Source organism: Allobosea sp. UNC402CLCol (assembly GCF_000745475.1).
In the GTDB taxonomy this organism is placed as follows: Bacteria; Pseudomonadota; Alphaproteobacteria; order Rhizobiales; family Beijerinckiaceae; genus Allobosea; species Allobosea spartocytisi.
Window position 1 is genome coordinate 53,966 of the sequence record NZ_JQJJ01000014.1, and the last position, 111,259, is coordinate 165,224.

108 protein-coding genes, 1 tRNA gene and 1 pseudogene (2 of these 110 cut by a window edge) are annotated in these 111,259 nt (G+C 67.1%); 63 read left to right on the forward strand and 47 right to left on the reverse strand.

What is annotated here, in order from left to right; translation table 11 throughout:
• The 5 genes from GY40_RS18815 to GY40_RS18835 form a co-directional block, all read right to left on the reverse strand.
• Window positions 1–292 carry the 5' end (the start) of a 3-hydroxyacyl-CoA dehydrogenase gene (locus GY40_RS18815; protein WP_038365502.1) on the reverse strand. The gene continues 656 nt to the left of window position 1, outside the view, so 292 of the gene's 948 nt are visible here — the first part of the coding sequence; it begins with the start codon at window positions 290–292; its stop codon lies beyond the left edge, outside the window.
• Window positions 289–1,068 (reverse strand): SDR family oxidoreductase, encoded by a 780-nt coding sequence (locus tag GY40_RS18820; protein WP_038365504.1) that lies wholly within the window; start codon window positions 1,066–1,068, stop codon window positions 289–291. Before GY40_RS18820 ends, GY40_RS18815 begins: the two co-directional genes overlap by 4 nt.
• Window positions 1,069–1,082: 14 nt before the next feature.
• The gene (locus GY40_RS18825; RefSeq protein WP_038365506.1) at window positions 1,083–3,143 is read right to left on the reverse strand and encodes an ABC transporter permease; all 2,061 of its coding nucleotides are present in this window, start codon (window positions 3,141–3,143) and stop codon (window positions 1,083–1,085) included.
• The gene (locus GY40_RS18830; protein WP_248311215.1) at window positions 3,140–4,720 is read right to left on the reverse strand and encodes a sugar ABC transporter ATP-binding protein; all 1,581 of its coding nucleotides are present in this window, start codon (window positions 4,718–4,720) and stop codon (window positions 3,140–3,142) included. The genes GY40_RS18825 and GY40_RS18830 overlap by 4 nt, the downstream gene beginning before the upstream one ends.
• Before the next feature lie 166 nt (window positions 4,721–4,886).
• A complete protein-coding gene (locus GY40_RS18835) occupies window positions 4,887–5,987 on the reverse strand; it encodes a sugar ABC transporter substrate-binding protein (RefSeq protein WP_248311216.1) in 1,101 nt (366 codons plus the stop codon).
• A 185-nt stretch (window positions 5,988–6,172) separates the two neighbouring features.
• Here GY40_RS18835 and GY40_RS18840 point away from each other — a divergent pair, with 185 nt between their 5' ends.
• The 4 genes from GY40_RS18840 (at window position 6,173) to GY40_RS18855 (ending at window position 11,589) form a co-directional block, all read left to right on the forward strand.
• Window positions 6,173–6,850: a GntR family transcriptional regulator gene (locus GY40_RS18840; protein WP_051988323.1), complete on the forward strand. Its 678-nt coding sequence runs from the start codon at window positions 6,173–6,175 to the stop codon at window positions 6,848–6,850.
• Window positions 6,851–7,208: 358 nt separating this feature from the next.
• Window positions 7,209–8,396 (forward strand): ROK family transcriptional regulator, encoded by a 1,188-nt coding sequence (locus tag GY40_RS18845; RefSeq protein WP_038365509.1) that lies wholly within the window; start codon window positions 7,209–7,211, stop codon window positions 8,394–8,396.
• Between the two features lie 10 nt (window positions 8,397–8,406).
• The gene (locus GY40_RS18850) at window positions 8,407–9,972 is read left to right on the forward strand and encodes an ABC transporter substrate-binding protein (RefSeq protein WP_038365511.1); all 1,566 of its coding nucleotides are present in this window, start codon (window positions 8,407–8,409) and stop codon (window positions 9,970–9,972) included.
• 126 nt (window positions 9,973–10,098) lie between these two features.
• Complete coding sequence (locus GY40_RS18855) at window positions 10,099–11,589, forward strand: carboxylesterase/lipase family protein (protein WP_051988275.1); 1,491 nt, start codon at window positions 10,099–10,101, stop codon at window positions 11,587–11,589.
• A gap of 74 nt (window positions 11,590–11,663) precedes the next feature.
• On the opposite strand, the gene GY40_RS18860 is transcribed toward GY40_RS18855, so the two are convergent.
• Complete coding sequence (locus GY40_RS18860; RefSeq protein ID WP_038365513.1) at window positions 11,664–12,572, reverse strand: LysR family transcriptional regulator; 909 nt, start codon at window positions 12,570–12,572, stop codon at window positions 11,664–11,666.
• Window positions 12,573–12,653: 81 nt separating this feature from the next.
• Here GY40_RS18860 and GY40_RS18865 point away from each other — a divergent pair, with 81 nt between their 5' ends.
• The 4 genes from GY40_RS18865 to GY40_RS18880 all read left to right on the forward strand — a co-directional run bounded on the left by GY40_RS18865 (window position 12,654) and on the right by GY40_RS18880 (window position 16,800).
• Entirely contained in the window at window positions 12,654–14,003 is a 1,350-nt protein-coding gene (locus GY40_RS18865; RefSeq protein ID WP_038365516.1) for an acyclic terpene utilization AtuA family protein, read from the forward strand.
• Window position 14,004: 1 nt separating this feature from the next.
• A complete protein-coding gene (locus GY40_RS18870; RefSeq protein ID WP_038365518.1) occupies window positions 14,005–14,313 on the forward strand; it encodes an AtuA-related protein in 309 nt (102 codons plus the stop codon).
• Window positions 14,314–14,376: 63 nt separating this feature from the next.
• The gene (locus tag GY40_RS18875; RefSeq protein WP_038365519.1) at window positions 14,377–15,345 is read left to right on the forward strand and encodes a Bug family tripartite tricarboxylate transporter substrate binding protein; all 969 of its coding nucleotides are present in this window, start codon (window positions 14,377–14,379) and stop codon (window positions 15,343–15,345) included.
• Window positions 15,346–15,399: 54 nt separating this feature from the next.
• Complete coding sequence (locus GY40_RS18880; protein ID WP_038365520.1) at window positions 15,400–16,800, forward strand: M20/M25/M40 family metallo-hydrolase; 1,401 nt, start codon at window positions 15,400–15,402, stop codon at window positions 16,798–16,800.
• Window positions 16,801–16,899: 99 nt separating this feature from the next.
• On the opposite strand, the gene GY40_RS18885 is transcribed toward GY40_RS18880, so the two are convergent.
• Both GY40_RS18885 and GY40_RS18890 read right to left on the reverse strand, forming a co-directional pair.
• Window positions 16,900–17,349, reverse strand: coding sequence for a gamma-glutamylcyclotransferase family protein (locus GY40_RS18885; RefSeq protein ID WP_051988276.1), 450 nt, complete (start codon window positions 17,347–17,349; stop codon window positions 16,900–16,902).
• 14 nt (window positions 17,350–17,363) lie between these two features.
• Complete coding sequence (locus GY40_RS18890) at window positions 17,364–18,536, reverse strand: isovaleryl-CoA dehydrogenase (protein WP_038365521.1); 1,173 nt, start codon at window positions 18,534–18,536, stop codon at window positions 17,364–17,366.
• 207 nt (window positions 18,537–18,743) lie between these two features.
• Here GY40_RS18890 and GY40_RS18895 point away from each other — a divergent pair, with 207 nt between their 5' ends.
• Entirely contained in the window at window positions 18,744–19,010 is a 267-nt protein-coding gene (locus GY40_RS18895) for a metal-sensing transcriptional repressor (RefSeq protein WP_038365522.1), read from the forward strand.
• Window positions 19,011–19,027: 17 nt separating this feature from the next.
• On the forward strand, window positions 19,028–19,993 hold the full coding sequence (gene dmeF / locus GY40_RS18900) for a CDF family Co(II)/Ni(II) efflux transporter DmeF (protein WP_038365523.1): 966 nt from the start codon (window positions 19,028–19,030) through the stop codon (window positions 19,991–19,993).
• 22 nt (window positions 19,994–20,015) lie between these two features.
• Here the strand turns inward: dmeF and GY40_RS18905 are convergent, their stop codons facing one another.
• The 5 genes and pseudogenes from GY40_RS18905 to GY40_RS27175 all read right to left on the reverse strand — a co-directional run bounded on the left by GY40_RS18905 (window position 20,016) and on the right by GY40_RS27175 (window position 23,916).
• Window positions 20,016–21,008, reverse strand: coding sequence for a CorA family divalent cation transporter (locus GY40_RS18905; RefSeq protein WP_038365524.1), 993 nt, complete (start codon window positions 21,006–21,008; stop codon window positions 20,016–20,018).
• A 90-nt stretch (window positions 21,009–21,098) separates the two neighbouring features.
• The gene (locus GY40_RS18910) at window positions 21,099–22,064 is read right to left on the reverse strand and encodes a glycoside hydrolase family 25 protein (protein WP_081925523.1); all 966 of its coding nucleotides are present in this window, start codon (window positions 22,062–22,064) and stop codon (window positions 21,099–21,101) included.
• A 488-nt stretch (window positions 22,065–22,552) separates the two neighbouring features.
• Window positions 22,553–23,260 (reverse strand): annotated as a pseudogene (locus GY40_RS18915) (GH25 family lysozyme); the annotation flags it as partial.
• A gap of 176 nt (window positions 23,261–23,436) precedes the next feature.
• Window positions 23,437–23,521, reverse strand: a tRNA-Leu gene (locus tag GY40_RS18920).
• A 125-nt stretch (window positions 23,522–23,646) separates the two neighbouring features.
• Window positions 23,647–23,916, reverse strand: a complete 270-nt coding sequence (locus tag GY40_RS27175; protein ID WP_248311217.1) for a FliM/FliN family flagellar motor switch protein — start codon at window positions 23,914–23,916, stop codon at window positions 23,647–23,649.
• Between the two features lie 135 nt (window positions 23,917–24,051).
• On the opposite strand from GY40_RS27175, the gene lipB reads away from it, so the two are divergent.
• From lipB to GY40_RS18960, 7 genes are all read left to right on the forward strand, one after another.
• A complete protein-coding gene (gene lipB, locus GY40_RS18930) occupies window positions 24,052–24,756 on the forward strand; it encodes a lipoyl(octanoyl) transferase LipB (protein WP_038365525.1) in 705 nt (234 codons plus the stop codon).
• Between the two features lie 166 nt (window positions 24,757–24,922).
• A complete protein-coding gene (locus GY40_RS18935) occupies window positions 24,923–25,123 on the forward strand; it encodes a hypothetical protein (protein ID WP_038365526.1) in 201 nt (66 codons plus the stop codon).
• A gap of 116 nt (window positions 25,124–25,239) precedes the next feature.
• Window positions 25,240–26,847, forward strand: coding sequence for a carboxyl transferase domain-containing protein (locus tag GY40_RS18940; RefSeq protein WP_038365527.1), 1,608 nt, complete (start codon window positions 25,240–25,242; stop codon window positions 26,845–26,847).
• A 96-nt stretch (window positions 26,848–26,943) separates the two neighbouring features.
• A complete protein-coding gene (locus GY40_RS18945; protein ID WP_051988277.1) occupies window positions 26,944–27,843 on the forward strand; it encodes a dienelactone hydrolase family protein in 900 nt (299 codons plus the stop codon).
• 120 nt (window positions 27,844–27,963) lie between these two features.
• A complete protein-coding gene (locus tag GY40_RS18950) occupies window positions 27,964–28,725 on the forward strand; it encodes an SDR family oxidoreductase (RefSeq protein WP_038365528.1) in 762 nt (253 codons plus the stop codon).
• Between the two features lie 155 nt (window positions 28,726–28,880).
• Complete coding sequence (locus GY40_RS18955; RefSeq protein WP_248311227.1) at window positions 28,881–29,597, forward strand: cation efflux transmembrane domain-containing protein; 717 nt, start codon at window positions 28,881–28,883, stop codon at window positions 29,595–29,597.
• Window positions 29,598–29,637: 40 nt separating this feature from the next.
• Window positions 29,638–31,623: an acetyl-CoA carboxylase biotin carboxylase subunit gene (locus GY40_RS18960; protein ID WP_038365902.1), complete on the forward strand. Its 1,986-nt coding sequence runs from the start codon at window positions 29,638–29,640 to the stop codon at window positions 31,621–31,623.
• Between the two features lie 148 nt (window positions 31,624–31,771).
• Here the strand turns inward: GY40_RS18960 and GY40_RS18965 are convergent, their stop codons facing one another.
• Entirely contained in the window at window positions 31,772–32,623 is an 852-nt protein-coding gene (locus GY40_RS18965; protein WP_051988278.1) for an aminoglycoside phosphotransferase family protein, read from the reverse strand.
• Window positions 32,620–33,387 carry an SDR family oxidoreductase gene (locus tag GY40_RS18970; RefSeq protein WP_038365529.1) on the reverse strand — a complete coding sequence of 256 codons (768 nt, stop codon included), beginning with the start codon at window positions 33,385–33,387 and terminating at the stop codon, window positions 32,620–32,622. The genes GY40_RS18965 and GY40_RS18970 overlap by 4 nt, the downstream gene beginning before the upstream one ends.
• A 35-nt stretch (window positions 33,388–33,422) precedes the next feature.
• On the opposite strand from GY40_RS18970, the gene GY40_RS18975 reads away from it, so the two are divergent.
• Both GY40_RS18975 and GY40_RS18980 read left to right on the forward strand, forming a co-directional pair.
• Window positions 33,423–33,779, forward strand: a complete 357-nt coding sequence (locus tag GY40_RS18975) for a VOC family protein (RefSeq protein WP_038365530.1) — start codon at window positions 33,423–33,425, stop codon at window positions 33,777–33,779.
• A 66-nt stretch (window positions 33,780–33,845) separates the two neighbouring features.
• Window positions 33,846–34,283 (forward strand): DUF1489 family protein, encoded by a 438-nt coding sequence (locus GY40_RS18980; RefSeq protein WP_038365531.1) that lies wholly within the window; start codon window positions 33,846–33,848, stop codon window positions 34,281–34,283.
• A 24-nt stretch (window positions 34,284–34,307) separates the two neighbouring features.
• On the opposite strand, the gene GY40_RS18985 is transcribed toward GY40_RS18980, so the two are convergent.
• The 3 genes from GY40_RS18985 to panC form a co-directional block, all read right to left on the reverse strand.
• Window positions 34,308–34,811, reverse strand: a complete 504-nt coding sequence (locus GY40_RS18985; protein ID WP_051988279.1) for a MarR family winged helix-turn-helix transcriptional regulator — start codon at window positions 34,809–34,811, stop codon at window positions 34,308–34,310.
• 5 nt (window positions 34,812–34,816) lie between these two features.
• Window positions 34,817–35,251 carry a hypothetical protein gene (locus GY40_RS18990; protein ID WP_038365910.1) on the reverse strand — a complete coding sequence of 145 codons (435 nt, stop codon included), beginning with the start codon at window positions 35,249–35,251 and terminating at the stop codon, window positions 34,817–34,819.
• Window positions 35,252–35,481: 230 nt separating this feature from the next.
• Window positions 35,482–36,330, reverse strand: coding sequence for a pantoate--beta-alanine ligase (panC, locus tag GY40_RS18995; protein ID WP_038365532.1), 849 nt, complete (start codon window positions 36,328–36,330; stop codon window positions 35,482–35,484).
• Between the two features lie 51 nt (window positions 36,331–36,381).
• On the opposite strand from panC, the gene GY40_RS19000 reads away from it, so the two are divergent.
• Both GY40_RS19000 and GY40_RS19005 read left to right on the forward strand, forming a co-directional pair.
• Window positions 36,382–37,164, forward strand: coding sequence for a hypothetical protein (locus tag GY40_RS19000; protein WP_081925550.1), 783 nt, complete (start codon window positions 36,382–36,384; stop codon window positions 37,162–37,164).
• On the forward strand, window positions 37,161–37,880 hold the full coding sequence (locus GY40_RS19005; RefSeq protein ID WP_038365536.1) for a DnaJ domain-containing protein: 720 nt from the start codon (window positions 37,161–37,163) through the stop codon (window positions 37,878–37,880). Before GY40_RS19000 ends, GY40_RS19005 begins: the two co-directional genes overlap by 4 nt.
• Window positions 37,881–37,935: 55 nt before the next feature.
• Here the strand turns inward: GY40_RS19005 and GY40_RS28315 are convergent, their stop codons facing one another.
• Entirely contained in the window at window positions 37,936–39,543 is a 1,608-nt protein-coding gene (locus GY40_RS28315) for an SPOR domain-containing protein (protein WP_248311218.1), read from the reverse strand.
• Window positions 39,544–39,924: 381 nt separating this feature from the next.
• Between GY40_RS28315 and GY40_RS19015 the strand changes: the two genes are divergently transcribed.
• On the forward strand, window positions 39,925–40,272 hold the full coding sequence (locus GY40_RS19015; protein WP_038365537.1) for a phasin family protein: 348 nt from the start codon (window positions 39,925–39,927) through the stop codon (window positions 40,270–40,272).
• A gap of 118 nt (window positions 40,273–40,390) precedes the next feature.
• Here GY40_RS19015 and GY40_RS27180 read toward each other — a convergent pair whose 3' ends face one another.
• From GY40_RS27180 to GY40_RS19030, 3 genes are all read right to left on the reverse strand, one after another.
• A complete protein-coding gene (locus GY40_RS27180; RefSeq protein WP_197062779.1) occupies window positions 40,391–40,561 on the reverse strand; it encodes a hypothetical protein in 171 nt (56 codons plus the stop codon).
• Between the two features lie 149 nt (window positions 40,562–40,710).
• Window positions 40,711–41,025: a hypothetical protein gene (locus tag GY40_RS19025; RefSeq protein ID WP_038365539.1), complete on the reverse strand. Its 315-nt coding sequence runs from the start codon at window positions 41,023–41,025 to the stop codon at window positions 40,711–40,713.
• A gap of 87 nt (window positions 41,026–41,112) precedes the next feature.
• Window positions 41,113–41,832, reverse strand: a complete 720-nt coding sequence (locus GY40_RS19030; RefSeq protein ID WP_038365541.1) for a L,D-transpeptidase — start codon at window positions 41,830–41,832, stop codon at window positions 41,113–41,115.
• Between the two features lie 208 nt (window positions 41,833–42,040).
• Between GY40_RS19030 and GY40_RS19035 the strand changes: the two genes are divergently transcribed.
• Both GY40_RS19035 and GY40_RS26675 read left to right on the forward strand, forming a co-directional pair.
• Window positions 42,041–43,570, forward strand: coding sequence for a UxaA family hydrolase (locus tag GY40_RS19035; RefSeq protein ID WP_038365543.1), 1,530 nt, complete (start codon window positions 42,041–42,043; stop codon window positions 43,568–43,570).
• 107 nt (window positions 43,571–43,677) lie between these two features.
• The gene (locus tag GY40_RS26675; RefSeq protein ID WP_051988281.1) at window positions 43,678–44,070 is read left to right on the forward strand and encodes a hypothetical protein; all 393 of its coding nucleotides are present in this window, start codon (window positions 43,678–43,680) and stop codon (window positions 44,068–44,070) included.
• A gap of 144 nt (window positions 44,071–44,214) precedes the next feature.
• Here the strand turns inward: GY40_RS26675 and GY40_RS19045 are convergent, their stop codons facing one another.
• Complete coding sequence (locus GY40_RS19045; RefSeq protein ID WP_051988328.1) at window positions 44,215–45,399, reverse strand: aminotransferase; 1,185 nt, start codon at window positions 45,397–45,399, stop codon at window positions 44,215–44,217.
• 108 nt (window positions 45,400–45,507) lie between these two features.
• Between GY40_RS19045 and GY40_RS19050 the strand changes: the two genes are divergently transcribed.
• The 3 genes from GY40_RS19050 to GY40_RS19060 all read left to right on the forward strand — a co-directional run bounded on the left by GY40_RS19050 (window position 45,508) and on the right by GY40_RS19060 (window position 48,394).
• Window positions 45,508–46,263: an SIR2 family NAD-dependent protein deacylase gene (locus GY40_RS19050; protein ID WP_038365545.1), complete on the forward strand. Its 756-nt coding sequence runs from the start codon at window positions 45,508–45,510 to the stop codon at window positions 46,261–46,263.
• Between the two features lie 197 nt (window positions 46,264–46,460).
• The gene (locus tag GY40_RS19055; protein WP_038365547.1) at window positions 46,461–47,075 is read left to right on the forward strand and encodes a cold-shock protein; all 615 of its coding nucleotides are present in this window, start codon (window positions 46,461–46,463) and stop codon (window positions 47,073–47,075) included.
• Between the two features lie 329 nt (window positions 47,076–47,404).
• The gene (locus GY40_RS19060) at window positions 47,405–48,394 is read left to right on the forward strand and encodes an HD-GYP domain-containing protein (protein ID WP_051988282.1); all 990 of its coding nucleotides are present in this window, start codon (window positions 47,405–47,407) and stop codon (window positions 48,392–48,394) included.
• Between the two features lie 6 nt (window positions 48,395–48,400).
• Here the strand turns inward: GY40_RS19060 and GY40_RS19065 are convergent, their stop codons facing one another.
• Window positions 48,401–48,751 carry a HesB/IscA family protein gene (locus GY40_RS19065; protein WP_038365549.1) on the reverse strand — a complete coding sequence of 117 codons (351 nt, stop codon included), beginning with the start codon at window positions 48,749–48,751 and terminating at the stop codon, window positions 48,401–48,403.
• 86 nt (window positions 48,752–48,837) lie between these two features.
• Here GY40_RS19065 and GY40_RS19070 point away from each other — a divergent pair, with 86 nt between their 5' ends.
• The 15 genes from GY40_RS19070 (at window position 48,838) to GY40_RS19140 (ending at window position 65,507) form a co-directional block, all read left to right on the forward strand.
• Window positions 48,838–50,085 carry a deoxyguanosinetriphosphate triphosphohydrolase gene (locus GY40_RS19070; RefSeq protein WP_051988283.1) on the forward strand — a complete coding sequence of 416 codons (1,248 nt, stop codon included), beginning with the start codon at window positions 48,838–48,840 and terminating at the stop codon, window positions 50,083–50,085.
• Window positions 50,086–50,271: 186 nt separating this feature from the next.
• A complete protein-coding gene (gene argS, locus GY40_RS19075) occupies window positions 50,272–52,038 on the forward strand; it encodes an arginine--tRNA ligase (RefSeq protein WP_038365930.1) in 1,767 nt (588 codons plus the stop codon).
• Between the two features lie 100 nt (window positions 52,039–52,138).
• The gene (locus GY40_RS26680) at window positions 52,139–53,758 is read left to right on the forward strand and encodes an SPOR domain-containing protein (protein ID WP_051988284.1); all 1,620 of its coding nucleotides are present in this window, start codon (window positions 52,139–52,141) and stop codon (window positions 53,756–53,758) included.
• Window positions 53,759–53,987: 229 nt separating this feature from the next.
• Window positions 53,988–55,082, forward strand: coding sequence for a TRAP transporter substrate-binding protein (locus tag GY40_RS19085; RefSeq protein WP_038365551.1), 1,095 nt, complete (start codon window positions 53,988–53,990; stop codon window positions 55,080–55,082).
• A 95-nt stretch (window positions 55,083–55,177) separates the two neighbouring features.
• Window positions 55,178–56,188 (forward strand): beta-N-acetylhexosaminidase, encoded by a 1,011-nt coding sequence (gene nagZ / locus GY40_RS19090; protein ID WP_038365553.1) that lies wholly within the window; start codon window positions 55,178–55,180, stop codon window positions 56,186–56,188.
• Window positions 56,189–56,306: 118 nt separating this feature from the next.
• Window positions 56,307–57,137 carry a segregation and condensation protein A gene (locus GY40_RS19095; RefSeq protein WP_051988285.1) on the forward strand — a complete coding sequence of 277 codons (831 nt, stop codon included), beginning with the start codon at window positions 56,307–56,309 and terminating at the stop codon, window positions 57,135–57,137.
• 8 nt (window positions 57,138–57,145) lie between these two features.
• Entirely contained in the window at window positions 57,146–57,832 is a 687-nt protein-coding gene (gene scpB / locus GY40_RS19100; RefSeq protein ID WP_051988329.1) for an SMC-Scp complex subunit ScpB, read from the forward strand.
• A 243-nt stretch (window positions 57,833–58,075) separates the two neighbouring features.
• Complete coding sequence (locus GY40_RS19105) at window positions 58,076–59,116, forward strand: ABC transporter ATP-binding protein (protein ID WP_051988286.1); 1,041 nt, start codon at window positions 58,076–58,078, stop codon at window positions 59,114–59,116.
• Between the two features lie 80 nt (window positions 59,117–59,196).
• The gene (locus tag GY40_RS19110) at window positions 59,197–59,442 is read left to right on the forward strand and encodes a twin-arginine translocase TatA/TatE family subunit (RefSeq protein ID WP_038365555.1); all 246 of its coding nucleotides are present in this window, start codon (window positions 59,197–59,199) and stop codon (window positions 59,440–59,442) included.
• A gap of 99 nt (window positions 59,443–59,541) precedes the next feature.
• Window positions 59,542–60,222, forward strand: a complete 681-nt coding sequence (tatB, locus tag GY40_RS27185; protein WP_081925530.1) for a Sec-independent protein translocase protein TatB — start codon at window positions 59,542–59,544, stop codon at window positions 60,220–60,222.
• The gene (tatC, locus tag GY40_RS19120; RefSeq protein ID WP_038365557.1) at window positions 60,219–61,028 is read left to right on the forward strand and encodes a twin-arginine translocase subunit TatC; all 810 of its coding nucleotides are present in this window, start codon (window positions 60,219–60,221) and stop codon (window positions 61,026–61,028) included. Before tatB ends, tatC begins: the two co-directional genes overlap by 4 nt.
• Before the next feature lie 203 nt (window positions 61,029–61,231).
• Window positions 61,232–62,533 carry a serine--tRNA ligase gene (gene serS / locus GY40_RS19125; RefSeq protein ID WP_038365559.1) on the forward strand — a complete coding sequence of 434 codons (1,302 nt, stop codon included), beginning with the start codon at window positions 61,232–61,234 and terminating at the stop codon, window positions 62,531–62,533.
• Window position 62,534: 1 nt separating this feature from the next.
• Window positions 62,535–63,296 (forward strand): 5'/3'-nucleotidase SurE, encoded by a 762-nt coding sequence (gene surE / locus GY40_RS19130; protein WP_038365561.1) that lies wholly within the window; start codon window positions 62,535–62,537, stop codon window positions 63,294–63,296.
• A 33-nt stretch (window positions 63,297–63,329) separates the two neighbouring features.
• Window positions 63,330–63,992, forward strand: coding sequence for a protein-L-isoaspartate O-methyltransferase family protein (locus tag GY40_RS19135; protein ID WP_051988287.1), 663 nt, complete (start codon window positions 63,330–63,332; stop codon window positions 63,990–63,992).
• Between the two features lie 159 nt (window positions 63,993–64,151).
• Window positions 64,152–65,507, forward strand: coding sequence for a LysM peptidoglycan-binding domain-containing M23 family metallopeptidase (locus GY40_RS19140; protein ID WP_038365563.1), 1,356 nt, complete (start codon window positions 64,152–64,154; stop codon window positions 65,505–65,507).
• 219 nt (window positions 65,508–65,726) lie between these two features.
• Here GY40_RS19140 and GY40_RS19145 read toward each other — a convergent pair whose 3' ends face one another.
• Window positions 65,727–66,629 carry an ATP-binding protein gene (locus GY40_RS19145; RefSeq protein ID WP_051988288.1) on the reverse strand — a complete coding sequence of 301 codons (903 nt, stop codon included), beginning with the start codon at window positions 66,627–66,629 and terminating at the stop codon, window positions 65,727–65,729.
• Between the two features lie 338 nt (window positions 66,630–66,967).
• On the opposite strand from GY40_RS19145, the gene yajC reads away from it, so the two are divergent.
• The 5 genes from yajC (at window position 66,968) to GY40_RS19170 (ending at window position 71,311) form a co-directional block, all read left to right on the forward strand.
• A complete protein-coding gene (yajC, locus tag GY40_RS19150) occupies window positions 66,968–67,243 on the forward strand; it encodes a preprotein translocase subunit YajC (protein WP_166653019.1) in 276 nt (91 codons plus the stop codon).
• Between the two features lie 70 nt (window positions 67,244–67,313).
• Window positions 67,314–68,924: a protein translocase subunit SecD gene (gene secD / locus GY40_RS19155; protein ID WP_038365566.1), complete on the forward strand. Its 1,611-nt coding sequence runs from the start codon at window positions 67,314–67,316 to the stop codon at window positions 68,922–68,924.
• Between the two features lie 27 nt (window positions 68,925–68,951).
• Entirely contained in the window at window positions 68,952–69,905 is a 954-nt protein-coding gene (gene secF / locus GY40_RS19160; RefSeq protein WP_038365568.1) for a protein translocase subunit SecF, read from the forward strand.
• An 11-nt stretch (window positions 69,906–69,916) separates the two neighbouring features.
• Window positions 69,917–70,294: an Mth938-like domain-containing protein gene (locus GY40_RS19165; RefSeq protein WP_038365570.1), complete on the forward strand. Its 378-nt coding sequence runs from the start codon at window positions 69,917–69,919 to the stop codon at window positions 70,292–70,294.
• A gap of 165 nt (window positions 70,295–70,459) precedes the next feature.
• A complete protein-coding gene (locus tag GY40_RS19170; protein WP_248311219.1) occupies window positions 70,460–71,311 on the forward strand; it encodes a phytoene/squalene synthase family protein in 852 nt (283 codons plus the stop codon).
• Window positions 71,312–71,406: 95 nt separating this feature from the next.
• Here GY40_RS19170 and trmFO read toward each other — a convergent pair whose 3' ends face one another.
• Both trmFO and GY40_RS27190 read right to left on the reverse strand, forming a co-directional pair.
• The gene (trmFO, locus tag GY40_RS19175) at window positions 71,407–72,828 is read right to left on the reverse strand and encodes a methylenetetrahydrofolate--tRNA-(uracil(54)-C(5))-methyltransferase (FADH(2)-oxidizing) TrmFO (RefSeq protein ID WP_038365574.1); all 1,422 of its coding nucleotides are present in this window, start codon (window positions 72,826–72,828) and stop codon (window positions 71,407–71,409) included.
• A gap of 240 nt (window positions 72,829–73,068) precedes the next feature.
• Complete coding sequence (locus GY40_RS27190) at window positions 73,069–73,224, reverse strand: DUF1127 domain-containing protein (RefSeq protein ID WP_081925531.1); 156 nt, start codon at window positions 73,222–73,224, stop codon at window positions 73,069–73,071.
• Between the two features lie 592 nt (window positions 73,225–73,816).
• Here GY40_RS27190 and GY40_RS19180 point away from each other — a divergent pair.
• Window positions 73,817–74,158, forward strand: a complete 342-nt coding sequence (locus tag GY40_RS19180; protein WP_038365576.1) for a hypothetical protein — start codon at window positions 73,817–73,819, stop codon at window positions 74,156–74,158.
• 69 nt (window positions 74,159–74,227) lie between these two features.
• Here the strand turns inward: GY40_RS19180 and GY40_RS19185 are convergent, their stop codons facing one another.
• Window positions 74,228–76,630, reverse strand: a complete 2,403-nt coding sequence (locus tag GY40_RS19185) for a heavy metal translocating P-type ATPase (protein ID WP_038365578.1) — start codon at window positions 76,628–76,630, stop codon at window positions 74,228–74,230.
• Window positions 76,631–76,945: 315 nt separating this feature from the next.
• Between GY40_RS19185 and GY40_RS19190 the strand changes: the two genes are divergently transcribed.
• A complete protein-coding gene (locus tag GY40_RS19190; RefSeq protein ID WP_038365580.1) occupies window positions 76,946–78,139 on the forward strand; it encodes a CaiB/BaiF CoA transferase family protein in 1,194 nt (397 codons plus the stop codon).
• Between the two features lie 11 nt (window positions 78,140–78,150).
• Window positions 78,151–78,933, forward strand: coding sequence for an enoyl-CoA hydratase/isomerase family protein (locus tag GY40_RS19195; RefSeq protein ID WP_248311220.1), 783 nt, complete (start codon window positions 78,151–78,153; stop codon window positions 78,931–78,933).
• 24 nt (window positions 78,934–78,957) lie between these two features.
• Here GY40_RS19195 and GY40_RS19200 read toward each other — a convergent pair whose 3' ends face one another.
• Window positions 78,958–80,283 carry an MFS transporter gene (locus GY40_RS19200; RefSeq protein WP_038365584.1) on the reverse strand — a complete coding sequence of 442 codons (1,326 nt, stop codon included), beginning with the start codon at window positions 80,281–80,283 and terminating at the stop codon, window positions 78,958–78,960.
• Window positions 80,284–80,464: 181 nt separating this feature from the next.
• Here GY40_RS19200 and cyoA point away from each other — a divergent pair, with 181 nt between their 5' ends.
• Genes cyoA through GY40_RS19225 form a run of 5 tightly spaced genes read left to right on the forward strand, consistent with a single transcriptional unit; the run spans window position 80,465 to window position 85,394 of the window.
• Window positions 80,465–81,544 (forward strand): ubiquinol oxidase subunit II, encoded by a 1,080-nt coding sequence (gene cyoA, locus GY40_RS19205; RefSeq protein WP_081925532.1) that lies wholly within the window; start codon window positions 80,465–80,467, stop codon window positions 81,542–81,544.
• Window positions 81,545–81,593: 49 nt separating this feature from the next.
• Window positions 81,594–83,594: a cytochrome o ubiquinol oxidase subunit I gene (gene cyoB / locus GY40_RS19210; protein WP_038365585.1), complete on the forward strand. Its 2,001-nt coding sequence runs from the start codon at window positions 81,594–81,596 to the stop codon at window positions 83,592–83,594.
• 3 nt (window positions 83,595–83,597) lie between these two features.
• Window positions 83,598–84,239 carry a cytochrome o ubiquinol oxidase subunit III gene (gene cyoC / locus GY40_RS19215; protein WP_197062780.1) on the forward strand — a complete coding sequence of 214 codons (642 nt, stop codon included), beginning with the start codon at window positions 83,598–83,600 and terminating at the stop codon, window positions 84,237–84,239.
• Window positions 84,236–84,631: a cytochrome o ubiquinol oxidase subunit IV gene (gene cyoD, locus GY40_RS19220; RefSeq protein ID WP_038365587.1), complete on the forward strand. Its 396-nt coding sequence runs from the start codon at window positions 84,236–84,238 to the stop codon at window positions 84,629–84,631. The genes cyoC and cyoD overlap by 4 nt, the downstream gene beginning before the upstream one ends.
• Before the next feature lie 10 nt (window positions 84,632–84,641).
• Window positions 84,642–85,394, forward strand: coding sequence for an SURF1 family protein (locus GY40_RS19225; RefSeq protein ID WP_051988290.1), 753 nt, complete (start codon window positions 84,642–84,644; stop codon window positions 85,392–85,394).
• Between the two features lie 149 nt (window positions 85,395–85,543).
• On the opposite strand, the gene GY40_RS19230 is transcribed toward GY40_RS19225, so the two are convergent.
• The 14 genes from GY40_RS19230 to GY40_RS19295 form a co-directional block, all read right to left on the reverse strand.
• Complete coding sequence (locus GY40_RS19230; RefSeq protein ID WP_038365960.1) at window positions 85,544–86,923, reverse strand: M20/M25/M40 family metallo-hydrolase; 1,380 nt, start codon at window positions 86,921–86,923, stop codon at window positions 85,544–85,546.
• A gap of 159 nt (window positions 86,924–87,082) precedes the next feature.
• Complete coding sequence (locus GY40_RS19235; protein WP_038365589.1) at window positions 87,083–87,847, reverse strand: SDR family NAD(P)-dependent oxidoreductase; 765 nt, start codon at window positions 87,845–87,847, stop codon at window positions 87,083–87,085.
• A complete protein-coding gene (locus GY40_RS19240) occupies window positions 87,844–89,556 on the reverse strand; it encodes an SMP-30/gluconolactonase/LRE family protein (protein ID WP_038365591.1) in 1,713 nt (570 codons plus the stop codon). The genes GY40_RS19235 and GY40_RS19240 overlap by 4 nt, the downstream gene beginning before the upstream one ends.
• A 2-nt stretch (window positions 89,557–89,558) precedes the next feature.
• The gene (locus GY40_RS19245) at window positions 89,559–90,545 is read right to left on the reverse strand and encodes an NAD-dependent epimerase/dehydratase family protein (RefSeq protein WP_038365593.1); all 987 of its coding nucleotides are present in this window, start codon (window positions 90,543–90,545) and stop codon (window positions 89,559–89,561) included.
• Between the two features lie 13 nt (window positions 90,546–90,558).
• Entirely contained in the window at window positions 90,559–91,668 is a 1,110-nt protein-coding gene (locus GY40_RS19250; protein ID WP_038365595.1) for an ABC transporter ATP-binding protein, read from the reverse strand.
• An 8-nt stretch (window positions 91,669–91,676) separates the two neighbouring features.
• On the reverse strand, window positions 91,677–92,507 hold the full coding sequence (locus tag GY40_RS19255; RefSeq protein ID WP_038365597.1) for a carbohydrate ABC transporter permease: 831 nt from the start codon (window positions 92,505–92,507) through the stop codon (window positions 91,677–91,679).
• A 10-nt stretch (window positions 92,508–92,517) separates the two neighbouring features.
• Complete coding sequence (locus GY40_RS19260; protein ID WP_038365599.1) at window positions 92,518–93,423, reverse strand: carbohydrate ABC transporter permease; 906 nt, start codon at window positions 93,421–93,423, stop codon at window positions 92,518–92,520.
• Between the two features lie 198 nt (window positions 93,424–93,621).
• A complete protein-coding gene (locus GY40_RS19265) occupies window positions 93,622–94,839 on the reverse strand; it encodes an ABC transporter substrate-binding protein (RefSeq protein ID WP_248311228.1) in 1,218 nt (405 codons plus the stop codon).
• Between the two features lie 104 nt (window positions 94,840–94,943).
• Window positions 94,944–96,113, reverse strand: a complete 1,170-nt coding sequence (locus tag GY40_RS19270; RefSeq protein ID WP_038365603.1) for a mandelate racemase/muconate lactonizing enzyme family protein — start codon at window positions 96,111–96,113, stop codon at window positions 94,944–94,946.
• Window positions 96,114–96,117: 4 nt separating this feature from the next.
• Window positions 96,118–97,044: a dihydrodipicolinate synthase family protein gene (locus tag GY40_RS19275; RefSeq protein WP_038365963.1), complete on the reverse strand. Its 927-nt coding sequence runs from the start codon at window positions 97,042–97,044 to the stop codon at window positions 96,118–96,120.
• 560 nt (window positions 97,045–97,604) lie between these two features.
• Window positions 97,605–98,336 carry an ABC transporter ATP-binding protein gene (locus GY40_RS19280; protein ID WP_038365605.1) on the reverse strand — a complete coding sequence of 244 codons (732 nt, stop codon included), beginning with the start codon at window positions 98,334–98,336 and terminating at the stop codon, window positions 97,605–97,607.
• Complete coding sequence (locus GY40_RS19285; RefSeq protein WP_038365607.1) at window positions 98,323–100,104, reverse strand: branched-chain amino acid ABC transporter ATP-binding protein/permease; 1,782 nt, start codon at window positions 100,102–100,104, stop codon at window positions 98,323–98,325. The genes GY40_RS19280 and GY40_RS19285 overlap by 14 nt, the downstream gene beginning before the upstream one ends.
• Complete coding sequence (locus tag GY40_RS19290; RefSeq protein ID WP_038365609.1) at window positions 100,101–100,976, reverse strand: branched-chain amino acid ABC transporter permease; 876 nt, start codon at window positions 100,974–100,976, stop codon at window positions 100,101–100,103. The genes GY40_RS19285 and GY40_RS19290 overlap by 4 nt, the downstream gene beginning before the upstream one ends.
• Window positions 100,977–101,150: 174 nt before the next feature.
• A complete protein-coding gene (locus GY40_RS19295) occupies window positions 101,151–102,305 on the reverse strand; it encodes an ABC transporter substrate-binding protein (protein WP_038365612.1) in 1,155 nt (384 codons plus the stop codon).
• Window positions 102,306–102,496: 191 nt separating this feature from the next.
• Here GY40_RS19295 and GY40_RS19300 point away from each other — a divergent pair, with 191 nt between their 5' ends.
• Window positions 102,497–102,940, forward strand: coding sequence for a type II 3-dehydroquinate dehydratase (locus GY40_RS19300; RefSeq protein WP_038365614.1), 444 nt, complete (start codon window positions 102,497–102,499; stop codon window positions 102,938–102,940).
• A gap of 31 nt (window positions 102,941–102,971) precedes the next feature.
• On the opposite strand, the gene GY40_RS19305 is transcribed toward GY40_RS19300, so the two are convergent.
• Window positions 102,972–103,634, reverse strand: a complete 663-nt coding sequence (locus GY40_RS19305) for a TetR/AcrR family transcriptional regulator (RefSeq protein WP_051988291.1) — start codon at window positions 103,632–103,634, stop codon at window positions 102,972–102,974.
• Window positions 103,635–103,847: 213 nt separating this feature from the next.
• Between GY40_RS19305 and GY40_RS19310 the strand changes: the two genes are divergently transcribed.
• From GY40_RS19310 to GY40_RS19340, 7 genes are read left to right on the forward strand one after another with little or no spacing between them, the layout of a single operon-like run.
• A complete protein-coding gene (locus GY40_RS19310) occupies window positions 103,848–104,516 on the forward strand; it encodes an amino acid ABC transporter permease (protein WP_038365616.1) in 669 nt (222 codons plus the stop codon).
• A 7-nt stretch (window positions 104,517–104,523) separates the two neighbouring features.
• Entirely contained in the window at window positions 104,524–105,165 is a 642-nt protein-coding gene (locus GY40_RS19315; protein ID WP_038365618.1) for an amino acid ABC transporter permease, read from the forward strand.
• 56 nt (window positions 105,166–105,221) lie between these two features.
• Window positions 105,222–106,049: a transporter substrate-binding domain-containing protein gene (locus tag GY40_RS19320; protein WP_038365619.1), complete on the forward strand. Its 828-nt coding sequence runs from the start codon at window positions 105,222–105,224 to the stop codon at window positions 106,047–106,049.
• Between the two features lie 25 nt (window positions 106,050–106,074).
• Window positions 106,075–106,848 (forward strand): amino acid ABC transporter ATP-binding protein, encoded by a 774-nt coding sequence (locus GY40_RS19325; protein ID WP_038365621.1) that lies wholly within the window; start codon window positions 106,075–106,077, stop codon window positions 106,846–106,848.
• A 31-nt stretch (window positions 106,849–106,879) separates the two neighbouring features.
• Complete coding sequence (gene aroQ, locus GY40_RS19330) at window positions 106,880–107,329, forward strand: type II 3-dehydroquinate dehydratase (RefSeq protein WP_038365623.1); 450 nt, start codon at window positions 106,880–106,882, stop codon at window positions 107,327–107,329.
• A 34-nt stretch (window positions 107,330–107,363) separates the two neighbouring features.
• Window positions 107,364–108,419, forward strand: coding sequence for a Gfo/Idh/MocA family protein (locus GY40_RS19335; protein WP_038365625.1), 1,056 nt, complete (start codon window positions 107,364–107,366; stop codon window positions 108,417–108,419).
• Window positions 108,416–109,246: a shikimate dehydrogenase family protein gene (locus GY40_RS19340; RefSeq protein ID WP_038365627.1), complete on the forward strand. Its 831-nt coding sequence runs from the start codon at window positions 108,416–108,418 to the stop codon at window positions 109,244–109,246. The genes GY40_RS19335 and GY40_RS19340 overlap by 4 nt, the downstream gene beginning before the upstream one ends.
• 60 nt (window positions 109,247–109,306) lie before the next feature.
• Here GY40_RS19340 and GY40_RS19345 read toward each other — a convergent pair whose 3' ends face one another.
• The 3 genes from GY40_RS19345 to GY40_RS19355 form a co-directional block, all read right to left on the reverse strand.
• Window positions 109,307–110,374: a Gfo/Idh/MocA family protein gene (locus GY40_RS19345; RefSeq protein ID WP_038365629.1), complete on the reverse strand. Its 1,068-nt coding sequence runs from the start codon at window positions 110,372–110,374 to the stop codon at window positions 109,307–109,309.
• Between the two features lie 99 nt (window positions 110,375–110,473).
• Window positions 110,474–111,088 (reverse strand): EthD family reductase, encoded by a 615-nt coding sequence (locus tag GY40_RS26685; protein ID WP_051988292.1) that lies wholly within the window; start codon window positions 111,086–111,088, stop codon window positions 110,474–110,476.
• A gap of 50 nt (window positions 111,089–111,138) precedes the next feature.
• Window positions 111,139–111,259: the 3' portion of a branched-chain amino acid ABC transporter ATP-binding protein/permease gene (locus GY40_RS19355; protein WP_038365631.1), read on the reverse strand. 2,399 nt of this gene lie beyond the right edge of the window; 121 of the gene's 2,520 nt are visible here — the last part of the coding sequence; its start codon lies off the right edge, out of view — the gene reads right to left on this strand; its stop codon occupies window positions 111,139–111,141.

The following is a 111,259-nucleotide window of genomic DNA, read 5'->3' on the forward strand; positions in this document are numbered from 1 at the left end:
CCGCACGCTTGCTCTCGACGATCTCCGCCGTGCTTTCCTGCACATGGTCGGTGCCGGCGAGCGCCTCGTCGAGGGCGTCCACGGGTTGCAGCCGCGCCAGCACCTCGGCCGGCTCCTGGCCGTCGAGCAGGCCGTTGGCCGCGAGCTCGGGCAGGACGGACGCCGCGAATTCGAGCGCGGCACGCGGCGCCTTCGGATCGCGATCCCAGAGCCGGACGTCATGCCCGGCGCGGGCGAAGCTGACCGCCCAGGAGCGGCCGATCAGGCCGGAGCCGACGATGGTCGTTCTCATAGCGACTCCAGATTGCCGTCAACGGGGAAAGACTGGCCGGAGAGGTTGTTGCCGGCCGGCGTCAGCAGGAAGAGCGTCATCGCCGCGACGTCCTCGGCGTCGGTCATGCGGCGCAGCGAGATGCGCTGGAGATACTGCTCGCGCATCTCCGCGAACGATACGCCGACCTGGTCGGCGCGGGCCTGGATGACGCCGTCCATGCGCGGCCCCTTGATGATGCCGGGCAGGATGGCGTTGACGCGGATATTGGCCGGGCCCAGCTCCTTCGCGAGCGACTGCGTCAGGCCGATGATGCCCCATTTCGCGGCGGAGTAGGGGGTGCGGAAGGCGTAGCCGAAGCGCCCGGCGGAGGACGACATGTTGACGATGGCGCCACCGCCCGCCGCCTTCAGCATCGGCACGGCAAGCCGCGTGCAGAGAAACTGGCCGGTCAGGCAGATGTCGATGGTGCGCCGCCACTCGCCCGGGTCGATCTCGTCGACGCCGCCGGTCGGCCCGGCGATGCCGGCATTGTTGATCAGCGCGTCGAGCCCGCCGAGCGTGGCCTGAGCCTCGTCGAACAGCCGCGCCACGCCGTCGTCATCCGCGACATTGCAGGTCGTCGCGCCGTGGCCGGGATGGGCGGCGCGGAAATCGGCGAGATGCTTCTCGTCGATGTCGCAGATATGGACGCGTGCGCCGTTCTCGATCAGCAGATCGGCGATGGCACGGCCGATGCCGGAGGCGCCGGCCGTGACGACGACGCGAAGGCCGGGCTTCAGGGCGAGTGCTGGCATCGTCTTGCGTCTCCTCAATGCGCGCGTTCGCGCAGCGCCACGACGGCGCCGAGCACCACGACGCCATAGAGGATGGCGCGCGTGGCATAGGGCAGGGTGGTTCCGGCGAGCAGGGTCTGGAGCGCGGTCAGCAGCAGCACGCCGCCGAGCATGCCGAGATAGGAACCGCGCCCGCCGGTGATGAGCGCGCCGCCGACCACGACGACCGCGATCGAGGGCAGCAGGTAGTCGTCGCCCATGCCCAGGCTCGCCTGACCGGAGAAACCCGCGAGCATGATGCCGACCAGCGCGGCGCAGGCGCCCGAGAGCATGTAGACCTTGACCAGCGTCGCCTTGACCGGAACGCCGGAAAGCTCCGCCGGGCGCTCGCCATTGCCGATGGCGTAGATCCGCCGGCCGAAGACGGTGCGTCCGAGCAGGATCGAGGCACCGGCGGCGAAAAGCACCACGAGCGGCACGACCGGCGTCACGCCGAAGATTTTCGCGGTCATGAACCAGCGCAAGGCGGGCGAGGCGAAGCCGTTTGGCGTCCCGCCGGAATAGACCAGCGCCGCTCCTTGCAGGATGCCGTTCATTGCCAGCGTCATCACGATCGGCGAGAGGCCGAGCGCGACGATGCCGAGCCCGTTGACGAGGCCGATCAGCGCGCCGAGCGCGAGCACGGCGGGCACGGCATAGACCAGCGCGGCATCCGAGCCCGAGAGCAGGCCGGCGCAGAGAATGCCGGAGAGGCCGATGGTCCAGGGCAGCGACAGGTCGAGCCCGCCGGTCAGGATCACCGCGCCCTGTCCGAGCGCGAGGACGGCGAGAAAGCAGCCGAGCACGATCAGCGAGTCGTAATAGGGCCAGGAGACAATCGTGTTGCCGAGCACGAACTGCGTCACCACGAGGACCGCGACAAAGCACAGATAGGCTGGCACCGCGTTGCGCAGCGCTTCGGCATGGCGGCGCCACCAGGCTGGGTGCTCGATCGCCGGATCGTGCATCGGCAGGGCGATGCGGGCAGGGGGCAGATCGAGCTGGCGCGGCAGGCGCCCGGCCCGGCGGGCGGCGGCGCGAGCAAGACCCTGGCGCAGCGTGCGGGCCAGCACGGAATCGCGCGCCAGGGAGGAGGCGAGGACCGCCAGCACGAGGATCAGGCCCTCGACGACCGAGGAGTAGAAGGCGGGCACGTCGAGCACGAGCAGGATGTTGACGACGAGCATCAGCACATAGGCGCCGAAGATCGTGCCGACGATGCCGCCGCGCCCGCCGCCCAGCACGGTGCCGCCCAGCACCACGGCCGCGAACATCTGAAGCAGCATCGGATTGCCGACGAGCGGATCGCCCGAGCCGGTTTGGGCCGTAATGAAGACGCCCGCCAGACCATAGAGCCCGCCCGCCAGCACATAGGCGAAGAACTCGTGCAGCCGGACGCTGAGCCCTGCGGCGCGGGCGGCCTCCCGGTCGGAGCCCAGGGCCGGCAGGGCCTTGCCGAAGAGCGTGTTTTTCAAGGCAAGCCACAGGCCGATGAGAGCCGCCAGCAGCAGCACCGGCATCGGCAGCAGGCCGGGGATGGCGTCGCCGGTCAGGGCCTGCGCGAAGCTGCCGGGAATCTGCCCGCCGGGCTTGTCCATCACGAGGAGGGTGACGCCTTGCAGGATGAACATGGTGGCGAGCGTCACCACGATGGGCTGGAGCCTCAAGCCCGCGATGAACAGGCCGTTGAAGGCGCCGGTCGCCGCGCCGACACCGATGCCGGCGAGCGTCCACAGCAGCATCGAGCCGGGGCTGTCCTGCATCTGCCCGGCGAGCGTGACGTTGACGAGCGAGATGACGGCAGCGGCCGACAGGTCGAAGCCGCCGGTCAGCACCACGATGGTTTGGCCGCTCGCTGCGATGGCGAGCGTCGCGCCGCCGGCAGCCAGCGTGCCGAGTTCGTAATAGCCGAGTGTGCCGCCGCTGAGCCAGCGCACGAGTCCGAGGCAGAGCAGGAAGACGCCGATCGCGATCAGCGGTCCGCGCAGGCGGTCGAGCCAGCCGCGGACGAGGGAGGTGCTTGCGGCCTGCGGCGCCGTGGCAGCGATCGCGCTCACGAGAGGGCCTCCAGCGTCGAAACCTGTTGCGCGGCAAGTGCGCCGGCTTCGCTCCCGAGCATGGCGCGCAGGATCGCATCCTCCGTGATCGCGTCGCCTTCCAGCCGCGCCGCTGCCTTGCCCCGGTAGAGCACGATCACGCGGTCGCAGAGATGGTCGAGTTCGGCCGTCTCGGTCGAGTGGAACAGGATCGAGCCGCCGGCAGCCGCGAATTCTCGCATCAGCGCATAGATCTCGTTCTTGGTGCCGACATCGATGCCGCGCGTCGGGTCGAACAGCAGCAGGATGCGGCTTTCGGCGAAGAGCCATTTCGCCACGGCGATCTTCTGCTGATTGCCGCCGGAGAAGGCCTTCACCGGCGTCCAGAGCGCGCGCATCTGTACGTTGAGGCGAGCCATGACGCGGGCAACCGCCGTTTCCTCGCGCTTTCGGTCGACGAAGCCGAAGCGGCTGTAGCGCTCGATCGCCGGCAAGGAGATGTTGCGCCGGCCGTCGAGCTTGAGGAAGAGCGCCTCCGTCTTGCGGTCCTCCGGCACGAGGCCGATCCCGATCCGCGCATCGAGAGCATCGCGCGGCGAGGTCAGGCTGACCGGACGGCCGTCGATGCGGATTTCGCCGCGGCTCTCGGCCGTGCCGAAGAGGGCCGAGAACAATTCCAGCTGGCCCATGCCCTGGAGGCCGGCGACGCCGAGGATCTCGCCGCGTCGCAGCCCGAATGACAATCCGTCGAGGCGGTTGCCGACCGAAAGCTCGGTGGCCGCCAGCACGGGTTCCTCGGAAAGCCTGCTGCGCGGCGGGCGCGGTGGAAAGGAATGGCCGCCGCTGCCGCCGGCGATGAGGCCGATCAGCTCCTCGTCCCCGACATCGGATAGCGGGCGCGTCGCGATATGCTTGCCGCCGCGCAGGACGGTGACGCGGTCGCAGAAGGCGCGGACCTCACGCATGCGGTGCGAGATGAAGACGGTGGTGACGCCTTGAGCCTTGCCCCTGGCGATGATCGTGCCGAGCCAGTCGATATCGCTGCCCGACAATGTCGAGGTCGGCTCGTCGAGCAGCAGGATGCGGGGCTTGCGGAACAGCGCGCGCGCGATCTCGATCTTCTGCCGCTCGTTGAGATCGAGGTCGCGGATCTCCGAGCGTGGGTCGATGGCGCTGAGGCCGAGAGCATCAAGATGTTCCTCGACCGTGCGGCGCGCCTCCGCCCGCCGGATCAGGCCGAGCGGCCCGCGCGGCGGGGTCGGCAGCAGCATGTTGTCGAGTACGCTGAGATCGCGGACGAGGCTGAGTTCCTGGAAGGCGGTGCGGATGCCGCAGCGGTGCGAGGCGGCCGGCGAATGCAAATCCGCGCGCTCGCCGAAGATGTCGAACCCGCCCGTGGTGGGTCGCACCAGCCCGGAGAGCAGCTTGACCAGCGTCGACTTGCCGGCGCCGTTCTCGCCGAGCAGCGCATGGGTGTCGCCGGCCATGATGTCGAAGCCGACATCGTTGACGGCGATAGTCGCGCCATAAACCTTGCGGATGTCGCGGGCGGCGATCGCGACAGGGGCGCCGTCAGGGGAAATCTCGCGCTGAAGCACGGGCGGCCGTCCTTCCTGCGTTGGCGGTAGCGGGATGCCGGGCGACGTGGCGCCGCCGGGCGCTGGAGCACCGGACCGAAAAGTGGGACCCACTCTTCGGAAAAGTCCGATGCTGAACGAGCAGGACCGTCATGCCGCGCCCGACCCGGGCGCGGCGATCCTGCGATCAGTTCTCGGGCTGGCCGACGAGGGCGGCGTTGAGACCGATCTCGGGCGTCTCGCTCGAGAAGATCGAGGCGAACCAGCCGGGATTGGTCACGATCGAGGGCTTGAAGGCGTTGCAGCCGGCCTTCATCTCATCCCAGGTCCCTTCCTGGCAGAGCTTGATCGTCTCGTTGGTGACGACCGGTAGCGGCAGGACGGTCTTCTTCGGCACGTCCTTGCCTTCCAGTTTCGCCACGGCGAGCTTCAGCGCCAGCGCGCCGGAATAGGGCGGCGAGGCGTAGGAGATGCGCGGCGCGGCCATCGGCTTGTAGGTGCCGTTGGCGCCTTCGACCTCGGTGCCGGTGGGCAGCATCTGCACACGCCCGCCATTGGAGCCTTCGCCCGCGCAGGGCTTCAGCTTGTCCTCGGGGATGCCGGCCTCGATCTGCATGGTATTGGCGGTGTAGCAGCCGACCTGCATCCAGAGACCGTCGATTTGGTCCCATTTGCGGGTGGCCAGGATCTTCGACAGCTCCGTGCGCGCGACCGCCTGGCTCCACATGCCGACCGCCTCGTTGACGATCTTGATGTCGGGATGCTTGGCAAAGACCTCTTTTGCCGCCTTGGTGCGCAGCGTGTCGACCGAAGTGCCGGGCACGCCGGTGATCGAGACGATGTTGCCCTTGCCGTTCAGCTTCTTGACCAGCCATTCGGCGGTGACGCGCCCGGCCTCCTCCTGATCGATCGCGACGTTGTAGGCGCAGGGCTCGGTGATCTCGCCGTCATAGGCAATGACGGTCACGCCCTTCTCGCAGGCGTTCTTCACCGCGGCGTTGAGCGCCGTCGGCGAGATCGGGAAGACGATGATCGCCTTGGCGCCGGCCTGGACCATGGCGTTGATCTGCTGGATCTGGCGCTGGGCGTTGGGGCCGGCGACCTGGACCTGCAGGTCGACCTTGTCGGCCATCGTCTTGGACGCCGCCATGGCCTTGATCATGTTGGCGGCCTCACCCTGCCAATCATTGCCGATATAGCTCATCGACAGGAAAATCTTGTGCTTGGCCTGGGCCTGCGCGGCGGAGACTCCGGCTGCGGACAAGGCCAGCGCGGCGGCAGCAGCCATCAAGTGCTTCTTTTTCATCATGAGCGTCCTCCCCGACGCGGTGGCGTTCAATCGTCAGGGCGCCTTGACCGGCGCCTCGTTTCTTTTGATCAAAGATCACAAATCATATATCAATGCAATGCGGATTTGATGTCGAGCCCGCGACCGCTATGGTCGCCCCGACGAACACCTTGGATTTCAAGACGATGAGCCTCGTGCGCCCTCAGGAGCTGCCTTACTCACCCATCTCCCGCGCGACGATCCAGGAGCATGTCTATGGCCGGATCCGGGAGATGATCCTGAACGGCGACATCGAGCCGGGCCGTACGGTGACGGTGAGCAGCCTGTCCGAGGCCTTTGGCGTCAGCGCCATGCCGGTGCGGGAGGCGCTGCACCGGCTCGTCGCCGAAAAGGCCCTGACCGTGGTGGCTGGCCGCTCCGTCGGCATCCCGCCGCTCAGCGCCGAACGACTCGACGACCTCAGGCGCGTCCGCTGCGAGATCGAGGGCATGGCCACGGAGTGGGCCGCTGCGGCGATCACGCCGGCGCAATTGCGCCATCTCGAAGAGCTGATTGCGATCATGGACGCCGCGAAGGCCGAGAAGGACCGCGCCCGCTATGTGCCGGCCAATCGCGACTTCCACTTCACCATCTACAAGGCCGCCGCCTCGCCGGCCCTGATGGCCATCATCGAGTCGCTCTGGCTGCAGATCGGGCCCTACATCAACCTGCTCAAAGAGACCGACAATTGGACGAGCGCCAATCGCGACCACAAGGCGATCCATGCGGCGTTGCTGGGCAAGGATGCCGCGGCGGCCAGACAATCCCTCCAAGCCGATATCGAGCAAGCGGCGAAAAGCCTGGCCGGGCTTCTCGATATCTGAGCCGCGGGCGGCTCTCCTCGTTACGGCTGACCCATCCGAGATACGTAGGCGGCTCCTTGCAGACGCGCTGCGCGCAGTAGGGCGCGTTCGTCCACATGCGGCATCGGGATTGCGCAACGTTTGCGGGGAGGGCCCAGCCGCCAGTGGCCTCTCGCTCGTCGCCCGGAAGCAGGGTTGCCTTTTGTCTCGCCTGACGTCCGGCCCCGAGCCGAGCCGAGCAGGGCGTCGGCCTGTCTGCCCCACGCTTGCCACCACCTGCATGGCGTTTCCATCCCGAGAGCCGGTATGGCGATATTGACAAGATCGCCAGCGCACAGCAGCATTGTTACATAAAGTAAAAATAAACTCGGGAGGATGCATGCGGGAGCCGCGAAGCCGGCGGGAAACGCGATCGGCTGTCCTGCGCTATCTCTGGTGCTCCGGCGGCTCGTTTCGCCCCGCATTGGCCGATCATGTCGGGCTGACCGATGCGAGCATCTCGCGCATCGTCGCCGAGCTGAAATCCGAGCGGCTGATCGACGAGTCGAAGCGCACCGCGCCTTACCAGGGCGGTCCGAGCTCCTTTCTTACATTAAGTAACGATCTCTATGTCGGCACGATCGAGTTCTCCGGCAGCCGTGTCCATATCGGCGTCGGGTCGCTGACCGGCGAGATCCGCTTTTCCGAATGGCTGGATTTGCCGGACGGCGCAGAGCCGGAAACGGTGAGGTCGACCTATCGCCGCGCTCTTCATCAGCTCACCGATCATCTGCACCGGGCGGGCATCCGGCTTTGCCAGCTCGCGGTGTCGATCCCGGGCTATCATGAGGATCTGCGCGCCAATCCGATCATCGCGCTCGACCCCGCCGAGCTCCTGAGGGAGATCCAGGCCGCACTGCCTTCGGTGCCGCTGCTCGCGGCGAATTCGATCGTGACCCGCGCCGTCGCCCATCGGCTGAAGCTCGGTGTCGATCTTGCCGGCGGCCCCTATTTCTACACCTTCGTCGGCCATGGCGTGGCCGCCGCCCTGGTCGATGACTTCGCTTCGAGCGGGGAGGTGGCTGCCTGCGAGATCGGCCATATGGTGCTCGATCCCCGCGGGCCCCGCTGCCGCTGCGGCCATTCCGGCTGTCTCGAGGCCTATGTGTCCACGGCGGCCGTCGCGCCGGCCATCGGTCTGCGCGAGCAGGATTTGCTGGCGATGGACGAATGGCAGGCGGGCCGGCTCAAACTGTCGACCCGCGCGCAGGCCGACCTCACGGCGCGTTTGGCGCGCCTCGGACACGCCATCGGCAATGCGCTCAACCTGACGCCGATCCGACGGGTCGTGGTGGCCGGCTGGCCGGCGGAGCTGGGCGAAAAGATGCATGCCAGCGTGGTCGGCGGCATCGAGGCCAGCCTGTTCGGCGGAGCCGCAGCCGTGAACCTCACCTTCGCGAATGCGGAATTGGGGCGGGAGCCGGCCGCCGGGCTGGCGCTCGCCACCCACGCCTATCTGCAACGGGGCGCGATGCGACCCGCGGAAGCGGCCGAGAACAGGGCCGCGCATCACCTCATCGAACGATAAGGGGAGGACAATGAGTCTGAAAACAGTGACGGTCGCGCTTTTCGCCGGTGCCATGCTCGTGTTGACGGGGCCGGCCATCGCCGAGAGCGTTCTCAAGGTCAAACCGTCCGGGGACGTGAAGCTGCTGGATCCGCTCCTCGGCTCGGATTCCATGGCCCGCAATTTCGGCTACATGGTCTACGACACGCTGTTCGCGGTGGACGACAAGCTGGCGATCAAGCCGCAAATGGTCGAAAGCTGGGACATCTCGGCCGATGGCAAGGTGTGGACCTTCGTCCTGCGCGATGGCCTCGCTTTCAGCGACGGCCAGCCCGTGACGGCTGACGACGTGATCGCCTCGCTGAAGCGCTGGAGCGTCAACGACAGCATGGGGCAGCAGCTCAACCAGCGTGGTGCGAGCTGGCAGGCGGTCGATGCGAAGACGGTCCGCCTGACGCTGACCTCGCCCTGGGGAATGGTGCTGGACGCCCTCGGCAAGCCAGGCGCGCCCGTGCCGTTCATCATGCCGGCCCGCGTCGCTTCGGCGACGCCGCCCAACCAGGCGGTGACAGATCACACCGGCTCCGGCCCGTTCGTTTTCAAGAAGGACGAATGGCTGGCCGGCGCCCGGCTGGTGTTCACCAGGAACGCTGGATACAAGCCCCGCCCGGAGGCGCCGGCCGGCCTCTCCGGCGGCAAGGTGGTCAAGGTCGATCGTGTCGAATGGCAGATCATCCCGGACCAGCAGACCGCGATCAACGCCCTGATCAAGGGTGAACTCGATATCAGCGAGGAGATTCCCGGCGATCTCATTCCGCTCGCCAAGGCGTCGAAGGACATCGCTCTCGAGCGCCAGGACGATATCGGCGTCGCCCAGCAGATCCGTATCAACTCGACCCAGCCGCCATTCGACAATCCGAAGCTGCGGCAGGCCCTGCTCCATGCCGTCGACGGTGCGGAGTTCCTCTCCGCGGTGATCGACGATCCGAGCCTCGGCAAGCCCTGCCGCTCCTTCTACGTCTGCTCGTCTCCCTATTTCACCGAGGCCGGCTTTCCAGCGGTCAATCTCGACAAGGCCAAGGCCCTCCTGAAGGAAGCCGGCTATGACGGCACTCCGGTGGTGCTGCTCGACGCCACCGAGAATGCCAATATCCACGCTTTCACCATGGTGGCCGAAGCCTTGCTGAAGAGCATCGGCTTCAAGACCGATGTGCAGGCGATGGATTGGGCGACGGTCGTCGCCCGCCGGGCCAGCAAGGAGCCGGTCGGCAAGGGCGGCTGGTCGATCTTCATCTCGGGGCCGGGCGGGCTCGACATGATGGAGCCGGTCAGCCATCTCGGCCTTCGCTCGAACTGCGAGAAGGCCTGGTTCGGCTGGCCCTGCGATGCCGATATCGAACAGATGCGGGCCGCTTTTTCCGATCTTTCGGACGGCGCGCAGCGCAAGGCGCTGGCGGAGAAGATCCAGCTGCGCGCGGCGCAGACCGTTCCCTATGTCCCGATCGGCGTCCAATATCAGATCCGGGCCTATCGCACTGATCTGACCGGGCTCCTGACCCCGCCGGCGCCGGTCTACTGGAACATCGCCCGCAAATAGGCCTCCGGCGCTCGGCCCTGCCACAATTCCCGGAGCGCCTGCTGCCTCGCATCGCCGGCAGCGGGCACTCCGGTGAAGGCCCGGCATGACCCACGGCCGCAGCCGCATCGCGACACATCCGCACCCATGTCACTCGATCCATCCGCAAGCGCGCTCTCCGGCGAAGCTCTCATCGTCGATACGCCCTTCGGCCGGCTGCGCGGCCTGCTCTCCGGCGGGATCCGGTCATTCAAGGGTGTGCCCTATGCCGCCGCGCCGATCGGTCCCTTGCGCTTCCGTCCGCCGCAGCCGCTTGCGCCCTGGACCGGCCTGCGCGAGGCACTGACCTTCGCGCCGGCAGCGCCGCAGCCAGCCGATCCGGGCTTCTATCCCGGCGATCCCGACGCCATGCCCGCCGTGCCGACGAGCGAGGATTGCCTCTATCTCAACATCTGGTCGCCGGCGGAGGCGGGGCCGCATCCGTTGCTGGTCTGGCTGCATGGCGGCGGCCAGTCCGTCGGGGGGACAAGCCGGCCCGTCTATGACGGAGCGGTCTTTGCCCGAGCCGGCATCACGTGCGTCACGATCGGCCATCGGCTCGGCCTGCTCGGCTTTCTCGAAGGTGGGCGCATCTTCGGTGACGAATTCCGCGGCAGCGGCAACAATGCCTTGCGGGACATCGTGGCTGCTCTCGTCTGGGTCCGGCAGGCCATCGCAGCTTTTGGCGGGGATCCCGGCCGCGTCACGGTCGGAGGCGAGTCGGCCGGGGCAAAGAACGTCGCGGCCCTTCTGGCTGCGCCCTCGGCGGCCGGCCTGTTCCATGCGGCGTTTTCGAGCTCCGGCGGCGGCGACACGGTCCATAGCCGGGAGACGGCGGATGCGGTGGCCGAAAGGGTGCTGGCCCTCGCCGGCGGTTGCCTCCGCGACCTCCAGGACATCCCGGCTGCCGGCCTCATTGCCCTGCAAGAGCGATTGAGCGGAAGCGAGACCCGGCGCCAGCCCTTTCGCCCCGTGACCGACGGGATATTCCTGCCTCGGTCGCCCCAGCGGCTCTTGCCCCGCCACCCCGTGCCGCTGCTGATCGGGACGGCTCGCGACGAGGCTGCGCCCTTCCTGGGCGAAGCGACGCATGGAGACGGCCATTCGGCGGAGGACTGGGATGGCCGGCTGCTGGCGCATCTGGGGCCCGAGATCATGGCGGAAGCCGAGAGGCGTGCCTTGCAGATGTGGCCCGGCATGTCTGCACGCGCGCGGCGCCTGAAGCTGCTGACGGCGGAAGAATACGAATTGCCATCGATCCGGCTGGCCGATGCGCATCATGCGGCCGGGCGGCCGACCTGGGTCTATCGCAACGACAGGCCGCTCGCGGCCGGGCCCTTCGCCGGCCAGGCACCCCATGTCGCCGATCTCAGCCTCATCTGGAATCAGCCGGGACCTTACGGCACTGCGGCGGGGCCCGGCGATGGTGGCATGCACGAAATGGTCACGGCTTTCATCCATGCCGGCGGCGTCGCCGCCTGGCCGCCATACGACTTGGGACAGCGGGCGACGCTCGTTTTCGACGTCGACGGCGCCCAACTCCGGACCGACCCGTCAGAGGATGTTCGCCTTGTCTTCGAAGGCCTGTTCGATCGCTAGCGCGATGGATCGCGGCGCGAACCCCGCGATAGCGGGTGCCGGGCACCGCACCCAAGGCAAGAGGCAAACCCGGCTCACATTGCGTTTTGCCGCAGCGCATCGAACGCAACGCCAAGATGGTCCAGGAAGGCTGCACTTGCCGGTGGCAATGTCCGGCCTCTGCGCTTGATCACCGAGATGCTGCGCGCCAGCCGCGGATCGTCGATCGGCGCCGAACGAAGCATCGGCAGCGCTTTGATCTCCATTGCGGTCTCGGGCAGGATCGCGATCCCCATTCCAGCACGGACCATGCCGACGGCCGTGGACATGTAGGTCGCCTCCGCGGCAACCTCCGCCACCAGCCCCTCAGCCGCGACGGCGGCATCGACCACCGCCCGCACACTGGTCGCCCGCGACATCAGGACGAGCGGATGGCGTGCCACCGCTGCGAGTGAAGGCGAGGTGCCATCGTCCAGCGCGTGACCCGATGGGAATACGGCATGCATCCGGTCGACGTTGCTCAGCATCAACTCCAGCTCCGCATCCTCGAATGGTCCGCCGGTGATGCCGAGATCGACCTCCTCGGCGAGCGTCAGCGCCGTGACGCCGCTGGCGATGACGTCACGCAGCGCAAAGCCGATCTCGGGGTGTTGCGCGCGGAAGCGTGCGATCACATCCGGCAGCAGGCTCGAGGCGAACGAGGGTAGCACCGCGATGCGAACCATCCCTCCGGCCATGCGCGCGAGCTGCCGGGTTTTGTCGAGCAGCGCCTCGAGCTCGCGCAGGACGCGCCGCAGTTCCGGCAAGAGCTCGCGGCCCAGGCGCGTCAGCGCGACATTGCGCGTGTTCCGGTCGAAAAGCCGCAGGCCGAGCGCTTCCTCCAGCGCCCGGACCTGAACGGTCAGGGCGGGCTGAGAGAGATTGAGCGCCGCCGCGGCGCGGGTGAAGCTGCCATGCTCCGCCACCGCAATGAACGCCCGCAGCTGCCGAACATCGAAATTCATACTGAAATCCTATTACTGAGATAGAATAATTTCAATTGTGATATGAATTTACGACGGCATTCTCTGGCAACTGGAGGATGCATGCGACAGGTGAGAATAGGGGCCGGCGCGGGCTATTCGGGCGACAGGATCGAGCCTGCGGTCGAACTCGCGGAGCGCGGCCGGCTCGACTACCTCGTCTTTGAATGTCTGGCGGAGCGCACCATCGCGCTGGCGCAGCAGGCACGGCGGCGTGATCCAAGGCTCGGCTACGATCCATTGCTGGCGGCACGCATGCGCGCGGTGCTTCCGGCCTGTCGCCGCGCCGGCACCGTCATCATCACCAATATGGGGGCGGCCAACCCGCTGGCGGCGGCCGAGCTTGTCTGCGCGACCGCGCGCGACCTCGGCTTGCGCGGCTACAAAGTGGCGGCCGTGACGGGCGACGACGTCGCGGCTTCGGTCGGCGATGGTCATGGCCGCATATTGGAAGATGGGCGGCCCGCTGCCGCGCTGGGGGCGAGCCTGATCTCGGCCAATGCCTATCTCGGGGCCGAGCCGATCGTACAGGCGCTCTCCGCCGGCGCCGATCTCGTGATCACCGGACGCGCCGCCGATCCTTCGCTTTTCCTCGGGCCGCTGGTGCATGAATTCGGCTGGTCGTTCGAGGATTGGCCGCGGCTCGGCCAGGCGACGCTGATCGGCCATGTGCTGGAATGCGCCGGGCAGGTCACCGGCGGCTATTTCGCGGATCCCGGCTTCAAGACGGTGCCGGGGCTGGCGCGGCTCGGCTTTCCCCTCGCCGAGGTCGGCGAGGACGGCTCGGCCATCATCACCAAGGTCGAGGGCTCGGGCGGCTGCGTGACATCCGCCACCTGCAAGGAGCAGATTCTCTACGAGATTCATGACCCGGCGGCGTATTTCACCCCCGACGTCGTCGCGGACTTCTCGCAGGTTCGTGTCGAGCAAGTCGGGCAAGACCAGGTCCGCATCTCCGGAGCGAGCGGCCGTGCGCGGCCCGAAGCGCTGAAGGTCTCGCTCGGCGTCGCGGAAGGCTTCGTGGGCGAAGGCCAGATTTCCTATGCCGGCAGCGGCGCGCGAGACCGCGCGGAGCTGGCGGCCGCGATCGTGCGCGAGCGGCTGGAGTTGACTGGGCTCATGGCGCAGGAGTTGCGCTTCGATCTGATCGGCATTGATGCGCTCCACGGCCACGGACTGCCGGCCGGCGGCGGCGAGCGGGCGGAGCCCTACGAGGTGCGGCTGCGCGTGGCCGGGCGCACGGCCTCGATGGACGAGGCGGTGCGCATCGGCAGCGAGGTGGAGACCCTCTACACCAACGGGCCGGCGGGCGGCGGTGGCGTCACCAAGCAGGTCCGCGAGGTTCTCGGAGTGCTCTCGACGCTGCTGCCGCGCGAGCGGGTCCAGCCCTCGATCCATATGTTGGAGAGCTGAAATGAAGCTGCGCGGCGTCGCCCATGCTCGCGCTGGCGACAAGGGTGACACCTCCAGCATCTCGCTGATCGCCTATGAAGAGGCGGATTATCCGCGCCTGGTGCGTCACGTCACGGCTGAGCGGGTCGCGACGCATTTCGCCGGCATCCTTCGCGGCAGCGTCAGCCGCTACGAGATCGCGTCGCTGGGGGCGCTCAACTTCGTGCTCCGGCAGGCGCTGGGCGGTGGGGTGACGCGCTCGCTCGCCCTCGACACCCACGGCAAGTCCCTGAGCTCCGCCCTGCTGGACATCGAAATTCCGGACGACTGATCCCAATCGAACGGCGCAGCAAGACGCCGCCCCGACATGACCGACAAAAGCGGAGGAAAATCCATGAGAACATCGATTTTGCGCATGATCGCGGCAGGTGCGCTGGCCATCGGCCTCACCGGCATCGCAAGTGCCCAGGAATTCCCGTCGAGATCCCTCAAATTCGTCGTGCCCTTCGCGGCCGGCAGCGCGACCGACGCGGTGGCCCGCATCCTCGGCGAGCATGTCTCGAAGAACCTCGGGAAACCGGTGGTTATCGAGAATCTGGCCGGGGCGAGCGGTGTCATCGCCGCGCAGAACGTCGCCCGCGCCGAGCCCGACGGCCACACGGTGCTGATCACCACCAACACCACGCATGGCGCCAATCAGAGCCTGCTCAAGCATGTGCCCTATGACGCCATCAACAGCTTCGAGGCCGTCGGCAAGCTCGGCACGATCACGCTCGCGCTCGCGACCAACCCTGCCGTTCCGGCCAAAACCGTCCAGGAGTTCGTCGCCTATGCCAAGGCCAATCCGGGCAAGTTGACCTTCGGTGCCGGGTCGAGCTCGTCACGCATCGCCGGCGAGATGCTGAAGTCCCTGGCCGGCCTCGACATCACCTATGTGCCCTATCGCAGCAATCCGCAGGCGATCACCGATCTGCTCGGCGGGCAGATCAACATCGTTTTCGCCGACATCTCGACGACTTTGCCGCAGATCAAAGCGGGCGCGGTCAACGGCCTCGCAGTTTCGACCGCCAGGCGCAGCGTGCTCGCGCCCGATCTGCCGACCATGGCCGAGGGTGGCGTCAAGGGTTACGACCTCGCGGCCTGGTTCGCGGCCTTTGTCCCGGCCAAGACGCCGCGCTCCACCATCGACAAATTGAATCAGGCGCTGACTGCCGCAGTCAACGATCCGGCGACAAAGGAGCGTTTGCTCGCGGCCGGCGTCGAGCCTGAGACCAGCACGCCAGACGAGCTCAAGGCCTTCGTCGGGACCGAGATCGCCAAATGGGCCGAGATCGTGAAGGCCGCCGGCATCCAGCCGGAATAGAGCCCATCTCTGGCGGCGCCTTGCGCCGTCGGCACCCATGTCGAGGAAGTCCCGATGAATGCCGAGCCGGTCGTCGACCACCTCCTGCAACGCCATGACGCCGTGCTTGACAGGCTGACAGCCTTCCTCAGGCTGCCGAGTGTCAGCACCGATCCCGCTTATGCCGAGGGCATGGCCGCCACGCGCGCCTTTCTGCTCGACTGGTTGGCGGAGATCGGGCTGTCGGATGTGCAACTGCTCGATGGCGGCGGACATCCGGCGGTCTATGGCGCCTGGCTCGGGGCGCCGGGCGCGCCGACCATCATCGTCTACGGTCATTACGACGTACAGCCACCCGATCCGCTCGCCCTGTGGCGGACGCCGCCCTTCGAGCCGACGATCCAGGGCGGGCGCCTGCATGCGCGCGGCGCTTCCGACGTCAAGGGCTCGACCACGATCGCGATCGAGACTGTCGCCGGCTTCCTCGCGGTGCACGGAGGCTGCCCCGTCAACATCAAGCTCTTCCTGGAAGGCGAGGAGGAGACCGGCAGCCCAAGCCTCCGCGAAATCGTGCGCCGCTACGGGACGCTGCTGCAGGCCGATGCGATGATCTCGGCCGATGGCGGGCGCGCGAGCCCGACGGTGCCGACGATCAATGTCGGGGCGCGTGGCCTGGCCAAGCTCGAACTCATCGTGCGCAGCGCGGAGAAGGAGATGCATTCCGGCCGCTATGGCGGGGCCGTGCGCAACGCGCTGCACGAACTCGCCGCGATCATCGCCTCGCTGCACGACGCCAACGGGGCGATCGCCATCCCCGCCTTGATGGAGGCGCTGCCGCCACCGAGCGCGCAGGACCGCCGCGATGCCGCGGCGTTGCCGTTCGACGAGGCCGCTTTCGTCGCCGATGTCGGCGGGATCGCGGCGGGCGAGCCCGGCTACAGCCTGCGCGAGCGCTTGACGCTGCGCCCGGCGATCGACGTCAACGGTATGTGGGGCGGCTATACCGGCGCCGGCAGCAAGACGGTCATCCCCGATGAAGCGCGCGCCAAGGTCACGATCAGGCTGGCGCCCGGACAGGATCCCGAACAGGCCATTCAGGCGCTGCAGGATCATATCCGCTCGGTCGCTCGCCCCGGCGTGCGCATCGCATTCGCGGGCATCGGCGGTGGCTCGCCGGCTTCGACGCTGGCGGGCCACCACCCGCTGGTCCAGGCGGCGACGCGGGTGCTGCAACGGGTCTGGCAACGCGACCCCGTCCATGTGCGTCTCGGCGCGACAGTCCCGATCACCGCGATCTTCAAGGAGTTGCTCGGCATGGACACGCTGATGTTCGGCCTGAACCTGCCAGACGAGGATGTTCACGCACCCAACGAGTTCTTCCATCTCGATTCAATCGCGCTCGGCCTGCGCAGCTGGCCGCTGCTGCTGCAGGAGCTCGCGACATTCGCACCAGAGGAGTTTCGCGCCAAAGGATGAATGGATGGGTGCCCGACTACAAAGGGCTCTAGGTCTGTCGGCACCACATCCAACGCCTGGCCGAGGCCGCGCGGGGGAAAGCGAATTGCAGAGTTTTTCCTACAATCGCGGCAGCACGACGCGGCGATTTTCGATCAGAAAGCGATTCAAGCCGGCGATGTAAGTCTCTGGCAGGGCGAAATGTTTCGCCCCAGTGATGATCGCTTCCATGTAGCCCGGCTTCGGCTTTCCCGGATCGCCCGAACGGCCGATATAGATCAGCGCGCGCTTGGCGCCGCCGGGCACGATCACTGGCTGGCTGATCTTGACGTAAAGGCCGCTGGCGATGTCCTCGAACTTGTCGAGCGCGCGGATGTCACTGAGCGAGCAATCCCACAGCACGCCATGGACCTCCTCGCGCGGATCGCGGATCGCCGAGGCATAGCCGTCGCGCGTGACGATGAAGCGGTGGCGGGGCAAGCGGGCCGGGCCGAGCGGCCGGGAGTTCGGGCAGCGCCGCGCCATCCCGTCCGGATCCATGTTGAGGCCGTAGGCGAAGTAAAGGGGCATGAAGCCCTCTAGCCTCACTTCGTCTTGTTGAACAGCTCCCGGCCGATCAGCATCCGCCTGATCTCGCTCGTCCCGGCGCCGATCTCGTAGAGCTTGGCGTCGCGCAGCAGGCGGCCGGTCGGGTAGTCGTTGATGTAGCCGTTGCCGCCGAGGAGCTGGATGGCGTCGAGCGCCACCTGCGTCGCCTTCTCGGCCGCGAGCAGAATGGCGCCGGCGGCGTCCTCGCGGGTGGTCTCGCCGCGGTCGCAGGCCTTGGCCACGGCATAGACATAGGCGCGGCAGGAATTCAGCGCGACATACATGTCGGCGACCTTGCCCTGGACGAGCTGGAACTCGCCGATCGACTGGCCGAACTGCTTGCGCTCATGGACATAGGGCATGACCACGTCGAGCGCCGCCTGCATGATGCCGAGCGGGCCGGCGGCCAGCACGACGCGCTCATAGTCGAGGCCTGACATCAGCACGTTGACGCCGCGCCCGACCTGGCCGAGCACATTCTCCTCCGGCACCTCGCAATCCTGGAAGACGAGCTCGCAGGTATCCGAGCCGCGCATGCCGAGCTTGTCGAGCTTCTGGTGGGTCGAGAAACCCTTCATGCCCTTCTCGATCAGGAAGGCGGTGATGCCGCGCGGGCCAGCTTCCGGATCGGTCTTGGCGTAGACGACCAGCGTCTCGGCGATCGGACCGTTGGTGATCCACATCTTGTTGCCGTTGAGGACGTAGCGGTCGCCCTTCCTGTCGGCGCGGGTGCGCATCGAGACGACGTCCGAGCCAGAGCCGGGCTCCGACATGGCGAGCGCGCCAACATGTTCGCCGGAGATCAGCTTCGGCAGATATTTCCGCTTCTGCGCCTCGTTGCCGTTGCGGCTGATCTGGTTGACGCAGAGATTCGAGTGGGCGCCGTAGGAGAGGCCGACCGAGGCCGAGGCGCGAGAGACTTCCTCGACCGCGATGCAGTGCTCGAGATAGCCAAGGCCTGAGCCGCCATGCTCCTCATCGACCGTCATGCCGTGCAGGCCGAGCGCGCCCATTTCCGGCCATAGATCGCGCGGGAACTGGTTGGTCCTGTCGATCTCCTCGGCGCGCGGGGCGATCTTCTCCTGCGCGAAGGCATGGACCGTGTCGCGGATCGCATCGGCGGTCTCGCCGAGGTCAAAATTGAAGGGGCGCGGCGCGTTGGCAAGCATGGCGGAACCTCCCGGCGGGTCGTGGGGAGCGAGGCTCCCTTGCCGTCGTTATAGCCGGACCGACGCGGGGCGTCAGTGCGCAGCCGCGCCCGACGCGGTTTGGCGTGATGCCGTGCCGGGCTGCGTGCGACCCCTCATCCGCCCCGGCCCATCGCCGGTGGAGGCTTCGCTATTGCATATCCTATCCAGGGGGATAGGATATGGGCCATGAGCCACGCCATGGATCCCGACATCATCAACCGCCTGCGCCGCGCGCAGGGCCATCTCGGCACGGTCGTGGGGATGGTCGAGGCGGGCAGGGCGGTTCCTGACGTGGTGCAGCAGCTCCAAGCCGTCGAGAAGGCGCTGGAGAAGGTCAAGTCGCTGCTGATCTTCGACCATATCGAGCATCACCTGTTCGACCATGCCCAGGCGACGACGCCGGAGGCGCGCCGCTCGATCGAGGAGCTCAAGGCCCTCACCAAATATCTCTGACCGTGCGGAGCGAACCGATGTCGGCTGCGAACAGCTTTCCCGCCCAGCACCAGCATGTCTTCCTCGGCAGCGAGCACGAGCGCCACGAGCGCCGGACCTGGCTTGTCGTCGGCCTGACGACCGTGATGATGGTCGCTGAAATCGTTGCCGGTACGGTCTTCGGCTCGATGGCCCTCGTCGCCGATGGCTGGCACATGTCGACCCATGCGGCGGCGCTCGGTATCGCCGCCTTCGCCTATCGCTTCGCGCGGCAGCATGCGCATGACCGCCGCTTCAGCTTTGGAACGGGCAAACTAGGCGATCTCGCCGCCTTCGCCAGCGCCCTGCTCCTCATGTTCATCGCGCTCGCGGTCGCCGGGGAATCGGCGCTGCGGCTCTACGCGCCGGTTGCGATCGATTTTACCCAGGCGACCGCGATCGCGGCGCTTGGGCTCGCGGTCAATCTGGCAAGCGCCTGGCTGCTCAGGGACGGGCACGACCATCACGGCCACGGGCACCACCACCATGATCACGACGATCACCACCACGGCCATCATTCCCATGGCGGCCATGGCGCGGATATCAATCTGCGCGCGGCCTATATGCATGTCATCGCCGATGCCTTCACCTCTGTCCTGGCGATCGCGGCGCTGCTCGGCGGGCGGTATTATGGCTGGGTCTGGCTCGATCCGCTGATCGGGATCGTCGGCGCCGGCGTGATCGCGCATTGGTCCGTCGGGCTGCTGCGTCGTTCCGGGGCCGTGCTGCTCGACACGGTGCCGGATGAGGCGCTGGCGAAGCGCATCGGCGAGCGGCTCGCCGCCGAGGGCGCGGAGGTCGCCGACCTACATCTCTGGCAGGTCGGGCCCGGGCATCGCAGCGCCATCGTCTCGGTCGTGACCGGCCAGCCGAAATCACCCTCGGCCTACAAGGCGCTGCTTGCCGACCTGCCGACGTTGTCGCATGTCACTGTCGAGGTGAATACGCGGCCAGCCGCCGTGTGAAGCCTTTGCGCGGCAGCGCGGCTCAGTCGCCGATCACGCCGCGGCGCCGCAGCAGGATGAGCGTCAGCAGCGCGGCGAGCATGCAGGCCAGCGACACATAGATCGCGCCGGCCTCGGACTCGACCCAGGGCAGCCCCTTCACATTGATGCCGAACAGGCCGGTGATGAAGGTCGCCGGCAGGAAGAGCGCGGTCAGGATCGACAAGACGTAGAGCTGCCGGTTGGTGCGGTTGGCCGAGCGGGCGGCGATCTCGTCCTGCAGCAGGCGGGCGCGATCCTGCACCGACTGGACGTCGTGATGCAGCGTGTCGACCCGTTGCAGCAGGCGCGCTGCGGTCGCCTTGACGGCATCGGGGGCGCTGCGGCCGGATTGCGTCTCGGCGAAGCGCCGGAACAGGACATGGAGGCCGCTGAGCTGCCGGTGCAGCCGCACGGCGGTGCGGCGGATCGCGCCGACGCGCTGCGGCCCGTCATGCAGCCGGTCCAGCAGGATCTGGTCCTCGACGCTGTCGGTTTCGTCGACGAGGCGCACGACGCTGTCGGTGATGTCGTCGATGATGTATTCGATGATCTGCTCGAAAAGCGCGCTCGGGCTCTCCGCCGGCTCGCCGCGATTCAGCGCCTCCGCCGTCATCCGGATCGAGTGCAGCGCCTCGCGCCGGCCGGTGAGCAGGAAGCTGTCGCCGATGATCCAGCGCAGCGCGCCGACGCTGTCCGACTTGTCGGCGATGCTGCGGATGAGGTCATGCGAGACGCCCCAGGCAAGCTGGGCCGAATGGTCGAGCCGCTGATGCGTTTCCTGCGAGAGGAGGGTTTCCTGCGCCGCGTCCGGCAGCTCCTGCTCGCCGATCCAGCTCTGTGCGCGGGTATGCACGAGGTCGAGATGCAGCCAGACGAAGCCTTCATCCGGGACGAGGTCGGGCAGGGTGTCGCGCGCGATCAGGCTGGGCCGGCCCTCGGTATCGAAACGATAGGCCCAGATGACGCCGGTTTGGGATTGCAGATCGGTCGGCATCGTCGTTCGTCTCGATCACGGGCAGGGCTTGTGCGCGCGGCACAGGGCTCCGCCGATGTGACAGGGACGTGACGGCCGGCGCCGCCTGCTTCAATTGCGCCGGACGGAACCCGTCGTGCCGACGTCGCGACTATCCGCCGTGCGCGAGGGAATGCGGCCGGGCGGGGCGAATTTCAGCGTGGCGCCGCCAGCCGCCCTGGGCGCGCGCAGGCCTGCCGGCGTGGGAGGCGGCGTGCGTGCCGCGACCTTCGGCTCGCCGCCATGCCATTTGCGCAGCCCGATGTCGAAGCGCCCCTGCCGCCAGGCCTCGAATTCGCGCTCGCTGCCGAAGAAGGCGTTGCGGTCGACATCGCCGGCGATGCCGGGCACGCGGCCGGTGGTGGTGAACTGCCAGAACTCCCAGCGGTCGCGGGCATAGCGCTTCGCCAGCGGCGCGGCGGTCGAGCGCAGCCAGTAGGGATGGTCGTTGAACGCGCCTTCGAGCACGTCCTCGTGAAAATTGATGTCGGTGTAGATGATCGGCTTCTTGCCGGTGTGCTCGCGCAGCCCCTTGAGCATGATCTCGATCTTCGCGAGCGCATCCTCGCGCGAGACCCTGCGGGCGCATTGCGAGCCGTTCTGCCATTCGACGTCGAGCACCGGGGGCAATGCGTCGGGGTCGCGCGGAATGTGCTTCTTGATCCAGCGCACCTGTTCGGCGGCCGGGCGACACCACCAGACGAAGTGATAGGCGCTGCGCGGGACGCCGTGCTTCTTCGCCTCGGCCCAGTTGCGGCGGAAATTGGGGTCGAGATGGTCGCCGCCTTCCGTCGCCTTGATGAAGGCGAAGCGCGTGCCGGCGCCCTTGACCTTCTCCCAGTCGATCTCGCCCTGCCAGCGCGAGACGTCGATGCCCTGGATGACCTTGCGGCGGGCGTCGCGCACGCCGTGATGCGGTGCGCTGTCGCCCTTCTTTGGATAGAGCGCGAAGACGGGCCCGGCCAGACAGGTGAGGGCCGTCAGAAAGGCGAAGGCTCCGAGATAGATCCTGCCGTGGGTCAGCTTGCGCGCCGGCATGTGTTTCTCCTGCATCACAGGTCCAGATGCGGAGAGCGTGGTTAAGCGGCGGTTAGAATTGCCCGGCAATCGCAGGATGTTTTTCAGCTTTGGTTAACCGGCGGGATTCGCGCGGCGTGGCAGGGCTGCTGCGTGCTGTTTTTTTGGGGAAAAGACGCGTCATCGCGGGTCAAGTCGGAATGACGGTGCGCCTCTGACGGCGTCCGGCAGCCTCAGTCCGAAATGCTCTGGTCGCCTAGAGGCTGGAAGGCCGAGGCCATCGGCGGCACGCCGCCAGGAATGCGCGCCATCGGCACGTCCTCCGGGTCCTCGTTCGGAAGCGGGGCGGGAGCGGGAGAGAACGGGCCGGGCGCCACGGGGATCGGGGTTGGCGCCGCGGGATGATCCGGCCCGGGACTCGGCTGCGGCGGCACAGGCTTGCGCTTCTCCCAGCGGCGGGTGGCGATGTCGTATTCGCCCTGCAGCCAGCCGATGAACTGCCCTTCGTTGCCGAAGAAGGCGTTGCGGTCGACATCTCCGCGAATGCCCGGGACTTTGGCCGTGGTGGTGAACTGCCAGATCGCCCAGGGACGGTTCTGGTAGCGGGTCTCGGGCTTCGCCGCCGTCGAGCGGATCCAGTAGGGGTAGTCGTTGAACTGGCCTTCCAGCACCTCCTTGTGGAAGGTGATGTCGGTGTAGATCACCGGCTTCTTGCCGGTGAGCTGCTCGAGCTCGGTGAGCATGAGCTGGATCTTCTCCAGCGCCAGCTCGCGGCTGACCTTCTGCGGGCAGGTCTTGGAATGGCCGTTCCATTCGACGTCGAGCACCGGCGGCAAGGCGTCGGGATCGTTCGGGATCTGCTGCTTGAACCAGAGCGCCTGCTCATGGGCCGGGCGGCACCAATAGACGAAATGATAGGCGCCGCGGGCGATGCCGGCGCGGCGCGCGCCGTCCCAGTTGCGCTGGAAGGCCGGGTCGATGTGGTCGCCGCCCTCTGTCGCCTTCATGTAGACGAAGCGGATGCCGGAGGCGCGCACCGCAGACCAGTCGATGTCACCCTGCCAGCGCGACACGTCGATGCCGTGGATCGGGTAGCTGTGCGCCTCGACGACGCCGGCATGCGGGCGCCGGTCACCGGCGGTGTCGAGCGCCACGCAGCCGCCAAGGACCGCAACGGCGGCGGCAGCCAGAAGAGGCAGGATGCGGATGCGTGACATGCGGGGAGCGGTATTCTCGGGGATCAGACGAGACACGTTGATGACCGATTTACGTTACCAAAGTTCTGACGCCTGTCAGCCCGGAACGGTGCAGCCTGGGACGAATCGAGCATGAGGCCGGAAACGCGAACGGCGACCCGAGAGGGTCGCCGTTCGCTGGACTTATCGTCCGAATTTGGTGCGGTCGAGAGGACTCGAACCTCCACGGGTCTCCCCGCTACCACCTCAAGGTAGTGCGTCTACCAGTTCCGCCACGACCGCAGCTCTGTTCCAGTTGCGGGCGGTGCAACCAGGGAGCGGCGCCGATCTAGCAAATCGAATCCGCCGCCACAAGAGCATCACTGTGGAAAAGCGACGCGCGCCGCATTTTCCTGAAAAAAGAGGGGTCAGGCCGCCTCGGCGACGCTCTGGAGTGTGTAGACGGTGGGGCGCTTCAGCATCTGGGTGATCTCGACGGAGATGCGCGCGCCGCTGACCACGACGATTCCCTTGGCGAAGGGGTGGTTGTTGGCGAGAATCTGGACCTCGTCCATCTCGCTGGCATTGAGCTCGATGATGGCGCCGCGGCCGAGTCGCAGCAGCTTGTAGATCGGCATCTGGGTCTGCCCCAGCACAACGGTAAGCTCGACAGGAACGAGATCGAGATCGGTCTTCAAGTCCTGCCTCCGGAACCCTACTTCAGAATTGGACCAGCGAAACTTGCCTGCCGGCGGCTTTTGGGCGCAAGAGGCTCGGTCATGGTCAGCCGGCAGAAACCGGCCCGTAAACTTTGGACGGAACATGGTTAAGCCATGGTGAATATGCGGGATGCGCTGGCGGTTTCCTTCCTGCCGGAAGCGGGCGCCGAGCCGGTGGAATGGGTCGTGGCCGAAGGGCTGACGGGCTATGACGAGGCGGTCGCCGAGATGGAGGCGCGCGCCGGGTTGATCGCCGACGGGCAGGCGCGCGAGCGCGTCTGGCTGGTCGAGCATCCACCGCTTTACACCGCCGGCACCTCGGCGCGCGACGAGGACCTGATCGCGCCGGAGCGATTCCCGGTGTTCCGCTCGGGGCGGGGCGGGCAGTTCACCTATCACGGCCCCGGCCAGCGCGTGGCCTATGTCATGCTCGACCTGAAGCGTCGCCAGCCGGATCTGCGCCGCTTCGTCGCTGCGCTGGAGGGCTGGCTGATCGGCGCGCTCGACGATGTCAACATTCGTGGCGAACGGCGCGAGGATCGCGTCGGCGTCTGGGTGCGCCGGCCGGAACGGGGCGAGGGTGTCGAGGACAAGATCGCCGCCATCGGCATCCGTGTGCGCCGCTGGGTCTCGTTCCACGGCATCTCGTTCAATGTCGATCCCGATCTCTCCCATTTCGACGGCATCGTGCCTTGCGGCGTCAGCCGGCACGGCGTGACCTCGCTGGTCGATCTCGGCTTGCCGGTGACGATGCCGGAGGCCGATTCGGTGCTGCGCGAAGCCTTCGAGCGGGTCTTCGGCCCAACCGTCTCGGCCTGATTTACCTTTCGTTAGCCATGCAAACCCATGCTCGGCCCGGTCAGAGCCTGGCCGCGATGCGCCTGCATGGGCGCGTTGGCGGCCCGGCTTTCGGTGATGCATCGGGCTGCTGAGACAGGCGGATTTCGCTTTTCGGCCTGATGCCTCGAGCAAAAGGGGACGAATTATGCGAGCCATTCTTCTCGCAAGCTGCCTTGCGACGCTGCTCGCGGCCTGCAACACCACCGACCAGCGCATCGCCGGCGCGGCCGCGGGAGCGGGGGCGGGCGCGCTTGTCGGCGGACCGATCGGCGCCGTGGCGGGCGGAGCCATCGGCGCGGTCGCGGCGCCCAGCGTAACCGGGTCGATCAACAAGGCCAGCGAGTAAGATCATCCTTCGGCGCGGATTTGCATGGTCGCGTCCGTGCGTCCGCGCCGGTTGGCGTTTGCCCGGCGCCGCGCCATAACGCTCCCGAGAAGGCTGAAGTCTCAAGGAGCGCGCCCGTGCCGGTCATCGAAAGCAAGGTCGACCTGAATGCGGCCGAGACGCGGGCGAATGCCGAAGCCTGGGCCGGGCTGCGCGACGAATTGCAGGAGCGCCGCGCTACCGCCGCGCTCGGCGGCAATACGCGGTCCCGCGAGCGCCACACGGCGCGCGGCAAGCTGCTGCCTCGCGAGCGCGTGCTGCGGCTGACCGATCCAGGTTCGCCCTTCCTCGAGATCGGTTCGCTCGCCGCCTTCGGCATGTATGAGGGCGATGTCCATGCCGCCGGCATGATCGCGGGAATCGGGCGTGTCGCCGGCCGCGAATGCATGATCGTCTGCAACGATGCGACGATCAAAGGCGGCACCTACTATCCGCTAACGGTCAAGAAGCATCTGCGGGCGCAGGAGATCGCGCGCGAGAATCGCTTGCCCTGCATCTATCTCGTCGACTCCGGCGGCGCGAACCTGCCGCACCAGACCGAGGTCTTTCCGGATCGCGAGCATTTCGGCCGCATCTTCTACAATCAGGCGACGCTTTCGGCCGAAGGTATCCCGCAGGTCGCGGTGGTGATGGGTTCCTGCACCGCCGGCGGCGCCTATGTGCCGGCCATGTCGGACGAGACGATCATCGTCAGGAAGCAGGGCACTATTTTCCTGGGCGGTCCGCCGCTGGTGAAGGCCGCGACCGGCGAGGTCGTCTCGGCCGAGGATCTCGGCGGCGCCGATGTCCATGCAAGGCTCTCGGGCGTCGCCGATCACTATGCCGGCGACGACACCCATGCGCTCGCCATCGCCCGGCGGATCGCCGGCAACCTCAACAGCGTGAAGCGGCCGGACATCGACATCGCCGAGCCGGTCGAGCCCCTCTATGATCCGGCCGAGCTCGAAGCCGTCGTGCCCACCGATCTCAAGAAGCAGTACGATATCCGCGAGGTGATCGCGCGGCTGGTCGACGGCTCGGAATTCGACGAGTTCAAGAAGCTCTACGGTACGACCTTGGTGACGGGCTTCGCCCGCATCCACGGCATCCCGGTCGGAATCATCGCCAATAACGGCATCCTGTTCTCGGAAAGCGCGCTGAAGGGCGCGCATTTCATCGAACTGTGCTGCCAGAGGCGGATCCCACTGCTCTTCCTGCAGAACATCACCGGCTTCATGGTCGGGCGCGATGTCGAGACGCGCGGCATCGCCAAGGACGGCGCGAAGCTCGTCACGGCGGTGGCCTCGGCGCGCGTGCCGAAGGTCACCGTGCTGGTCGGCGGCTCCTTCGGCGCCGGCAATTACGGCATGTGCGGGCGGGCCTATTCGCCGCGCTTCCTCTTCACCTGGCCGAATTCGCGCATCTCGGTGATGGGCGGCGAGCAGGCTGCGAGCGTGCTGGCCACCGTGCGCCGCGACAATATCGAAGCCGAGGGCAAGAACTGGTCGGCGGTGGAGGAGGAGGCCTTCAAGGCGCCGATCCGCAGCAATTACGAGGAAGAAGGCTCGCCCTATTTTGCCACGGCGCGGCTCTGGGATGACGGCATCATCCTGCCCTCGGAGACGCGCCGGGTGCTGGCGCTGGCCTTCTCGGCGACGCTCAACGCGGAGATTCCCGAGACGAGATTCGGCGTGTTCCGGATGTGAGAGCGGCTTTCCTCACGCCACTGTGACCGGAGCCGCGCTGACGCCTCTTGGCAAGCCGTCCTGCGTCGCTGCAGGCTCCCGCCACAACAACGGGAGATGCACATGACGGCGCCGGCGCAGACCGCAGCAGAGAGCACGCTCGAGCAACTGGACGGGCTGGTCAGGGAGCCGTTCTCCCGTCGCGGCTTCGTCATGACCGGGTTGATCAGCGGCTTCACCCTCGCCACCTCCGTCATCCATGGCCAGACGATCTCGACCGACAGCAAGGGCCTCGTCGCCGGAGAGGTGAAGATCCCGACCGCGGATGGCGAGCTGCCGGGCTATCGCGCCATGCCGGAAGGGGCGGGGCCGTTTCCGATCGTCCTCGTGATCGAGGAGATCTTCGGGGTCCACGAATACATCAAGGACATTTGCCGGCGCTTCGCCAAGCTCGGCTACTGCGCCGTGGCGCCGGAGCTCTATGCCCGGCTCGGCGACCTCTCCAAGATGACCGATGTGCAGGCGATCGTGCGCGACGTGATCTCGAAGGCACCGGACGCGACCGTGCTCTCCGACCTCGACGCCACGGCGAAATGGGCTGCGGCCGCTTCGAAGGGCGATGCGGCAAGGCTCGGCGTCACCGGCTTCTGCCGGGGCGGGCGGGCCGTCTGGCTCTATGCCGCCCATAACCCGCAGGTGAAGGCCGCCGTCGCCTGGTACGGGCCGCTCGGGGGCAGCCGCACCGACATCCAGCCGAAGACGGCGGCCGATGTCGTCGGCGATCTCAAGGCGCCCGTTCTCGGGCTCTATGGCGGGGCGGATACGGGCATTCCGGTCGCGGATGTCGAGAAGCAGCGGGACGCTGCGAAGGCCGCCGGCAAGACCGTGGAGATCGTGATCTTCCCGGACACGCCGCATGGTTTCCACGCCGATTACCGGCCGAGCTATCGCAAGGCGCAGGCCGAGGATGGCTGGGCGCGGGCGCTCGCCTGGTTCAAGCGCTACGGCGTCGCCTGAGGCGCGCGCGATCCCCGGCCGGCGCCGGCAAGGGTTGCGCCGGCCGTTCTTCCTTGTCGCGCGCCTACGCTTATGCTTTGGGAGCGAAACGATTGAATTCCCAAAAGCGCGAGGAAACGCATGGCTCAGCACGACAAGGTCGCGATCATCACCGGTGCCGGCTCGGGCGTGGGGCGGGCCGTCGCCATCGCCTTCCTGAAAGATGGCTACCGCACCGTTCTGGCCGGGCGCCGGGCGGATGCGCTGGAGGAGACGATCGCGCTCTCCGGCGTCGACAAGGGCCGGGGCCTCGCCGTGCCGACCGATGTCACCGACAAGGCCTCGGTCGAGAACCTGTTCGCCAGGACAAAGGCGGCTTTCGGCCGGGTCGACGTGCTGTTCAACAATGCCGGCGTCAATGCGCCGGGCGGCGTGCTGCTGGAGGACCTTTCGCTGGAGGATTGGCAGAAGGTGGTCGACACCAACCTGACCGGTCCGTTCCTGTGCACGCAGGCCGCTTTCAAGGCGATGAAGGCACAGGAGCCGCGCGGTGGTCGCATCATCAATAACGGCTCGATCTCGGCGCAGGTGCCGCGGCCGAATTCGGCGGCTTATACCGCGACGAAGCATGCGATCTCGGGCCTGACCAAGACCGCCTCGCTCGACGGGCGCAAATACGACATCGCCGTCGGCCAGGTCGATATTGGCAATGCGCTGACCGACATGGCGCAGAAGATGACGACCGGCGTGCCGCAGGCCGACGGCTCGATCAAGGTCGAGCCGGTGATGGATGTCGCGCATGTCGCGAGCACCGTGCTGCACATGGCCGGGCTGCCGCTCGACGCCAACATCCTCTTCGTCACGGTGATGGCGACCAAGGCCCCGCTCGTCGGGCGGGGGTGAGGCGTTCCTTCCCGTTGGCCGTCCCGCTTGCTTGTCATCCCGGGCGGAGCGAAGCGTAGACCCGGGATCCATGCCTGAACCTGATCGGTTCGCGTTCCGGCATGGATCCCGGATCGGCGCCGCTAAAGCCGCTTGTCCAGGATGACGAGGTGAGGATGGTCGCTGGGGCGCAAGACATGGATGGTCTGGAGAGGCCCGCCCATGGCGAGGGAGGCGGAACTGCGGCTCCCGATCCCGCCATCGCCCGCGCCTACACCCTCACCATCTGGGGCATCGCGCTCGGCATCTTCGTCCAGGCGGCGGCGACGGTCGCCTGGGCGCATGCCATCGGCAATGCCCAGCTTTTCAAGGACGGCGTCGATTGGGTCTATGACGTCGCGCTCTACGGCATCGCCGCCATCGTCTTCGGCCGCGACGACCGGGCCGAACGGCTGGCTGCGATTGCGATCGGCGCGGTGATGGCCGTCGCCGGGTTGCACACGCTCTACGACCTCCACGACAAGATTCTGAATCCCAGGCCTATCGAGATCTGGACGCTCGGCTTCGCCGCGGTGAGTGCCATCGTGATCGCGCTCCTCGTGATTGCCGTGCTCTGGCGCTTCCGCCGCGAGGATAATCCGGTGATCAAGGCAACCTGGCTGTCGAGCCGCAACGATGCGATCTCGACCACGGGTTTCGCTCTGGTCGGGCTCGCCGCCCGTGCCCTGCCGGTGGTGCGCTGGCCGGAATATCTGTTCGACCTTGTCGTCGCCGGCATCTGCTTCCAGGCGACATGGGCGATCTGGCGCTCATTGCGGCGGAGCGCGGATTCGGAAGCGGCCCAAACCGGTTTGCGCAACAAGGCGCAGACAGATGGGGCAGGCGGGCTATAAAGGCGAAAAGCCTTTCAAGGATGTTGCCGAGGACGCTTCCATGACGATCGCTGCCAAGCTGCCCTCGATCCTGATCGCCAATCGCGGCGAGATCGCCTGCCGCGTCATCCGCACCGCGAAGCGGCTGGGGCTTCGCACCATCGCCGTCTATTCGGATGCCGATGCCGAGGCGCTCTTCGTGCAGATGGCCGACGAAGCCTATCATATCGGCCCCGCGCCGGCCCGAGAGAGCTATCTCGACGCCGCGAAGATTCTGGCCGTGGCAAAGGCGGCGGGGGCGGCCTGCATCCATCCGGGCTACGGTTTCCTTTCCGAGAATGCCGAATTCGCCGATGCCTGCGCTGCGGCCGGCATCGTCTTCGTCGGCCCGCCGGCCTCGGCCATCCGGGCGATGGGGCTGAAGGACGCCGCGAAGGCGCTGGTCGAGAAAGCCGAGGTTCCGGTTGTGCCGGGCTATCACGGCGCCGAGCAAGGCGCCGATTTCCTCCGTGGGGAAGCGCGGCGCATCGGCTATCCCGTGCTCATCAAGGCGGTCGCCGGCGGCGGCGGCAAGGGCATGAAGAAGGTCGACCGGCCCGAGGATTTCGACGACGCGCTGACCAGTGCCCAGCGCGAGGGCGCAAGCGCCTTCGGCGACGCCCGCGTGCTGGTCGAGAAATACGTTCTCTCGCCGCGCCATGTCGAAATCCAGGTCTTTGGCGACAGCCACGGCAATGTTGTCCATCTCTACGAGCGCGACTGCTCCTTGCAGCGGCGCCACCAGAAGGTGATCGAGGAAGCACCGGCGCCCGGCATGACACCGGAGGTGCGCGCCGCCATGGGCAAGGCCGCGACGGAAGCCGCCAGGGCCGTCGGCTATGTCGGGGCCGGGACGGTCGAGTTCATCGCCGATGGGCGCGAGGGTTTGCGCGCCGACCGCTTCTACTTCATGGAGATGAATACGCGCCTCCAGGTCGAGCATCCGGTGACGGAGGCGATCACCGGGCTCGATCTCGTCGAATTGCAGCTCAAGGTCGCGGCCGGCGAGCCGCTCGGCTTCACGCAGGACGACGTCGAGGCGAAGGGCCATGCCGTCGAGGCGCGGCTCTATGCCGAGGATCCGGAGAAGGGCTTCCTGCCCTCCACCGGCAAGCTCTGGGCGCTGAGCTTTCCGCATGGCGAAGGCATCCGCATCGATACCGGCGTCGAGGCCGGCGATACGGTGACGCCGTTCTACGACCCGATGATCGCCAAGGTCATCACCCATGGCGCGACGCGCGACGAGGCGCTCGACCGGTTGGGCGCGGCGCTGGGCGAGACGGTCGTCGCCGGTCCGCGCACCAATCTCGCCTTCCTGAAGAAGCTGACGGAGGCGGAGGGGTTCCGGAAGGGGCCGTTCGACACCGGCTTCATCGACCGCAACATCCAGGCGCTCGGCGCCGAGCCGCAGCCGCTCGATGCCGCGGCGGTCGCGGCTGTCGCCCTGCAGCTCGAGGAGGAGCGGCAGGTCGCCGGTATCGTCGAGGCGGCCGGCCGGGCGGAGGGCGAGGCGCGCTCGCCCTGGCTGGTGACGGATGCCTTCTCGCTGATGCCGCGCCAGCCGCTCGGCCTGCCCTTGCTGGTCGATGGCGAGCGCGTCGATGCGCGCATCGAGTGGCGGGGGGAGGATGCCCGCGTCAGCCTGCCGGGCCATGAGATCGGCGAGGGCGAGCACGAGGTCTCGCTGGCCGAGGGCGAGGGCGGCGTCTGGTACGCGCTGCATCGCGGCCGGCAGACGGCTGTTTCGCTGTTCGATCCCTTTACGGTCGATCTCGATGCGGCTGCCGGTTCCGGCGGCGTGGTCAAGGCGCCGATGCATGGCAAGCTCGTCGCGCTCTTCGTGGCGCCGGGCGAGGCGGTGGTGAAGGGCCAGCGCCTTGCCATCGTCGAGGCGATGAAGATGGAGCATGTGCTGACCGCTCCGCGCGACGGCACGGTGAGCGAAGTCGTCGGCGAGCCGGGGGCGCAGGTGGCCGAGGGCGCGAAGGTGGTGGTGATCGGCGAATAGTCGAGTTGTTGGAGGTGCTTGTGGGCGATCGCTGAGGTTTCGATTCAGTGCGTCATGGTCGGGCTTGTCCCGACCATCCACGTCTTAGTCGATGCCATGCGGTGTTCAAGACGTGGATGCTCGCCACAAGGGCGAGCATGACGGCGCGCTATTCGCCGAGCGCTGCTGCTGCCTTTCCCAGTATCGTCAGATTGACCTCCGCCAGCGGATCGTCGTCGCCCATGAACCAGGCGGCCGAGAGCCCGCACCAGGCGACGATCCAGCGCAGCAGCCGGCGCCGCTCCAGCCCCGATTTCGCCAGCACGATTTCCAGACGGCGCTCGAAACGGCCGGGCAGGATCGCGACCGGCGGTTCGGGATCGCCGAGATCGGGATCGCAGAATAGGATCGTGTATTCGAAGGCGCGGTCGCCGATGACGCCCTTCGGATCGATGGCGAGCCAGCCGCGCTCTTCGAAATCGAGGACGTTGTCGTGGTGGCAATCGGCATGGAGCGGCAGGATGTCCTGCTGGGCCGGCAGCAATTCGCTCGCGATGGTGGCCGATCGCGCCAGCAAGCCGCCGCGCTCGGCCGCCATCGGGAACAGGTCCTTGAACCAGATTTCGAGCGGGATCAGCCCGATAGGGAAAGGGCCGCGTGGCTTCTGCAGCGCCGCGACGGCGTCGCAGAGGATCGCCGTCGCCGCATCGTCCTCGCCGTTGCGGGCCATGGCGGAGAGTGAGCGCCGCCCGGTGGCGCGCTCGATCAGCATGGCAGCGCCTTCGTCGGCGTGCGCGAGCAGGCGGGCGGCACCATCGCCGTCCCAGTATTGGAGCGGGCGATAGCCGAGGCGCTCATCCTCCACCTCAGGCAGCTTCAGCATCGCCGGTGCGCCATCCTGCCGGACCGGCAGCAGGCGGCTGGCATGGGTCCTGATCGGCTCGCCGTCCGGGACCAGCCGCCATTGCATCAGCCAGGGCTCGAAGGGCGCAAGAAGGGGCGAGGGAGATGTGTCGTTCATCCGCGCCCGATCATCGGGTACTGCTCGGCCTCGTAGATCTGGCCGGAAACCGGCGCGCTGTCCTCCGACAGCCAGAAGGCGGTGTGGGCGGCGATCTCCTCCGGCTGCATGATACGGCCGGTCGGCGCCTCGCGCAGCGAGAGATGGTTCTGCCAGCCGGGCTTGCGCCCCTCGCGCTGCTGGGTGGCGTCCTCATTGGCGGTGAAGGTCCAGCCGACATTGAGCTGGTTGGCGCGGATGCGCTCGGGGCCGAGCGTGTTGCCGAGATTGCGCGTCATCGTCATCAGCGCGCCCTTCGACATCGAATAGACGGTGAGGTTGGACAGGCCGCAATAGGCGTTGATCGAGCCGACCGTGACGATGGCGCCCGGCGATTTCTGGGCGCGGAAGGCGCGGATCGAGGCCTCGGCGCAGAGCAGCGGCGCGCGGGTGTTGATCGCGAACATATGGTCGAAGAAGGCGGCGGTGGTCTCGCCGAGAATGCCGCGCGGATAGATGCCGGCATTGTTGACGAGGCCGTCGATGCGGCCGAAGGCGGCGACGGTGGCGTCGACGATGGCCTGCGCGGTCTCGGGTTCGGCGAGATCGCCCGTCGTGCCGCTCGTAGCGTCGCCGAGCTGCGCCACGGCGGCATCGACCTCCGCCTTGTCGCGACCGTGGATGAGGACCTTCGCGCCCTCCGTGACGAGGCGTTCCGCCATCGCATAGCCGATACCGGTCGAGGAGCCGGTGACGAGGATGGCCTTGCCTGCAAGTCCGCGCATGATGAAACGTCCGTAGCCAGTTGCGGGAGGGGAAAATGACGGTGAAGCGTATCGTGGCGAATATGCTAACGGCCGAACCGGGCCTCGCGAAGCCCTTCTACGGCAGCATTTTCGACATGCACCCCGTCATGGATCATGGCTGGATCCAGACCTATGCGGCGGAGGGAGACCCCGCCGGGCCGCAGCTCGGCTTTGCCAGCGAAGGCGGCTCGGGCACGCCAGTACCCGATCTTTCGATCGAGGTCGACGATCTCGAGGCGGTCTTGCGAAAGGTTCGGGCCGCGGGCCTCCCGATCGAATATGGGCCGGTTGAGGAACCCTGGGGCGTGCGGCGCTTTTTCCTGCGCGATCCCTTCGGGCGGCTGGTCAACGTGCTCGCGCATGGCCGTTGAGGAGCGTCTGTGGAGAAGCGTGCGGGAGGCTGGCCCGGCGGCTCAGAGGAGCCTATTTTACCGGCCATGTCCCTTCATCTGCTCAAGCTCTGCGTCGGCGCCGAATCGATCAGCGACCTTGAGGACTGGATCGCCGAACGCCAGGCGCAGCGGCGTGCCCGCGGCGAGCCGCTTGAGCAGTTGCACACCACGCGCATGGTCCCCAAGAAGATCGAGGAGATCCTCGACGGCGGCTCGCTCTACTGGGTGATCAAGGGACAGATCTCGGCGCGGCAGCGTCTCACCGACATCCGCCCCTTCACCGATGGCGAGGGCATCGGCCGCTGCCATCTGGTCATGGAGCCGGTGGTGGTGCCGGTCGAGCCGCGCCCGTTCCGGCCCTTCCAGGGCTGGCGCTATCTGCAGGCGAAGGACGCGCCGCGCGACCTCTCCGAGCATGGCGGCGATCTCGGCGAGATGCCGGAGGAATTGCGGCGGGAGCTGGCGGGGCTCGGGCTGCTGTAGAGTGAGGGCGGGTCGTGCCGCGCCTCAGCCCGGCTCGGCCGCTCCACGGATCGTTCCGGTTTCAGCTGTCGCGGCAATGTCCTCGGTGTAGCGGACGAGCAGCTCTGTACTCCGGGTCAGGAAGTCGGTCACGGCGCGCAGCGTCTCATTGTCGTAGCTCGACCAGAGCGCGTGCATGGCGACCCGGCGCGGCTCAAAGGCTGCTTCGATCGGCGCCGTTGCGGCCCGTACGACGCTGATCAGCATGCGCCTCCGATCGGCCTCGTCCCGGCGGCGGGTGACGTAACCGCGCGCCGCCAGCCGGTCGACCAGCGCCGTCACCGAGCCCGAGGTCAGGCCGGTGGCCGTGGCGAGCTCGCCGGCCGTGACGGTCTCACGTAGGAAGATGAGGTCGAGAACCTCCAGATCGGTCGGATGCAGCCCGAATCGCCTCGCCATGGCGGCGCTGCTGAGCACGCTCTGCGCGCCCATCCGCCTCACCGCGAGGCCAAGCTGGCGCAGGAGTGCGTCATTGTCGCGATCGGACATGGCGATCAGAGGCCAGCGCTCTGGGCGGCTGCCCGGAATGCGGCGAGCAACGCGGCCAGCGTCGCGAGATCGAGCACCATCCTGAAGCGGCTGCGCCTGGTCCAGCGCCGGGCCGCTTCGGGCGAGACGCTGTCAGCCTCGGCTCGCTCGAAGGCGAGGGCCTTCGGGATGAAGTCGCATGCCGACCAGATGCGCATCGCCGCATGGGTCGCGACGGCAACCAGCAGCCACTGCCGAACGCCGGATGCCGTCCAGGCCGCGACCAGCGCCGCAACGAGCAGAAACTCGAAGACGATATGCTGCGGGATCCAGAAGCGCTTGCGGGACACTCCGCCATGCTTCGGCTGGACCAGGGACGGCCGGTTCGGCCAGGCCGGATCGATCACGATGAACTCGTATAGCCCGCCGCCGATCCCCGTGGCGGCGGCGAGGATCGCCATTCCGATGATCAGCTCCACTGCCGTTGCCCCGTCCTGCGCCCGCTTACCAAGGGCGTTCGGAGCGGGCTTACTTCAATTTATCTTGATCATCAAGATAAATTGGCCGACGCGCTTTGGCACTGTCGCAGGCATGCGGCTTCGCCCGATGCGAGACGGGCCGCAGTTCATCAGGAAACGGTGCAGACGCGGCAAAGGCGAACGAGCCGGCCGGCGCAGATCGCTGCGAGCGCCTACACCGCGATATTGTCGATCAGCCGCGTGCCGCCAATGCGGGCGGCCAGGATCAGACGGATGGGGCCGTCCGTGCGCGCGGTGACCGGCGCCAGCGTCTCGGCATGGCGGGCTTCCAGATAGTCGAGCTCGAAGCCGGCGGTGATGATGGCGTTCTGCGCCTCCGTCACCGCCTGGAAGAGCGGGTCGTCGTTGCGGATGCGCGCGGCGAGTTCCTGCATGACGCGATGAAGCGTGGGGGCCAGCGCGCGATGCTCGGCCGAGAGGTAGCGGTTGCGCGAGGACATGGCGAGGCCGTCCGCCTCGCGGATCGTTGCCAGCGGCACGATCTGGATGCCGAGGTCGAGATCACCGGCCATGCGGGTGACGACCTTGAGCTGCTGGTAGTCCTTCTCGCCGAAGACGGCGCAGTCGGCGCGCGACTGGGTGAAGAGCTTGCAGCAGATCGTTGCCACGCCTTCGAAATGCGTCGGCCGGAAGCGATCCTCCAGCCCGACCGCGGCGGGGCCGAGCAGCAGGACGCGGGTCGCGAAGCCGGCCGGATACATCTCCTCGACCGAGGGGAAGAACACCGCATCGGCCCCGGCGGCGACGAGCTTGGCGCAATCGTCGTCGAAGGTGCGCGGATATTTCTTGAAGTCCTCGTGCGGGGCGAACTGCGTCGGGTTGACGAAGATCGAGACGATGACCCGCCGGGCGTGACGCTGGCCTTCGCTCACCAGAGCGATATGGCCTTCATGCAGCGCGCCCATCGTAGGTACCAGCGCGACCTTTTCGCCTGCCGCATGCCAGCCGGCGACGGCTTCCCGCATCGCGGCGACCGTCTCGAAAACCGTGATCCCAGCCACTCTCGCGTCCTCCGTTTGGCGGACGGGTAGCAAATGCGGCCGCTGTGGCCAATATCAGGATGGGAAGTGATTCAGAAAGGTCGCCGTCGCGTCATGAGCGAGAAGAATGACCGTGCCGTTGGCAAGGCCGCCGGGACGGCGGCGGCCAGCCGGTCGCAGCCGGGCGAGATCGACCGTTTTCTCGGCGCGGCGCAGCGTCTGGCGCCGCTCGCGGCGGGAACGGCGGGCCGCCTCGTCTTCGCGCTCGACGCGACGATGAGCCGGCAGCCGAGCTGGGATCTCGCCTGTTCGTTGCAGGGCCGGATGTTCGAGGTGGCGGCGGAGAGTGGCGGCCTCGCTGTCCAGCTCGTCTATTTTCGCGGGCTCGGCGAGTGCCGGGCTTCCGGCTGGGTCGGCGAGCCCGAGCGGCTGAAGGGATTGATGGGCCGCATCGCCTGCGAGGGTGGGCAGACGCAGATCGCGCGCGTGCTGAGGCATGTGCGCGACGAGGCGCGCAACGTGCCGATCCGGGCCTTCGTCTTCGTCGGCGATGCGATGGAGGAGGATGCCGATGCGCTCGCGGCGCTGGCCGGCGAGCTCGGCCTGCGCGGTATCCGTGGCTTCGTGTTCCAGGAGGGTTCCGAGCCGGCGGCGAGCCGTGCCTTCGCCGGCATCGCGAGGCTGACCGGCGGCGCCCATGCGCGCTTCGACGTCAATGCGCCGGCCTCGCTGCTGGAGCTCCTGCGCGGCGCGGCGGCCTATGCCGCGGGCGGGCGCGAGGCGATGCTGCGTCTCGCCGGCGCGAGCCCGGCGGTCAAGGGATTGATCGCGGCGATGGAAGGAGGGCGCGGGTGAGCCTGCTCTACGGCGTCGCCGTTCTCATTCTCGTCTGGTGGCTGGTGAAATTGTTCGCCGGCGCCAATCCGAAGATCGTCGCCAAGCTTGCCAAGACCGTGGGCGGGGTCGCTGCGCTGGGTGTCGCCGCCCTGCTGATGGTGCGCGGACGGCTGGACATGGCCGTCTTTCTCGGCGGCATCGGCGCCTGGCTGCTCGGCTGGAGCGCCACCGGGCCGGGCGGCATCCGCTTTCCCTGGGCCGATCGCGCCGGGCCGGCGCCGGGCGCGACCTCGCAGGTGCAGTCGGTCCTGCTTGCGATGGAACTCGATCACGACAGCGGCGCGATGCGGGGCCGGGTCAAGAGCGGAGCTTATGCCGGGCTCGATCTCGACAGCCTGGGCCAGGCGGATCTCGGCGCTCTGATGCGCGATTGCCTGGCGCGAGATCCTGACGGGGCTCGCCTGCTAGAGGCATATCTCGACCGCCGGTCGCCCGGCTGGCGTGAAGACGCTGATCGTGACGGTGACGCGGGGCAGCGCGGCGCGCCGGGCACGGGCACGATGTCGCAGCAGGAGGCCTACGAGATCCTGGGGCTTCAGCAGGGGGCGGGCGAGGAGGCGGTCCGTGAGGCCCACCGATCCCTGATGAAGCGGATTCATCCGGATGCCGGGGGTACGAGCGGCCTTGCCGCTCGCGTCAACCAGGCCAAGGACATCCTTCTGAAGCGGGGATAGCGACGGGCTTCCGGAGTAGGTCTGCGACATGGCGTGAACTCCTTTCCCGGTCCGGTCAGCTACGGGTGGCGAAGCAGGAGAAGCCGCCACGCTTCAGCCTGTTGCAGGCGTTCTGCGCGTCCTTCGAGTCGTCGAAGCCGGCGAAGCGGGCGCGGAAGAGGGTGGAGCCGCCCTTCTCGACCTTCTCGGTGAAGCCGGAGGCGCTGGCGAGCGAGCCGGCCGCCTTGGCGCGGGCCCGGGCCAGGATCTCTTCGGCCTTGCCCTTGTCGTCGGTGGCGCCGAGCTGGATCACCCATTTGCCGGAGGCGACGACCGCGGCCTGATGCGACATGGCCGGGGCAGGCTCGGGAGCCTGTGCCTTGGCGGGAACGGCGTCCGACTTGCGGGCGATGGTGGCGGCCGGGGCCTCGACCTTGTTCTCCGCAACCTTGACGGGCTCGGTGGCCGGCTCGGCCAGTCGCGCGATCGAGGAGGTGGTGTCGACATTCGCCGGCGGGCGCAGGACCTTGGCATCGGCCGGCTGGGCGCCGATGGACCAGCGCATCGCCGAAGGCGTGGTGGTCGCGGTGACCGGACGCATGCCGGAGATCTGCAGCGGCTGGCCGGCGGCAATCGGACGCGGCGGCGCGATCGGCGTCTGGGTCGGCATCGGCGCATAGGAGCGGGCGGCCACCGGCAGCGGCTGAGGCTGCGGCGCGGCGACGTTCTCCGGACGCGGCACCGGGATCGGCGCAGGCTCGGCGAGGGCGGCGACGCGCGGGCGCTCTTCCGGCCGGACGCGCTCCTCGGGACGCGGGCGTTCTTCCTGGCGCGGGCGTTCCTCGCGCTCAGGCGCCTCGGCGACCATCACCGAGGAGCGCCCGCTGGTCGAGGCGCGCGGCAGATTGGCGAGAACGAGGTCGGTCATGATCTTGTCGCGGGAGGCGCCGGAGCGCCCGCCGAGCACGACGGAGACGATCTGGTGTCCGTCCGCCTTGGCCGAGGTCATCAGGTTGAAGCCGGAGGCGCGGGTGTAGCCGGTCTTGATGCCGTCGACGCCCTCGACCTTGCCGAGCAGGCGGTTATGGCCGCGGATGGTGCGGCTGCCATACTGGAAGGCGCGGGTCTGGAAGAGCGCGAAATAGCGCGGGAAGCGCTCCTGGATGGCGCGGGCCAGGATGGTGAGGTCGCGCGCGGTCGTCAGGTTCGGCGGAGAATGCGGCAGGCCGTGCGGATTGTAGAAGCGGCTCGAGCTCATGCCGAGCGAGCGCGCCTTGCGCGTCATCATCTCGGCGAAGGCATCCTCGGAGCCGGCGATATTCTCGGCGACGACGACGGAGGAATCATTGGCCGAAAGCGTGATCATGCTGCGGATCGCGTCACCGACCGAAAGGGTGGAACCAGCGCGCAGGCCGAGCTTGGTTGGCGGCTGCGAGGCCGCATAGGACGAGACCTTGAGCTCGGAATCCATGTCGAAGCGGCCGCGTTCCATCTGCTCGAACAGCAGATAGAGCGTCATGACCTTGGTGAGCGAGGCGGGGATGCGGGCCGCGTCTTCATTGACGGCGTGCAGCGTGCGCCCGCTCTTCACGTCGACGACCATCGCGGCATAGGGCGGGGTGTAGCCACCGCCGCCCGCAGCATGATGGCGACGCTTACGCGCCTCGGCGGGGGAAGCGGCCATCGTAGCCGCAATGGCGACAACTCCGATCAGCCCGGCGACGACCCGCAGACGCGGACGCCGCAACCCAACGCAACCAAACACCATGAAACGCCCCGAACTCGATACTCAAAAGTCCGACCTCCGCGCGCTGGTTGACGTGGCGCGAAGGACACAGAGGGAGAGGTTAGGCGGACGCGGTTACGGAGCCGTTAAAACTTGAATGGTTGCGATCGGAACGATATGCGTTTGGTGCATTGCAGCGTTCGCTTGACATTCATGTTGCGCTGCACAATATAGCGGCAGTCCCCGGTGGTGATCTCTTCATCCGACCTTGGGGCGACACGTCAGGGCGAGACAACGCCCGTCACCAGAGGCCGCACCCAAGGTGCCAGGAGACCAGCCATGATCCAGCAGTTCGAGACCATCCAGAAGGCTTCCAAAGAGAACGTCGATGCCGCTCTGAAGGCTTTCGGCGCCACCTCCAAGGGCGTTCAGACCATCGCCGTCGAGGCGACCGACTATGCCAAGAAGTCCTTCGAGGCCAGCACCGCGACGCTCGAGAAGCTCGCCGGCGTGAAGACCTTCGACAAGGCTCTCGAGATCCAGGCCGACTACGTCAAGACCTCGTTCGAGGGCGCTGTCGCCCAGCTCACCAAGATGGGCGAGCTCTACACCGCTCTCGCCAAGGACGCCTACAAGCCGTTCGAAGGTATCGTCTCGAAGGCTGTCCCGGCCGCCGCCGGCAAGTGATTTGCGGCAAGTGATCCTGTGGCGCGGTTGATCCGCGTTGCCGGTGCTGCCTAGAGTTCAGTTGCGTTTGAGAGCCCCGGCCCGCAAGGCCGGGGTTTTTCGTTGCGCCGGCTGCCGCTTATCCGGTGCGGGCCGGAAGCCGTCTGGCCTGAAGGCCGGTCTTGGATGGCTCGAAACCCGCTGCCTCGAAAAGCGCCAGCGTGGAAGGCTTCTTCGAGCCGGTCATGAGCATCGGCTTGTCGCAGTCGCCTGCCCAGGCGCGATCGAGCGCGGCCTTCAGGATCGCCATGATCGACGGGCTCCATCCAAATCTGGAGGGCGATCAGGGTCTCAGGTCGGTAGAGGTGGAGCGTGGCGGAGATCGCCGCCAGACGGCCCGGCTGGCAGGCACGCCTGCCTATCAGAAAAAAGAGCGACGGTTGCCCGTCGCTCTCGGAATTACCACCAGCCGGGAGGCGGGGGCGGAGCATAATAGCGCGGAGGCGGCGGGCCCCAGCCCGGGCGGGGACCGTAGCCATAACCGCGCGGTGGGCCATAGCCACGCGGCGGGCCGTAGCCGCGACCGTAGCGCTGCTGGCGCATCGTCTCTTCCATGATCATGTGCCGCCGCTCGGCTGCCGCCGACCAGGAATATTCGGCCGGCGCCTTGTCGAGGCGCGCGGCCAGTTCCCTTGGCAGGGCCTCGGTGGCCATGGCCGGCGCGGCGAGCGCGCTCCCGACCGCAATCGTCGCAAAAATCAACAGCTTGCGCATGGCAAACTCCTTTCGATACCCATCAAAACACACAGAAGTTCAACGGAACATGAACCGGTCCGAGCGCTGCCGTTCATCCGGCCCTGCTCACGCGGGCAGCACCGTCACGGGGGTGCCGAGCGACACGCGCGCGTAGAGATGCGCGATATCCTGATTGATCATGCGGATGCAGCCCGACGAGACATTGGTGCCGACCGTGTAGGGCTCGAATGTGCCGTGAATACGGTAGCCGAGGTCCCGTCCTTCGCCGAAGAGGTACATCGTGCGGGCGCCGAGCGGGCTTTTCGAGCCGCCGCGCACGCCAAGCCCGCGCGGCGTCTGCTCGAGCTGGGACCTGATCTCGGGATCGCGCGCGATCATCTCCGGCGGCGGGACCCAGTCGGCCCAGTCCCGCTTCATGTTGATCCGGGCGGCGCCCGACCAGCCGAAGCCCTCGCGCCCCACGCCGACACCGTATTGCGTCGCGACGCGCGGGGACTCGACGAAATAGAGATGGTAGCCGGCGGGATCGACGACGATCGAGCCGGGTTTGTCGTCGCGCGGAAACGCCACGGTCTGCCGGAGGAAGCGGGGATCGATGCGCTGATAGTCGATGGCCGAAATCGGAAAGCGCTCGCCGGGATAATCGGCATAGACCTCGGCATAGTTAGGCCGTGCCAAGGTGCGCGTGACGAGGCCCTGCGGGCTCTGGGCGATCGAGCCTGAGCCGATCTCCGGCAGCGCGACGATGCTTCTCGACCCGCAGCCGGCCAAGCCTGCCGCCGCGACGGACAGGGCAGGAAACGTAAACGAGCGGCGCGTCAGCATGGGGTATCTCTCAGGCAGGTCTGAGGAGATACATCGGCTTGGATGGTTACTGTTGGGTGAACCTTGCAGCGGGCGTTCGACCTTTAGCCCGCGCCCGAGTCTGACGCATGACCGTTTCCTCCTTTGAACCGATTGAAAATGCGGCCGGTTGGGCGCATCTCTAGGGACGCACGCCGCCATCGCGGCGTCCGGAGAATTCGGTTCCGCCATGCTCGACAAGTCCGCGCCGCCCCGCACTCTGAAGCTCAACGCCGCCGACAATGTCGTCGTCGCGGTCGATCCCGTCGATCTGGGCGTGACCGCGGCTGGGGTCGAGGCGCTGAAACGCATCCCGCGTGGGCACAAGATGGCGATCGTGCCGATCGCCAAGGACCAGCCTATCCGCAAGTTCGGCCAGATCATCGGCTTCGCGACGGATGACATCGTGCCGGGCGATTGGGTGCACGAGCACAATACCGGTTTCCATGCCTTCGACCGCGATTATGCCTTCGCTCAGGAGGCCAAGCCGGAATTCGTCCTGCCTATCGAGCAGCAGGCGACCTTCGAGGGCTTCCGCCGCGCCAACGGCAAGGCCGGCACGCGTAACTACGTGGGCATCCTGACCTCGGTGAACTGCTCGGCCTCGGCCGCGCGCTTCATGGCCGAGGAGGTGAAGCGCTCCGGCCTGCTCGCCGATTATCCCAATGTCGACGGCGTGATCGCGCTGACCCACGGCACCGGCTGCGGCATCGACTATAATGGCGAGAGCTTCGAGGTGCTGAAGCGCACCACCTGGGGCTATGCCTGCAACCCCAACATGGCGGCGGTGCTGGTCGTCGGCCTCGGCTGCGAGGGCTTCCAGATCAGCCGGATGAAGGAAGCCTACGGTGTTACCGAAAGCGACGTCTTCCGCACGCTGACGATCCAGGAGACGGGCGGGACCAAGAAGGCCGTCGCCGCCGGCATCGATGCGCTGAAGGTGATGTTGCCGATCGCCAATCAGGCGAAGCGCGAGACCGTGCCGGCCTCCGAATTGATGCTGGCTCTGCAATGCGGGGGATCGGACGGCTATTCCGGCATCACCGCCAATCCGGCGCTGGGCGCGGCCGTCGACATCCTCGTCGAGCATGGCGGCACGGCGATCCTCTCCGAGACGCCCGAGATCTACGGCGCCGAGCATCTCCTGACGCGCCGCGCTGCGACGCGCGAGGTCGGCGAGAAGCTCGTCGGGATCATCAAGTGGTGGGAGGACTATACTGAACGCGCCCGGATGAGCATGAACAACAACCCTTCGCCGGGGAACAAGGCGGGGGGCTTGACCACCATCCTGGAGAAGTCGCTGGGCGCGGCGGCCAAGGGCGGCACCAAGACGCTCTCGGCGGTGTATCACTATGCCGAGCCGGTGAGGGCGAAGGGCTTCGTCTATATGGACACGCCCGGCTACGACCCCGTCGCGGCGACAGGGCAGGTGGCCGGCGGCGCCAACATCCTCGCCTTCACGACGGGGCGCGGCTCGGCCTATGGTTGCAAGCCGACGCCTTCGGTGAAGCTCGCCACCAATACGCCGATCTACGAGAAGATGATCGACGACATGGACATCAATTGCGGCGATGTGCTCGACGGCGTCAGCCTCGAGCAGAAGGGCCGCGAGATCTTCGAGAAGCTGCTGAAGGTCGCGTCGGGCGAGAAGACCAAGTCTGAGCTGCTCGGCTATGGCGACGCGGAATACGTGCCGTGGCAGATCGGCGCGACGATGTAGTTTTTCGTCTCGCCGATTGAACCCGGCGAGAGGCCGAAGCGATCAAGGAACAGGCCGGCGCTGCTCGAGAGCGGCGCCGGCCTGTTCTCGCATCGGCCTGGATTCCCATGAAGAATTTTCTTCTCGTCACCGCCCCGCGCATCCTGCTTGGGCTGATTTTCCTCATCAGCGCCGTCGATGGTTTCTGGTGGCTCGCTACGGGCATGAACCTGATCCATCCGCCGACCAGCGCGCGGGGCGCTGCCTTCGAGGCGGCCTTGCAGGATTCCGGCTTCTTCTGGCCCTTCGTGAAGGCGATCAACCTGACCGGGGGCCTGAGCCTGATCTCCAACGTCGTGCCGGCCTTCGGGCTCGCGCTGATCGCGCCGGTGATGGCGGTAATCGTGCTCTTCCACGCCACGATCAACCCGCAGGGTCTGCCGGTGGCGGCGGTCCTCGTCGTCCTGGGGCTGCCGCTGGTCTGGGCCTATCGGGACCGTTATGCGGAGATGTTTCGGTAAGCCTTTAGGCCTTGGAACCATCGTGTCATTCCGGGCGGAGCGAAGCGGAGGCCCGGAATCCATCATGGAGCGCAGAGCCCTTCGATGGATCCCGGATCAGCGCCGCTATCGTGGCTTGTCCGGGATGACGGCGTTCAGATCAGGTTAGAACGAAAAGCCCCTGAGCCGCTCGCCCAGCAATCCGATCCGGTCGGCGGCGACATTGGCGATGGCGATGCGCAGATGGTTTTCCTGTCCGGGGCCGAAATAGGGGCCGGGCAGGGCGAGCACGCCGCGCTCCTGCGCCAGCCGGCGCACGATTTCGGCCGCCTTCGCGCCCGCGAAGGGATGCGCGACATAGGCGAAATAGGCTCCGGCCGAGAGCACGCGCCAGCCGTTGAGCGGCGCCAGAGTCTCGCGGAAGAGGCCGGCGCGGGTGTTGATCTCGGCGCGGTTGCGCTCGCGCCAGTCGCGGATGCCGTCGATGCCCCAGGTCACGGCGGCTTGACCGGCCCGGACGGGGCTGATCTGCACGCAGTCGAGCACCTTGCCGATCTGGGCGAGGACTTGTTCGCCGGCCGTGATCGCGCCGAGGCGCCAGCCCGGAACGGCATAGGCCTTCGAGAAGCTGTAGAGGCCGATCACGGAATCCTGCCAGTCGCTTGCGGAGAAAACCTCATGCGACCTGGCAAGCCCCTCGGGCAGGAAGTCGCGATAGGTTTCGTCGAGCACGAGCCAGAGGCCGCGCCTTGCGCAGAGCGCGGCGAAGGCGGCGATGGTCTGCGGCGGATAGACGGCGCCGGTCGGGTTGTTCGGCGTCACCAGCACAATGGCGCGGGTGCGTTCGTCGATCAGCGCCTCGGCAGTGGCGACATCCGGCACGAAGCCGGATTCGGGCGTGCAGGGCAGCGGGCGCGCCTCGACGCCGAGCATGGTCAGCGTCATCTCGTGGTTGAAATACCAGGGCGTCGGCAGCAGCACGTTGTCGCCGGCCCGGGCCAGCGCCATCATCGTCACGACATAGGCCTGGTTGCAGCCCGACGTGATCGCGATCTCCGCCGGCGTGAAGGGCGCGCCATAGATGCCCGCGATCTCGGCGGCATAGGCCTCACGCAAAGCGGCATCGCCGGTGATGCCGCCATAGCGGGCGCTGCCGGGCTCCGCCGCCGCTTCCGCCAGCTTCCGCAGCAGCGCTTCCGGCGGGGCCGAGCCGGGCACGGCCTGCGACAGGTCGATCAGCGGGCCATGGCGGCCGTCATAGGACCTGGCCCAGCCCTGCGCCTCCGGAATCGGCGGAGTGCCGGTATCGATCAGGTCGGGATTCAGCGCGGCGGGGGAGAGTGTCGGCATGATCAGTCTGGTTTGCTGCGGCGCCGGCCTTGCGTCAATCGCCTTGGAAGCGTCGCAGCGGCGTTCCATATCTGGAGGTGTTCCATTTCCGTAAAGCCGGGCGAGCCGATGCAGGACGAGACAGAGGATGCGATCGCCGAGCTGCACGCGATGCTGGATCGCGCGGACCGGATCGTCAGCTTTACCGGCGCGGGCATCTCGACCGAATCGGGCGTGCCGGATTTCCGCTCGCCGGGCTCGCCCTGGATGGTCAACAAGCCGATCCCGTTCGAGGCCTTCGTGACGAGCCGCGAGGCGCGCAGGGAGGCCTGGCGGCGCAAATTCACGATGGACGACCATTACCGCGACGCGCAGCCCAATATCGGCCATCGCGCTTTGGCGCGACTCGTGGCGGATGGGCGCTCGCCCGCCATCGTGACGCAGAACATCGACGGGCTGCACCAGGCTTCCGGCGTGCCGGAGGAGCAGGTGATCGAACTTCACGGCAACGGCACCTATGCGACCTGTCTCGATTGCGGCTGGCGGCATGAGCTCGCCGCGATCCGGCCGGCCTTCGAGGCGACGGGCGAGCCGCCATCCTGTTTGATGTGCACCGGGCCGGTGAAATCCGCGACGATCTCCTTCGGGCAGGCGATGCCGCAGGAGGCGATGATGCGGGCGCAAGGACTGGCGCTGGAATGCGACCTCTTCCTCGTCGTCGGCTCGTCGCTCGTGGTCTTTCCGGCGGCGACGTTGCCCGTCATCGCCAAACGGCAGGGGGCGAGGCTCGTCATCCTCAACCGCGAGCCGACGGAGCTCGACGCGATCGCCGATCTCGTGATCCGGGCCGAAAGCGGCAAGGCCCTGGCGCCGCTCCTGTCCTGAGCGACAGGCCTGCACCGCAGGGCCACGCCGATCCGGGACAAGGCACCGACTCGCTCACGGCTCCAGCTTTCCCGATCGAAAAAGTGAACTTTCCGCTGGAGATTATGTGGACGAGATCTTCGGGGGTGTTCCCCGAATCCGCAGCAGTGCTATCGTAATGTCGCGAATCAAGACGTTCTGCGTGGGGTGAGCGGCAAATGTCCGACGAATTCGGTGAGAGCGGGCGACCACCGATGGGTCCCATCCAGTCACTCAACCGTGTCGTGCGCCTCGATGGGCCAAGCCCTCACGCTTCGGAGGTCCCGGTCGAGACCAGCGGCTACGTCAAATGGTTCGACGTGTCGAAGGGCTACGGCTTCGTCGTTCCCGAGACCGGCGGGGCGGATGTGCTGCTCCATGTCACGACCCTGAAACGCGACGGATTCAATGCGATAGCGGAAGGTGCTCGCATCGTGCTCGAGGCGGTCGAGAAGCCGCGGGGGCGTCAGGCGGTCCGCGTTCTCTCGATCGATACGACAGTGGCGCGGCATCCCTCGGAGATGCCGCTCGCCCGCACCAACGTCACCGTGGCGCCGACGAGCGGCCTGGAGCCGATGGTGGTGAAGTGGTTCAACCGGCTGCGCGGCTTCGGCTTCGTCTCGAAGGGCGAAGGGGCGCCGGACGTGTTCGTGCATATGGAGACGCTGCGCCGCTACGGGCTCGTCGAGCTCGTTCCGGGACAGACCGTGCTGGTGCGCTACGGACCGGGGCCGAAGGGGCTCATGGCTGCGGAGATCCGGCTTGAGCCGGGCGGCGCCGCCGCATCGCACTGAGGGCTTTCGACAAACCCCATCGAAACCCCTCTGGGGTTGTTGGGAGCTCTAAATTGAGAATCCGGTAAGCACGCCGGCAAGGTTATCGTCCCTTGCCGGTTTTTTATCGCGCCGGCACCCGCCTGGCGCGAATTCCGGCTGCGGTTTTTACGCTTCATCAATCGGCCGGGCTAAGATGGAGGTCTTGCCGGAGACCTAGCGCCATCGTCCTTCTCGTCAGCGATCGTGATCAGCAGCGTCAGTCGCTGCAACGCGCGCTCTCGGTCTGGGGAGCGTGCAGGGCCTTCGACCTCGCCGAAATCGAGGAGATCCGCAAGGCCGCTGGTCGTTTGCTCATCGTCGATCTCGATCTCTCCCGGCCCGCGACGATCGTCTCGGCGAGCGCGGCGCTTGCGACTCACCGACAGTCCGGCGCCCCCTTCCTCTTCCTTCTGCGGGACATGTCGCCGCGCAGCCAGATGCAGGCCAACGCCCTCGGGGCCCAGGCGATCCTGCCGGCCGAAACGCCGCCGTCGGCGCTGCTCGACAAGGTCGGGGCCATGCTCGGTTTGCTGCGGGACAGTGGGCCGGAAACGGTTCTGCAGCGGCGATTCGTCAGGGCTTCCGCCGCATTCGCCGGCCTGCTCGAAGCCGCCGGCTCCGACGGGCCGCTGCCCGTTCAGGCGATCAACGACAGTGTCGAGGCGATCAACCGGGCGGCCGATGACGGCAATCTCGATACCTGGCTGGATATGGTCTGGCAGCATGACGACGCCACCTACCAGCACTGCCTTCTGGTCTCTGGACTGGTCGCCGCCTTCGCCCGCAAGCTCGGCTTCGGCGAGAGCGACCGGCAATTGATGACGACGGCCGCCGTGCTGCATGATGTCGGCAAGGCGCGAATCCCGCTCGATATCCTGCGCAAGCCAGGACGCCTGACGCCGGCGGAGCGTGCCGTCATCTGCCAGCACCCGCAGATCGGGCACGACATGCTGGTCGCGCAGGGTGGTTTCGCGCCGGCGGTGCTCGCCGCCGTGCTGTCGCATCACGAGATGCTCGACGGCTCCGGCTACCCGCATGGCATCGGCGCCGACAGAATTCCCGATCCGGTCCGGATGATCACGATCTGCGACATCTATGCCGCGCTGATCGAACGTCGTTCCTACAAGGCGCCCATGTCGCCGGAGGAAGCCTTCGCCACGCTGATCGGCATGGGCGACAAGCTCGACCGGGACCTCTTGCGCGCCTTCGGCAATGTGGTCCTGAGCAGCTCCGTGGCGCGGCTGGGCAAGATGACGGCGCGGCCTGCGGCCAGCGCTGCGGCTGAGGACGCGGCCTGAGCCGGCTCAGACCGCGAAGGACGTGCCGCAGCCGCAGGAGCTGGTCGCGTTCGGATTGGTGATCCGGAAGGACTGGCCGATCAGGTCGTCGACAAAGTCGATGGTGCAGCCTTCGAGCAGGTCGAGCGAGGTTTCGTCGATCACCACGGTCGCGCCATCGCGCTCGATGACGAGATCGTCGGGCGCCTTCTTCTCCTCGATATCGAAGACGTATTGGAAGCCGGAGCAGCCGCCGCCGGCGACGCTGACGCGCAGCATCGCGCCCGGCGGCTCCTTTGCCATCACCGAGAGAATCCGTTTCGCGGCGTTGGCCGTCACCGCGATGCCGCGCGGGTTGACCGCAAGATCGGTCGACATGGGCAGATGTTCCTTGCACCCTGGTTGTCCGTAAAGGTAATGGCCCGGCAGCGCCTCTACAAGCACGGGGCGGCGACGAGGCTGCCATGCCGCATCCGCACATCCCGACATCGGTCTTCTCAGCGGGCGTCGAGCCCGGTGAGCGCTGGCGCGCTCCTTATGCGTGCCGCTCCAGCATGAGCCGCGGCCGGCTCGTCGGTGAGCCCGCCTCGGCGACGCGGGGCGAATTCCAGCGCGATCGCGACCGCATCATCCATTCGACCGCCTTCCGGCGGCTCAAGCACAAGACGCAGGTCTTCGTCTCGCATGAGGGCGACCATTACCGCACGCGGCTGACCCACACGATCGAGGTGGCCCAGATCGCCCGCGCGCTGGCGCGCGCGCTCGGTCTCGACGAGGATCTGGCCGAGGCGCTGGCGCTGGCCCATGACCTCGGCCACACGCCCTTCGGCCATACCGGCGAGGATGCGCTCGACGAATGCATGGCGGGGTTCGGCGGTTTCGACCACAACGCCCAGACGCTGAGGATCGTGACCCGGCTCGAGCAACGCTATGCCGATTTCGACGGGCTCAACCTGAGCTGGGAGACGCTGGAAGGGCTGGTCAAGCACAACGGCCCGCTGCTCGACCCCGAAGGGAAGCCGACGGCGCGCTACGCCAAAACCGGCATTCCGGCGGCGATCGTCGAATACCAGCATCGGCAGGATCTCTGGCTAGACAGCTATGCGTCGGCCGAAGCGCAGGCCGCCGCGCTCGCCGACGACATCGCCTACAACGCCCACGACATTGACGATGGCTTGCGGGCCGGGCTGTTCGGCCATGCCGCCCTGCGCTCGGTGCCGTTCCTGGCCGGGCTGCTCGACGAGATCGAGCGGCTGCATCCGAGGCTCGAAAAAGCGCGCCTGACCAATGAGCTCGTCAGGCGCGTCATCACCCGCTTCGTCGAGGATGTGATCGCAGAATCGCAGCGGCGTCTGGAGGCGCTCGCGCCCGCTGAGGCCGATGCGATCAGGCGGGCAGGGCAGCCGGTCGTGACCTTCTCCGCGGCGATCGAGGCGGCCGACCGGGACATCAAGGGCTTTCTCTACCCCAACATGTACCGTCATCCGCGCATCGCGCCGATCCGCGCCCAGGCCGCGCAGGTGGTGCGGGAGCTGTTCGCCCGCTTCAGCGCCGATCCCTTGGCGATGCCGCAGGAGTGGGCGGCGGGTTGCGACGGGCTCGACGAGCATCGCCGCATGCGCCGCATCGCCGACTATATCGCCGGCATGACCGACTGGTACGCGCTCGACGAGCATCGCCGCCTGTTTGACGTCACCCCCTCGCTGCGATAGGGCCGGGCGGCCGTACAAAAATGTTCGAGCTTGGTGAGCCCTCATCCTGAGGAGCGGCCGAAGGCCGCGTCTCAAAGGATGCTCCAGCGGTTTCCGGAGCCTCCTGGATCATCCTTCTAGACGCGCTTCGCAGAAACGCTCCTCAGGATGAGGGCTCGGAAGTTTCCTGCCGACAAGATGACCACGATGAACCTGTTCGAGACCTATTCCGCTCGCCTTCACGCCGCCCTCTGGGCGCTTGCCGAGCGAAGCGCGCTTCCTGCCGGGCTCAACCTCGGGCGTGTCGTGGTCGAGCCGACCAAGGACCCGGCGCATGGCGACCTCGCCACCAACGCCGCGATGGTGCTCGCCAAGGAGGCCGGCACCAATCCGCGTGCGCTGGCCGCGTTGCTGGTGGAGGAGTTGTCGCGCGATCCCGAGATCGCCAAGGCTGAGATCGCCGGGCCGGGCTTCATCAATCTGACGCTGCAGCCGGCGGTGTTCACCGCGATCCTGAAATCCGCGATCGAGGCGGGTCTCCACTATGGCCGCGGCAGGGCCAAGCCTGCGCCGAAGATCAATGTCGAATACGTCTCGGCCAACCCGACCGGGCCGATGCATGTCGGTCATGGCCGCGGCGCGGTGTTCGGCGACGCGCTCGCCCGCTTGCTCGCCTTCGCCGGTCATGACGTGACGCGCGAATACTACATCAACGATGCCGGCGCGCAGGTCGACGTGCTCGCCCGCTCGGCCTTCCTGCGTTATCGCGAGGCGCTGGGCGAGGATATCGGGGCGATTCCCGAGGGGCTCTATCCGGGCGATTATCTCAAATCGGTCGGCGAGACGCTGGCGAAGCAGTACGGTCCGGCGCTCAAGGACAAGCCCGAGAGCGAGTGGCTGCCGCTCGTCCGGCAGGCCGCCATCGATGGCATGATGGCGATGATCCGCGACGATCTCGCCGCGCTCGGCGTCGTCCACGACGTCTTCTTCTCGGAGCGCTCGCTGCAGGCCGTCGACGGCAACAAGGATGCCGTCGCGGAGACGATCGAGGATCTGCGCGCGCGTGACCTGGTCTATGAAGGCCGCCTGCCGCCGCCCAAGGGCCAGAAGGACGAGGACTGGGAGGATCGCGAGCAGACGCTGTTCCGCGCCACGCAGTTCGGCGACGATGTCGACCGGCCGCTGCTCAAGTCGGACGGCAGCTATACCTATTTCGCCAACGACATCGCCTATCACCGCTCGAAGTTCACGCGCGGTTTTGCCGAGATGATCGACGTCTGGGGCGCCGACCATGGCGGTTACGTCAAGCGGATGCAGGCCGCGGTGAAGGCCGTGACCAACGGGGAGGGCTCGCTCGACGTCAAGCTCTGCCAGCTCGTCAGGCTGCTGCGCAATGGCGAGCAGGTGCGCATGTCGAAGCGCTCCGGCGACTTCGTCACGCTGCGCGAGGTCATCGACGAGGTCGGCCGCGACGCGGTGCGCTTCATGATGATCTTCCGCAAGAACGACGCGACCCTGGACTTCGATCTTGCGAAAGTGGTCGAGCAGTCGAAGGACAATCCGGTCTTCTATGTCCAGTATGCCCATGCGCGCTGCGCCTCGATCTTCCGGCAGGCCCGCGAGGCGTTCCCCGATCTCGACCTGTCCCCCGCCGCATTGTCGCAGGCGGATCTGTCGATTCTGGTGGATGAGGCCGAGGTCGGCATCGTGAAGATGATCGCCGCCTATCCGCGGATCATCGAAGGCGCGGCCACGGCCCACGAACCGCATCGCGTGGCATTCTTCGTGCATGAACTGGCGAGCGCGTTCCATTCTCTCTGGAACAAGGGCAAAGACTCGCCGCAATTACGGTTCGTTAATCAAACTGATCGAAAGTCGACCTTGGCGAGATTGGCGTTCGTGCATGCGGTGCGCAGCGTCCTTGCTTCCGGTCTGGCGGTCGCCGGAGTTGCGGCGCCGGAAGAGATGCGCTGACGGGGCACTATTCCGGCGGCGCGCACAAGGTCAGGTTGACCGCACAGAGTTCCCGGTTCTTCCATAGGGGGAAGCGGCTTGTGCTGGAATGGATCGTACCATGAGTGAGCCAGCTAGGAATCGTTTCGCGCTCGATCTCGAGGATCTCGAGCGCCAGCTTCGGGGGGCAGGGCAGGCGCAGCGCCCCGCGCACTCGCCCGATCCGCTGGCGGAGCTGACCCGTATCGTCAGTCAGGACGATCCGCTCAAGGACATCTTCACCGAGCGCAGGCAGCAGCCTGCTGCGCCGGCGACGCGCCAGGAGCCCAGCTTCGCTGTGGTGCCGCAGCAGCCCGTCTATGTGCCGCCGCGTACGGCGCAGGCTCCTTCGCCTGTCGCCGAGCCGCCGGCCGAGATGCGCGGCGCCCTCGACGAGTTCGAGGCCCTGTTGCGCCGGACCGAGCCCGAGCGCAAGCCCGCGGCCGCGCCGGTTCAGCCCCGGCAACACTATCAATACGACGACGAGCCCGCGGAGCAGGATTACGCTCATCCCGAGCCGGCCGCCTATTCCCGGCCGGTGCCGGCTCAAGGCGCACCGGCCGCGCGCGACCTTGACGAGGAGCAGGGCTTCTACCGGGCGCCGGTCTATCAGCAGGAACCCGCCTATGACGCCGAGGCTTCGGACCAGGGCTTCGATGCGCGGCAGCAGACCTACCATCCTCAATATGCCGAAGACGACCTGCCCGATCTCGAGCCCCGGCGCTCTCGCAAGGGACTCTGGGCGGCGGCTGCGGTGATCGCCATTGGCGTCATCGGCGTCGGCGGAACCATGCTGCTGCGCGGTGGCTCGTCCTCGAAGAGCGGCGCGCCACCGGTGATCGCGGCCGATAGCGGCCCGGTCAAGGTCGAGCCCGCCAATCCGGGCGGCCGGGAAATTCCGAACCAGAACAAGCAGATCTACGAGCGCTCCGCCGAAGACCCGCAGGGCAAGACCAAGCTCGTCGACAGCCAGGAGCAGCCGGTCGACATCCAGCAAGCGGCCCGCTCGATGCCCTCGCGGGTGGTTCTGCCCGGACCGGGCACCGCTTCGAGCGAAACCGCCACCGTCCCGACACCTGGTGGCGCCGAGCGCAGCATCGTAATGCCCGAGCCCGCCTTGACCCCGATGCCGCCGGTGCCGGGCCTCGGCGAGCCGCGCAAGGTCCGCACCGTCTCGATCCGTCCCGACGGCTCGCCGGCGCAGGCGGCCGCTGCCGACGCCAATGGCAACCGCCCGATAGCGACCGGTTCGGCGCCGAGCCGCTCGATCGCGGGCAGCCCGGCCAGTGCGAATCTGCCGATCGCGGCCGCCGTGCCGCCGGCTGCGCCGAAGCCGCAGGAGCGCGCGACGACACCGCCGGCCGCGACCACGCCCGCCGCTCCGACCCGCCTCGCCAGCGCAGCGCCTGCCGCTCCGACGCCGGCTCCCGCCAACGCCGCGATCCGCGCCGGCACCGGCGATTTCGTGGTGCAGCTCGGGGCGCCGGGCAGTGAGCAGGAGGCACGGGCGACCTTCGCGGCGCTGCAGCGCAAATATCCGCAGCAGCTCGGCGGTCAGTCGCCGATCGTCCGCAAGACGGAGCTCGCTGGCGGCAAGACGGTCTATCGCCTGCGCGTCGGGCCTTATTCCCGCGATGACGCCACCTCGATGTGCTCGGCGCTTCAGGCCGCGGGCGGTCAGTGCTTCATCGCCAAGAACTGAGACAGCCTCGTTTCGTCATGAAAGGGCAGCGCCTTCGGGCGCTGCCCTTTTGTTTGGCCGTCTCGCTGCGTCCATGCTCCGGCCGCCTGCGCTTTTCGTGCGAGCAGGCATGGCGCCGGGCATACTTGTCGCGCCCGAAGGCGCATGCGACTTAGCTGACAACAATCAACGATGTGTCGGAAGGCCGCGTGCCGCCGGCGCGACGCAAAGCACCAGCTGGAGGATACCCATGGATCGTCGCAACTTCGTCAAGGTCGCCGGTGTGGGCGCTGCCGGCAGCGCCGCCATTGCGGCGCCGGCGCTCGCGCAGTCTCAGCCCAAGATCAGCTGGCGGTTGACCTCGAGCTATCCCAAGAGCCTCGACACGCTCTATGGAATCTCGACCCATGTCGCCAAGCGCGTGGCGGAGGCGACCGACAACAATTTCCAGATCCAGGTCTTCGCGCCGGGCGAGATCGTGCCAGCGCTGCAAGCGCTCGACGCGGTGCAGAACGGCACGGTCGAATGCAGCCACACGCTGTCGAGCTTCTATATCGGCAAGGATCCGGCCTTCGCCTTCGAGACCTCGCTGCCCTTCGGCTTCAACACCCGCCAGCAGAACGCCTGGCTCTATCAGGGCGGCGGGCTCGAGCTCTGCCGCGCCTTCATGAAGACCTATAACTGCTACACGATCCCCTCGGGAAACACTGGCGCCCAGATGGGCGGCTGGTTCCGCAAGGAGATCAAGACGCTCGAGGATCTGAAGGGGCTGAAGTTCCGCATCGCCGGGCTCGGCGGGCGGATCATGGCGCGGCTCGGCGTGGTGCCGCAGACCATCGGCGGGGCCGACATCTATCCGGCGCTGGAGCGCGGCACGCTCGACGCGGTCGAGTTCTCCGGGCCGTTCGACGACGAGAAGCTCGGCTTCGTCCGGGTGGCGAAATATTATTACTATCCCGGGTTCTGGGAGGGCAACGCCAACGTCAGCTTCATCGCCAACCTGGACAAGTGGAACGCGCTGCCGGCGTCCTACAAGGCGATCCTCGAGGCGGCCTGCGCCGAGGCCAACGCGCTCTGCGTCGCCAAATACGATCACGGCAACCCGGATGCGCTGGTGCGGCTGGTCGGCACCGGGGCCGAGCTGCGCGCCTTCCCGCAGGAGGTGATGGCGGCCGCCTATAAGGAGGCCTTCGCCATGTATGCGGAGCTCGCCGCCAGCAACCCGCAGTTCAAGACCTTCTACGATTCCTTCCTGCCCTATTGGAAGAAGGAGCAACTCTGGTTCCGCATCGCGGAGCTGCCCTTCGACGCCTTCAACGCGCAGAACTTCCAACAGATCAAGTGAGGCGGTCGGCACTCCGCCGTCCCCTCCCCGTCGCAAGCGGGGGGAGGGGACGCGTGGTGCTTGACCGCGCCCGCGCCAGTTTCTAACCCGGTGCCATGACCTCGCGCGCCTTCATCGCCGGCTGCCTCGGCACGAGCCTCACGCCCGACGAGCGCGCCTTCTTCCGTGATGCCCGTCCCTGGGGCTTCATCCTGTTCCGGCGCAACACGCAGTCGCCCGAGCAGGTCGCGGCCTTGACGGCCGAGATGCGCGAGACCGTCGGCTGGCAGGCGCCGATCCTGATCGATCAGGAAGGCGGTCGCGTGCAGCGCATGGGGCCGCCGAACTGGCCGAAATACGCGTCGGCGCGGGCCTTCCTGACCATCAACGATGCGGTGCGGCAGCGTGAGATCGTGCGGCTTTCGGCACGGCTGATGGCGCATGACCTGAAAAGCGTCGGCATCGATGTCGACTGCCTTCCGGTGCTCGACGTGCCGGTCGCCGGCAGCCACGACGTCATCGGCGACCGCGCCTATGCCTATGAGCCGGACCAGGTGGCGCGCCTCGGCCGGGCGGCGGCGGAAGGGCTTCTCGCCGGGGGCGTGCTGCCGGTCGTCAAGCACATGCCCGGCCATGGCCGGGCGCGGGCGGATAGCCACCACGACCTGCCGGTGGTGGATGCGACGCTCGACGAGCTCAGGGCGCATGATTTCCGGCCGTTCCGCCATCTCGCCGACATGCCGCTGGCAATGACGGCGCATGTGGTCTTCACTGCGCTCGATCCGAAGCACCCGGCCACCGTGTCGCGGAAGATCGTGCGCGGGATCATGCGCGAGGAGATCGGCTTCGACGGGCTGATCATGACCGACGATATCTCGATGAAGGCACTCTCCGGCACGTTCGAGGCGAAGGCCCGGGCCGCCATCCGCGCCGGGGTCGACGTCGTGCTGCATTGCCACGGCATCATGGAGGAGATGGTCGCCATCGCCGGGGTGGTGCCGGAGATGACCGGCGCACGCGCGCGCCGGGCTGCCGCCGCGCTCGGCCGCATCCGCCACGAGCCCGAGCCTCTCGATGTCACCGCCGCGCGCGCCGAGGTTGCCGGCGCCCTTGCGCTGGACGGCTGAAAAGCCGAATCTGTCCCACGGGGTTGATCACATCTTCCCGCCGGCCATCCCGGATCTCCGCTCGGCGGCATCCGGGGCAGCGGCGCGAGATGGGCAAGGCGGGTGAGGGCAGGCCAGCATGACGGCCGATTTGCCATTCGCGGAAGATCGCGCGCGGCGCGAGGACGAGCCTGCGCTCGTCGTCGATGTCGACGGCTATGAAGGGCCGCTCGACCTGCTGCTCGATCTCGCGCGCCGCCAAAAGGTCGACCTGCACCGCATCTCCATCCTGGCGCTGGCCGAGCAGTATCTCGTCTTCGTCGAGCAGGCGCGGGCGCTGAGGCTGGAACTCGCGGCCGATTATCTCGTGATGGCGGCCTGGCTCGCCTATCTCAAGTCGCGCCTGCTGCTGCCCGAGCCGCCGAGGGGTGAGGAGCCGAGCGCGGCCGATCTCGCCACCGCGCTCGCCTTGCGTCTGCGCCGGCTGGAGGCGATCCGGGCGGCGGCGAACAAGCTCTCGGCGCGCGAGCGGCTGGGGCAGGATGTCTTCGCGCGCGGCGCCCCGGAGGAGATCGTCGCGGGGGCCCGGCCGGTCTGGGAGGCGGAACTCTATGATCTGCTCGCCGCCTATGCGCATCAGCGGCAGAAGCGGGTGCAGGGGCATATCTCGGTCGGCCATCGCGTCGTCTGGTCGCTGGTCGAGGCGCGCGAGGCGCTGCAAAAGCTCGTCGGCGAAGCGGGGGACTGGACCGACATCGATCCCTATCTGACGCGCTACATGCAGGCGCATGGGCTGCCGGTGGGTGAGATGAGGGCGACTGTCAGGGCGTCAGCACTCTCAGCCATGCTGGAGATGGTGCGGGAAGGCATGCTCGACATCCGGCAGGACGACGCCTTCGCGCCGATCCATGTCCGCCGCCGCTCGGCCCGGCCACCGGCCTTGCCCTTCGTCGGACAGGACGCCTCATGACGGCGGCGATGGCCGAGACGCGCGACGAGGAGGATGGCGGCGGGGCGGAAGCCTTCGCGCAGGCGCTGCGCATCGTCGAGGCGCTGCTCTTCGCCTCCGCGGCGCCGCTGTCGGAGGAGGAGCTCGGCCGCTCGGTGCCGGCGGGAATCGATGTCGGACAGGTCCTGGCCCGTCTCGTCGCGTTCTACGTGGCGCGCGGCGTCAATCTGCGGCAGGTCGCCGGCGGCTGGGCTTTCAGGACGGCACCCGATCTCGGTTATCTGCTCGCCGCCGAGGCCGAGCCGCCGCGCAAGCTGTCGCGGGCGGCCCTCGAAGTGCTGGCGATCATCGCCTATCACCAGCCGGTGACGCGCGCCGAGATCGAGGAGATCCGCGGCGTCGCCACGGCCAAGGGCACGCTCGACATCCTGCTCGAGGCCGGCTGGGTGCGATTGCGCGGGCGGCGGCGCTCGCCGGGCCGGCCGGTGACCTATGGCACGACACGCGGCTTTCTCGATCATTTCGGGCTCGACCGCATCGACGACCTGCCGGGGCTCGACGAATTGAAGGGGGCGGGCTTCATCGAGGGTCGGCTGACGCGCGACCTCACCGTGCCGGTTCCCGATGACGATCCGGGTCTGCGCGACGACGAGGATCCGCTCGGCGATCTGTTCAGCCCGCTTGACGACGGCGAGGGCGGCCCGCAACAGGAGTGAGGGCGAACACTCGGCTCTCCTCGCTGGTCATCCCGGACAAGCCGCCTCTGGCGGCGCCGATCCGGGATCCATGCCTGAAGCTTACCTGGATCGGTTCAGACATGGATCCCGGGTCTAGGTATAGGCATCGCTCTGCCCGGGATGACGGCCCATTTGCTGAGAGGACAAGGATTGGCGGGAAGCGAAACTGCGAGAAGCTGGCTCGGCTGGGGCCGGCGCGGGACGGCGGGAGCCGCGATCCCGATGGCGCTCGGATTCGATGGCGTGACCCAGCGCTTCGGCACGGTGACGGCGTTGTCGGACGTGTCCCTCTCGGTTCGACCCGGGGAAATCGTCGCGCTGCTCGGCCAGTCTGGCTGCGGCAAGACGACGCTGCTGAGGCTCGCGGCCGGAGTAGAGCGCCCGAGCGCGGGGCGGGTGCTGCTGGAAGGGCGTGATGTTTCGTCGCCCACCGCCTTCGTCGAGCCGGAACATCGCGGCATCGGCTTCGTCTTTCAGGACTATGCGCTGTTTCCGCATCTGAGCGTGCGGGAGAACGTTCGCTTCGGGCTGCGCGACCGGTCGGGAAGCGCCGCCGACGCCACGGCGCTGCGGGCGCTGGCGCGCGTCGGGCTCGAGCATCTGGCCGACTCCTATCCGCACATGCTCTCGGGCGGCGAGCAGCAGCGTGTCGCGCTGGCGCGCGCCATTGCGCCCCGCCCCGGCGTCCTGCTGATGGACGAGCCCTTCTCGAACCTCGACCGGCGGCTGCGCGATGTGGTGCGCGACGAGACCGCCGCGCTGCTGGAGGAGACGGGAGCGACCTCGATCATCGTCACGCACGACCCCGAGGACGCGATGCGCATCGCCGACCGCATCGTGCTGATGCGCGCCGGGCGGATCGCCCAGATCGGCACCGCGGAGGAGCTCTATCGCAAGCCTGCCAGCCTCTTTGCCGCCCGATTTTTCTGCGATTTTACCGAGATCGAGGGCCGGGTCTCGGGCGGAACGGTCGAGACGCCGTTCGGGCGCTTCGCGGCGCAGGGCGTGGCGGAAGGCAGCGACGCGATCGTCTGCATCCGGCCGCATCGGGTGCGGATCGTGCCGAAGGGGTACTATCTCAAGGGGCGGCTGGTCGCACGGCGCTTTCTCGGCGAGGTCGATCATGTGCTCGTGGCCGTCGATGGCTTCGACCGGCCGCTCGCCGCGCGCATGGCGCTGTCGGACGAGGTCGGCGTGGGCGACGAGGTCGGCGTCGACATTCCGTCGGACGAAGTCCTTGTGTTTCCCGCGGCGGATCAATAGGTTCCGCCGCCGAGCGAACGACCGGGCCAGAATTGGTCGGGGACAGGCCCCGGTCGGGGCAATTTCGGAGGAGTTTCGCCATGGGTGGCGTGAGCATTTGGCACTGGATCGTCGTCGGCGTCATCGTGATGCTTCTGTTCGGGCGCGGGAAGGTGTCCGAGCTGATGGGAGATGTCGCCAAGGGCATCAAATCGTTCAAGAAGGGCATGGCGGAGGATGACGAGCCGACGCCGACCGCCACCACTGTCGACCCCAAGGTGATCGACCAGACGCAGGCCAGCAACGCGGCGGCTCAGGCGCAGGCCAAGGCCGACCACAAGGCCTGACGCGGCGCGCGCCCCGAGGGCGTGGTGTTGGTGATGCGCGCGGCCCGACCGTTCGGCCCTGTGGTCGAACGGCGAGCGCGCCGATAGGAAGAGCCGTCGATGTTCGACATCGCCTGGAGCGAAATGGTGCTGATCGGGGCGGTCGCGCTCGTCGTGATCGGTCCAAAGGATCTGCCGAAAGTCCTGCGCACGGTCGGCCAGACGATCGGCAAGGTCCGGCGCATGGCGGCCGAATTCCAGGGCCAGTTCAACGAGGCCATGCGCGAGGCCGAGCTCGCCGACCTGAAGAAGCAGGTCGAGGATGTCGGCGGCAGCGTGTCGAGCTCGCTCAACACCCATACGGACTACAAGCCGATCGAGGAGCCGAAGGATTTTTCGGCTTCCGGAACGGCCGGCGATGTGGCCAAGCCCGATACGGCCGCGCTGAAGGAGGCGGAAGCCAAGCTCGCCGCGATGCCGGCTCCCGAGCTGCCGCCGGTGGAGATTGCCGCCGAGACGCCGGCCGCCAAGCCGAAGCGAGTTCGCAAGGCCAAACCGGAAGAAAAGCCCGAAGAGGTTGCGCCTGTCGCTGCCGCTCCGGCAGCGGAAGCCGTCGAGCCCGCCGCGAAGACGAATGGCGCTGAGCCCAGGCCGGCCCGCGCGCGGCGCGTCAAGCCGATCGCGGCCGTGGCGCCGGCAGAGCTGGACACGCCCTTGCCGGAAGCGACCGCGGCGGAGCCGGCCAAGCCTGCCCGCAAGCGTAAGACGAAGACGGCGAAGGGCGAGGAGACTTCCGCATGAGCGTCGCCAATCCTCGCGAGGGCGAAGACGAGATCGAGGCCTCGCGCGCGCCGCTCCTCGACCATCTGATCGAATTGCGCTCGCGGCTGATCAAGTCGCTGATCGCCTTCCTGATCATGTTCTTCATCTGCTTCGGCTTCTCGACGCAGATCTACAACATCCTGGTGAAGCCCTATGTCTGGGCGGCGGGGAGCGCAGCCAACGCGCAGCTCATCTATACCGGCCCGCTCGAATTGCTCTTCACCCATATCAAGGTGGCGGCCTTCGGCGCCGGCTTTTTCGCCTTCCCGGTGATCGCGACGCAGATCTACAAATTCGTCGCGCCCGGCCTCTACAAGAATGAGAAGGCCGCCTTCGCGCCCTATCTCGTGGCGACGCCGGTGTTCTTCACGCTCGGCGCGCTGCTGGTCTTCTTCTTCGCCATGCCGGTGCTGATGAAGTTCTCGCTCGGCATGCAGCAGGCGGCGACCGAGACGCAGGCCGGCATCGCGCTCCTGCCGAAGGTGAGCGAATATCTCTCGCTGATCATGACGCTGATCTTCGCCTTCGGCATCGCCTTCCAGCTTCCGGTGATCCTGACGCTGCTGGGGCAGGCGGGGATCATCGATTCGCAGTTCCTGAAGGACAAGCGGCGCTACGCCATCGTCTTCGTGTTCATCGTCGCGGCGGTTCTGACGCCGCCGGACGTGATCTCGCAGCTCATGCTCGCCGTGCCGATGCTGCTGCTCTACGAGCTCTCGATCTTCTCGGTGCGCCGCGTGGAGAAGAAGGGCGAGGCCGCGAAGGCAGCCGAGGACGCGGAGTAGGGTGCTGTCGTCATGCTCGCCCTTGTGGCGAGCATCCGCGTCTTGAACGCCGCTGCTTCCGAACGAAGACGTGGATGGTCGGGACAAGCCCGACCATGACGTGATCGGGGCGCCGAATGCCGATGTCGGTGGTTCCCTCGCGCGCGATCCCGGTCTAGAGCATCCAACGCTGCATTCCGCAGCGATGGCATGGCCGGACGACGATGTACGACATCAGATGGATTCGCGAGAACGCCGCGGCGTTCGACAAGGGGCTTGAACGCAGAGGCCTGGCGCCGCTGTCGTCCTCGCTGCTCGAACTCGACGATGTCCGCCGCTCGTCGATCGCCAAGGCGCAGGCCACGCAGGAGCGCCGCAATGCGCTCTCCAAGGAAATCGGCAAGGCGATGGGCGCGAAGGATGTCGCGCTCGCCGACAAGCTGAAGGCCGAGGTCGCGGCGCTGAAGGAAGAGCAGCCGACGCTGGAGGCGCAGGAGAAGGCCGCCAAGGAGGCTCTCGACGAGAAGCTCGCGGCGATCCCGAACACGCCCTTCGACGACGTGCCCGATGGCGCCGACGAGCACGGCAATGTCGTGCTGCATGTCCATGGCGTGAAACCGGAGGAACGCGGGCTTCTCAAGGGCGTGAACGATCCCAAGCAGCATTTCGAGCTGGGCGAGGCGCTCGGCCAGATGGATTTCGAGAAGGCGGCGAAGCTCTCGGGCGCGCGCTTCGTCGTGCTGGAGAAGCAGGTTGCGCGGCTGTCGCGGGCGATCGGGCAGTTCATGCTCGACACGCACACGGAGGAGCACGGTTATACGGAGGTCAATCCGCCGCTGCTGGTCCGCGACGATGCGATGTTCGGGACGGCGCAGTTGCCGAAGTTCCGTGAGGATCAGTTCCGCGCTGGCGAGGAGCATTGGCTGATCCCCACCGCCGAGGTGCCGCTGACCAATCTGGCAAGGGAATCAATCCTTTCCGAAGAGGAGCTGCCGCTTCGATTCACCGCGCTGACGCCTTGTTTCCGGTCGGAGGCTGGCTCCGCTGGGCGTGATACGCGCGGCATGCTGCGCCAGCACCAGTTCGAGAAGGTCGAGCTCGTTTCGATCACCACGCCCGAAAAATCGCGCGAGGAGCATGAGCGCATGCTCGCCTGCGCCGAGGCCGTGCTGAAGAAACTCGACCTGCATTATCGCGTGATGACCTTGTGCACCGGCGATATGGGCTTCGCCTCGCAGAAGACCTACGACATCGAGGTCTGGCTGCCCGGGCAGAAGACCTATCGCGAGATCTCGTCCTGCTCGGTCTGCGGCGATTTCCAGGCGCGGCGCATGAATGCGCGCTACAAGACCAAGGACGGCAAGGGCCCGTTCTTCGTGCACACCCTCAACGGCTCGGGCACGGCGGTCGGCCGCGCGCTGATCGCGGTGATGGAGAACTACCAGAATTCCGACGGCTCGATCACCGTGCCGGACGTGCTGGTGCCCTATATGCGCGGCGTGACGCGGATCGAGAAGGCAGCCTGAGATGCGAATCCTCGTCACCAACGATGACGGCATCCATGCCGAGGGGCTGGAAGTGCTGGAGCGTATCGCGCATCAGCTCTCCGACGATGTCTGGGTCGTGGCGCCGGAGAGCGACCAGTCCGGCGTCGCCCATTCGCTGTCGCTGTCGAATCCGCTGAGGCTCCGTCAGATCAGCGAGAAGCGCTTCGCCGTGGCGGGCACGCCGACCGACTGCGTCATCATGGCGGTGCGCTCGGTCATGGCCGAGGTGCGGCCCGACCTCGTGCTCTCGGGCGTCAATCGCGGCTCGAACGTCGCCGAGGACGTGACCTATTCCGGCACCATCGCCGCGGCGATGGAGGGCACGCTGCTCGGCATCCCCTCGATCGCGATCAGCCAGGCCTATACGCCGGGCGACCGCAACAATATCCGCTGGGACTGCGCCGAGCATCATGCGCCGGGCATCATCCGCCGCCTGCTGGAGGAGGGGATTCCCGAGGGCGTGCTGTTCAACCTCAACTTCCCCAATGCGGGGCCCAGCGATGTGCAGGGCGTCTCCGTCACGGTGCAGGGCCGGCGCGACCAGGAACTGGTCAAGCTCGAGCCCCGTAAGGACGGGCGCGGCAATCCCTATTACTGGATCGCCTTCCAGCGCAGCCGCAAGGAGCCGGCCAACGGCACCGATCTGCGCGCCATGGCCGAGAACCGCATCTCTGTGACGCCGCTGGAACTCGACCTGACCCATGAGCCGACGCTGACGCGCTTCGCGCAGGTCTTCGCCTGAGGCGATTGGGGAAGGCTGAGGGGAGGGGCGGAGATGGGGGAGGAGGTGCCGGCCAGCGAGGGCGAGCGCACCGTCGCCTTTCTCCTGTCGCTCAGGGCGCGGGGTGTGCGCGATCTTGCGCTGCTGCGGGCGATGGAGCGCGTGCCGCGCGACCGCTTCGCGCCGGCCCGCTTCGCCGATCTCGCGCGGCAGGACGTCTCGGTGCCGCTGCCCTGCGGCCAGACGATGACGGCGCCGCATACGGTCGCCAATCTGATCGGCGCGCTCGACCTGCAGGCAGGCGCGCGCGTGCTCGAGGTCGGAACCGGCTCGGGCTATGTCACGGCGCTTCTCGCCGCTCTTGGCGGCGAGGTCGTCTCGCTCGAGCGCTATCGCTCCCTGGCGCTGGCTGCGCATGAGCGCGTCTCCGGCAGCGGTTTCGGCAAAGTGGTGGATCTGCGCCACGCCGACGGCTTCCAGCCTGATCGCACGCTGGGCCAGTTCGACCGCATCCTCGTCAACGGCGTGACGCATTCCGTTCCGGAGGCCCTGCTGATGCGGCTTTCGCCCGGCGGCCGGCTGGTCGGGGCGCTCCGCGTCGAAGGCGTGGCGCGGCGCGTGGTGGTGACCCGCCTCAGTGACGGCCAGTTCGATTACGCGACGGGGCCGATTCTGCGGCTGCCGCCGCTGATTCCGGGCCGCTCGCAGGCCCTTTGACGGCTTTCCCGCCGGACCGGACAAACGCGCTGCACGTCGCGGCCACGCCGGCAAAAAATCGAAAAAGGTGAATCGGGACTCGCGAGAGAAACGCTTTCGTAACCTGAACGGGACTTTAATGGCCTTCATCGAGTTGCGTCGTTCGCGAGTACTCTGTCCATGCGTAGCCAAGCCGGAACGGTCAAATCCCGTCTCCTTTGCCGTCTTTCGACGGTCTGTCTGCTTGCCCTCGGTGTCAGCGCCTGCTCGTCGGATACGCTGCGCTTCACCGAGACTCCCTTCGACAATCCGTTCAGGACGGCGCAGGCCGCGCCTGTGCGCGACCCGGTGACCACCGGTTCGATCGGCTCCAGCTCCGGCGCTTTGCAGCCGGTGCCGTCTTCTCCGGTCGTGCGCTCGCAGTCGCTGCCGCCGCCGCAGGCCTCCGCCGCAATGCGGCCGGCGCCGGTCGCTCCGGTCGCGACCGCTCCGTCGGCGCAGCCTGTCGGGGGCAGTGCCGCTGGCTGGACCGCGCAGGGCGGCACGCCGATCGTGCTCGCCCAGGGCGAGACGCTGGACATGATCTCCTCCCGCTACGGCGTGCCGCGCGCGGCGCTGATCTCGGCGAACGGGCTGAGCAATGCCAATGTGGCGCCGGGCACCCGCCTGACGATCCCGATCTACAATGCCAGTGGAGCGGCTACGGCTGCGGCCGAGCCGGTCCGGCGTGCGGCTTCCCCCACGCCCGAGTCGCGCGGCTTCGTTCAGGGAGCGGCGCCGGTGCGCCAGGCTGCGACCGAGGTCCGCTCGCAGGCTCGTAGCGCCGCCGAGATCAAGCCGGTCGCCGAAGCCAGGACTGCGGCTGCTTCCAAGGCGGAGGCCGATGCGCAGGCGATGAAGGAATCGCGTGCCCGCTTCGCTGCCGAGGCCAAGGCCAAGGCGGAGGCCCGCAAGGCCGCCGTCGCCGAGGCCAAGCCTGCGGCAGCCCCGGCGCAGCTCCGCCAGCCCAAGGTTGCGACTCCGGCGGTCGAGTCGACGAAGCCCGTCGCCGTCGCCAGCGCTCCGGCGACCGAGAAGCTTGCACCGGCCGCGAAGGCCGAGCCCGCTCCCGAGCCCAAGACGACCGCCAGCCTGCCGAAGCAGGAGGCGGCGACGTCGAGCGCCGACAAGGCCGATTTCCGTTGGCCGGCCCGGGGCCGCGTCATCTCGGGCTTCAGCGGCAAGGGTGGCAATGAGGGCATCAACATCGCGGTGCCGGACGGCACCCCGGTCAAGGCCGCCGAGGAGGGCACCGTCGCCTATGCCGGCAGCGAGCTGAAGGGCTATGGCAACCTGGTCCTGATCCGTCACCCCAACGGCTATGTCTCGGCCTATGCCCATAATGGCGAGCTCAAGGTGAAGCGCGGCGATACGGTCAAGCGGGGCCAGGTCGTCGCCAGCTCCGGCCAGACCGGCAACGTCTCGTCGCCGCAACTGCACTTCGAGCTGCGCAAGGGTTCGACCCCGGTCGATCCGACGCCTTATCTGAACAACTGATCGAAGCTGCCCAAATCCGGCTTCAGCCTTCGATCGGTACCCGCGAGACCCCGCCGATCGAATACGGAACGGGGCGCCTCCAGAAGAGGCGCCCCGTTTTGTTTGCTTTTTCGGATACCGTCATGCTCGCTCCTGTGGTGAGCATCCAGATCCTGAGCAGTGCGCTGCGTCGATGAAGACGTGGATGGTCGAGACAAGCCCGACCATGACCTTCGCGCTTCACCCCTCCAGCTTCTTTCCGAGCCGGCCGGCAAGGTCCTGGATGTATTGCCAGGCGGTGCGGCCGGAGCGGGAGCCCCGCGTCGTCGCCCATTCGAGCGCGTCGCGGCGCAACTCCTCCGGGGCGACGGTGAACCCGAAATGAGCGACATAGCCGTCGATCATCGCGAGATATTCGTCCTGGCTGCATTTGTGGAAGCCGAGCCAGAGGCCGAAGCGGTCGGAGAGCGAGACCTTCTCCTCGATCGCCTCGCCGGGATTAATCGAGGTCGCGCGCTCATTGTCCATCATGTCGCGCGGCAGCAGGTGGCGGCGATTCGAGGTCGCGTAGAACACGACGTTCTCGGGCCGACCCTCGACGCCGCCATCGAGCGCTGCCTTGAGCGATTTGTAGGAGGTGTCGTCGCCGTCGAAGGACAGATCGTCGCAGAAGACGATGGCGCGGTGCGGATCGCTGCGGAGCTGGCTCATCAAGGCGGGCAGGCTCTCGATGTCCTCGCGGTGGATCTCGATCAGCTTCAGCGGCCGCTCGCTCTTGGCGAGATGCTGGTTGGTGTCGGCATGGACCGCCTTGACCAGCGAGGACTTACCCATGCCGCGCGCGCCCCAGAGCAGGACGTTGTTGGCGGGCAGGCCGCGGGCGAAGCGCTCGGTGTTCTCGGCCAGCGTGTCGCGGACGCGATCGACGCCGCGCAGCAGGGACAGAGCGACGCGGTTGACCTTCGGCACCGGCATGAGCTCCGAGCCTGCCGCGTGCCAGACGAAGGCGTCCGCCGCCGCAAGGTCGATCGGCTTGCGCGGTTGAGGGGCGATGCGCTCCAGCGCGGAAGCGATCCGCAGCAGGGTCGCGAGCGTCTCGGTGGCGGTCTGGTCGATGGTTTTCTCGGTGGTCTTGTCGGTCATCTGGCATGCGCCTTCATGGTTTGGCTGACAACCGTACCGTACCGTCCGGTACGGTTGCGTGCCTAGCTAAACCGCGTTGTGCGATCTTGCGCAAGGGCATTGCGCGAATGGCGGCAAGCCCATAGGTGAGGAGCGCGCTCGCGCGAGTGGGCGTGTCCGATTGATTTCACGGCATTGCTGGCTATAGTCCGCGCGATTTTCCGGCCGGGCGATGCTTTTGTCGTGTCTTTTCGCGGCGTGTCTTGCGGCTTGGCGGCTCGTTGCCGTCGCACCAGAGGAGTGTTTTTGTGATCACCCCCGCTTTTGCCCAGTCGCTTGGAGCCGGCGGCGGCTCCGACATGCTGATTCAGCTGGTGCCGTTCCTTCTGATCTTCGTCATCATGTGGTTCCTGATCATCCGGCCGCAGCAGCGCCGGGCCAAGGCGCATCAGGAGATGATCAAGAACGTGCGTCGCGGCGATACGATCGTCACCTCCGGCGGGCTCGTCGCGAAGGTGTCGAAGGTCGTCGACGACGGCGAGGTCGAGGCCGAGATCGCCGAAGGCGTGCGGGTGCGCATCGTGCGCGGCATGATCCAGGACGTCCGCTCGAAGAGCGAGCCGGTCAAGAACTGAGGCGACGTCGCCCAAGACGACGACTGGCCTCCTCGTGAGGCCAGCCCCCACAACAAGGCTGTTCACGCAGATGCTTCGTCTCCAGGCCCGCAAGGTCATTCTCGTCCTGCTCGTGCTGTTCTTCGGCTGCGGGCTCGCCGTGCCGAACCTGTTCTCGCCGGAGACGCGCAAGTCGATCGAGGAGAATGCCCCCTCCTGGATTCCGCGCTTCCTGCTGCCGACCCATGCGGTGGTGCTCGGCCTCGACCTGCAGGGCGGCTCGCACGTCCTGCTCGAGATCGACCGCGCCGATCTGATCCGCAGCCAGGTAACGCAGTTGCGCGACGATACGCGCCGCATCCTGCGCGAGGAGCGCATCAGCCTCCAGGGCGGCATCCAGACGACGACGCGCGGCGTGCAGATGCGCATCCCCGATGCGGCCGAGCGCGCGCGTGTGCTGCCCAAGCTGCAAGAGCTTTCGCAGCCGGTCGGCACGCTCGGCGCCTTCGGCCCGTCTGGCAACCAGTCGATCGCGATCACCGAGCAGCCCGACGGACTGATCCAGCTCACCGTGACGGAAGCTGGCTCGAACGAGCGCATCCGCCGCGCCGTCGAGCAGGCGATGGAAGTGCTGCGCCGGCGCGTCGACGCGCTCGGCACGACCGAGCCGAACATCCAGCGCCAGGGCCTCGACCGCATCCTCGTCCAGGTGCCCGGCCTGCAGGATTCGCAGCGGCTGAAGGAAATCCTCGGCGACACCGCCAAGCTGGAGTTCCGCCTGCTGGGCGATGCCAACAGCACCGATGTCGACATGCTGCCCTCGCAGGATTCGGGCGGCCAGCCCGTGCCGGTTCTGCGCCAGCCCGTCGTCGACGGCGCCGATCTCGTCGATGCGCAGCCCTCCTTCGATTCGCGCACCGGCCAGCCGATCGTGAATTTCCGCTTCAACATCCGCGGCGCGCAGCGCTTCGGCCAGATCACCACCGAAAATCTCGGCCGCCCGCTCGCCATCGTGCTCGACAACAAGGTGATCTCGTCGCCGGTCATCCAGTCGCCGATCACCGGCGGCTCGGGTCAGATCTCCGGCAACTTCACCGTCCAGCAGGTCAACAACCTGGCGATCCTGCTGCGCGCCGGCGCGCTGCCGGCCAAGATGACCATCGTCGAGGAGCGCACCGTCGGCCCGGGCCTCGGCGCCGACTCGATCCATGCCGGCAAGCTCGCGACGCTGATCGCCGGCGTTCTCGTCGTGCTCTACATGCTCGGGACCTACGGCATCTTCGGGCTGATCGCGAGCGTCGCACTCTTCGTCCATGTCTGCCTGATCTTCGGCCTGATGTCGCTGATCGGGGCGACGATGACGCTGCCCGGCATCGCCGGCATCGTGCTCACCATCGGCACGGCCGTCGATTCGAACGTGCTGATCTATGAACGCATGCGGGAGGAGGAGCATCAGGGCCGCAGCCTCGTCTCGGCGCTCGAGGCCGGCTTCCAGCGCGCCTTCGCGACGATCATCGACTCGAACGTCACCATGCTGATCGCGGCCGTGGCGCTGTTCTCGCTCGGCTCCGGCCCGGTGCGCGGCTTCGCCGTGGTGTTCATCCTCGGCATCCTTACCACCGTCATCACGGCGGTGACGCTGACCCGGATGCTGATCGCCGTCTGGTATCGCTGGGCCAAGCCCAAGCACCTCCCGTTCTGACGCAGCCCAAGCTCCAGGAGATTGGCCATGCGCCTGCTTCGTATCGTTCCCGACAATACCCGCTTCAAATTCGTCTGGTTCCGCCGGTTCAGCTATCCGATCTCGGCCGCCTATTCGATTCTGGTGCTGGCGCTCTTCCTGACGGTCGGCCTGAATTTCGGCATCGACTTCAAGGGCGGCACCCTGATCGAGATGCAGGCCAAGAGCGGCAAGATCGAGATCGCGCAAGTGCGCCAGACCGCCAATGCCCTCGGCTTCGGCGAGGCGGAGGTGCAGGAGTTCGGCGACGGCACGGAATTGTCGATGCGCTTTCCGCTCCAGGCGGGCGGCGAGGCGGCGCAGCAGGGCGTGGTGACGAAGGCGCGCGACGCTTTCGCCTCGACCTATGAGTTCCGCCGCGTCGAGACGGTCGGGCCGCGGGTCTCGGGCGAGCTGGTTCAGGCCGGCGCGCTCGGCGTCGTGCTGGCGATCATGGGCGTGCTGATCTATCTCTGGTTCCGCTTCGAGATGCCGCTCGCCATTGGCGCGATCCTCGGCACGCTGCACGACATCGTGCTGACGATGGGCTTCTTCCTGATCACGCAGCTCGAATTCAACCTGACCTCGATCGCGGCGATCCTGACCATCGTCGGCTATTCGCTGAACGAGACGGTCGTGGTGTTCGACCGCACGCGCGAATTGCTGCGCCGCTACAAGACGATGCCGATCCCGGAGCTGCTCGACCTTTCGGTCAACTCGACCCTGTCGCGAACCGCGATGACGGCGACGACGACCTTCCTGTCGCTGCTCGCGCTCGTCATCTTCGGCGGCTCGGCGATCGAGGGCTTCGCGCTCGTCATGCTGTTCGGCGTCGTGGTCTGCACCTATTCGGCGATGTTCGTCTCGACGCCGGTGCTGCTCTACATGGACGTTCGCGGCCAGGGCCAGCGCGAGGAAGCCCGCGAGAAGACGCTCGCCGGCGCCAAGCCCAAGGCCGGCTGAGGCCGGCGGCCATGGCACGCTTCGAGGGCTTCGTGCCGGGGCGCTGGGCGCTCGATGCGATCGGAGCCGGTGGCTTCCGTTTCGCCGAGATGAGCCACAAGGGCTCGATCATCGCGACGCCGGCCGGCATCCGGCTCTGGCCGGTGACGCAATTCTCCGAGGTCACGCTCGACAGCCTCCAGCCGATTCTTGACGAGGCCGGGGCGATCGACTTCCTGATCATCGGCACCGGGCCGGACATCGCCTTCATTCCGCCGGCCTTGCGCGAGCCGCTGAAGCAGGCCGGCATCACCGTGGAAGGCATGGCGACCGGCGCCGCCGCGCGGACCTATAATGTCCTCGTCGCCGAGGATCGCCGCGTCGCTGCGGCGCTGATCGCCATCCCCTGAGATCGCGGCACAGGCCGCGTCCGGCTGCGGCGTTTTGGCAGCCATGAATCGTGGGCGTAGCCCCCGCGGGGGCATTGGCCTAGACTGAGGACGAAAGCGAGGCCGGGTATGGCGGGCCGAGACGGTACGACACCGCAGGTTCAGACAGATCAGCGCGACGATAGGGTGCCTGCGCGCCTGCCGGAGGCCTATGCGCATTGCGCGGCGCTGGTCCGGGAGCAGGATCAGGATCGCTATATCGCGACGCTCTACGCGCCTGAGGCGCGCCGCCACGGGCTCTTCGCGCTCTATGCCTTCAGCCAGGAGATCGCGCGGGTGAGGGCGCTCGTCAGCGAGCCGCTGCCGGGCGAGGTCAGGATGCAATGGTGGCGCGACCTGCTCGAAGGCCAGCCGAATGGCGAGGTGCAGGGCCACCCCGTCGCTGCGGCGCTGCTCGACACGGTGAAGCGCTATCGCCTGCCGATCGCGCCACTGACCGGGCTGATCGATGCCCGCACCTTCGATCTCTATGACGACCCCATGCCGTCGCTGCGGGATCTGGATGGCTATGCGGGAGAGACTTCCAGCGCCCTGATCCGGCTCGCCTGCATCGTGCTGGCCGGCGGGCGTGACCCCGGCGGGGCGGTGGCTTGCGGCCATGCCGGCGTCGCCTATGCGCTGGCCGGGCTGATGCGCGCCTTCCCCTGGCATGCGGCGGAGGGGCAGGTCTATCTGCCGGCCGACATCCTGGCCCGCAACGGCGTGACGCGGGACGACATCGTGCGCGGGCGCGGCGGGCCCGGTGTGCTTTATACGCTCAAGGAATTGCGCGAGATCGCGCGCAACCATCTCAAGCAGCTCGCGAGCCTGAGCGATACGATTCCGCCGGCGGTGCAGGCCGCCTTCCTGCCGGTCGCGCTGGTCGAGCCCTATCTGCGCAAGATGGAAGGCAAGGGCTACGATCCCTATCGCACAATCATCACCCTGCCGGCCTGGCGCCGGCAGTGGATCCTGTGGCGGGCGGCGCGGAAAAGCTGAGAGGCTCCGTCATGCTCGGGCTCGGACCGAGCATCTCCTCCAAAAGAGCCCCCGGGGCTGCACTTCGCTTCCGACCGGGGATGACGGTCAGCGCTTCACTCGGCCGCTTCCGCTTGCTCACTCCCGGCCCATTCCTCCATCACCTGCTTGGCGCGCGCCGTCAGCGCCTGCTTGCGGGCGAGGCTCTTGGCCGGGCCCTTGAGGCGCTTGCCGTCGGGGCCCGTCTTGGCGACGCCCTCGATCGGCGGGAACAGGCCGAAATTGATGTTCATCGGCTGGAAGGAACGCGGGCCCTCGTCGATGGTGGTGATGTGGCCGCCAGTGATGTGGTTGACCAGCGCGCCCAGCGCCGTCGTCGCGGGCGGCAGCGGCAGGTCGCGGCCGAGCCGCTCGGCCGCCGCCATGCGTCCGGCGAGGAGGCCGATGGCGGCGCTCTCGACATAGCCCTCGCAACCGGTGATCTGGCCGGCGAAGCGCAGCCGCGGATCGGCCTTCAGCCGCAGCCGCTCGTCGAGCAGCTTCGGCGAGTTGAGATAGGTGTTGCGGTGGATGCCGCCGAGCCGCGCGAACTCGGCGTTCTGCAGGCCGGGGATCATCCGGAAGATCGCGGCCTGTTCGCCATATTTCAGCTTGGTCTGGAAGCCGGTCATGTTGAACAGCGTGCCGAGCGCGTTGTCCTGGCGAAGCTGCACCACCGCATAGGCCTTCACCGTCGGGTTGTGCTTGTTGGTGAGGCCGACCGGCTTCATCGGCCCCCAGCGCAGGGTCTCGCGGCCGCGCTCGGCCATGACCTCGATCGGCAGGCAGCCGTCGAAATAGGGCGTGCCTTCCCACTCCTTGAACTCGGTCTTCTCGGCGGCGAGGAGCGCGTCGATGAAGGCCTCGTACTGGTCCTTGTCGAGCGGGCAGTTGATGTAGTCGGCACCGGTGCCGCCCGGACCGGCCTTGTCATAGCGCGACTGGAACCAGGCCTGATCCATGTCGATCGAGTCGAAATGGACGATCGGCGCGATCGCGTCGAAGAAGGCGAGCGAACTCTCGCCGGTCAGCGACAGGATGCCCTGCGCCAAAGCCGAGGAGGTGAGCGGGCCGGTGGCGATGACGACATTGTCCCATGCGGCCGGCGGGAGGCCGGCGATTTCGCCACGCTCGATGGTGACGAGCGGGTGAGCCTCCAGCGCGGCCGTGACGGCCTGCGAGAAGCCGTCGCGATCGACCGCGAGCGCGCCGCCGGCCGGGACCTGATGCGCGTCGCCCTTGGCCATGATCAGCGAGCCGAGCCGGCGCATCTCCCAATGGAGCTGGCCGACGGCATTGCTCGACGCATCGTCGGAACGGAAGGAGTTCGAGCAGACCAGCTCGGCCAGCCCTTCGGTCTTATGGGCGTCGGTGCCGCGCACCGGACGCATCTCGTGGAGGATGACGGGGATGCCGGCCTGAGCGATCTGCCAGGCAGCTTCCGAGCCGGCGAGGCCGCCGCCGATGACGTGTACGGGTTGAACTGACGAGGTTGCCATGGCTCGGATGTGTCCGCAGCCGGCTTTCAGGTCAAGGGATGAATTCGGGCTGCATCATTGCGAGACGCGTAGCGGCGAAGCAATGACGGCGGGGTCAGACGGCCCCAAAATGCAAAATGCCCGCCGGGAGGCGGGCATTCGCTCTTCGACCGAAGCTCGAGGGGAGGGGAAACACGAGCCTCAGGAGAAACTACACGGAACGCACCACGCGTGACGCGTGGCGGTTCGTATTCGGTAACTTCAGGCCGCGGCGTGCGAGCGGGCGATGAAGTTGATCTCCGAGCGCGACAGGCCGAGATCGTCGAGCTCGCGGTCGGTCAGACGGGAGAGCTCGCGAACGGTCTCGCGGTAGCGGAGGTAGGCGCGGATCTTGGCAGCGATCATGGTGACGAACATGGTGGTTTTCCTTGCGTGTATTCCGGAGCGGGGCGGTGCCCACAGCGACAATCTCGTTGTGCAGTGCATATAAGCCAGGCGGTCTGCCGCTTACAGAGGCTCTGCCTCAATTCCGTTATGCGCCTTGCGCATGAACCATTAAGATGTCGGTTACTTTTGTGCCGTTGCCCTGCGCTGGAGACGTGCCTCGTTTCAAATGCAACCGATTTTCTGCCTATTATTTTGTCTTTCCTCCATTCGCGATCTAGGTCGAGCGAACGGGTGCCTGCGTTTTGACCATGTTGCATGTGCTCACTGATGCATAGCGGGGACAGCCGAGGCTCTGCGCTGCAAAATGGAACGATCGTCATTGTCCGGTCGCAATCGGAGGTGCCGGCCGGCAACGGAAACCGGGCCGATTCCCGGAAGCGGCGGAGCGAGCTGCGAAGCTGATTCCGAGCCGCCCATCGGCTGCTTTTGCCGGGCAATTTGTGCCGCTTGGGCGAGGGGCGAATGGGCTCTCGCGATTATCTCACTGAAAACGAAGGCATTTCCCCGCCTGGCGGCGCGGCCCGGGGCTTGCTGGGCATATGGATCACATCCGGAGGATGCCATGTCGGTCGCCATCTCCAGCCGGTCCCCTGCACCGGCTTCCACATTCCCGCTCGGGACGCGTTCGTCGAGCACCGCCGCGACGGAAGCGGATGGCAAGGGGGGCGACGCTTCGGCCTCCTCCTCGGTCAAGGCCGATTTCCTGAAATTCGCGCGGATGAGCCCGGAGGAGCGGGTTCAGCAGGCGGTCCTGTCGAAGCTCGGCATGACCGAGGAACAGTTCAACAAGCTCGACGCCAAGGCCAAGGGCGATGTCCTCGCCAAGGTCCGCGACGAGATCCTGCGCCAGATGGACACGAAGGGCGGGCGCCGCACCGGCACTGTCGCCGATATCAAGGTCTGAGCGGCCGCTTCTATAGAGAGGCCCTTGGAGTCTGGGTGGCCTTGTGGTTCCGATCCAAAACAGCCCGCCTTAACTGGCCTTACCCGCGTCGAAGCGCAGCAGCCGCAGCGCATTCGCCGTGACGAGGACCGTCGCGCCGGTATCGGCCAGGATCGCGACCCAGAGCCCGGTATAGCCGAGCACGCTCGTCACCAGGAACACGGCCTTGAGGCCGAGCGCGATGGCGATGTTCGCGCGGATATTGCCCATCGCCGCGCGGGCTAGCCGGATCATCGCGGCGATGTCGCGCACCCGGCTCTTCAGCACGGCGCCGTCAGCGGTTTCCAGCGCCACGTCGGTTCCCGAGCCCATGGCGATGCCGACGCTCGCCGCGGCCAGCGCCGGAGCGTCGTTGATGCCGTCGCCCACCATCATCACCGGCGTGCCGGCGGCGAGTTCCCGCAGCGCCGCGACCTTGCCGTCCGGCATCAGCTCGGCCTTGTGCTCCATGCCGAGCGCGCCGGCGATGGCGGCCGCAGTGCGGGCGTTGTCGCCGGTCAGCATGGTCGCGCGGACGCCCATCGCTTTGAGTTCGGCGATGGCGGGGGCGGCATCCTCCCGCGGTTCGTCGCGCAGCGCGATCAGCCCGGCCAGCGTGCCGTCGACGATGACGGCGGCGACGGTCTTGCCGGCCGATTCCAGCGACTCGACGGAGGCCTTGGCCCAATCGTCGAACGGCGCGCGGGCCGTGGCATGGCGCGGCGCGCCGACGAACACGGCGCGGCCTTCGACCTTGCCGGTGACGCCCTGGCCGGCCAGCGCCGCCGCTTCCGCCGCCGGTGCGAAGGTGACCGCGTCAGCGCGGGCGCGCTCCAGAACGGCCTCCGCCAGGGGGTGGGCGGAGCCGGCCTCGACGGCGGCCGCGAAGGCCAGAACCTCGCGTTCTTCCCGGTCGAGGGCGACGATGTCGGTGACGCGAGGCTTGCCCTGGGTCAGCGTGCCTGTCTTGTCGAAGGCGACGAGGCCGGTGCGGGCGGCCGTCTCGATGACGACGCCGCCCTTCATCAGCAGGCCCTGGCGGGCGCCGGCCGACAGCGCGGCTGCAATGGCGGCCGGGACCGAGATGACCAGAGCGCAGGGGCAGCCGATCAGCAGCAGCGCCAGAGCGCGGTAGATCCAGACCGACCACTCGCCGGCGAAGAGGAGCGGCGGCACCAGCGCGACCAGCAGGGCGAGGCCGACGATCGCCGGCATGTACCAGCGCGAGAAGCGGTCGATGAAGCGTTCGGTCGGCGCGCGGGCCTCCTGCGCCTCCTCGACTAGGCGGATGATGCGGGCGATGGTGTTGTCCTGCGCTGCCTTGTCGACGCGCACGCGCAGCGCCGCCTCGCGGTTGACCGAGCCGGCATAGACCGGCTCGCCGACCCCCTTGGTCTTCGGCACGGACTCGCCCGTCACCGGGCTCTCGTCGATACCGGAGATGCCGTCGGTGATCTCGCCATCCGCCGGAATGCGGTCGCCGGGGCGCACCAGCACGATCTGGCCGATCGTCAGGCTGGCGGCATCGACCTGTCGGGTGGCGCCGTTTTCCTCGACGATGGCGGTCTTCGGAACGAGGTCGCCGAGCGCGCGGATCGAGGCGCGGGCGCGATCGGCCGCCACGCCTTCGAGCACCTCGCCGACGGCGAAGAGGAAGACGACCAGCGCCGCTTCCTCTGCGGCGCCGATGAAGAGCGCGCCGATGGCGGCAATCGTCATCAGCATCTCGATGGTGAAGGGAATGCCGGAGCGTGCCGCCGCGAGAGCACGGCGCGCCACCGGCGCCACGCCGATCGCGCAGGCGACGACGAAAGCCCAATAGGCGATGTCGTGCCGGACCGTGCCGACGATCCAGGCGGCGGCGAGCAGCGCACCCGTCACCAGCACCAGCCGGCCCTTGCCGGTCTGGTACCAGCTCACACCGTCCGGCGTGACCTCGTGGACATGGCCGGGCAGGCCGTGGCCCTCGTCGGCCTTCGCGGCGGCTCCGGCCGATTGCCCGTGCCGGCCATGGGCGGCGTGATCGTGGCCGGCGTGATTGTGACCAGCGTGGTCGTGTCCATGATCGTGACCCGAGCAGCCGGCGCCGTCATGGGCGTGCGCGCCGTGGTCATGCGATTCATGGTCAGGCGATTCCTGGGCGTGACCATGGTGGTCATGGTCGTGGCCGCCGCAGCAGGGCGCCGCTTCGCCGGCCGGCTTCCGCGCGGGAGCGGCCGCGAGCGCGGAGGTTGTATAGCCGAGCCCGTTGACGCGCTTTTCCACGGCGCCGGCGCTGGTCTGCGCCTCGTCGAGCGCCAGCGTCAGCGTCTCCGACATCACGGAAAGCCTGACGTCGCTGACGCCGGGCATGCGTTCCACCGCGCCGCGGATCTTCGTCGCGCAGCTCGCGCAATCCATGCCGCCGACCTTCCAGGAGAGGGTCTTCGGTTCGGATTCGGTGCGGGTCGCCATGGCCTGTCTCCGTCTGCCTTCGCTACGGGACACAGCTTCTACAAGCTGTAGCCACTTCAGGTTCAAGAGGAAAAATGATCGCCGCCGCGAACAGCGCGCCGATGCCGCGATCCCAGGCCGGCGCAACCTTGCACTGCCGCTGGTCTTGTCTCTGCATGCAGTATGCAGCTAGAAATCGATAGCTCCTCAAAGCGGGCGGACAGCCCGGCTGGGTCATTGCGGCAGGACGCGACCGATGCGCTGGCGGCTGAGCCGTCCCGATGCAGTCGGCGCGTTCCGGCCACGCGTCCGGCAGGGCAGGGAGGAAAAAACGGCATGGCACAAGCCGGACCATCGATGGCCCTGAGAGGGCTGCGGGTGCTGGACCTGACGCGGGTGCGGGCCGGGCCGACCTGCGTGCGAATCTTCGCGGATTTCGGGGCTGACGTGATCAAGGTCGAAAGCCCGCCGGGTTTCGATCCGAACGAGAACATGAGCGGCCCGCGCCTCGGCTACGACATGCAGAATCTGCATCGCAACAAGCGTTCCCTGGCCATCAACCTGAAGACGGCCGAGGGCAAGGCGATCCTGATGCGGCTGGTCGAGGAAGCCGATCTCCTGGTCGAGAACTTCCGGCCGGACGTCAAGGAACGGCTCGGCCTCGATTTCGAGACCCTGCATGCCATCAATCCACGGCTGATCCTGGTCTCGATCTCCGGCTTCGGGCAATCTGGCCCGTACCGGACGCGGGCCGGCTTCGACCAGATCGCGCAGGGCATGGGCGGGATGATGTCGGTGACCGGCCTGCCGGGGCAGGGGCCGGTGCGCGCCGGCATCGCACTGGCCGATTCCTCGGCGGGGCTTTACGGGGCCGTCGGCGCGCTGGTGGCGCTGCAGGAGCGGGCCCTGTCCGGCAAGGGGCAATGGGTGCAGACCTCGCTGCTCGAGGCGCAGATTGCGATGATGGATTTCCAGGCCGCGCGCTATCTCGTCGAAGGTTCGGTGCCGCCGCAGGCCGGCAACGACCATCCTTATTCCACGCCGATGGGGGTCTATAAAACCCGCGACGGCGCCATCAATCTCGGCGTCGGCGGGGAGGAGCAATGGCGCTCCTTCTGCCGGGCTGTCGAGCGGCCGGAATGGGGCAGCGATCCCCGCTTCGACAGCATGGAAAAGCGCTTCGACCAGCGCCCGGAGCTGCGACGGATGATCGAGGAGCGCTTCGCCGCCGCCGGCAGCACGGATTGGCTCGCCGCGATGGAGGCGCATGGCGTGCCGGCCGGGCCGATCTATGCGGTCGACCAGATGTTCGACGACCCGCAGGTGCGCCATCTCGGCATCGCCAGGCTGCTGGAACACCCCCAGCTCGGGGATATCCGGGTCGTCGGCCAGCCGGTGACGCTCTCGCGCACCCCCTCCACGGTGGCGACGCCGACGCCGGCCGCCGGGGAGCATAATGACGAGGTCCTGGCCGAACTCGGCTATGACGAAGCCGGGCTCGCGCGGTTGCGGGCCGAGGGCGTGATCTGACGGAGGCCGGAGTGAGCGAAGACATTCTCTATGCGGTAGAGGGCGGGATCGGGACGATCACGCTCAACCGGCCGCAAGCGCGCAATGCCATGACCTTCGCCATGTATGAGCGGCTGGCCGAGATCTGCCGCGATCCGGTGGCCCATGGCGACCCGCGCGTCATCATCGTGACCGGCGCCGGCGACAAGGCTTTCGCCTCGGGCACCGATATCGCGCAGTTTCGTTCCTTTGCGAGCGCGGCGGATGCGCTGGCCTATGAGGAGCGGATCGAAGGCGTGATCGATGCCATCGAGCGCTGCGCCGTGCCGACGCTGGCGGCGATCTCCGGAGCCGTCACCGGCGGTGGGGCGGCCATCGCGCTCGCCTGCGATCTCAGGATCGCGACGGTGACGGCACGCTTCGGCTTCCCGATCGCGCGCACGCTCGGCAACAGCCTGTCGATGGCGAATTATGCCCGGCTCTTCGCCCTGCTCGGCCCGGCGCTGGTCAAGGACATCGTCTTCACGGCGCGGCTCGTCGAGGCGGAGGAGGGGCGCCGGGCCGGGCTCTACAGCGAATTGCTGCCGGATCATCCCGCGCTGATGCTGCGGGCGGCCGAACTCGCCACGACCATCGCCGGGCATGCGCCGCTGACCATGCGGGCGACCAAGGAGGCGATGCGGCGGCTGACGGCCGCCACGGCGCAAGCTGTCGCCGGCGAGGACCTGGTCACGCTCTGCTACACGAGCGAGGATTTCCGGGAAGGCATGGAGGCCTTCCTCGCCAAGCGTCCCCCGGTCTGGCGGGGGCGCTGAGGCACGCGGCGGAGGACGCTTCGTTCAGCCGTAGCGGGCTTCCAGCCGCCGGTCGAACCAGAGCGCGACGAGCGTGCAGATCACGCCCGAGAGCAGATAGAGCCCGACCCAGGCGAGGCCGAGCTTGCTGGAGAGCGTCAGCGCCACGAGCGGCGCAAAGCCGGCGCCGATCAGCCAGGCGAGGTCGGAGGTCAGCGCCGCGCCGGTGTAGCGATACTCCCGGCCGAAGCTCGAGGCGACGGCGCCTGCGGTTTGGCCGTAGGAGAGGCCGAGCAGGCCGAAGCCGATGATGACATAGACCGTCTGGCCGGCTTGGCTGTCTCCGAAGAGCAGGGGAGCGATGACGCTGCCCAGGCTGAACAGGCCGATCATCAGGCCGGAGAGGATCAGCGTCCGGCGCCGGCCGATCTGGTCGGCGATCAGGCCCGACGTCATGATCGCCCCGGCGCAGACCACGGCGCCCGCGCCCTGCACGATCAGGAACTCCGAGACCGAGCGGTTGGTGAAGAGGTTGATCCAGCTCACCGGAAAAATCGTGACGATGTGGAAGAGCGCGAAGCTCGCCAGTGGCACGAAGGCGCCGAGGATCAGCGTGCTGCCGCGCTTGCGGACGAGCTGCATGACCGGGCTGGGCATGAGTTCGCGCGTTTCCATGAGCTGCGCGAATTCCTGCGTCGCGACCATGCGCAAGCGAGCGAACAGCGCGACGACGTTGATCGTCAGGGCGACGAAGAAGGGATAGCGCCAGCCCCAGCCGAGGAAATCCTCGGTCGAGAGCGAGCCCTCGAAGAAGGCGAACAGCCCGGCGGCGAGAATGAAGCCGATGGGTGCGCCGAGCTGCGGCAGCATCGCGTACCAGCCGCGCCGGTTCTGCGGGGCGTTGAGCGCAAGCAGCGAGGACAGGCCGTCCCAGGCGCCGCCGAGCGCGATGCCCTGGAGCAGGCGGAAGGTCGCCAGGATGATGCCGGACCAGATGCCGATGGTCTCGTAACCCGGCAGGAAGGCGATCGCGGCCGTCGAGCCGCCGAGCAGGAACAGCGCGGCGGTGAGCTTGGTGGCGCGGCCATAGACGCGATCGATCGACATGAACAGCACGGAGCCGATCGGCCGCGTCAGGAAGGCGAGGGCGAAGATGCCGAAGGAATAGAGCGTTCCGGTCAGCGGGTCGGCGAAGGGAAAGACCAGCTGGGGGAAGACCAGCACGCAGCCCAGCCCGAAGACGAAGAAGTCGAAATATTCCGATGTCCGGCCGATGATGACGCCGAGCGCGATCTCGCCCGGGGTGACGTGATCGCGACCATGTTCGTCGGTCGGATGGCTCGATGCCGGGCTTGCCACATGGGCGCTCATTCGGGGGCTTCCTCGTTCGCGCGGAAAAGGGATAACATTCCCCCGCTCCGGACGCCATGGATGCGGCGGATAAAAGCGGAGCGCCGATCATCTGCCAATGGGACATTCTGTCCTCTGTGCAGTGCAATAGAATGCGATAGAAGGACGGCGACTTTCCGGTCACGGAGGGCTTGGTCTCTTGATGAATCGTCGTTTTCTGGCGCTGTTGCCGCTTTTCGCCCTGCTTGGGGGCTGTCAGGCGGTGCTGTTGTCGCCCTCCGGTGATGTTGCATTGCAGCAACGCAACCTCATGCTGATCTCGACGGGGCTCATGCTGACCGTCATCCTGCCGGTGATGGCGCTGACGGTGTTCTTCGCCTGGCGCTACCGCGCTTCGGCGAAGGCCGAGTACGATCCGGACTGGAATCACTCGCTGCCGCTCGAAGTGGTGATCTGGGCGGTGCCGCTGCTGATCATCGTCATTCTCGGCGCGCTGACCTGGATGGGCACGCATCTGCTCGATCCCTATCGCCCGCTCAACCGCATCAGCGCGACGGCGCCGATCGCGACGCCGCAGGGCGGCGAGGCGCAGGTACGCAAGCAGCCGCTCGTCATCCAGGTCGTGGCGCTCGACTGGAAATGGCTGTTCCTCTACCCGCAGCAGGGCATCGCCTCGGTCAACGAGGTGGTGGCGCCGGTGAACCAGCCGATCGAATTCCGCATCACCGCCTCCTCGGTGATGAACTCGCTCTTCATCCCCGCGCTCGCCGGCCAGATCTATGCGATGCCGGGCATGCAGACCAAGCTCAACGCCGTCATCAACCATGCCGGCGATTTCGAGGGCTTCTCGGCGAACTATAGCGGGGAGGGCTTCTCCGGGATGCGCTTCCGCTTCCGTGGTGTCGAAGGCAACGGATTCGAGGACTGGGTGAAGGCTGCGCGCGACAAGGGCGACAAGCTCGGCCGCGAGGAATATCTCGTCTTCGAGCGGCCGAGCGAGCGTGAGCCGGCCCGCCAGTTCGGCAGCGTCGCGCCCGATCTCTACGACGCGATCCTCAACATGTGCGTCGACCGCGCCAAGATGTGCATGCGCGACATGATGGCGATGGATGCCAAGGGCGGCGGCGGCAAGGAGGGCATCTCCACCGTCATGGCGCTCGAATACGACAAGTCGGTGCGCCGGGGCGGCGCGCCCCTGCCGCCGCGGCCCTTCGTCACCGCGATCTGCACGCCGGCCGATGTCTACGGCAAGGGCGGCGTGACAGCCCAAGTCGCGAATTGAGCCGCCAATTGAACGGCCGCCTGGCCAAGCCTAGCGATCCGAGGAAGCCATGAATTCCTATCCCGACTGGTGGAAGCTCGTGTTCGGACGCTTCACGCTCGAGGCGATCCCGTATCATGAGCCCATCCTGCTCGCGACCTTCGCTGGCGTGGTGATCGGCGGCCTCGCGCTCATCGCGCTCATCACCCGGATGAAGGCCTGGGGCTATCTCTGGCACGAGTGGTTCACCAGCGTCGACCACAAGAAGATCGGCATCATGTATATGGTGCTCGGCATCGTCATGCTGCTGCGCGGCTTCGCCGACGCGCTGATGATGCGTGGGCAGCAGGCCATCGCCTTCGGCGCGAACGAGGGCTATCTGCCTCCGCATCACTACGACCAGATCTTCACGGCGCATGGCGTGATCATGATCTTCTTCGTGGCGATGCCGCTGGTCACGGGGCTGATGAACTATGTCGTGCCGCTGCAGATCGGCGCGCGCGACGTCGCCTTCCCCTTCCTCAACAATTTCTCGTTCTGGATGACCGTCGGCGGCGTCGTGCTGGTCATGGCCTCGCTCTTCGTCGGCGAGTTCGCCAAGGTCGGCTGGCTTGCCTATCCGCCGCTGTCGGGGGCCGCCTACTCGCCCGGGGTGGGCATGGACTACTACCTCTGGGCGCTCCAGATCGCGGGCGTGGGCACGACGCTGTCGGGCATCAACCTGATCGCGACGATCGTGAAGATGCGCGCGCCCGGCATGGACATGATGAAGATGCCCGTCTTCACCTGGACGGCGCTGTGCACCAACGTGCTGATCGTGGCGAGCTTTCCGATCCTGGCCGGCACGCTCGCGCTGCTGACGCTGGACCGCTATGTCGGCACCAACTTCTTCACGAACGATCTCGGCGGCAACCCGATGATGTACGTGAACCTGATCTGGATCTGGGGGCACCCGGAGGTCTACATCCTGATCCTGCCGGTCTTCGGCGTCTATTCGGAGGTGGCCTCGACCTTCTCCGGCAAGCGGCTCTTCGGCTATACCTCGATGGTCTATGCGACGGTGGTCATCACCATCCTGTCCTACCTCGTCTGGCTGCACCATTTCTTCACGATGGGCTCGGGCGCCAGCGTGAACTCCTTCTTCGGCATCACGACGATGATCATCTCGATCCCGACGGGCGCGAAGATCTTCAACTGGCTGTTCACGATGTATCGCGGCCGCATCCGCTTCGAATTGCCGATGATGTGGCTGCTCGCCTTCATGCTGACCTTCGTCATCGGCGGCATGACCGGCGTCATGCTGGCGGTGCCGCCAGCCGATTTCATCTTGCACAACAGCCTGTTCCTGATCGCGCATTTCCACAACGTGATCATCGGCGGCGTGGTCTTCGGCGCCTTCGCCGGCATCACCTACTGGTTCCCGAAGGCCTTCGGCTTCAAGCTCGACGAGTTCTGGGGCAGGCTCTCCTTCTGGTTCTGGGTGATCGGCTTCTACGTCGCCTTCATGCCGCTCTATGTGCTCGGCCTGATGGGCGTGACCCGTCGGGTGAACCATTTCGAGGATCCGTCGCTGCAGATCTGGTTCGTGATCGCGGCCTTCGGCGCCGTGCTGATCGCGCTCGGCATCCTCTGCTTCCTCATCCAGATCGGCGTCAGCATCCTGCGTCGCGAGCAGTTGCGCGACACGACCGGCGATCCCTGGGATGGGCGTACGCTGGAATGGTCGACCTCCTCGCCACCGCCGGCCTATAATTTCGCCTTCACGCCCGTCATCCACGACCATGACACCTGGGCCGACATGAAGAAGCGCGGCTACCGGCGACCGCTGACCGGCTTCAAGCCGATCCACATGCCGAAGAACACCGGCGCAGGCCTGATCATCTCCGCCTTCGCGACGATCTGCGGCTTCGCGCTGGTCTGGTACATCTGGTGGCTGGCGGCGCTGGCCTTCATCGCGGTGATCGCGACGGCGATCGCCCATACCTTCAACTATAACCGGGACTTCCACATCCCGGCCGAGGCGGTCCTGCGCGAGGAGAATGCGCGCACCGAGCAACTCGGGCAGGCCTGAGGGATGACGATGACCACGGCGACAGCGCTGGACACCGACAAGGCCGACATCCCGGTCTTCCACGTCACGGAAGACGAGCACGAGCACTCCGGCGGCTCGACCATGCTCGGCTTCTGGATGTACCTGATGAGCGACTGCCTGGTTTTCGCAGTCCTCTTCGCGACCTTCGGCGTGCTCGGGCGCAACTATGCGGCTGGGCCTTCCGGCGCCGACCTGTTCGACCTCAAGCTGGTGGCGGTCAACACCACCATGCTGCTGCTCTCCTCGATCACCTACGGCTTCGCCATGCTGGCGATGGACAAGGGGCGGCAGGCCGCGGTGCAGGGCTGGCTTGCGGTGACCGGCCTGTTCGGCCTCGCCTTCATCGGCATCGAGCTCTACGAGTTCCACCACATGATCCTGGAGGGCGCGACGCCGATGCGCAGCGCCTTCCTCTCCTCCTTCTTCACGCTGGTGGGCACGCACGGGCTGCACGTCACCTTCGGCCTGATCTGGCTCACCGTGCTGATGGTGCAGGTGTCGCAGCGCGGCCTGATCGAGGCCAATCGCCGCCGTCTGATGTGCCTGAGCATGTTCTGGCACTTCCTCGACGTCGTCTGGATCGGCGTCTTCTCCTTCGTCTATCTGATGGGCGTGCTGAAATGAGCGGATCGCAGGACCACTCCGGAGCCCACGCCGAAGCGCATGGCGCCGGCCATGACGATCACGGCGCCTCGCATGCGACGCTGCGCGGCTATCTCACCGGCTTCGTCCTCGCGGCCATCCTGACCGCGATCCCGTTCTGGCTGGTGATGGGCGACGTGCTCGGCAACTCGACCGTGACGGCGCTGGTCGTCATGGCCTTCGCGGCGGTGCAGATCGTCGTCCACATGGTCTACTTCCTGCACATGAATTCGCGCTCGGAAGGCGGCTGGACGATGATGGCGTTGATCTTCACCATCGTCATCGTGGTGATCGCGCTCTCGGGCTCGCTGTGGGTGATGTACCACCTCAACAGCAACATGATGCCGATGGCGCCCGGCGACCACCCGATGTGAGGGTGTCGCCATGGCCGCCCCGGCGCGCGCCGAGACCGGCCGTCCATCGGCGGCACGCCGGGTTGCCCTTCTCGGCCTCATCGGCCTGCTCACCCTCGTCTTCGCAGGGCTCGGCCTCTGGCAGGTCGAACGACGCAGCTGGAAGCTCGATCTGATCGCGCGCGTCGATGCGCGCATCCACGCACCGCCGGCCCCTGCGCCGGGTCCGGAGGATTGGGCCGGCATCGCCGGGGACGAGTACCGGAGGGTCGCGCTGGAAGGGCGCTATCTGTCCGGGCCGGAGACGCTGGTGAAGGCCGTGACCGAGAAAGGGCCCGGCTTCTGGGTTCTGGCGCCGTTCCGCAGCGCGCGCGGCTTCACGGTCCTGGTCAATCGCGGCTTCGTGCCGGAAGACCGGCGCGAGCCAGGAGAACGCAGCGATGCGGCGGCGCGCGGCGAGACGCATCTCGTCGGGCTGCTGCGATTGAGCGAGCCGGGCGGCGGGTTCCTGCGCAGCAACGATCCCGCCGGCGGGCGCTGGTATTCACGCGATGTCGCAGCGATTGCCGGGGCAGGCGGACTCGGCCAGGTCGCACCCTACTTCGTCGATGCGGATGCTGCCTCCGAGCCCGGCCCTCTGCCATTGGGCGGGCTGACGGTGGTCAGCTTCCGCAACACGCATCTGATTTATGCGCTGACCTGGTTCTGCCTCGCGGGGATGAGCGCCTGGGCTGGGCTTTACGTCTTGCGCAGGCGTGCGGAAGAGGAGCCGTCTGCCTCATAGGTTCGAGGTGCTTCCAGGGTGGTTCGGAAACACGCCGTCATTCCGGGCTTGACCCGGAATCCATCGCAGAGCGCGGAGGCCTATGATGGATTCCGGATCGGCGCCGCTTCGCGGCTTGTCCGGAATGACGTGGAAATTTGGGCTGGCGCTTAATCCCGGCTTGGCATCTGCCCAAGCTCGTGCAGCAGCGCAGCACCCGTCCGCAAGCCGCTGTAGAAGCAGTCCAAGGTCATGTTCTCGTTCGGGGCGTGATTGGCCTCGTCATGGTTGGCGTAGGGCGTGACATAGGCCGGGATGCCGAGGATCTTGGTGAAGACGTAGTTCGGCAGGCTGCCGAAGCCGGCCGGGATCAGCAGCGGCTCCTCGCCATGGGCGGCGACGAAGGCACGGCGCAGCGGCGCGGTATAGGCCGAGGCGATCTGCGTCTTCGAGGGCTGCATGCCCATCTCCTCGGCGATGAACTCAACCTCGGGCGCATGCTTCTCCACATGCGCCTTGACCTTGCGCAGGATGTCTTCGGGATCCTGTGCCTCGACGAGGCGGATATCGCACTTCACCAGCGCCTCGTTCGGCAGCACGGTCTTGGTACCCGGCCCGCCATAGCCGCCATGGAAGCCGTTGATCGTCAGCGTCGGCTGGAAGCAGAGGCGGTCGTAGAAGGGGCGGTCGAGCGGCGCGTCGAGCCGGGTGAGGCTCAAGCCCTGCTTGAAGGCCTCGATGTCGAGCGGCAGGCGCTTGATCGCCTCGATATCCTCCGGCGTCGGCGGCAGCACATCGTCATGCAGCCCCTCGATGGTGATCTCGCCATTGGCGTTCTTCATCGTGGACAGCAGGTGGACGAGCGTCCAGATCGGGTTCGGCACGACGCCGCCGAAATTGCCGGAATGGACGTCGCGGCTGGCATGGCGGCAGCGCAGCTCGAAGGAGACGACGCCACGGGAGCCGAACTTGATGCTCGGCTTGCCGCTGGCATGGCGCGGGCCGTCAGCGGTGACGGAGAGGTCGGCCTTCAGCAGATGCCTGTTGGCGCGCGCGAAGCCGGCGATGTTCGGACTGCCGATCTCCTCCTCGCCCTCCAGCAGCAGGATGACGTTGCAGGGCAGCTCGCCATGGACCTTGAGATGGGATTCGATCGCGAGGATCTGGGCGAAGTGCTGGCCCTTGTTGTCGCCGACGCCGCGGGCATAGAGGCGCCCGTCTCGGATCGTCGGCTCGAAGGGCGGCGAAAGCCATTTGTCGAGCGGGTCGGCCGGCTGCACATCGTAATGGCCGTAAAGCAGCACGGTCGGCTTGCCCGGCGCCTTCTCCCAGCGCGCGACCACCATCGGATGGCCTTCGGTCGGCACGAGGCTGGTTTCGAGGCCGATTTTCGTCAGCATGCCCAGCAGCAGATTGCCGACCTCGGTGATGCCGATGTTCTCGGCGCTGATGCTGGGGTGGCGCAGATAGTCGATCAAGCGGTCGAGGAAGGCGGTCCGGTTCGCCTCGATATGATCGAAGACCGCGGCCAATGCGTCGGAGGTAGCCATGAGAATGCGCCTGGAACTCGGGGGAAGCGCCGGCCAGAAGGCGAGGCGCGAGCAGCCGACGACAGCCGGCACACTCAGACTAGGATGGGCCGGCAGGGCGCTCAAGCTCGGTCGGGGCATGGCCGGGGTGCGGCGGCATGCAGCTTCGGCGCGTCGTTGTCAGACGCTCCCTGCGTCGACGATGAAGTTCTGGCCGGTGCACATGCGCGAGGCATTGGAGGCGAGGAACAGGATCATCGCGGCAATATCCTCGGGCTCGATCGCGCCCTTGATCGCCTGCTGCTCCTGGGCCTCGGCCCAGCGCTCGGGCGTCAGGCGCTCGGCGCGCTGGCGCGGCGTCATCACCCAGCCGGGCGTGACGCAGTTGACGCGGATGCGGTCCTTGCCGAGTTCGCGCGCCAATGAGCGGGTGAGGCCGATGACCGCCGATTTCGCGGTGGTGTAGGCGATGAGATCGGCCGAGCGCTTCATCCAGGAGGTCGAGCTCAGATTGACGATCGCGCCGCCACCCAGTGCCGCCATGCCGGGCGCGAGCTTCTGGGCGAGGAACATCATGGGCCGCAGGTTCACGGCGAAACGGTCGTCCCAGTACTCCGGCGTCACGGCAGCGAAGGCATGCCGCTCGTCATGGCCGGCATTGTTGACGAGGATCGCAGCGGGACCGAGCCTCGCCTCGAGGACATCGACGGCGGCCAGGGCAGCCTCGATGTCGCGCAGATCGGCGCAGGCGAAGGCCACATCGGCGCATGTTGCTCGCAATTCGGTTTCGAGCGCCCGGCCGGCATCGATCGCGATGTCGATGAAGCCGACGCGGACTCCCTGGCGGGCCAGTGCGATGACGGTGGCTCGGCCGATCCCGTCGGCCCCGCCGGTGACGAGGGCGGTGCGGCCCTTGAGGTCCGGATAGGTGGCTTCGACCGTCATCCCGCGAAGCTCGTCGAGGGCAGGCCGGGGACCGGCGCGGGCGCAGCGAAGAGGCCGCCGGAGAAGGGCGCTTCCGCCAGCACGCGGGAGGGCAGGCGAATGCGGGCCGTGGTGATGAAGAGGGTCGAAAGATCGGCGCCGCCGAAGGCGAGGCTGGTCGGGCGCGGTACCGGCAGGCGGATATCGCGATCGCGGCGGCCATCCGGGGTGAAGCGGCGCACGCACCAGCCGTCCCAGAGCGCGCACCAGATGAAGCCTTCGCTGTCCACGGCGAGGCCGTCCGGACGGCCTTCAGCCGGGTCGATCTCGGCAAAGATGCGGCGCCTGGAGACGGCCCCCGAGGCCATGTCGAAGTCATAGGCGTAGATGCGGCCGGGCGCGCTGTCGGTGAAGTAGAAGGTGCGGCTGTCGGGGCTCCAGTCGAGGCCGTTGGCGACGCGGAAGCCGCCATCGGCCCGCTCCCAGCTCAGATCGCCGTTGATTCGATAAAGCGAGCCGGTCGGCTTGCTCGCATCGAGGCTCATCGATCCCGCCCAGAGCCGGCCCTGCCGGTCGCATTTGCCGTCGTTGAAGCGGTTGTCAGGCAGGTCGTTTTCCGGGTCGACGAGGGGCGACAAGGCGCCGCTGGCGAAATCGAAGCTTTCCAGCCCTTCCTGCGTCAGCGCCACGAGCCCGCCCTGCCGCCTCTCGATAACGGCGGAGACGAGGCGCGGCAGCTTGACCTCCTGATTGGTCCGCGTCGCCGGGTCGAAGCGGTGGACCGCCGGGGCGAGGATATCGACCCAGTAGAGGCGCTGCTCGGCGGCCGACCAGAGCGGGCCTTCCGCCAGATGCGCGCCCCAGGGCAGCACGCATTCGGCGTCGCTCTCGCTTTGCCGGTGGGCGGGTGAGGGCGGCGCGATGCTGTTGGGCGGAACCGCACCGACATTGCCGGAGATCTGGCGCGCGGCGGCCATCAAGTCGCGGCCTGTCGTGTGGAGGCGATCGTTCGACAGCCGCGTCGAAGGGCCGAACACGCCGATGGCGGCCACCGCTCGCCCGGTATGGTCGAAGATCGGCGCCGCCGCGGAGGACACTCCTGGCAGATGCTCTTCCTGCGAAACGGAGTAGCCGCGCACCTGTGCGAGAGCGAGATCAGCGAGGAGCGCGTCCTCCGTGGTGATGGTCGCAGGAGTGTACGATTCGAGCGTGATCGCATCGAGCAACGCCCGGCGTTCATGGGGGGCCGCGAAGGCGAGCAGCGCCTTGCCGCCGGCCGTGCAATGCAGAGGCGCACGGCGTCCCGCCTCGATGCGGAAGCCGAAGGCGCCGCCGCGGCTGCGCTGGTCGATATAGAGCACCTCGCCGCCATCGATGGCGCAGAGCGCGACCGTCTCGCGGGTTTCCTCCGCCAGCCGCTCCAGCATGGGCGCGGCAGCGCCGCGCAGATCGAAGGATTCCCAGACGCGATGGGCGAGCTCGAACAGCCTGTGGCCGAGCCGGTAGGTGTTGTCGCTGTCCTCGTGCCGGATCAAACGGAAGAGCAGCAGCGTGTTGAGCAGGCGGGCGAGCGTGCCCTTGGCGAGCCCGGTCGCCGCCTGCAGATCCTTGAAGCGCGGCGGCGTCGGGTGCTCGCCGATGACCTCGAGCAGATAGAGGCCCTTGGCCAGCGCGGCGGCGCCGACCGGGACGTCGCGCTCTTTCGGGGGCAGGACGCGCTCTTCCTGCATCCTCAACCCACCTTCGTGCGGACCACGCGCGCTGCGGCGGCCTCCGCGATCATCCGCTCGATCGTCCATTGCGGCTCGAAACCCAATTCGGCCCGAATCCGGGCATTCGAGGTTTCGTAGAACACGCCGGAACCGGGCAGGTCGACCGTTTTCAGAGGCAGCCCCGTCGCCTGCGCCATCAGCGGCAAGGCGTCGGCGAAATCGACGGGCGCGGTGGCACCGAGATTGTAAGTGCGCCCCGCCGCCTTCTCGCTCTTCAGCGCGAGCAGGATGCCGTCGACCATGTCGCGGGAATCGGTGATGTGCATGCGGAAGGGCCGGCCGTTCTCGTTGCGGGAGAGCACCAGCGCGGGCGTGCCGTCATCAGCCGCCTTCAGCGCGGCGACCGCCGTCGCGTTGCCGAAGGCTTCCTGCTGACGGATCTTCGGCTGCAGGAAGAAGCGGGGGCCAGAAAAGAAGCTCGTCTCGTCGAGCAGCTCGGCCGCGTCCTGCGTGTGCGAGAAGCGCAGGATCGTCGCCGGAATGCCGGCGCTGCGCTCGGTGAGGCGGATGATCTCCTCGCCGAGCTGCTTGGAGAGACCATAGGCCGAGCGCGGCTTGAGCGGATGGTTCTCGTCGACCGGCAGGTAGTCCGGGACATTCTCCGGATAGACCTCGCCGGAGCTGGCGAAGACGATGCGGGCGGGCTTCACCCCGGCTGCTTCCCCCATGAGGATGCGCGTGCCGTCGACATTGGCGCGGAAGACCTTGTCGGCATCGGCTGTAAGCCAGGACATGAAGGCGCCGAGATGCAGGATCGCCTCGGCATCCTTCACCGCCTCGCGCGCCGCGGCCGGATCGTCGAAGGCGCCGACGATTTCGCGATAGCCGGTCTGGGAGCGCCCCGCGCTGCGCAGGTCGAAGCCGGTGACGGTCTGCCCTTCGGCGAGGAGGCGGTCGATGACGCGGGAACCGATGCGCCCGGCGCTGCCCGTGACGAGAATGGCCATGGCTACGCTGTCCTCAGTTCAGGGCGAGATGCGTCTGGGGATCGAAGAGATGCAGGCGCGCCGGATCGAAGGAGAGCGAGACCGGCTGTCCCTGTGTCACATGGTCGGCGTCCATCACGCGGGCGATGAACTGGTCCGCTCGGCGGTCGTCGCTGCCGGCATCCTTGAGAGAGGTGCGGTTCTCCTCGGCCAGGTCGAGATAAAGGTATTTCTCGCTGCCGAGGCTTTCGACGAGCCGTGGCGTCGCCTCGAAGGTGACGGGGCCGGTTGCGCCTGCGCTGAGATATTCGGGCCTGAGGCCGACGAGCAGCTCGCGGGTGCCGGGCGCCTTCGCCAGAGGCAGTTCGATCTCGCGCCCGAGCAGCCGGGCCGTGCGCGCGCCCGTCAACTCAGCGCGGAAGAAGTTCATGCCCGGCGAGCCGATGAAGCCGGCGACGAAGAGATTGGCGGGCTTGCGGAACATCGTGTCGGGATCGGCGATCTGCTGGATTTCGCCGTCGCGCATGATGACGATGCGGTCGGCCATGGTCATCGCCTCGGTCTGGTCATGCGTGACGTAGATCGTCGTGGTCTTCAGGCGCTGGTGAAGGGCCGAGATTTCGGCGCGGGTGTGGACGCGCAGCTTCGCGTCGAGATTGGAGAGCGGCTCGTCCATCAGGAAGGCCTGCGGCTCGCGCACGATGGCCCGGCCGAGCGCGACGCGCTGGCGCTGCCCGCCGGAGAGCGCCTTCGGCTTGCGGTCGAGCAGATGAGCGACGCCGAGGATCTGCGCGGCCTCGTTGACCCGTCGCTCGATCTCGGCCGCCGGCATGCCGCGCATCTTCAGGCCGAAGCCCATGTTTCGCGCGACGGTCAGATGCGGATAGAGCGCGTAGTTCTGGAAGACCATGGCGATGTCGCGGTCGCCCGGCGCGAGGTCGGTGACGTCGCGCCCGCCGATCCGGACGGTGCCCGAGGTCGCCTCCTCCAGCCCCGCGAGGATCTTCAGCATGGTCGACTTGCCGCAGCCGGAGGGGCCGACGAAGACGACGAACTCGCCATCCGTGATCTCAAGCGAAAAGTCCTTCAGGACCTGCAGCGGGCCGTAGGATTTGGTGACTCGTTCGATGCTGATGCCGGCCATGCGTGAGCTCACTTCTCCGCGCCGGCGGTGAGCCCGCCGACGAGGTAGCGTTCGAGGAAGAGGTAGATCAGGAGGACCGGCAGGGCGACGATCAGCGCCGCTGCCGAGATATCGGCCCAGTTCGAGACATACTCGCCCTTCATCGTGGTCAGGCCGAGATTGGCGGTCCAGTTGGTCTGGGCATTGGTCAGGAAGGTGCGGGCATAGGCATAGTCCGACCAGGACAGGACGAAGCCGTAGAGCGCCGTTGCGGCCAGGCCCGGCGCCGAGACGGGCAGGATGACCCTGACCATCGCGCCGAGCGGAGAGCAGCCATCGACCATCGCCGCCTGTTCCAGCTCGCGCGGGATCGTGTCGAAATAGCCCTTCAGCATCCAGGTGGTGAAGGGCACGATCAGCGTGGCGTGGGCGAGGATGATCGACCACAGGCTGCCGATCATTCCCGTCATCCGGAAAATGCCGAAGAGCGGGATGACGAGCAGCGTCGCCGGCAGCATCTTGGCGGTGAGGATGAAGAGGCCGAGCGACTGGCCGCCGCGCACCTTGAAGCGCGAGAGGCTGTAGCCGGCGAGCACCGAGACCAGCATCGACAAGGTCACCGCGCCCGCCGCCGCCAGCACGGAATTGCCGAGCCAGAGCAGGATCGGCCGCTGCTCGATGATCTCCGCGAAGACGCCCCAGCGCGGGGCTGTCGGCCAGAATGTCGGCGGCAGCGCCCTGAGCTCGGCCGGTGTCGCCAGCGCGGTGACGATCAGCCAATAGATCGGGAAGACCAGGAGCGCGCAGGTGACGATCACCGTCACATAGAGCAGGGCGGCTGCGGGGAGCTTGCGTTTCATCGGCGCCTCCTCAGATGTTCTCGGGCGCCCGGCCCATCAGCAGCCGGCTCGCGATGACGCAGACGATCAGCGTGACCACGCCGATCGCAGAGGCGTAGCCCATCTTGAAGAAGCCGAAGGCCTGCTCGTAGGTCATGATCGAGAGCGTCTGCGTCGCCTTCAGCGGCCCGCCGCCGGTCATGACGTAGATGATCGAGAAGTCGCGGAAGACCCAGAGCATGACGAGGATCAGGGTCACGCCGAGCACCGGCATCAGCGAGGGCAGGGTGATGTTGATCAGCCGCTGCCAGGCATTGGCGCCGTCGACGCGGGCCGCGTTGTAGAAATCCTCGGGGATCGACTGCAAACCGGCGAGCATCATGATCGAGACGAAGGGGTAGCCCTTCCAGACCATGGTGACGCAGACCACGGCGAAGGCGGCCTCCGGCGAAGAGAACCAGCTGATCGTGGTGTCGACGAGCCCGAGCCGGATGAAGACCCAGTTCATCAGGCCGAAGGAAGAATCGAAGATCCAGGCGAAGACCACGACGGCCACGACTTCCGGCACCGCCCAGGGCAGGGCGACAAGCAGGCGCGCCAGCGACTGGCCCTTGAAGCGGTTGTTGACCAGCAGCGCCGTGCCGAGGCCCAGCAGGAAGCAGAAGAAGGAAACGATCACGACGAGCTTCAACGTCGTCCAGCTCGCGTTCCAGAATTCCGGCGAGGTGAAGAGCCGCTCGTAGTTCATCGTCGTGAAGGGCCGCCGCGGCTGGTCGAGCCGGGGGATGCCGACATTCTGGAAGGAGAGATCGACCGAGACGAAGAGCGGATAGGCGATGATCAGCCCAATCAGCAGCACCGCCGGCAACAGCAGGAGGTAGCCGAGCCAATGGCGTCGGCTCGGGCGGGCGAGATCGAGAAAGGCTGATCGGGACATGAGTCGGCTTTCAGGTAGGGAGCATGTTCCGCGACAGACCCCCTCTCCCCTTGCGGGAGAGGGTTGAGGCGAGGGGTCTCTCGACGTTGCCGGCGTGAGTGCCTCGCACGCGCGCTAACGACGCAAGGCGGCGCGACCCCTCATCCGTCTCGGCTTTGCCGAGCCACCTTCTCCCGCAGGGGGAGAAGGGAACGGTTGTCACTGCTGCTGCAGCGTCTCCGCCTTCTTCTGCATGGTCGCGGCCACGACCTTGGGGTCGAGATCCTGGATGATCATGCGCTGGCTCTCCTCCATGACCATCTTGGCGAACTCGTTGAACTGCAGCTCGAGCCCCTTGGGGATCCGGTCGACCTTGGCGTCGGCGGCGGCCTTGGTCGCCTTCACCAGCAGGTCGAAATGCGGCGTCTCCTTGCTGGCACCGGTCGTGTCGGCACGCGGGTCCGGCGGCGGCGAGGCCCCGAGCGTCGCATAGCTCGACTGGAACTTGTCGGAGGTCGCGATCGCGATGAAATCCCAGGCGAGCTTCTTGTTCTCCGGCGAAATCTCGGAGGCGATGCCGAGCACGTTCGAGGAGCCGCCGACCGGCGGGTTGAACGGTACCGTGGTCAGCTTGATCTGGTCCCGGGCCTTGCCCTTCTGGATGATCGGCCAGAGCCAGGGGCCGTCCATCTTCAGTGCGATCTTGCCATCGGCGAAGAGCTGGCGGACCTCGCCGGCGGCGAGGTCGCGCGGCGTCAGGTTCTCCTTGACGATGGTCTTCCAGCGGGTGAGGCCTTCGATCATCTGCGGCGTGTTGATCGTGACCTTGCCGTTCTCGTCGGTCCAGCGCGCGCCGGCGTCGAGCGTGTAGTTCATCATCTCGGACATGTACTGGCCGCCGCCGCCACGGGTCTCATGGCCGGTGCCGAACTGGTCGACGATGCCGTCGCCGTTGATGTCCTTGGTGAGCTTGCGGGCAGCGGTGAGGAATTCCGCGTAGTTCTTCGGAACCTCGAGCCCCTCCTTCTTCAGGAGCTCCTCGTTATAGGCCATGAAGTACCCGAAATAGAGCATCATCACGCAGACATTCTGCTTGTTCCAGGTGCAGGTGTCCTGGCCGGCCCAGCCCTTGAGATCGAGCTTGGCGCTCTTGATGTAGGGGTCGAGCGGCTCCAGCCAGCCATTGGCGGCGAATTTCTGGAACTCGAAGGAGGCGAGATGGACGATGTCCGGCGGCTGGCCGCCGGCGAAGAGCGTCGTCATCGTGTCGGCGAAGGCGCCGCGCTCGACCTTGGTCCACTCGATCTTGACGCCCGGATGGGTCGCCTCGAATTCCTTGATGACCGAGCCCCACCAGTCGCCGGTGCCGCGCTCGTCCTTCTGCCAGGAGACGAATTTCAGCACCTTGTTCTGGGCGAGCGCGGGCAGGGCCGTCATCGTGCCGAGCGTGACGAGCCCGGCGGCGGCGAGCCGCTTCCAGTCCAGCATCCTCATGACGTTTCTCCCTCTCGTTTTTCTGCCGTGTTGTCCGGCGGTTACGGTCAGTGCTTGCGAAGCAGATTCAACGCCTCCTCGGAGGGCGCGACGCCCAGCCCCGGCCCGGTCGGCAGACTGTAGAAGCCTTCGCGGCAATCCATGTCGCCGGTCAGCAGGCGCCGGTTCGGCTCGAAGATCGAGTGCTGGTATTCGTGACAGCTCACCGCCGAGAGCGCGGCGCTCGCATGCAGGCTCGCCGCCATGAACAGCCCCATGCCGATGGTCGCGTGCGGGATCACTGCGAGATTGTGCGCCTGGGCATATTGCCCGATGCGCATGAACTCGGTGACGCCCTTGTGGCCCATCTCCGGCTGGACGATGGCGCAGGCCCGCCGCGCCACCCGTGGCACGAGATCGTAGACCGTGCGCCATTCCTCGCCGGCCGCGACCGGCGTCGAGACGCGGGCGGCGACATGGGCGAGGCCGTCGACATCCTCGGGCTTCACCGGCGCCTCGGCGAACCAGAGGCCGTGCGGCTCCATCGCCCGGATGGCGGAGACGGCCTCCTCGGCGGTGTGGACCCAATGCATGTCGCAGGCGATGCGGGCCTGGGGCCCGAGCCGTTCGCGCAAAGTCGCGATCTCCGCGACATTGCCGTCATCCGCGACGGGCGCCGCGAATTTGAAGCTGTCGAAGCCCTTCGCCTGCCATTCGGCGGCGAAATCGGCGCGCTCGGCCCGGGTGCGCTTGGGCAGGCCCGAGATATAGGCCGGCAGCCGCTCATGCCGCCTTCCGCCGAGCATGGCGACGAGCGGCCGGTCGGCAAGGCGGGCATTCAGGTCCCAGAGCGCGATGTCGATGGCGGCGAGCGCGTCGAGATAGAAGCCGCCGGTATAGCCGCGCACGCGCATCAGGTCGTAGAGGTCTTCGTGGATCACGACGACGTCCTGCGGCGAGCGGCCGATCACGTAAGGGCCGAGCAGATCGTCGATGATCGCGATGGCGGCGCCCGGCGCGACGATGCCGTAGGTCTCGCCCCAGCCGACAAGGCCGCCGCTCGTCTCCAGCCGGACCACGACGGTGCGGTCCATCGTCGGATAGACCGTGCGGTTGCCCTTGCGGACGATGTAGCCCTTCTCGTTGATGCTCTCGCCGGGGCGCGGATCGCCGAGATAGACGGTCTCGCGCGGGATGGTCAGCGTATAGACATCGACCTTGGCGACACGCTCAGCCATGGCGCTATTCCGCTGCCTGAAGCGAGGCCGCCGGAGCAAGCAGGTCCGCGATCCGTCCGAGCCAGGCGTCGATCTCGGCCCGGTCGACCGCGTCGATGGCCGGGAGCGGCGCTCGGCAGATCTGGTTCGACAGGATGCCGCGGCGGGTCAACACGTATTTGGTGAAGGCCATGCGCAGATTGGCCTGGATCAGCAGCAGCGGCAGGGTGCGCATATAGAGGTTGCGAGCCGTCTCGACCGCCCCGCTGCGGAAAGCCCGGTCGAGCGCCGCGTGGATATCGGCGAATTCGGCCGCCGGCATCGCGCCGCAGGCGCCGCGGACATATTCGTCGATGATGTAGCGGGCGCCGCCGCCGCCGATCACGCCCTTCAGATGGGCTGGCTTGCCTTTCAAGATCGCCGTGATCGCCGGCCCGGCGGGAATCGTCTCTTCCTTGAGATAGGTGATGGCCGGGTTGCCGCGGACGATCTCCAGCAGCACGTCGGGCTTGAGATCGGAGCCGCGCGGGGCGGGCGCGTTCTGCAGGACGATCTCGATCCCCGGCACCGCATTCGCGATCTCGCGGTAGAACGCCGCCACGGCTGCCCCATCGATGCCGACGGATTTCGGCGCCTGGATCATGACATGGCCGATGCCGAGCGCCTGTGCCTGCCTGGCATAGCCGATGGCTTCCGCCGCAGACGGCGCGCTCGCGCCCGCGACCACCGGCACGCGCCCCGCGACGGTGCGGACGACTTCGCGGAGCAAGATCTCCCGTTCTTCCGCCGAGAGATTGTCGACCTCGCTGGCGAAGCCCGGAAACACCACGCCCGCCGCACCGGCCCCGAGGGCGAAGGAGGTCACGCGCCCCAGTGCTGCGGGGTCGATCGTGCCATTGGCGGCAAAGGGGGTCGGCAGGACGGGAAGAATGCCTGCGAGAGCTGCTGTCATCGAATGGTCCAATATATGGATCAATTGTTTTCTTATTTGGATCATACGAAGCGAGGCCATGAAGCGTCAAGCGCGGAAATGCCACCGCGCAGCAAGCCGATGCGCCGGCCGGCTGTCCGGCAGCTGTCCATGCGTGGAGCTATTGGCTGGAAGAAGCGCGCAGAACCACGTCGTCATCCCCGGGTTTGACCCGGGATCCATGCCAGAGCGCCTGGAAGGTTCAGGATGGATTTCGGCTCTCTGCATCGCAGCGGCCGGGATGAGCTGCGCTCCGACGAGAGGGAGCGCGCGAAGGAGCTGCGCGCTCAAGCGCTTATGCGTTCAGACGGTCGACCGGCGGGGAGGGCGATTGTTTGGAGATAACGGAGCGTTTGTCGCGCAGCTCCCATCATTCGGGACGAGCCGCTTCAGCGGCGCCGATCCGGAATCCATCCTGGAACGCAGCGCTCGACGATGGATTCCGGGTCTCCACTACGCTGCGCCCGGAATGACGGCACATTGTCTGACCGGAATCAGTCGGTGATCCGGAGGCTTGAGGGCCCTGAACGTGGCGGCCGGACTCAGGCCGCAGCCGTTCGTCCGCCGAGATAGGCGGCACGGATTTCCTCGTTCGACCAGAGCTGGTCCGGCGTGCCCGAAAGCACGAGCTTGCCGGTTTCGAGCACATAGCCGCGATCCGCGACCGAGAGGCCCATCCGGGCGTTCTGCTCGACCAGCAGCACGGTCGTGCCCCGCCGCCTGATCTCGGCGATGATCGCGAAGACCGCCTGGACGATGACGGGGGCGAGGCCGAGCGAAGGCTCGTCGAGCAGCAGGATGCGCGGCTTCGCCATCAGCCCGCGCGCGACCGCCACCATCTGCTGCTGACCGCCCGAGAGCGTCCAGCCGAGCGCATTGGAGAAGCGGCGGATGTCGGGGAAGAGGTCGAACATCTCGTCGGCCTCCCGCTTGATCTCGGCGGTTTTCATGCCGCGCCGGTTGGAAGCCCCGAGCATGATGTTCTCGCGCACGCTCAGGCCCGGAAAGACGCGGCGGCCTTCCGGAACATGGGCGATGCCGCGGCGGACGATCTCCTCGGGCTTCAGCCCGACGATCGACTGGCCCTCGAAGAGGATGTCGCCCGAGGCCGGCTTCGCGAGGCCCGAGATGGCGCGCAAGGTGGTCGACTTGCCGGCTCCGTTCGAGCCGAGCAGCGTCACGACCTCGCCGGCCTCGACGATGAGCGAGACGCCGTCGACGGCTTCGACTTCGCCGTAGCGGACGACGAGCGATTTGAGTTCAAGCAGCGACATCGGGACCCGTCCCCAGATAGGCGGCGATCACATCGGGGTGTTTGAGCACGTCGGCCGAATAGCCGTCGGCGATGCGGCGGCCGAAGTTCAGCACGGTGATGTGCTGCGCGACCTCGCTCACCAGCGTCATGTCGTGGTCGATGATCATGATGGTGAGGCCGCGCGCCGAGATGCGTTTAAGCAGGTTGCGCAGCTCCACCTTCTCCGAAGAGTTGAGGCCCGCGCCCGGCTCGTCGAGCAGGAGCAGGACGGGGTCGCCGGCCAGCGCCCGGGCGATCTCGACCGCGCGCTGATGGCCGTAGGAGAAGCTCGCCACCACCTCATTGGCGCGGTCTTCCAGGTCGACGAAGGCGAGAGCCGCCCGGGCCCGCGCCACCACGGCTGCAGGATCGTTCGCGACCGGGTTTCCGGGCCGTTCGGCACCGACCATGACGTTTTCCAGCGCCGTCATCGAGCGCCAGAGGCGGATGTTCTGGAAGGTGCGGCCGAGCCCGGCCTTGGTGCGGGCGTGCGGCGGCAGGTTGGTGATGTCCTGCCCGTTGAGGGTGACGGTCCCGGCCGTGGCGCGGTAGAGGCCGGAGAGGACGTTCAGCGTCGTGGTCTTGCCTGAGCCGTTGGGGCCGATCAGCGCATGGACCCCGCCGCGCCTGATCGTCAGATCGACCTCGTCGACCGCCTTCAGCCCGCCGAAATGCTTGGAAAGGCCGCGCACCGCCAGGACGGTCTCGGAGCCCTCGCCGCCGCCCGACAGCGGAAGCGCCAGGCCGGAGCTGACTGGGAGGACGGCGCGCTTGAAGCGGTCGAGCCGGCCGCGCAGATAGCCCCAGATGCCGTCCGGCATGAACAGCACGATCAGGATCACCGCCGCGCCGTAGATGGCGAGATAGAGACCGGGAATGCTCTTGAGGAAGCGCAGCCATTCCGGGATCAGGATCAGCAGCCCCGTGCCGATGACGGCGCCGATCGGCGAGGCGACGCCGCCGAGCAGCACCATGGTGAGGAACACCACCGATTCGGCGAAGGAGAACTGGTCCGGGCTGACATAGGAGAAGCCGCCGGCGAAGAGGCCGCCGCCGATGCCGCCGAGGACGGCGGACAACGCGAAGGCCGTGACCTTGGTCCGGTAGACGTCGATGCCGGCGACGCCCGCGGCGAGCTCGTTGTCGCGCACGGCCCGCATGGCGCGGCCCAGCCGCGTGTCGCGCAGGCGCCAGACCAGATAGCCGAGGATGCCCAGCACCGCGATGCACAGCGCGAGATAGGCCGAGCCGTCGCTGAAGAGAGGCGGGCGCGGGATGGCGCGGACACCGTCGGGCCCCTTGGTGACGGGGATCCAGTTGATCAGGACGAGGGTGACGATCTGCTGGAACGAGATCGTCACCATGGCGAGGTAATGGCCGCCGAGCCTGAGCGTCGAGGCGCCGAGCAGGGCGCCGAAGCCGGCGGCTATGCCCGTGCCGATCAGGAGGCAAACCCAGAAGTTCAGGCCGTAATCGGTCTGGCCGAGGCCGACCGCATAGGCGCCGAGCCCGAAGAAGGCGGCCTGGGCCAGATTGATCTGGCCGCAGAGCCCGAGCACGATCGTCAGGCCGAGCACGGCGACCGCGTAGGTGGTCGCCTGCATCGAGATGTTGAGGATATAGCCGGTCTTGGGGACGACGATGGCGAGCGTCATCGCGACCAGGACGAGCAGGACATAGGCCGGGACGCCCCAGCGCAGGCGGGGGCGGATATCGCCGGCGGTCGCGGTGGTTTCGGTCGTGCTCATGCTTTTTCCGCCACGCGCTCGCCGAAGATGCCCTGCGGCCGGAAGATCAGGAAGGCGATCAAGACCAGGAAGGCGAAGCCGTCCTTGTAGGGCACCGAGATGTAGGCCGCCCCGAAGGTCTCGATGACGCCGAGCGCGAGCCCGCCGATGATCGCCCCGGTCACGTCGCCGAAGCCGCCGATGATGGTGGCGGCGAAGGCTTTCAGCGCGATGGTCGCGCCCATGCCGATCGAGACGAAGAGGACGGGCGCCACGAGAATGCCGGCGATGCCGCCGATCACGGCCGAGTAGATGAAGGTGATCATGATCATCACCGCCACGGGGATGCCGAGCAGCGAGGCCATCTCCTTGTCCTGCGAGGTCGCCTGCAGCTTCTTGCCGAGCAGCGTATGCTCGAAGAACCAGTATTGCAGCGCCACCAGCAGCGCCGTCACGACGATGATGAGCAGATACTGGTTGTCGAGATAGACCGGGCCGAGCATGAAGCCGGGCGTGTCGAACCAGCCCGACAGCACCTCGGGCTCCGGCCCATGGATCGCCAGCGTCGTGTTGGCCATGAAGATCGAGGCGCCGATGGTCGAGATGATGACCGGCAGATAGGTGCGGTGGCGCAGCGGATAGTAGACCGCGCGATTGAAGACCGCGCCGAGCGCCGCCATGCCGAACAATGAGACGATGAAGGCGAGCCAGTAGGGCAGGCCGATCTTGACCGAGAAGACCACCATCAGGAAGGCCGCCACCATGGAGAACTCGCCCTGGGCGAAGTTCACGACGTTGGTGGCCCGGAAGATCAGGACGAAGCCCAGCGCGACCAGCGCATAGACCGAGCCGATGCCGATCCCGGTGAAAAGAAGCTGAAGAACGAGATCCATCTGTCTACCGCGCTGGCGTTGAAGCGATCGGTTCTCCGCGGTGAACGGTCTGGCCGTTCGCCGCGAAAGGCGTGACATGCGATGCGTCGGGCGTTGCCAAGCGGGGCTCGCGATCCGAGCCCTGCTTGGCGGCCGGCTTCCTGGCAGGAGCAGGGAAGCCGAGCTGCCTGCGGATCAGCCGAGATTCGGCGTGAAGTCGATCCGCTTGTCGAACTTGATCTCGCCCTTGTCGTTCTTGACGATGTTGTAGCCGTGCAGGCCGTCACCGTTCTTGTCGAAGTTGTATTCGCCCTCGGCGCCCTTGTGGCCGCGGATGGCAAGCATCGCCTCGCGAACCTTGTTGGGCTCGGTGGAGCCGGCCTTGTTCATCGCCATCGCCAGGCAGGTGACGGCGTCGAAGGTCCAGGACGACTGGTTGTCCGGCGCGACCTTGCGCACCTCGCGATAGGCCTTGCCGAAGGCCTTCGAGGCGTCGCTCGAATCCTCGGCGTAGTCGGCCACGCCATAGGTGTTGTAGAGTGCCGGTCCCGCGAGCTTCAACGCCGAGACGTTGACGATCGACGGCGAGCCGACCCAGGGGATGTTGACGCCGAGCTGGCGTAGCTGCCGGGCGAAGATGCCGAGATCGGTCTCGAAGGTGAAATAGGTGCCGAGGATATCGGCGCCGGACTGCCGCACCGCCAGCACGACCGGCGTGAAGTCCTGGCTCTGGTTGGCATAGCCCTGGTCGAGAGCGAGCGTGGCGCCATTGTCGGGCAGGGCCTCGGTCAGCGCCTTGGCACCGGCCGTGCCGAAGGCATCGGTCGAATGGACGATCGCCCATTTCTTTTTGCCGAGTTCCTTGCTGCCGTATTGCGCGATCACCTTGCCCGAATAGGAATCGTTCGGGCGGAAGCGGAAGAGCCAGGGATTGCCGAGCTTGGTCAGGTTCGGGTCGGTGCCGCCGAAGCCGACCGGCTTGCCGATCTTCAGCATGTCGGGCGCCATGGCGTGCATCTGCGTCGAGCGGATCGAGCCGAGGAACGCAACGATGTCGGGCTGGCTGGCGAGCTTGGAGAAGGCGAGCACCGCACCGGGGTTGGTGGTCTGGTCGTCCTCGAAGATCAGCTCGAGCGGCTTGCCGAGTACGCCGCCGGCCTTGTTGACCTGCTCCAGCGCGATCTTGGCGCCGGTCTGGGCGAAGGAGCCGGATTCGGCGGCCGCGCCTGTCATCGGGACGACCATGCCGATCTTGACGGTGGCACCCTGGGCGTAGGCACTGCGTATGACGGCCGGAGACACAATGGTGCCGGCAAGAGCGGTCGTGAACCCGCGACGGGTCAGGTGCATCGCTATCCTCCCAATTTAATGGATTAGATCGGATCTAGCCGCCCGATTGCCACCATGATGAATCATCTGCGCGCCGGTCTAAACCGCGTCTCTCCTCATTCTTTAGTCTATGCCGAACCTTGTTCCTTCCGCCCCCGCTGCCGTGATCAGTATGGGCGGATAGCGACCATAGCACCTTTGGAGTGACCGCGTTGAGCAAGCCCATTTTCGTCCTGAACGGCCCGAACCTGAATCTGCTCGGCCAGCGCGAGCCACATATTTACGGCACGACGACGCTGGCCGAAGTGAAGCAGCTTTGCGAGGAGAAGGCGCGCACGCTGGGCTACGAGGTCGATTTTCGCCAGACCAATTTCGAAGGCGAACTGGTCGAGAGCGTGCATCAGGCCCGGCAGGAAGCCTGCGGCATCATCATCAACCCGGCCGGCTACAGCTTCACCTCGGTGGCGCTGCTCGATTCGCTCAAGATGTTCGACGGCCCCAAGATCGAGCTGCACATCTCGAACATCCATGCGCGGGAAGCGATCTATCACAACTCGCTGGTGTCTCGCACCGCGACGGCGGTTATCGCCGGGCTGGGCGTCGCCGGCTACGCGCTCGCCATCCAGGCCATGGCGGGGCTCGTCGAGCGGAAGTAGGGGCCCGCAAGACGGCCAGATCGCCGGTGCCTCAGCGCCGCAGCATGCCCAGCACGGCCGCCACGGTCATGCTGCGGCGCCGGGCAAGGGCCTCGGGCGTGCACATGTCGTAGCCGAAGACTTGGCCGACCGTCGCCCGATGCGAGACATTGTAGATGCTGAGCGCGCTGATCGTGAGGGAGATATCGAGCGGCTCCAGCCCGGGCTGGAACAGCCCTGCCGCAACACCACGCTCGTAGATGTTGCGGGTCACCTCGACGACGGAGCTGTTCAGGCCGGCGATGGTGCGCGAAGCCTTGAGATTCCGGGCATGATGCACGTTCTCGACCATCACCATGCGCACGAAATCGGGGTTTTCGACATGGTAGTCGAACGTGGCTTCCGCCAGCCGCGCCATCGCCTCGACCGGCGGCAGCGAGCCGAGATCGAGGCTGCGCTCGAAACTGCGGATGCCTTCATACATGGTTTCGAGGACGGCGCGGTAGAGCCCCTCCTTGTCGCCGAAGTAATAGTAGATCATCCGCTTGCTGGTCGCGGTCTTGGCCGCGATATCGTCGACCCTGGCGCCGCTTAGGCCGTTCTCGACGAATTCCGCGCGAGCGACCTCGAGAATGTTGCGGCGCACCCCTTCGGGATCCTGGGTCCAGGAGGCCTGGCGCCGCTTTTCGCGCGTGGTGATGACCGGGCTCGTCACGCTGCCGCTCTTGTCGAGCGAGCGTGACGGCGAAGGCCGGCCACGATGAAATGAACGGGGCGGTACATTGCGCTTGACCAATTGAACTAGCCGGTACATTTATCACTTCGCTGCGATGGTGCAAGCTGCGCGGTGTCCGGTGCCCGACAAGAGGCGCCGTCAGGGAAACGCCACGGATCGACCCAAAGAAGGTCGGCCGCCCAGGGAGAGAGAATGAACTACAAGCTCGACTTCACGCCCGTGATCGAGGGGCTGCCGGACCTGTTGCTGGCGTGCCTCGGCACCTTCGGTCTCGCTCTGGGCGGCATGGCGCTGGCGATCGTGATCGGTGTCGGCGGCGTGATCCTGCGCGATTCCCGCTTCGCTCCCGTGCGTTGGCTGATCAAGGGCTTCGTCGAGCTGGTCCGGAACACGCCGTTCCTGGTGCAGATCTTCTTCATCTATTTCGCGCTGCCGCTGGCGGGCGTCCGGCTCGATCCGACGCCGACGGCGATCATCGCGCTCGGCCTCAATGGGGGCGCCTATGCCATCGAGATCATCCGCGGCGGCGTGCAGTCGATCGGCAAGGGCCAGATCGAGGCGGGTCTCGCGCTCGGGCTGCACAAGGCGCAGGTCTTCCGGCTGATCGTGCTGAAGCCGGCGCTCAGGGCGATCTTCCCGTCGCTGACAAGCCAGTTCGTGCTGCTGACCCTGTCGACCAGCATCTGCTCGGCGATCTCGGCTTACGAGCTCACCTCGGTGGCGCAGCGGATCGAGTCCGACAGTTTCCGCTCCTTCGAGGTCTACGGCACGATCACGCTGTTCTACCTCGTGATCTCCTGGGTGATGATGCGCTTCTTCGACGCGATCTCGACCCGTTACTTCAGCTATCCGGTGAAGTGAGGGCGCGATGGGATCGAACGAATTCCTCTTCCTGCTCACCGGTCTCAAATGGACCGTGCTGCTCTCGCTCGTCGGCTTCGTCGGCGGCGGCGTGTTCGGGCTCGCGGTCGCGCTGCTGCGCACCTCCGGCATCGCTCCGCTCGAACGGGGTTCGAGGAGCTACATCTCGCTCTTCCAGGGCACGCCGCTCCTGATGCAGCTCTTCGTGGTCTATTACGGGCTTGCCCTGGTCGGCTTGAAGCTCGATGCCTGGGTCGCGGTCGCGATCGGCTTCACGCTCCATGCCAGCGCCTATCTCGGCGAGATCTGGCGCGGCTCGATCGAGGCCGTGCCGAAGGGGCAGACCGAGGCCGCCAAGGCGCTCAGCCTGCATTACGTTTCGCGCATGAAGGACGTCATCCTGCCGCAGGCGATCCGCATCTCGCTGCCGGCGACGGTCGGTTTCCTGGTCCAGCTCATCAAGGGCACGTCGCTGGCCGCCATCGTCGGCTTCACCGAGCTGACCCGGGCCGGCAACATCATCTCCAACCAGACCTTCAAGCCGCTGCTGGTCTTCGGGATCGTCGGCATCCTGTATTTCCTGATCTGCTGGCCGCTCTCGCTCTACGGATCGCATCTGGAGCGCCGCATGGCCGTCGCATCGCGCTGAGGCCGACAACACGTTCACCGCAGAAGCCCAACCACCAACGACAGAGGGAGAGAAACATGACCAAGACCACACGCCGCAGCATTCTTGCCGCCGGTGCCGCTGCGCTCGCGCTGCCCGCGCTGCTCGGCAGCCCGGCCCAGGCCATCACCCCGGCCGAGATCAAGGCCCGCGGCAAGATCATCGTCGGCATCCAGGGCGACAACCCGCCCTGGGGCTTCGTCACCAGCGCCGGCAAGCAGGACGGCCTCGACGCCGACATCGCGACGCTCTTCGCCAAGGAACTCGGCGTGCAGGTCGAGTTCGTGCCGCTCGAGGTCAACAACCGCATCCCGGCGCTCACGACGGGCCGCGTCGACGTGCTCTTCGCCACCATGGCGATGCTGCCGGAGCGTGCCAAGGCGGTGCAGTTCTCGAAGCCTTACGTCGCCAATACCATCGTGCTGATCGGCCCCAAGAAGGACAAGATCACCACCAACGAGGATATGGCGAAGTACACCATCGGCGTCGCCAAGGGCGCGGCGCAGGACACGCAGGTCACCAAGAATGCCCCCTCCGGCACCACCATTCGCCGCTATGACGGCGATGCGCCCTCGATCCAGGCGCTGGTCTCCGGCCAGGTCCAGGCGCTCGGCGGCAACATCTTCTACATGCAGCGCATCGAGCAGGGCCGGCCGGGCGAGTTCGAGAACAAGCTCGAATTCCAGAACCTCTACAACGGCGCCTGCACCCGTCTCGGCGAGAAGGAGATCAATGCGGCGATCAATACCTTCATCGACAAGATCAAGGCCAATGGCGAGCTGCAGAAGGTCTACGACAAGTGGATGAAGGTGCCGGTGCACAAGTTCCCGGACAGCCTCGAAGGCATCACCTTCACCGCGAGCTGAACCAGCACTGATCGGGAACAGGGCCATGAACCAGCCTGCCGCGCAAAACACCGCCGCGACGGACGCCATGATCGCCATGGCGCATGTCGAGAAATGGTATGGCGACTTCAAGGCCCTGACCGACATCAACCTCGCGGTCCGCAAAGGCGAGCGCATCGTGCTTTGCGGGCCGTCGGGCTCGGGCAAGTCGACGCTGATCCGCTGCATCAACCATCTGGAGAGCTACCAGAAGGGCGAGATCAGGGTCGGCGGCACCAGGCTCGGAGACGATGCCAGGACGATCGACGCGGTGCGCCGCGAGGTCGGCATGGTCTTCCAGCACTTCAACCTGTTCCCGCACATGACCGTGCTGCAGAACTGCATGCTGGCGCCGATGCGTTCGCTCGGCGTGAGCAAGGCCGATGCCGAGGCCACTGCCCGCAAGCTGCTCGGCCGCGTCAAGATCCTCGAACAGGCGGAGAAATACCCGGCGCAGCTCTCGGGCGGCCAGCAGCAGCGCGTCGCCATCGCGCGGGCCTTGTGCATGAAGCCGAAGGTCATGCTGTTCGACGAGCCAACCTCGGCGCTCGACCCCGAAATGGTCAAGGAGGTGCTCGACACCATGATCAGCCTCGCCGAAGAGGGCATGACCATGATCTGCGTCACCCATGAGATGGGTTTCGCCCGGCAGGTGGCGAACCGGGTCATCTTCATGGCCTCGGGCGCGATCGTCGAGGAAGCGCCGCCGCAGGAATTCTTCAGCAATCCGCGCCATGAACGGACGCGCCAATTCCTCGGCGAAATCCTGCACAAGCACTGAACCTCTCAGAACCAGCAACGGACCGCGATCGATGTCCCGTCTCGTCTATGTCCTCAACGGACCGAACCTCAACCTGCTCGGCAAGCGCCAGCCGCATATCTACGGCCACGAGACGCTGGCTGATGTCGAACGCGACTGCCGCAAGCTGGCGGAGGAGCTGAAGCTCGAACTGCGCTTCCACCAGTCCAATCGCGAATACGAGCTGATCGACTGGATCCATGAGGCGCGCGAGGACGGCGCCGGCATCGTCATCAACCCGGCCGCCTTCACCCATACTTCGGTCGCGCTGCTCGATGCGCTCAACACCTTCGAGGGACCGGTGATCGAATGCCATATCTCGCAGGTGCATAAGCGCGAGGCCTTCCGCCACCATTCCTATGTCTCGATGCGCTCCGACGGCGTGATCGCCGGCTTCGGCACCCAGGGCTACCAGCTGGGCTTGAGGCGCATCGCGAAGCTCATCGACGACGCAGCCAAGTGATGGCGGGCAGGCACGGATTCCAACGGAATTGAGCATGGCACCGGTCAAACTCGCAGTCATGGGCGCCGGCCTGATCGGCCGACGTCATGCCGAGCATGTCGCGCGGGAGCCGGGCGCGCTGCTTTCGGCCATCGTCGACCCCTCCGAGGTCGGGCGCGATCTGGCCGAGCGCCTCGGCACGCGCTGGCATCGCAGCCTCGGCGATCTGATTGCCGCGGACAGGCCGGAGGGCGTGATCATCGCGACGCCGAACCAGCTCCATGTCGAGAACGGGCTGGAAGCGATCGAGGCCGGCATCCCCGCCATCGTCGAGAAGCCGCTGGCCGACGATCTTGCCGGCGCGGCCCGTCTCGTCGCAGCCGCGGAGCGGGCTGGCTTACCGCTGCTGACCGGTCATCACCGCCGCTACAATCCGATGATCGCCAAGGCGAAGGAGATCGTCGAGAGCGGCCGGCTCGGCCGGGTGCTCGCGATCCAGGGCCATTTCTGGCTGATGAAGCCGGACGACTATTTCGAGGTCGGCTGGCGCCGCGAGGAGGGGGCAGGGCCGATCCTGCTCAACCTCATCCACGACGTCGATCTCTTCCGCCATCTCTGCGGCGAGGTCGTCTCCGTGCAGGCGCTGAGCTCGAATGCGGTGAGAGGGCACGCGGTCGAGGAGACGGCTGCGATCCTGCTGCGCTTTGCCAATGGCGTGCTCGCGACCGTCACGGTTTCCGACACCATCGTCGCGCCCTGGAGCTGGGAGCTGACGACCGGAGAGAACCCGGCCTATCCGCAGCAGGACCAGTCCTGCTACCAGATCGGCGGGACGCATGGTTCGCTCACCATCCCGCAGCTCGAAATCTGGTCGAACCGCGACAAGCGGAGCTGGTGGGAGCCGCTTGTGCGCGAGCGCGTTCCCTTCGTTCCGGACGACCCGCTGGCGCGCCAGATCCGCCATTTCTGCGATGTGATCCGCAACGGCGTCGCACCGATCGCCTCGGGCCGCGAGGGCCTTGCCACGCTCACCGTGATCGACGCCGTCAAGCGGGCGGCCCGCTCGGGCGAAACCGTCGTCCTCACCGAGCCGGCGGCGAGCGCAGCATGATCACCGGAACCACACGGCTCATCGCCCATCTCGGCTACCCGACCGAGAGCTTCAAGGCGCCGATGATCTACAACCCCTATTTCGAGCGCGAGGGGATCGACGCCGTCGTCGTGCCGATGGGCTGTCGGGCCGAGGACTATCCGGACTTCCTGAAGCTGGTCTTCCGGCTTTCGAATGCCCATGGCGCGCTGGTGACGATGCCGCACAAGGTCACCACGACCGGGCTCGTCGACGTCCTGCTGCCGACGGCGGCGATCGCCGGCGCCTGCAACGCCGTGCGTCGCGAGGCCGATGGCCGCCTGACCGGCGAGATGTTCGACGGCGAAGGCTTCGTGCGCGGGGTGCTGCGCAAGGGGCGCGCCATCGCCGGCAAGCGGGCGCTGGTGCTCGGCGCCGGCGGCGTCGGCTCAGCGATCGCTGCGTCCCTTGCCAAGGCCGGGGTCAGCGAACTCGGACTCTATGACATCAACGCTGCCGCAGCCGAGGCGCTGGGTGCGCGGCTTGGACGCTACTATCCCACGCTCGGCGTATCCTTGGCCTCCAACGACCCAGCCGGCTTCGACATCGTCGTCAACGCCACGCCGCTCGGAATGAAACCGGGCGACCCGCTGCCGCTCGACATCGCCCGGCTCGATCCCGCGACCTTCGTCGGCGAGGTGGTGATGGCCGAGGAGATCACGCCCTTCCTCGCGGCGGCGCGTGCGCGCGGCTGCGAGGTCCAGGTCGGCAAGGACATGCTGTTCGAGCAGATCCCCGCCTATCTGGAGTTCTTCGGTTTTCCATCGACCACGGCCGAGGATCTGCGGAACGTCGCGCGGCTCGGCTGAAGGCGCGCCGGGCCCGCTACCATCCTTTTCTGCGGAAAATACCGGCCGGCGGCCGCGCGGTCATGTTGGCAGCCGGACCGTGCTGCCGCTTTCGGACGCCGCCTTGACGGCGAGCGTCGCCTCCAGCGTGCGCAGGCCGTCGCGGCCGCTGATGATCGGCTCTTCCACGCGCAGGGAGACGGCGGCGAAATGCCGGGCCTGCCGGCGATAGGCGCTTTCCGGGGTGAGGGCGAGCTTGTCCTCGCTCAATTCGCTGAGCCAACCCGGCTCGCCCGCGCCGCGATAGCTGAAATGGCGGACATCCGGCAGGGTCAGCGAGCCTTCCGAGCCGGCGAAGACATGGGAGGAAACCTTCTGGCGTTTCAGCTTGTCCGCCGTGTCCGACATCTGGTCGAATTCACCGGAGGCCAGATCCCAGCTGAAGGGCGAGGCCGCCGTGTCGGAGAGGCTGATCGTGCCGAGCGCGCCGTTGCGGAAGCGCAGCAATACGGCGGCGGTGTCCTCCACCGGGAAGCCGCGTACCGTCGAAGAGCTCAGCGCCTGCAGGCTGTCGATCTCACCGAAGACATAGCGGATCAGGTCGATCTCGTGGATCAGGTTGATCAGGATCGGGCCGCCGCTCGCGGTGTCGCGGCGCCAGCCGAGGTTGAAATAGCTCTCCGGCTTGAGCTGCGTGTAGATCACGGTGGCGATGGCCGGCTTGCCGATGAGGCCGTCCGCTATGGCCTGGCGCACCGCCCGGACCGCCGGATTGTGCCGGCGGTGATGGCCGACCAACACCGGGACATTTTTCGCCTCGGCGGCATCGCAGAGCCGGCGCGCCGCCTCGACGCTTTCGGCGATCGGCTTCTCGACGAGAACCGCGATGTCGCGGGCGATGCAGTCGAGCGCCATGGGCACGTGCTGGTCGTTGGGCGTCGCGATGACGACGCCGTCAAGGCGCTCGGCCTCGATCATCGCGCGATGGTCGTCATACGCTTTGACATTGCGGCTGGCCGCATGGTCGCGTGCGGCCGGCGTGGGATCGGAGATGGCGACGACCTCGGCATTGTCCGTCTCCTGCAACACAGCAAGATGGGTCTTTCCGATCGTGCCGAGGCCGATGATTCCGATCCGTGCGCGCGCCATGATGTCCTCCGATGTGATCTGTGAATGGCAGGTTGGGAAACGATTGCAGCCCACGACGGCCCTTGCATGGGCGGTCCGGACAGGGAGCCTAAGCGGCCGCTAGACGATCCTGACCGTCCGCACCCGGACGATACCGAGCTTTGCCGTCCCGTCGGACATTGCGGCGATCTGCAGCGCGGCTCGGTCCGCGCCGGCGACGTCGCTGAAATAGAGATGGAAGAAGCTGTCGACCCGCTGGCTCGCCCCTTCGGAGCCAGGGCGCGGGATCGTCGAGGCGACATCGTCCCGGATGGACTGGACAAAGCCCGGCAACCGCCGCAACGCGGTCTCGATAGGCTCCAGCCCGGCCCGGTCGCCGCCATGCGCCGCAAGGACGATGAGCTTGCCTTGCTCCTCGGCCATGCGGATGCTCGAAGCTCCGATCACGTAGCCGGTGGTGTTCCCGAGAAAATTCGGCTCGTCGGCCCTGACGGCCCGCACCGTCTCGGCGGTGAAGGCCTTCTCCATGGCGGCGGCATCGTCGAACCCGAGCTCCACGATGCCGCTGATGCGGAAAGGCGCAGGCTCGTACACCGCCTCGACATGGTTCTGCACATAGCTGCGGATGGCGGGGAGGCGGCCGACCAGCGGCCCATGCCGCTCCCGCCAATGCTGCGAGAAGAAGGCCGGATCGTCGCCGGGCCTCTTTTCGAGAATGGACATGCGTTTGAACATGGCATGGTCCTCATGCCGGGAGAGGCCGAGGCCTCTCCCGCGTAGCCGCCTCAGGCCGCCACGGATTCATCGGCCTGGACCACGCCGAGCAGCCTGGCCTGCAAGGCATGATCCTTCTCGAGATCGCCGGCGTCGCCGGCGAAGGCGATGCGGCCGTTGACCAGCACGACC

What these genes read in the sequence shown, in the direction of transcription:
- GY40_RS18820 (WP_038365504.1), bottom strand. Translation starts at nt 1,068, where the DNA reads ATGCCAGCACTCGCCCTGAAGCCCGGCCTTCGCGTCGTCGTCACGGCC.
- GY40_RS18835 (WP_248311216.1), bottom strand. Translation starts at nt 5,987, where the DNA reads ATGGCTGCTGCCGCCGCGCTGGCCTTGTCCGCAGCCGGAGTCTCCGCC.
- GY40_RS18840 (WP_051988323.1), top strand. Translation starts at nt 6,173, where the DNA reads ATGAGCCTCGTGCGCCCTCAGGAGCTGCCTTACTCACCCATCTCCCGC.
- GY40_RS18845 (WP_038365509.1), top strand. Translation starts at nt 7,209, where the DNA reads ATGCGGGAGCCGCGAAGCCGGCGGGAAACGCGATCGGCTGTCCTGCGC.
- GY40_RS18850 (WP_038365511.1), top strand. Translation starts at nt 8,407, where the DNA reads ATGAGTCTGAAAACAGTGACGGTCGCGCTTTTCGCCGGTGCCATGCTC.
- GY40_RS18855 (WP_051988275.1), top strand. Translation starts at nt 10,099, where the DNA reads ATGTCACTCGATCCATCCGCAAGCGCGCTCTCCGGCGAAGCTCTCATC.
- GY40_RS18860 (WP_038365513.1), bottom strand. Translation starts at nt 12,572, where the DNA reads ATGAATTTCGATGTTCGGCAGCTGCGGGCGTTCATTGCGGTGGCGGAG.
- GY40_RS18865 (WP_038365516.1), top strand. Translation starts at nt 12,654, where the DNA reads ATGCGACAGGTGAGAATAGGGGCCGGCGCGGGCTATTCGGGCGACAGG.
- GY40_RS18870 (WP_038365518.1), top strand. Translation starts at nt 14,005, where the DNA reads ATGAAGCTGCGCGGCGTCGCCCATGCTCGCGCTGGCGACAAGGGTGAC.
- GY40_RS18875 (WP_038365519.1), top strand. Translation starts at nt 14,377, where the DNA reads ATGAGAACATCGATTTTGCGCATGATCGCGGCAGGTGCGCTGGCCATC.
- GY40_RS18880 (WP_038365520.1), top strand. Translation starts at nt 15,400, where the DNA reads ATGAATGCCGAGCCGGTCGTCGACCACCTCCTGCAACGCCATGACGCC.
- GY40_RS18885 (WP_051988276.1), bottom strand. Translation starts at nt 17,349, where the DNA reads ATGCCCCTTTACTTCGCCTACGGCCTCAACATGGATCCGGACGGGATG.
- GY40_RS18890 (WP_038365521.1), bottom strand. Translation starts at nt 18,536, where the DNA reads ATGCTTGCCAACGCGCCGCGCCCCTTCAATTTTGACCTCGGCGAGACC.
- GY40_RS18895 (WP_038365522.1), top strand. Translation starts at nt 18,744, where the DNA reads ATGAGCCACGCCATGGATCCCGACATCATCAACCGCCTGCGCCGCGCG.
- dmeF (WP_038365523.1), top strand. Translation starts at nt 19,028, where the DNA reads ATGTCGGCTGCGAACAGCTTTCCCGCCCAGCACCAGCATGTCTTCCTC.
- GY40_RS18905 (WP_038365524.1), bottom strand. Translation starts at nt 21,008, where the DNA reads ATGCCGACCGATCTGCAATCCCAAACCGGCGTCATCTGGGCCTATCGT.
- GY40_RS18910 (WP_081925523.1), bottom strand. Translation starts at nt 22,064, where the DNA reads ATGCCGGCGCGCAAGCTGACCCACGGCAGGATCTATCTCGGAGCCTTC.
- lipB (WP_038365525.1), top strand. Translation starts at nt 24,052, where the DNA reads ATGGTGAATATGCGGGATGCGCTGGCGGTTTCCTTCCTGCCGGAAGCG.
- GY40_RS18935 (WP_038365526.1), top strand. Translation starts at nt 24,923, where the DNA reads ATGCGAGCCATTCTTCTCGCAAGCTGCCTTGCGACGCTGCTCGCGGCC.
- GY40_RS18945 (WP_051988277.1), top strand. Translation starts at nt 26,944, where the DNA reads ATGCACATGACGGCGCCGGCGCAGACCGCAGCAGAGAGCACGCTCGAG.
- GY40_RS18950 (WP_038365528.1), top strand. Translation starts at nt 27,964, where the DNA reads ATGGCTCAGCACGACAAGGTCGCGATCATCACCGGTGCCGGCTCGGGC.
- GY40_RS18955 (WP_248311227.1), top strand. Translation starts at nt 28,881, where the DNA reads ATGGTCGCTGGGGCGCAAGACATGGATGGTCTGGAGAGGCCCGCCCAT.
- GY40_RS18960 (WP_038365902.1), top strand. Translation starts at nt 29,638, where the DNA reads ATGACGATCGCTGCCAAGCTGCCCTCGATCCTGATCGCCAATCGCGGC.
- GY40_RS18965 (WP_051988278.1), bottom strand. Translation starts at nt 32,623, where the DNA reads ATGAACGACACATCTCCCTCGCCCCTTCTTGCGCCCTTCGAGCCCTGG.
- GY40_RS18970 (WP_038365529.1), bottom strand. Translation starts at nt 33,387, where the DNA reads ATGCGCGGACTTGCAGGCAAGGCCATCCTCGTCACCGGCTCCTCGACC.
- GY40_RS18975 (WP_038365530.1), top strand. Translation starts at nt 33,423, where the DNA reads ATGACGGTGAAGCGTATCGTGGCGAATATGCTAACGGCCGAACCGGGC.
- GY40_RS18980 (WP_038365531.1), top strand. Translation starts at nt 33,846, where the DNA reads ATGTCCCTTCATCTGCTCAAGCTCTGCGTCGGCGCCGAATCGATCAGC.
- GY40_RS18985 (WP_051988279.1), bottom strand. Translation starts at nt 34,811, where the DNA reads ATGTCCGATCGCGACAATGACGCACTCCTGCGCCAGCTTGGCCTCGCG.
- GY40_RS18990 (WP_038365910.1), bottom strand. Translation starts at nt 35,251, where the DNA reads ATGGCGATCCTCGCCGCCGCCACGGGGATCGGCGGCGGGCTATACGAG.
- GY40_RS28315 (WP_248311218.1), bottom strand. Translation starts at nt 39,543, where the DNA reads ATGGCCGCTTCCCCCGCCGAGGCGCGTAAGCGTCGCCATCATGCTGCG.
- GY40_RS19015 (WP_038365537.1), top strand. Translation starts at nt 39,925, where the DNA reads ATGATCCAGCAGTTCGAGACCATCCAGAAGGCTTCCAAAGAGAACGTC.
- GY40_RS27180 (WP_197062779.1), bottom strand. Translation starts at nt 40,561, where the DNA reads ATGGCGATCCTGAAGGCCGCGCTCGATCGCGCCTGGGCAGGCGACTGC.
- GY40_RS19025 (WP_038365539.1), bottom strand. Translation starts at nt 41,025, where the DNA reads ATGCGCAAGCTGTTGATTTTTGCGACGATTGCGGTCGGGAGCGCGCTC.
- GY40_RS19030 (WP_038365541.1), bottom strand. Translation starts at nt 41,832, where the DNA reads ATGCTGACGCGCCGCTCGTTTACGTTTCCTGCCCTGTCCGTCGCGGCG.
- GY40_RS19035 (WP_038365543.1), top strand. Translation starts at nt 42,041, where the DNA reads ATGCTCGACAAGTCCGCGCCGCCCCGCACTCTGAAGCTCAACGCCGCC.
- GY40_RS26675 (WP_051988281.1), top strand. Translation starts at nt 43,678, where the DNA reads ATGAAGAATTTTCTTCTCGTCACCGCCCCGCGCATCCTGCTTGGGCTG.
- GY40_RS19045 (WP_051988328.1), bottom strand. Translation starts at nt 45,399, where the DNA reads ATGCCGACACTCTCCCCCGCCGCGCTGAATCCCGACCTGATCGATACC.
- GY40_RS19050 (WP_038365545.1), top strand. Translation starts at nt 45,508, where the DNA reads ATGCAGGACGAGACAGAGGATGCGATCGCCGAGCTGCACGCGATGCTG.
- GY40_RS19055 (WP_038365547.1), top strand. Translation starts at nt 46,461, where the DNA reads ATGTCCGACGAATTCGGTGAGAGCGGGCGACCACCGATGGGTCCCATC.
- GY40_RS19065 (WP_038365549.1), bottom strand. Translation starts at nt 48,751, where the DNA reads ATGTCGACCGATCTTGCGGTCAACCCGCGCGGCATCGCGGTGACGGCC.
- GY40_RS19070 (WP_051988283.1), top strand. Translation starts at nt 48,838, where the DNA reads ATGCCGCATCCGCACATCCCGACATCGGTCTTCTCAGCGGGCGTCGAG.
- argS (WP_038365930.1), top strand. Translation starts at nt 50,272, where the DNA reads ATGAACCTGTTCGAGACCTATTCCGCTCGCCTTCACGCCGCCCTCTGG.
- GY40_RS26680 (WP_051988284.1), top strand. Translation starts at nt 52,139, where the DNA reads ATGAGTGAGCCAGCTAGGAATCGTTTCGCGCTCGATCTCGAGGATCTC.
- GY40_RS19085 (WP_038365551.1), top strand. Translation starts at nt 53,988, where the DNA reads ATGGATCGTCGCAACTTCGTCAAGGTCGCCGGTGTGGGCGCTGCCGGC.
- nagZ (WP_038365553.1), top strand. Translation starts at nt 55,178, where the DNA reads ATGACCTCGCGCGCCTTCATCGCCGGCTGCCTCGGCACGAGCCTCACG.
- GY40_RS19095 (WP_051988285.1), top strand. Translation starts at nt 56,307, where the DNA reads ATGACGGCCGATTTGCCATTCGCGGAAGATCGCGCGCGGCGCGAGGAC.
- scpB (WP_051988329.1), top strand. Translation starts at nt 57,146, where the DNA reads ATGGCCGAGACGCGCGACGAGGAGGATGGCGGCGGGGCGGAAGCCTTC.
- GY40_RS19105 (WP_051988286.1), top strand. Translation starts at nt 58,076, where the DNA reads ATGGCGCTCGGATTCGATGGCGTGACCCAGCGCTTCGGCACGGTGACG.
- GY40_RS19110 (WP_038365555.1), top strand. Translation starts at nt 59,197, where the DNA reads ATGGGTGGCGTGAGCATTTGGCACTGGATCGTCGTCGGCGTCATCGTG.
- tatB (WP_081925530.1), top strand. Translation starts at nt 59,542, where the DNA reads ATGTTCGACATCGCCTGGAGCGAAATGGTGCTGATCGGGGCGGTCGCG.
- tatC (WP_038365557.1), top strand. Translation starts at nt 60,219, where the DNA reads ATGAGCGTCGCCAATCCTCGCGAGGGCGAAGACGAGATCGAGGCCTCG.
- serS (WP_038365559.1), top strand. Translation starts at nt 61,232, where the DNA reads ATGTACGACATCAGATGGATTCGCGAGAACGCCGCGGCGTTCGACAAG.
- surE (WP_038365561.1), top strand. Translation starts at nt 62,535, where the DNA reads ATGCGAATCCTCGTCACCAACGATGACGGCATCCATGCCGAGGGGCTG.
- GY40_RS19135 (WP_051988287.1), top strand. Translation starts at nt 63,330, where the DNA reads ATGGGGGAGGAGGTGCCGGCCAGCGAGGGCGAGCGCACCGTCGCCTTT.
- GY40_RS19140 (WP_038365563.1), top strand. Translation starts at nt 64,152, where the DNA reads ATGCGTAGCCAAGCCGGAACGGTCAAATCCCGTCTCCTTTGCCGTCTT.
- GY40_RS19145 (WP_051988288.1), bottom strand. Translation starts at nt 66,629, where the DNA reads ATGACCGACAAGACCACCGAGAAAACCATCGACCAGACCGCCACCGAG.
- yajC (WP_166653019.1), top strand. Translation starts at nt 66,968, where the DNA reads ATGCTGATTCAGCTGGTGCCGTTCCTTCTGATCTTCGTCATCATGTGG.
- secD (WP_038365566.1), top strand. Translation starts at nt 67,314, where the DNA reads ATGCTTCGTCTCCAGGCCCGCAAGGTCATTCTCGTCCTGCTCGTGCTG.
- secF (WP_038365568.1), top strand. Translation starts at nt 68,952, where the DNA reads ATGCGCCTGCTTCGTATCGTTCCCGACAATACCCGCTTCAAATTCGTC.
- GY40_RS19165 (WP_038365570.1), top strand. Translation starts at nt 69,917, where the DNA reads ATGGCACGCTTCGAGGGCTTCGTGCCGGGGCGCTGGGCGCTCGATGCG.
- trmFO (WP_038365574.1), bottom strand. Translation starts at nt 72,828, where the DNA reads ATGGCAACCTCGTCAGTTCAACCCGTACACGTCATCGGCGGCGGCCTC.
- GY40_RS27190 (WP_081925531.1), bottom strand. Translation starts at nt 73,224, where the DNA reads ATGTTCGTCACCATGATCGCTGCCAAGATCCGCGCCTACCTCCGCTAC.
- GY40_RS19180 (WP_038365576.1), top strand. Translation starts at nt 73,817, where the DNA reads ATGTCGGTCGCCATCTCCAGCCGGTCCCCTGCACCGGCTTCCACATTC.
- GY40_RS19185 (WP_038365578.1), bottom strand. Translation starts at nt 76,630, where the DNA reads ATGGCGACCCGCACCGAATCCGAACCGAAGACCCTCTCCTGGAAGGTC.
- GY40_RS19190 (WP_038365580.1), top strand. Translation starts at nt 76,946, where the DNA reads ATGGCACAAGCCGGACCATCGATGGCCCTGAGAGGGCTGCGGGTGCTG.
- GY40_RS19200 (WP_038365584.1), bottom strand. Translation starts at nt 80,283, where the DNA reads ATGAGCGCCCATGTGGCAAGCCCGGCATCGAGCCATCCGACCGACGAA.
- cyoA (WP_081925532.1), top strand. Translation starts at nt 80,465, where the DNA reads ATGAATCGTCGTTTTCTGGCGCTGTTGCCGCTTTTCGCCCTGCTTGGG.
- cyoB (WP_038365585.1), top strand. Translation starts at nt 81,594, where the DNA reads ATGAATTCCTATCCCGACTGGTGGAAGCTCGTGTTCGGACGCTTCACG.
- cyoC (WP_197062780.1), top strand. Translation starts at nt 83,598, where the DNA reads ATGACGATGACCACGGCGACAGCGCTGGACACCGACAAGGCCGACATC.
- cyoD (WP_038365587.1), top strand. Translation starts at nt 84,236, where the DNA reads ATGAGCGGATCGCAGGACCACTCCGGAGCCCACGCCGAAGCGCATGGC.
- GY40_RS19225 (WP_051988290.1), top strand. Translation starts at nt 84,642, where the DNA reads ATGGCCGCCCCGGCGCGCGCCGAGACCGGCCGTCCATCGGCGGCACGC.
- GY40_RS19230 (WP_038365960.1), bottom strand. Translation starts at nt 86,923, where the DNA reads ATGGCTACCTCCGACGCATTGGCCGCGGTCTTCGATCATATCGAGGCG.
- GY40_RS19235 (WP_038365589.1), bottom strand. Translation starts at nt 87,847, where the DNA reads ATGACGGTCGAAGCCACCTATCCGGACCTCAAGGGCCGCACCGCCCTC.
- GY40_RS19240 (WP_038365591.1), bottom strand. Translation starts at nt 89,556, where the DNA reads ATGCAGGAAGAGCGCGTCCTGCCCCCGAAAGAGCGCGACGTCCCGGTC.
- GY40_RS19245 (WP_038365593.1), bottom strand. Translation starts at nt 90,545, where the DNA reads ATGGCCATTCTCGTCACGGGCAGCGCCGGGCGCATCGGTTCCCGCGTC.
- GY40_RS19250 (WP_038365595.1), bottom strand. Translation starts at nt 91,668, where the DNA reads ATGGCCGGCATCAGCATCGAACGAGTCACCAAATCCTACGGCCCGCTG.
- GY40_RS19255 (WP_038365597.1), bottom strand. Translation starts at nt 92,507, where the DNA reads ATGAAACGCAAGCTCCCCGCAGCCGCCCTGCTCTATGTGACGGTGATC.
- GY40_RS19260 (WP_038365599.1), bottom strand. Translation starts at nt 93,423, where the DNA reads ATGTCCCGATCAGCCTTTCTCGATCTCGCCCGCCCGAGCCGACGCCAT.
- GY40_RS19265 (WP_248311228.1), bottom strand. Translation starts at nt 94,839, where the DNA reads ATGACGGCCCTGCCCGCGCTCGCCCAGAACAAGGTGCTGAAATTCGTC.
- GY40_RS19270 (WP_038365603.1), bottom strand. Translation starts at nt 96,113, where the DNA reads ATGGCTGAGCGTGTCGCCAAGGTCGATGTCTATACGCTGACCATCCCG.
- GY40_RS19275 (WP_038365963.1), bottom strand. Translation starts at nt 97,044, where the DNA reads ATGACAGCAGCTCTCGCAGGCATTCTTCCCGTCCTGCCGACCCCCTTT.
- GY40_RS19280 (WP_038365605.1), bottom strand. Translation starts at nt 98,336, where the DNA reads ATGTCGCTGCTTGAACTCAAATCGCTCGTCGTCCGCTACGGCGAAGTC.
- GY40_RS19285 (WP_038365607.1), bottom strand. Translation starts at nt 100,104, where the DNA reads ATGAGCACGACCGAAACCACCGCGACCGCCGGCGATATCCGCCCCCGC.
- GY40_RS19290 (WP_038365609.1), bottom strand. Translation starts at nt 100,976, where the DNA reads ATGGATCTCGTTCTTCAGCTTCTTTTCACCGGGATCGGCATCGGCTCG.
- GY40_RS19295 (WP_038365612.1), bottom strand. Translation starts at nt 102,305, where the DNA reads ATGCACCTGACCCGTCGCGGGTTCACGACCGCTCTTGCCGGCACCATT.
- GY40_RS19310 (WP_038365616.1), top strand. Translation starts at nt 103,848, where the DNA reads ATGAACTACAAGCTCGACTTCACGCCCGTGATCGAGGGGCTGCCGGAC.
- GY40_RS19315 (WP_038365618.1), top strand. Translation starts at nt 104,524, where the DNA reads ATGGGATCGAACGAATTCCTCTTCCTGCTCACCGGTCTCAAATGGACC.
- GY40_RS19320 (WP_038365619.1), top strand. Translation starts at nt 105,222, where the DNA reads ATGACCAAGACCACACGCCGCAGCATTCTTGCCGCCGGTGCCGCTGCG.
- GY40_RS19325 (WP_038365621.1), top strand. Translation starts at nt 106,075, where the DNA reads ATGAACCAGCCTGCCGCGCAAAACACCGCCGCGACGGACGCCATGATC.
- aroQ (WP_038365623.1), top strand. Translation starts at nt 106,880, where the DNA reads ATGTCCCGTCTCGTCTATGTCCTCAACGGACCGAACCTCAACCTGCTC.
- GY40_RS19335 (WP_038365625.1), top strand. Translation starts at nt 107,364, where the DNA reads ATGGCACCGGTCAAACTCGCAGTCATGGGCGCCGGCCTGATCGGCCGA.
- GY40_RS19340 (WP_038365627.1), top strand. Translation starts at nt 108,416, where the DNA reads ATGATCACCGGAACCACACGGCTCATCGCCCATCTCGGCTACCCGACC.
- GY40_RS19345 (WP_038365629.1), bottom strand. Translation starts at nt 110,374, where the DNA reads ATGGCGCGCGCACGGATCGGAATCATCGGCCTCGGCACGATCGGAAAG.
- GY40_RS26685 (WP_051988292.1), bottom strand. Translation starts at nt 111,088, where the DNA reads ATGTTCAAACGCATGTCCATTCTCGAAAAGAGGCCCGGCGACGATCCG.